The sequence below is a fragment of the Streptomyces sp. NPDC059740 genome (genome assembly GCF_042733155.1).
GTDB lineage: Bacteria > Actinomycetota > Actinomycetes > Streptomycetales > Streptomycetaceae > Streptomyces.
This window is the reverse complement of sequence record NZ_JBHWGP010000010.1, coordinates 115,344-228,954: the sequence shown is the minus strand read 5'-3', so window position 1 is coordinate 228,954 and position 113,611 is coordinate 115,344. Positions and strand designations below refer to the sequence as shown.

Here is a 113,611-nt window from a genome sequence, read left to right as displayed (position 1 = left end):
GCGCCGACCAGGGTGTCGGCCGGGCGGCCCCAGGCGATGAGGTGCGGAGCGGTGCCCAGGCGGGTGATGAGGAAGACGATCCAGGCGGTGATGAAGAAGTTCAGCACCAGCTGGCCGACGCGCAGCGTCAGGAAGACGCAGGCCGCCAGGGCCGCGGCGACGATCTCCAGGGCGCCGGGGGTCCAGCCGTGGGGCAGCAGGACCGCCCAGGCGGCCAGGCCGCCGATGATCGACCCGATGGGCCGTGCCCAGCCGCGGGCGAAGGTGTGCCCGTAGTCGGGGAAGAGGACCAGCATGGTGGTCAGTGCGGCCCAGAAGCCGTGCTGCGGCAGGGCGTTGCCCCAGAAGTCGCCCAGGCCCCGGCCGACCGCCTCGCCGGCGGTGGTGCCGATCGCGATCCGCAGGGCGTGGCGGAAGAGCGGGGCGTCGGGGCGCAGCTCGGCGCGCAGGCGCCGCAGGGCGGTGCGGGCGGCGCTCTGGGCCGGGAAGGCGGCGAGGACTTCGGTCAGCCCCTCCTCGCCGCGCGCCGCCAGCCAGTGGTCGGCCAGCCGCTCGGCCTCGGCCAGGCGGGCGCGCAGCACGTCCGCGACGGCGCCGCGCCGGCCGGCCGGCCGCTCGCGTGCGACCGCCGTCCCCTCCTGGCGCCGTCCGGTGCGCAGGGTGCGGGCCACCGCGGTCAGCCGCTCCGCGACCTCCTCGTGCGGCAGGTTCTCGCCGTGCGAGGCGGCGAGCAGGGCGCGGCGGATGTTCTCCGCCTCGGCCAGCAGCGCGTAGAGCGGGGCGGCCTTGGGGCGGGCGAAGCGGGGCAGCAGGTCGAGTGCGGCGCGGGCGGCGGTGAAGGGGGCGGAGGCGGAGTGGCCGGTGCGGGCCTGGGCGGCCAGGCCGTCGTAGAGGGCGGCCAGGGCCCGGCGCTGGCCGTGGTGGCGGCGCCCGTAGGGCGGCAGGAGCTGCACGGCCACCACCAGGCCGGCGCCCACGGCGATCCACTGGACCAAGGTGAGTCCGGCGTCGGTGCCGGGCGAGAGGTCGGCGGTGATCATCAGGCCGATGGTGACCAGGCAGGCCCGGATGCCGGGCGCGACGCCGAGGGTGCGCCACAGCCCCGCGACCCAGGAGACGACGGCCAGGACGATCAGGAACCACCAGCCGGCGGGCTGCACGAGGACGCCGACGAGGGTGGCGAGGGTGAAGCCGGCGCCGAGCGCGAAGGCGTTGACGGCCCGGTGGCGGATCGGTGCGAGGAGCGTGCCGATGCCGGTGATGAACGTGCCGACGGTCATCATCGCCCAGGCCAGCGGGTCGTCCAGCAGGCTGCCGATGACCGAGGCGGCGACGACGGCGACCACGGCGCGCACGATGGCGGCGGGGTCGGAGAGGGTGCGTTCCACCTTGAGGGCGGCGGTGAAGCTCCGTCCCAGGGAGGTGGTCCAGCCTGTTACCTCGTTCATATAGATGTACTTTACACCTAATCTCGGCCGGACCGGAAACGCCCGCACTCCCCCGGCGCGGGGAGAGCGCGCCGCCGGTGCGGGACGCGGGCCACCGCCCCGCCATAACGTCAACCAGACGATTACACTGGGCGGCGTGCCTCAACTACGTCTCGCCCTGAACCAGATCGACTCCTCCGTCGGCGACATCCCCGGCAACTCCGACGCGATCGTGCACTGGACACGGCACGCCGCAGAGCGCGGGGCGCACTTCGTCGCCTTTCCCGAGATGGCGCTCACCGGCTACCCGGTCGAGGACCTCGCGCTGCGCTCGTCCTTCGTCGAGGCGAGCCGCCAGGCGCTGCGCGCCCTCGCCGGACGCCTGGCCGACGAGGGCTTCGGCGAGCTGCCGGTGCTCGTCGGCTACCTCGACCGCTGCGCCACCGCCCAGCCCCGTTACGGCCAGCCCGCGGGCGCGCCGCAGAACGCCGCGGCGGTGCTGTACGGCGGCGAGGTCGCGCTGAGCTTCGCCAAGCACCACCTGCCCAACTACGGCGTCTTCGACGAGTTCCGCTACTTCGTCCCGGGCGACACGATGCCCGTGGTCCGGGTGCGCGGCGTCGACGTCGCCCTCGCCATCTGCGAGGACCTGTGGCAGGACGGCGGCCGGGTGCCGGCCACCCGCGCGGCCCGGGCCGGGCTGCTCGTCGCCGTCAACGCCTCCCCCTACGAGCGCAACAAGGACGACACCCGCCTGGAGCTGGTGCGCAGGCGGGCCCGGGAGGCGGGCTGCACCACCGCCTACGTCGCCATGATCGGCGGCCAGGACGAGCTGGTCTTCGACGGCGACTCCATCGTGGTCGACGCCGGCGGCGAGGTCCTGGCCCGGGCGCCGCAGTTCTCCGAGGGCTGTGTCCTGCTCGACCTGGACCTGCCGGCCGCCGCCACCGAGCCGCCCGCCGGCACCGTCGCCGACGGACTGCGCATCGACCACGTCACCCTCAGCGCCGAGCCGCTGCCGGCCTACGAGGTGGAGACCACCGGCGGTGTGGCCGAGCGGCTGGAGGACGTCGAGGAGATCTACACCGCGCTGGTGGTGGGGCTGCGCGCCTACGCGGCCAAGAACGGCTTCCGCAGCGTCCTGATCGGCATGTCCGGCGGCATCGACTCCTCCCTGGTGGCGGCGCTGGCCTGCGACGCGCTGGGGGCGCACAACGTCTACGGCGTCTCGATGCCCTCGCGGTACTCCTCGGAGCACTCCAAGGACGACGCCGCGGAGATGGCGCGCCGCACCGGCATGCACTTCCGCACCGTCCCGATCGGCCCGATGTTCGACGCCTACATGGAGTCGCTGGGGCTGACCGGCCTGGCCGAGGAGAACCTCCAGTCCCGGCTGCGCGGCACGCTGCTGATGGCGCTCTCCAACCAGGAGGGCCAGATCGTCCTGGCGCCCGGCAACAAGTCGGAGCTGGCCTGCGGCTACTCCACGCTCTACGGCGACTCGGTCGGCGCGTACGGGCCCATCAAGGACGTCTACAAGTCGACCGTCTTCGCGCTGGCCCGCTGGCGCAACGAGGCGGCAGCCAAGCGCGGCGAAACCCCGCCGATCCCGGAGAACTCCATCACCAAGCCGCCGAGCGCCGAGCTGCGCCCGGGCCAGGTCGACACCGACTCGCTGCCGGACTACGACGTCCTGGACCGCATCCTGGAGCTCTACGTCGACCAGGACCAGGGCCGGGCGGAGATCGTCGCCCGCGGCTTCGACCCGGAGCTGGTCACCCGCATCCTGCGGCTGGTGGACACCGCCGAGTACAAGCGGCGGCAGTACCCGCCGGGCACCAAGATCTCGGCGAAGGGCTTCGGCAAGGACCGCCGCCTGCCGATCACCAACCGGTGGCGCGAGTCGGGCTGAGCCCGCCCCCGCCGCGTAGGGGAGCGCCCCCGCACGAGCTGTGCGGGGGCGCTCCCCTGCGTCTGCCTGCGGTGCCGCCCGTCGCGACCCCGGGCCGGGGCGGCCCGGCTCAGTGCGAGTGGCTGGGCAGCTCGCTGGGTGCCTGGTCGTCGCTGCGGGCCACCACGCGGGAGCCGTCGCCTCCCGAGCGGTCCAGGACGCCCGCGGTCACCGCGACCGCCAGCCCCACCACCGCCAGGACGGCGCCGACCAGCGTGGGCGAGGTCCATCCCCAGCCGGCGGAGATCGCGGCGCCGCCCAGCCAGGCCCCGCCCGCGTTGGCGAGGTTGAACGCCGAGTGGTTGGAGGCGGAGGCCATGGTGGGCGCGTGCTTGGCCTTGCGCATGACGAGCATCTGCAGCGGGGTGGTCGTCATGAAGCCGACGCCGCCGAGCAGTACCACGCACACCAGCGCCGCGGCGGTGTGGTGGACGGCGAAGTGGAAGACGACCAGGACCACCGCCAGGGCGGCCAGCGCCCCGTAGAGCGTGGGCCGCAGCGCCCGGTCGGTGAGCGGGCCGGCGGCCAGCGCGCCCAGCGTCATGCCGATGCCGAAGAGCGCCAGCACCAGCGTCACCGAGCCCTCGGAGATGCCGGTGACCTGCGTCATCATCGAGGCCAGGTAGCTGTAGACCGCGAAGACCCCGGCGAAGCCGAAGACGGCGGTCAGCAGGCCCAGCACCACCTGCCGGTTGGCGAGCGCGCGGACCTCGCGGCCCAGGCCGCCCTGCTCCTCGCGCGGCATGTGCGGGACGAGGGCGGCGAGCGCCCCGAGCGAGACCAGACCGATGACGGCGACGACCAGGAAGGTGGCCCGCCAGCCCAGGTGCTGGCCCAGCAGCGTGCCCACCGGCACACCGACGATGTTGGCGACGGTCAGGCCGAGGAACATGGTGGCCACCGCGCGCGCCTGGCGCCCCTCGGAGACCAGCTTGGCGGCGACCACCGCGCCGACGCCGAAGAACGCGCCGTGCGGCAGCCCGGCCAGCAGCCGGCCGACCACGAGCAGGCCGAAGGAGGGCGCGAGCGCCGAGAACAGGTTGCCGACGGTGAAGACGCCCATCAGCAGCAGGAGCATGCGCTTGCGCGGTATGCGCGAGCCGAGCGCGGTGAGCAGCGGAGCGCCGACGACGACGCCGAGGGCGTAGGCGGAGACGAGGTAACCCGCCGTCGGCACGGAGGTGCCCAGATCGCCGGCGACGTTGGGCAGCAGGCCCATCATCACGAACTCGGTCGTACCGATGCCGAAGGCGGAGATGGCGAGCGCGAGCAGCGCCAGGGGCATGAGGAGACCTTTCGGGAACCGGCGCGCCCCGGGGGCGCGCGAGCAGGGTGGGTCGGCTTCACGTCCGGGCCGGGACGCCGATCCGCGCTGATCGGTCCGGCCCGCGGGACGGGACACGGGCAGACGTTCTACGCTACCCGTAAGTTCCCTCCGGGAACAAAGCATGCCCGCCTGGTGATTCCTGCACGCGAACACGGTGTGACGAGTGTGCGTCGGCTGCTCGGCGGGGTGTGGGCCGGCGGCTGCGGCAGGCGCGCGGGGCGTGACCGGGCGGAGGCGCACGGTCACGCGGCCATCACCGTCACGCGGCCATCACCGTCACGCGGACATCGGTCATCGCGCGGACATCGGTCATCGCGCGGACGTGAGCACTCCCCGGGGTGTCTCCGCTTCCGGCGCCCGGGGCGGGAGCCGGGGCAGGCGCCTCCCGCTCCCCGGCCCTTCAGGGCCCCGCGGCGCGGCCCCTGGCCCTCACAGCCGTACGGAGGCCGCCACGGGCAGGTGGTCGCTGCCGGTCGCGGCGAGCGACCAGGCCGAGACGGGGTCCACGCCGCGCGTCATGATCTGGTCGATGCGCGCCATCGGCAGCTTCGCCGGCCAGCTGAAGCCGAAGCCGTGGCCCGCCGCGCCCTGTGCGGAGCGCATCTGCGAGGTCACCGGGGCCAGCGAACGGTCGTTCATCGTCCCGTTGAGGTCGCCCAGGAGGACCACCCGGTGCAGCGGGTCGTGGGAGATGGCCCTGCCCAGCGCCGCCGCGCTCTCGTCCCGCTGGTTGGCGGTGAAGCCCGCGTCCACTTTGACCCTCACCGACGGCAGGTGCGCCACGTAGACGCCGACCTGTCGCCCGCCCGGTGCGGTCACCGTGGCGCGCAGGGCCCGCTTCCAGCCGATCCCGAGGTCGACGGGGTGCTCGTCGGTGAGCGGGTAGCGGCTCCACAGCCCGACGGTGCCGACCACCACGTGGTGCGGGTACTTCGCGGCGAGACCGGTCCGGTACGCGGGCAGCGCCTGGGCGGTGACCTCCTCCAGCGCCACCACGTCCGCACCGGAGGCGACCAGGTCCTTCGCGGTGCCGGCGGGGTCGGGGTTGGCGGCGTCGACGTTGTGGGTGGCCACCGTCAGGTCGCCGCCGGTGCCGGCCTTGTCGGTGAGCTGGCCGCCGAAGAGGTTGGCCCACACCACGACCGGCAGCACCAGCGCCACCAGCGCCGTGGCCGAGCGCCGCAGCAGGGCGAGGACGAGCAGCACCACCGCCCCGAGACCGAGCCAGGGCAGGAACGTCTCCAGCAGGCTCCCCAGGTTGCCGAAGGAGTTGGGCACGTCCGAGTGCAGCAGCATCAGCAGGCCGAGCAGGACGGCGAGCACCGCCAGGACGATGCCCCGGCGCCACATGCCCTCCCGCCGCCACCGCGGCAGCCGGCCGAAGGGGGAACGGCCCGGCGCAGGGGCGGGCGAACGGCGCTCGCGGGCCTCCTCGGTCATGCGTGCCTGGGCCATTTCGCGTTCCTCACTGGCGCTCTCGCTCGTCTCGCCGGTCGGCCTCCTGCGGGGCTGAGGGGTCCTTGCCATATGAGCGTCCGATGAGGTCGCGTGGTCTGGTGCCGTGCATCGCAAGGCGCCGGAGAGTCCTCGTAGCGGAGCTACTAGGGCTTTTCGGCAACGCCGGGTGCGGTGCCAGACCACGCGGCCCGGGCGGGCATATGGCAAGGACCCCTTAGACCCTAGATGGTCCTGGTCGGGCCACCCAACCCGAGGACGGCGTGGCGGTGTGTCCGGGTTCCTGGTCGCGGGCGGCTGTGACGGGAGGGACACCTGTGCCGCGCCGGCCGGTGTGGCACACGCCACCTCCCGCGCCGGGGCCCCCGAGACGGCCTGCCCCCTGTCCGGTGCGGGCACCGCGTGCCAGCATGGAGGGGAGTCCGGGGACGCCGTCAGGGCGCCTCGAGATGACGAACAGGAGCCGTCGCCATGACGCAGCTTTCGCCTGCCCACGAGCCGCAGGCCGCACCCACCCCCGACGCCCCCGGCGCCCCCCGTACGCCCGCGCCGCTGTACGGGGGCACGTCCTCGCGCCGGGTGACCGTCCGCGACATCGCACGCGCCAAGGAGCGCGGCGAGAGGTGGCCGATGCTCACCGCCTACGACGCGATGACCGCCTCCGTCTTCGACGAGGCCGGCATCCCCGTGCTGCTGGTGGGCGACTCGATGGGCAACTGCCACCTGGGGTACGAGTCGACCGTCCCCGTCACCCTGACGGAGATGACACTGCTGTCGGCCGCCGTGGTCCGCGGCACCAGCCGCGCGCTGGTCGTCGCCGACCTGCCGTTCGGCAGCTACCAGGAGGGCCCGGTGCAGGCCCTGCGCAGCGCCACCCACCTGGTGAAGGAGGCCGGCGTGGGCGCGGTCAAGCTGGAGGGCGGCGAGCGCAGCGCCCAGCAGGTGGAGCTGCTGGTCTCGGCCGGCATCCCGGTCATGGCACACGTGGGCCTGACCCCCCAGTCGGTCAACGCCTACGGCGGCTACCCCGTGCAGGGCCGCGGCGAGGAGGCCGCCCAGCAGCTCCTGCGGGACGCCAAGGCGGTGCAGGACGCCGGCGCCTTCGCCGTGGTGCTGGAGGCGGTGCCGGGGGAGCTCGCCGCCGAGGTGACGCGCTCGCTGCACATCCCCACCGTCGGCATCGGCGCCGGCCCGGAGTGTGACGCGCAGGTGCTGGTGTGGACGGACATGGCGGGCCTGACCGCCGGCCGGGTGCCGAAGTTCGTCCGGCAGTACGCGCAGCTGCGCCAGGCCCTGGGCGACGCGGTGCGCGCCTACGCCGAGGACGTGGTGGACGGCTCCTTCCCGGCGGCGGAGCACACCTTCAGCTGAGCCCGCGGGCACGGCACGGCGCGCCACCCGGTGGGCGGGTGGCGCGCCGGTGCGCTGACCGCCGCCTCCCGGTGCGGGGGACGTCGGTGAACTGTCGGCGGGATGTCGGCGGCGGCTGGCATCGTCTTGCCCATGACACGACAGACGACAACCGCGGGCGGCCGCAACGCCGTCGAGGTGCGCGGGCTGGTCAAGCACTTCGGTGAGGTGCGGGCCGTCGACGGGGTGGATCTGGACGTGCGCGAAGGCACCGTCCTCGGCGTGCTCGGACCCAACGGTGCCGGTAAGACGACCCTGGTGCGGTGCCTGTCCACGCTCCTGGTGCCGGACGCCGGCACCGCCACCGTCGCCGGCTTCGACGTGGTCCGCCAGCCGCGCGCCCTGCGCCGCACCATCGGTCTGACCGGGCAGTACGCCTCGGTCGACGAGAAGCTGTCCGGGCGCGAGAACCTGTACATGATCGGCCGCCTGCTGGACCTGTCCCGCAAGGACGCCCGGCGGCGCGCCGACGAGATGCTGGAGCGCTTCTCCCTCACCGACGCCGCGACGCGCCCCGCCGCGAAGTACTCCGGCGGCATGCGCCGCCGCCTGGACCTGGCCGCCTCCATGATCGGCCGGCCCTCGGTGCTGTACCTGGACGAACCGACCACCGGCCTGGACCCGCGCACCCGCAACGAGGTGTGGGGCGAGGTGCGCCTGATGGTGAGCGAGGGCGCCACCGTCCTGCTGACCACCCAGTACATGGAGGAGGCCGAGCAGCTCGCAGGCGAGCTGACGGTCATCGACCGCGGCAAGGTCATCGCCGAGGGCGGCGTCAAGGAGCTGAAGACGAAGGTCGGCGGCCGCACGCTGCGCATCCGCCCGGCGCTCGCGACCGACCTGGACCGCATGGCCGGTGCGATCGCGCAGGCCGAAGTCCTGGGCGTGGGCACGCCGACCGCCGACCACGCCGACGGCGTCGTCAACGTCCCCCTCACCACCGACGAGCAGCTGACCGCCGTGGTGTCGCTGCTGACCCGGCGCGAGTTCGCGCTGGCCGAGATCAACACCCATCTGCCCAGCCTGGACGAGGTGTTCCTGGCCCTCACCGGCCAGAAGACCTCCGACGCCGCCGGCCCGGCCGGCCCGTCGGACGCGGACGTCCCGGATGAGGCCCCTGAGCGTCAGGAGGTGCCGGCGTGAGCGCGGCGACCATCACCGCACCGGTCGAGCCCGGTGCGGACGAGGGAGGCATCGGCCTCCGCGCCCACCTGCGCCACATCGGCGCGCTGGCACGGCGCAACGCCCTGCAGATCAAGGCGGACCCGGAGTCGATGCTCGACGCGGTGCTCATGCCGATCATCTTCGTCCTGCTGTTCGTCTACGTCTTCGGCGGGGCGATCGGCGGCGGGATGGGCGGCGGCCGGGACGCCTACGTCCAGCACATCGTCCCGGGCCTGATGGCGATGGGCGGCATGAACATCGCCATGGCGGTGGGCTCCGGCGTCAACGACGACTTCCGCAAGGGCGTCATGGACCGGTTTCGCACCATGCCCATCGCCCGCTCCTCGGTGCTGGTGGCCAAGGTGACGGTCGAACTCGGCCGGATGCTGGTCTCCACCGTGATCCTGCTGGCCATGGGGTTCGCCATCGGCTTCCACCTGGAGGGCTCGGTCCTGCAGCTGCTCGGCGCGGTGGCCCTGTCGCTCTTCTTCGGCTCGGCGCTGACCTGGATCTTCATCCTGCTGGGTCTGACGGCACGTTCCTCGCAGGCGGTGCAGGGCCTGGGCATGCTGGTCATGATGCCGCTCCAGTTCGGCTCCTCGATCTTCGCCCCGCCCGGCACGATGCCCGGCTGGCTGGAGGCGTTCACGAAGGTCAACCCGCTCTCGGCGCTCGCCGACTCGGCGCGGGGCCTGATGACGGGCGAAGGCGCCCTGCTGCACCCGGTGCTGCTGACGCTGGGCTGGTCGGTCGGCCTGACGGTGGTGCTGGCTCCGCTGGCGGTGTCGCGGTTCCGCAAGAAGGTCTGACGGCCGGGGCCGGGTCCCGGGGCGGGGGCGGCCCTGAGGGGAACCGCTTCGTCCGCGGCGCAGGTCAGATGAGGGCGGTGGCCTCGGACAGCGAGAGGCCGCCGCCCTCGGCGTACGCCTGCTCCCACGCCGCCCCGTCCAGCAGCGCCCGGGCCTCCCGCTCGGCCGCCGCCCGCGCGTGGCGGATGTCGCGGAACGGGCGCCGGCCCAGGAACCACAGGGCGTCGAACGCCCCGACCAGCCGGGCCGCGTCCGCAGCCCGCCGCGCACCGTCGACGGCGAGCACCGCCCGCGCGGCGACCACGAGTTGGGTGATGGGCAGGTCGGGGGCGATCACGGCGGCGAGCGGCTCGCGCAGCGCCGCCACGGCGGTCCGCATGCGGGGCAGCAGCTCGGGGGCGCGGTTGCCGGCCTCCACCTCGACGCCCACCAGTGCGGAGTCGAGCAGTCCCCAGAAGAGGACCGGCACGGTCGACTGGCCGAACTCCTCGCGCACCAGGAGCAGCTGCTCCCTCGCCTCCGCCGTCTCCCCGGTGACCGACAGCCGGCGCGCGAGCGTCATCCGGGCGAACGCGATCGCCTCCCCGCGGTCCCCCTCGCCCGCGGCGATGACCTCCCGCAGCATGGCGACCCCCCGCTCGGCCTCGTCCCCCTCCACCAGCACGCCCGCCAGCTGCGCCTTGAGCACCGGTACCTGTCCGTGGGCGCCCAGCGCCTCGGCGTACCGCATCGCCGCCCGGTAGTCCTCGGCGGCGAGCTCGTACTCGCCGCGCACCAGCCGCGCCTCGCCCCGGCCGCCCAGCGCCTCCGCCGCCCCCCAGGCGTCACCCAGCCGCTCGAAGATCTCCAGCGCCTCGTCGGAGTCCGCCGCGGCCCGTTCCCCCGCCTCCGGGTGGTCGTTGAGGAGCTTGGCGCGCAGTTGCAGGCTCATGGCCAGTTCCCACTCGTAGCCGTGGGCCCGGCAGGCCGCCACCGTCTCGTCGGCCTGCCGCCGCACGTCGGCCGCACGGTCGGAGACCATGAGCGCGAAGAACCACAGCGCACCGGGCAGCCGGCAGGTCTGCGGCAGGCCGCTGCGGTAGGCGGTGACGACGCCCTCCACCTCGGCGCGCCCCTCCTCGCTGCGCAGGAACGGGGCGTCGTGGTCGTAGGCGGCCAGCGCCAGGACGCGCACCTGCCGGCGGGCCTCGACGAGCTGTTCGGGCGGCAGCGGCGGCGGCGCGTCGATCGGCCGGTCGTACAGCGGCTCGGCGGGCGTCGCCGGCGGCAGGAAGGGGCTCGGGCCCAGGGCCGCGGCGGCCTGTGCCCAGGTGCGGCCGTCGCCGCGGTGGTCGCGCAGCGTCCAGAACCAGTGCAGCGAGAGCACCAGGCTCAGCGCCTCGTGCTCGTCCTCCGCGGCGACGGCCCGGCGCAGCGCCGCCCGCAGGTTCTCGTGCTCCTCCTCCAGCCGGTCCAGCCACTCCCGCTGCCGCGGTCCGCGCAGCAGGCCCTCGTTGCGGCGGACGAGTTCGCGGTGGTGGACGAGGTGGCGGTGCTCGGCGGCGGCCCGCTCCCCCGCCTCGTCCAGGCGCTCACCGGCGTACTCGGCGACCGTCTCCAGCAGCCGGTAGCGCATCCGGCCGCCCGGCCCCGGCGTGGCGACGACGAGGGACTTGTCGACGAGCGAGCCCAGCAGCGCCGCCACGTCCCGCGAGGAGACGGCGGCGGACCGGGTGCCGGCCGGGTCGGCGCAGACCTCCTCGGCCGCCGCGGGCTCGCAGCCGCCGGCGAACACCGCGAGGCGCCGCAGCACGGCCTTCTCCGGCTCCGTCAGCAGTTCCCAGGACCAGTCGACGACCGCCCGCAGCGTCTGCTGCCGGGGCAGCGCGGTGCGGCTGCCGCTGGTGAGCAGCCGGAACCGGTCGTCGAGCCGGTCGGCGAGCTGGCGCGGACCGAGCACCCGCAGGCGGGCGGCGGCCAGTTCGACGGCGAGCGGCAGGCCGTCCAGGCGCCGGCAGACCTCGGCGCAGGCCGCGGGGTCCTCGGCCACCGTGAAGCCGGGGCGGGCCGCGGCGCCGCGCTCCTGGAACAGGCGCAGGGCGACCGGGTCGGGCAGCGGCCCCACCGGGTGCAGCACCTCGCCGGGTACGGCCAGCGGCTCACGGCTGGTGGCCAGGACGGTGACGCCGGGGCACTCGGCCAGAAGGCGGCCGGCCAGTTCGGCCACCGCGTCCAGGACGTGCTCGCAGTTGTCCAGGACGAGCAGCATCCGCCGCCCGGCGCAGTGCTCGACCAGCCGGGCGGTGGGTTCTCCCCCGGTGGGGTCGGTGGCGGCGCGCAGCCCCTCGGCGGTCGTGCCGCGCACCACGGTCTCGCGCCCGCCGAGTGCGGTGAGCACCGCCTCGGGGACGGTGCCGGGGTCCGCCAGGGGGGCGAGCTCGGCGAGCCACACGCCGTGCGGCCAGGACTCGGGGTCGGCTGCCACGGCCTGCTCGGCGGCCTCCTGGGAGAGCCGGGTCTTGCCGGCGCCGCCGGGCCCGAGCAGCGTCACCAGGCGGTGGGTGGCGAGGCCGGCGCGGAGCGCGGCGAGGTCGTCCTCCCGGCCGACGAAGGAGGTCGGGCGGGCCCGGAGGTTGCCGCCGGACCGGGCCGGGCCCGGGCGTCGCGCGGGCGCCGGCGGAGCGGCTGCCCCGGGCCGCGCGGTGGCCGGGTCCGGGTGGTGCGGGGCGGGGACGGCGGGCTGCTCGCCGCCGGGCGGGGGCGCGAGGAGTTCGGCGTGCAGGGCGCGGAGCGCCGGACCGGGGTCGGCACCGAGCCGGTCGGCGAGGTCGCGCCGGACCGCGTCGTAGGAGGCCAGCGCCTCGGCGGGTCGCCCGGCGTCCCGCAGCGCGCGTATCCGCAGGGCCTGGAGGGGCTCGTCCAGCGGGTGGTCCTCGCACAGCCCGGTGAGGGCCGGCAGGGCGTGTTCGGCCAGCCCCAGTTCGAGGTGGCAGGTGTGCAGGGCCCGCTGGGCGTCCAGCCGGCGGGCGTCGGCGCGGGCCGCCTCGGCGTGCGCCTCCGGCAGGTCGGCCACGGCGGCCCCACGCCACAGGGCCAGCCCCTCCTCCAGCACCGCGGCGGCCTTCGCCGGATCGCCCGCGGCGAGCGCCTCGGTCCCCTCGCGGGTCAGCCGCTCGAAGCGGTGGAGGTCCACGTCGTCGGCGTCGGCGACCAGCCGGTAGCCGCCGTGGGAGGACGCCACGGCCGCCGGGCCCAGCGCCCGGCGCAACCGGCCCACCAGCGCCTGGAGCGCGCCCGGGGCGTCCCGGGGCGGCTGCGCGCCCCACACGTCGGCGATCAGGACCGCGGGGGCGAAGGTGCGGCCCGGGCGCAGTGCCAGCGCGGCCAGCAGGGCACGCAGCCGCCGGCCGCCGACGGCCACGGAGGTGCCGTCGGCCCGCAGGGCCCGGGTGGTGCCGAGGATCGCGTAGCGCACCGGACCATTGTCGGGCACGGGGGCGCCGGACGCGGGGCCGACCCGGAACACCGAGCCGGAAGGCGGGGCGGGGCCCCGGGCCGGACGGGGCGGGGCCCGGGTGCGGCCCGGGCGAGGTGGTCCCGGAAGGTCCCGTCGCCCCCCTGTCCCCGTGGCGCGGGGTGCTCTACGGTCGCAGCGTCCCGGCTGTGTTGCGCGCCGCCGCAGGGGCGGACCTGCCCACGCACGGCCCGACGAAGGGTGACGTCATGCGGACACGAGGCCGTCCTGGCCGCACCGCGGTTCTCCGCGCCCGCCTGTGCGCCGCCGCCGCGGCACTGGCCGCCTGCGCCGCCCTGCCGGCCGTACCGGCACAGGCCGCGGGGGCCCGGCCCGCCGCGGTGTCCGCGCTGGTCGACCCCGCGACACCGGCCGGCGTCCGCCCCGAGGGGGTGGACCCGGCGCAGGCGGCTGCCCAGACCCTGGTCTTCAGTGACGAGTTCGACGGGGACAGCGTCAGCTCCGCCCGCTGGACCGCCCGCGACCAGCAGCGGGACGGCGCCGCAGCCGGCGACACCTGGTCCTACGACCCTGCCGACGTGCGTACCGACACCCGGGGCGCGCTGGCCCTGGACGTCCGGCAGCTCGGGCCGCACGAGTTCGCCGGCGGACGCATCGACAGCCAGGGCAGGTTCGCCTACACCCACGGCACCCTGGAGGCCCGCGTCCACACCCCGGCCGCCACCAACGGCCACCTGGCGGCGGTGTGGCTCCAGGCGGACGCCGGCCTCACGCCCGGCGGGGCCGTCGACGGAACCGCACGCGACGGCATGGAGGCCGACGTCACGGAGACCAACTACCAGGCGGACAGGTACTCGGCGACCCTGCACTGGGACGGCTACGGCGCGGACCACCGGTCCTCCTCCACGGTGGTGGCGGCGCCCGGGCTGCACAGCAGCTGGTACCACACCTTCGGGCTCAGCTGGACGGCCACCAGGATGGAGTTCCGCTACGACGGCACGGTGGTCCGCACCGTCACCGACCCGCAACTGATCAGCCAGGTCTCCGAGTTCCCGATCCTCTCGCACGAGGTGCTGGACGGCTGGGCGGACGGTTCGATCCACGACGAGACCTACGGCCCGGCGTCCACGATGTACGTCGACTACGTCCGCGTGTGGCAGTGAGGACGGGACGCACCACAGGGCTCGGACGGTGACCACGGCATCGGGCCCCGGCGGTTGCGCGGACGGGCGACCAGGGGCGCGGACGACCGGACGGCTGGGAGCTGGACAGTGGGCGGGCCCGGCCGGTAGACACCCTGCACCGGTGAGCGGGCGCCCCGGCTTCCGGCGCGCGGAACCGGCGCCGGCCGCCACTTCGCCGGCCCCGGCACCCGTCGGACTCCCCTCCGTCCCGCACCGGATCGCACCGTACTGAGGAGCCTCGTGACCACCACGCCCGCGTCCCAGCCCGTACCCCGGCCCGTTTCCAGCCCCGTGCCCACCGCCCGCCCGGAGCCGCCGCTGACCGGCGGCGAGCGCGAGACCCTGAGGGGCTTCCTGGACTACCACCGCGCCACCCTCGCCATGAAGTGCGAGGGCCTGACCGACGAGGAGCTGAGCAGGCGCTCGGTGCCCTCCTCCGCGCTCTCGCTGCTGGGCCTGGTGCGGCACATGGCGGAGGTGGAGCGCACCTGGTTCCGCCGGACGATCGCCGGCGAGAGCGACCTGCCGCTGGTGTGGTCCGCGGACGGCGACTTCCAGGCCGCCTTCGAGACCGCGGCGGCCACCGGCGCGGAAGCGTTCGCGGCCTGGCAGGAGGAGGTCGCCCACGCGCGGCGCATCGAGGCGGCGGCCCCCTCGCTGGACGTCACCGCCCACCAGCCCCGCTGGAACGAGACGGTCTCGCTGCGGCTGGTGATGCACCACCTGGTCCACGAGTACGCCCGGCACAACGGCCACGCCGACCTGCTGCGCGAAGGGGTGGACGGGGTGACCGGGGCCTGACCGCGGCCCGCGCCCCGCTGCCTGCCCGCGCCCGGCACCGGGCCCGCCGCCGCTCCCCGCCCGCCCCGGCCCTGCCGGGCGGTTGCTGCGGCGGGCGGGGTGGTGGGGCGTCGGGTTCCGGTCCGCCGCCGGGAGTGGAAGGATCACCGCCACCGGCGGCAGGGCTGCCGGCGCCCGCCCCGTCCGCACGAGCCGAAGGCCGGACCATGACATTCACCGACGCCCGCCGCCGCCGGACAAACGCCCGAAGCGGCGGCGTCAGCCCCGTCTTCCTCGGCCTCCTCGCCGTCTTCGCCCTCGCCGCCTGGGGGACGTGGACCGCGTACGGCACCGGGGCGCGACTGGCGATCTTCGTGTTCGTGCTGGCCGGCTGGGTGATCTCGCTGTGCCTGCACGAGTACGCGCACGCCCGCTCGGCGTTCCACGGCGGTGACGTGACGGTGGCCGCCAAGGGGTACCTGCGGCTGAACCCGTTCGCCTACAGCCACGCGATGCTGAGCGTCGTCCTGCCGGTGATCTTCATCATCGCCGGCGGCATCGGCCTGCCGGGCGGCGCGGTCTACATCGAGCGGGCGATGATCTCCGGCCGGTGGAAGCACAGCCTGGTCTCGGCCGTCGGGCCGCTGGTCAACCTGCTGTGCGCCGCGGCCCTGCTGGTACCGCTGGGCACGGGGGTGCTCACCGGGGCGCCGGTCGCCTTCGCGGCGGCCTGCGGCTTCCTGGGCTTCCTCCAGGTCACCGCGACCCTGCTGAACCTGCTGCCGGTGCCGGGCCTGGACGGTTACGGCATCGTCGAGCCGTGGCTGTCCTACGAGGTGCGGCAGCAGCTGGCGCCGATCTCCCGGTTCGGGCTGCTGGCGGTCTTCCTCGTGCTGTGGATCCCCGCCGTCAACGAGCTCTTCTTCGGCTGGGTCTACGACCTGTTCAGCGTCTTCGGCGTGTCGCCGCAGCTCGCGTCACTGGGGAACGGGCTCTTCCGGTTCTGGCAGTGACCCGTGCGGGGCATGCGTGCGGGGGCTCCACGGCCCCGGCACCGGCCCTGCCCGCTCAGCCGCCTGCCGTCCACGCCTCGCCGGCCGCCGGGGTCTCCTGCGCGGCCTTCTCCTGGCGCAGCCGCCGCACGTAGTACCAGGCCATGTTGCTGGTGACACCGGCCACCAGGATCCATGCCACGCCCAGCCAGCTGCCCTGCACGAAGGAGATGACGGCGGCGACGACGGCGAGGACGCAGAGCGCGCCGGCGAAGAGCGCGAAGCGCTGGGCCGGGCGGGACGCTGGCACCGGGGGCATGGACGGAACTCCTGGGGGAGGGCGGTTACGGCGCTTCCAGTGTCCCTCATGTCCGGTGGCGTCCCGCTCCGGGCCGGGGCCGACCGCCGCCGGCCCGGTGCCCAGGGGCTCAGACGTCGGTGAGGCGCAGGCCCGCGTGGGCCTTGTAGCGGCGGTTGGCCGAGATCAGGTTGGCGACCAGCGACTCCACCTGGTGGGCGTTGCGCAGCCGGCCGGAGTAGACGCCCCGCATGCCGGGGATGCGGCCGGCGAGCGCCTGGACGACGTCGGTGTCGGCGCGGCTCTCACCGAGGACCATGACGTCGGTGTCGATCTGCTCCACGTCCGGGTCCTGGAGCAGGACGGCGGAGAGGTGGTGGAAGGCGGCGACGACCCGGGAGTCGGGCAGCAGGGCGGCGGCCTGTTCGGCGGCGCTGCCCTCGGCCGGGGTCAGGGCGTAGGCGCCCTTCTTGTCGAACCCGAGCGGGTTGACGCAGTCGACGACGAGCTTGCCGGACAGGTCCTCGCGCAGTGCGGTGAGCAGCGCCTCGTGGCCCTCCCACGGCACGGCGACGATCACGATGTCGGATCGGCGGGCGCAGTGCGCGTTGTCCGCCCCCTCGACGCCGGAGCCGATCTCCTCGGCGGCCGTGCGGGCGCGGTCGGCGGAGCGGGAGCCGACGATCACCTTCTGGCCGGCCCGGGCCAGGCGGTAGGCGAGTCCCCGCCCCTGGTCGCCGGTGCCGCCGAGCACGCCGACGACGAGGCCGCTGACGTCGGGGAGGTCCCAGGGGTCCTTGGCGGGTGCCTTGGGCTTCGCGTCACCGTTCGATGCCGGCTTACCGGCGTCCTGGGCTGGGGCGTTGTCAGAAGTGGTCATGGTGGCGATCCTGCCACGCCGCCGGGAGCCCTTTGGTGACGACCTCCCCGGGGTGGTGCGGACCGGCCCGGCTGCCGGCGGACCGCTCGTCCGTCGGGCGGGGTCCGCAGCGGCGCCCAGGGGCCCGGCCGGACGGGACCGGCCGGCCGCGCTGTCCGACGTCGTCGACGCGGCACGCGAGGCGGACCGGGGTGGTTCCTCCTGGGCTCTGGGCGGATGCCGGACGGCGCTGTACCTTCTGGGCGTCATCGACCATCCCGCCACCGCCCGCCCGCAGTTCCCGCTCCGCGAGACGGCCGTGGACCGCCCCCGCCCGCTGCCGTGCGCCGCCGGCCCGACCCCGGTCAGGTGGCCGGGCGGCCCCTCGCCCTCCGCCGAGGCCCCTCGGCCCGGGGACGCCGCACCTCCACCCCGGCCCGCACCACCGCACCCGGCCCGGGCCCGCCCGCGGTGCGCCGGGCGGGCCGGCGCCATCTCCCGCACCGCGCTCGACGAGGAGCGCCCGCCCGACTGGAGAGACCGTGACGCAGCCGACGACCCCGCACCCGCCCTGGTACCGGGAGGTGAGCAGATCCCAGTGGCGTTCGATGTTCGCCGCGTGGGTCGGCTACCTCCTGGACGGCTTCGACTTCGTCCTCATCACCCTCGTCCTGACCGAGATCAGCAAGGACTTCGGGCTCAGCACGGTGCAGGCGGCCAGTCTGGTCTCGGCCGCGTTCATCAGCCGCTGGCTGGGCGGCGCGGCCGTCGGTGCGCTCGGCGACCGCTTCGGCCGCCGGGCCGCCATGGTCACCAGCATCCTGCTGTACTCGCTCGGCTCCTTCGCCTGCGGTTTCGCCTGGGACTACACCAGCCTCTTCGTCGCCCGGCTCGCCATCGGCATGGGGATGGCGGGCGAGTACGGCGCGAGTTCGACCTACGTCCTGGAGCGCTGGCCGGCCCGGGTGCGGGGCCGGGCCTCGGGGTTCCTGATATCCGGCTACTACGTCGGCACGGTGCTGGCCGCCCAGGTCTACGAGTGGGTGGTCCCGCACTGGGGCTGGCGCTGGATGTTCTACCTCGGCCTGGTGCCGGTCCTGGTGGCCCTCTGGATCCGCCGGTCGCTGCCCGAGGCGGACGAGTGGGAGGCCGCCGTCGGTGAGCGGGGCACCCGCCCCAACCCGTTCCGCCCGCTCTTCGCGACCCCGGCCAGGGCGACGCTCAACGTCGTGGTCATGGCCGCGGCCTCGGTCAGCCTGTTCTGCGTCTTCACCCCGGCCGGCACCGGGCTGGTGCCCGTCCTCGCGCTCGTGGCGACGCTGTGCATCGGGAGCCTGGCAGTGCAGCTCGGCGGCCGGCGCGGCTGGCTGCTGTACCTCTCGCTGCTGGTGACCGTCTTCGCCGCGTTCCTCTACAGCTGGCCGATCCAGGCGCTGCTGCCGACCTACCTCAAGACCGATCTGCACTACGGCGCCGGGCAGGTGACGGACGTCCTGTACTGGGCCGGCTTCGGCACCGTGGTCGGCTGCTGGGTCGCGGGCTTCGTCGGCGACCGGCTGGGCTCCTCCAAGGCGTACGCGATCACCCTGCTCGCCTCCCTGGCCGTCGTCTTCCCGGTCTTCGCCACCCGCGACAGCCTCCTGCTGCTCGGCCTGCTCCTCTTCGTCCTCCAGGCGCTCAGCGCGGGCATCTCCGGTCTGCTGCCCCGCTACATCGGCGGCCACTTCCCCACCGGGAGCCGGGGCGCCGCACTCGGGTTCACCTACAACGTGGGGGCGCTGGGCGGCGCCGTCGCCCCCGTGCTGGGCGCGAAACTGGCCGAGGGCATGCCGCTGGGCACCTCGCTGGCGGTGCTGACCTCGGGGCTGACGCTGGTGGTCATCGTCCTCGTCGGCTTCGACGTGCCCGGCCGGCTCCACCACCGGCTCAACCCGGACCTGCCGCGCGACCACCTGGCGCCCGGGGCGTCCCTCACCGGGACCGGTCCGGCGGTCGGGGCAGGCGCGGGGGCCGGGACGCAGGAGGCCGTACCGCCCGTGCGGTGACCTCCGCCGCGGACCGCGGCCCGGACGCACCACCCCTATCGGGTGACGGCGCGGCGTCCGGGCCCGCCACGGGGGGCCGGTGCGGCATCATGCGCGCCCATGGACGCCGTACGTGTCGCTCTCCTGCGGGAGGTTCTCGCCGGGACACCGTGGGTGCAGGACACCCGCCGTTTCGCCGGTTCGCTGCGGGCCGCCGTGACGGCCTACGGTGGCGGGCTGCTGCTGGTGGGCAGCGAGGGCTACGAGCCCTGGCACATGGCGGCCCACCTCGACGACGAGGCGGCCTGGGCGGGCCTGCCGGAGCTGTCCCCGGTCCTGGTGCGCCACCGCGTCCCGCCCCGGGCCCCGGCCCACCTCTCGGTGGGCCTGGACCGCCTCAGGTCGGCAGGCCGGGGCCGGACCCTGCTGGTGGTGACGCCCACCGCGGCCGACCCGGGGCTCCTGGAACACGTCCACGACGCGCGCCGCGGCGGCGCCACGGTGCTGGTCCTCGACAGCGGCGACCGGGAGCTGCACGCCCTGGCGCACGAGGCCCTGGCGGCGCCGCCCCCGTTCCTCCCGCCGGCCCCCGGTGCGGGCCCTGACACGCCGGCCGCCTCCCCGCACGACCCGGTGCTCCCGCCGCCGCGCGGTGGTGTCCCCACCGGCGAGGGGGCGAGGGGACCGGCCGCCGGCACCGAGGACCGCGGCTCCCCCGCGCCCCGCACCGACCTCGACCTCGACATGGTCCAGCACCTGGTGAGCGCCGCGGCGGGCGAGAACGGGCAGCCCGCGCCGCGTGGTCGCCGCCGCTTCCGGGACCGCCTCGCCCGCCTCGCCGACCAGCTCACCGACCCGCCCTCGACCCGCTGGTGAGGGCGGCGCGGGTCCGGCCGGCGCACCGGAAAACCCGTTGCCGCCGCGCCGCCCCGCCGGGACGATCCCCTGGTGACCCACCCCCTTCCCGCCAACCGCCGCCCCCGCCGCGGGTTCCGGCTGCCGGCGGCGGTGCTGCCCGACCTGACGCCGTGGCGGGCCTCCCGGGACTTCCGGCTCCTGTGGTGCTCGGGGGCGGTGTCGATGTTCGGCGGCTTCCTCACCTTCGTGGCGGTCCCGTTGCAGCTCAAGGAGTTGACGGGCTCGGCGTGGGCGGTCGGGGCGACGGGCCTGGTCGAGCTGGTGCCGCTGCTGGCCTGCGGGCTGTACGGGGGCGCGCTGGCCGACGCGGTGGACCGCAGACGGCTGGTGCTGTGGACCGAGGTGCTGCTCGGGCTGCTCTCCCTGGTGCTGCTGGCCGACAGCCTGGTGCCCCGGCCGGCCCTCTGGCCGCTCTACCTCGTGGCGGCGGCGTCAAGTGCCCTGAGCGGCCTCCAGCGGCCGGCGCTCGACGCCATCATGCCGCGGGTGGTGGCCCCCGAACACCTCGCCGCCGCCGCGGCGTTGAAGGGCGCCAGCTGGCAGCTGGGCGGGATCGCCGGGCCCGCCCTCGGCGGCCTGCTGGTGGCCTCCGCGGGGACGGGCGCGGCCTACGCGGTGGACGCCGCCACCTTCGCGGTGTCGGTGGCGTTCGTCGCCCGCATCGCCCCCGTGCCGCCCGCGCCCGGCGCCGGGCCGCCGGGGCTGCGGAGCCTCGCCGAGGGCGCGCGGTACGCCTGGGGCCGCAAGGACCTGCTCGGCACCTACGTGGTGGACCTGGCCGCGATGTTCCTGGCGCTGCCCACGGCGGTGCTCCCCTTCCTCGCCGACGACCTCCACGCGCCCTGGGCCCTGGGCCTGCTGTACGCGACGGTCCCGGTGGGGGCGTTGCTGGTCGGTGCGACCAGTGGCTGGACCTCGCGGGTGCACCGGCACGGCCGGGCGGTGGTCCTCGCGGCGGCCGGTTTCGGCCTGTGCACCGCCCTGGCGGGCTGCGGCGGGCCGCTGTGGCTGGTGCTCCTGCTGCTGGCGGCGGCCGGGGGCTGCGACATGGTCAGCGGCGTCTTCCGCTCCACGCTGTGGAACCGGACCGTCCCGGACGGGCTGCGCGGCCGTCTCGCCGGCATCGAGGTGCTGTCCTTCACCGCCGGGCCGCAGCTGGGCCAGGCGCGGGCCGGAGCCGTCGCGGCGCTCACCGGCGCCCGCACCGCCGTCTGGTCGGGCGGGGCGCTGTGCGTGGCGGTCGTGGGCCTGCTGGCGCTGGCGCTGCCCCGGCTGACGGCGTACGACGACCGCACCGCCGGGCATCCGGCCCGGCCGGGGGCGCCGCCCGCCGCGCCGGAGGCCGCGCCGCCGCCGGCGACCGTTCCGCAGGCCGCCGCCTGCGAACCGGAGGCCGGTGCGGCACAGGTGTGAGCGCCGGCCGGCGTCCGGCGCCCCGGGCCGGGTGCCGGGGCTCAGGGGGAACGCTGCGCCTTGGGCCCTACTCGCCCGCCTCGCCGGCGCCGCCCCGGTCGTGCCACCGCTCGTCGGTGTCCCACTGCAGGTTGCGCTGGCGGGCGGTCTCCATGGCGTGCGCGGCCTCCTCGCGGGTGCCGTACGGGCCGAAGCGGTCGGCGGCCCGGCACTGGGGGCCCTCCTCGACCGTCTGGTGGTGCAGGCAGTAGTACCACTCGCCGGCCTTGCCCACCGTGCGTCTCTTGAACAGGGCCATCACGCCTCCCGGGTGCCTGCGCGACCGGGCCCGCGGCTCGGGGGCCCGGCGGTAACGCCTTACTCCGGCATCCTGCCCGAACAGCCGCGATTACACTCGCTGACATGTCTGGCCAGTCGCTCGTGGTCCCCGGGACCGTCTCGCCCACCCTGCCCGTACCGTCGTCCATCGCCCGCCCCGAGTACGTCGGCAAGGACGCCCCGACGCCGTACACCGGGCCGGAGGTGCAGGACGCCGAAACGATCGAGAAGATGCGCGTCGCCGGCCGTATCGCCGCCCAGGCGATGGAGGAGGCGGCCAAGCTGATCGCCCCCGGCGTGACCACGGACGAGCTGGACCGGGTCGCCCACGCGTACATGTGCGACCACGGCGCGTACCCCTCGACCCTCGGCTACCGCGGCTTCCCCAAGTCCCTGTGCTCCTCGGTCAACGAGGTCATCTGCCACGGCATCCCCGACTCCACCGTCCTGCGCGACGGCGACATCGTGAACCTCGACGTGACGGCCTACATCGGCGGCGTGCACGGCGACAACAACGCCACCTACCTGTGCGGCGAGGTCGACGAGGAGTCGCGCCTGCTGGTCGAGCGGACCCGGGAGTCGCTCAACCGCGCGATCAAGGCGGTGAAGCCGGGCCGCCAGATCAACATCATCGGCCGGGTCATCGAGTCCTACGCCAAGCGGTTCGGTTACGGCGTGGTGCGGGACTTCACCGGTCACGGCATCAACTCCTCCTTCCACTCCGGCCTGGTCGTCCCGCACTACGACAGCCCCCACCACACGACCGTGATGAAGCCCGGCATGACGTTCACCATCGAGCCGATGCTGACGCTGGGCAGTCACGACTACGACATGTGGGACGACGGGTGGACGGTCGTCACCAAGGACCGCCGCCGCACCGCCCAGTTCGAGCACACCCTGGTGGTGACGGAGACCGGGGCCGACGTCCTGACGCTCCCCTGACCCTTCCGCCGACCCCTCCGCCCCGTCCCGGGTGCCGGCCGCCGCGGGCCGCGCCCGGGACGCGGTGTCCGGCGGGGCCTGCAGTGAACTCGCCGCCGCACGGCGTAGGTCACGGTGTGGACTCCCTCTTCGGTCCCGGTATCCGGCTCGGGGCCTCGGGGCGGGTAGTGTTGCGGCGCAATCGTGCCTCCCCGGGCGGCTGCCGCGTCAGCGCCGGCCGCCCCCGGTCGCCCCAGAAGGAGCCCGAGCCCCATGACACGCAGGTCACCGTTGCGGGTGCCCGTCAGCCTGGCGGTAGCGAGCGCCGCCGTAGTGAGCCTCGGCGGCTGCATGACGGTGCACGGCGAGCGGGAAATGATCCCCGCCGTGTCCAAGGGGGAGGCCGCCAAGGCGCTGAAGCACTACGTCACCCAGTACAACGCGGTCAACCGCACCTTCGACGCGAAGTCCGACTTCAGCTGGGAGACCGGCCCGTTGGCGGAGCAGGACCGGGCGCAGACGAAGATCAACCATGCCAAGTACCCCGACGGCCCGCCCCACTTCGTGCCGATGACGCTCAGCAACGCCCACTTCACGGTGCCCCGGCAGGCCGGGTGGCCCAAGTTCTTCGTGGCCGACGCCATCAGCAACTACGGCAACACCCCGCACTGGTACCTGCTCTTCACCCGTGACGACGTCAAGTCGCCGTGGAAGGCGGCCTACTTGGAGGGCATCGCCAAGAACACGCCGGGACCCCAGTTCAAAACCGACGCCGACGGCTACGCGCAGACGGTTCCGCGGCGACCCGGTGACGACGCGAAGGTACGCACCTCCCCCAGCGACCTCGCCGGCACGTACACCGACTACCTGACCACCCAGAAGGGCACCGACTTCGCGCCGGGACCGGCCACCACGGGCCTGCTGCAGTCGCGCCGGCGGTTGAACAGCGTGCCGGGACAGAACCTGCAGTGGGACGACCAGGCGTCGAAGTTCCCGCCCATGGCGTTGCGCACGAAGAACGGCGGGGCGCTGGTCTTCTTCGCGACCGACCTGCACCAGAAGACGACGCTGCCCCCCACGTCGATGGTCAACCCGGCAGCGGATGCGAAGGCCCTGCTGACGAACCCGGCCAAGAAGTCGAACGCGATCATGCTCACCAAGGTCACGCAGCAGATGGCGATGGTGCCGCCGAAGGGCTCGCAGAACCGCATCCAGGTGCTCTCCCACCTCCCGCAGCTGATCTCCGCGACCATGCTCTGAGGGACCCCGCCCGGCACCGGCCGACTCGGCACGGCCCGCCCGTGGCCCGGGGCCGCCCGGAGCGGTGTCAGCGGCCGATGGGCCAGGCCGCGGCTTCCTCACCGTCGTAGCGTCCGGCGAACTCGGCGCAGGCGTCGGTCAGCGAGCCCAGCAGGGTGAGCGGGTCGGGCAGGGCAAGCTCGGGGGCGCGCAGCCAGGTCACGGGCGGCTGCTCGCCCGGCAGTCGCGAGGGCGGCAACAGGACGTAGCTGCCCCGGCAGTGCCAGCGCAGGCCCGGGTGCTCGTCCATCGTCTCCGGGTGGCAGTCCAGCTCGCAGGGCCACCACTCGTCCTCGTCGTCCGGGGTGCCGCGGGTCGCGGTGAAGAAGAGCATCCGCCCCTCACGCACCCCGTCCCCGCTGAGGGCCACCGGTCCGACCTCGACGCCGGCGGCGTCCAGCCGCTCCAGGGCGGCCCTGCCCGCCTCGACGGGTACGTCCAGCACATCGTGGGCCATCCCGGTGGCGGTGACGAAGTTGGCCTGCGGGTACTTGCGGAGCCAGCCCTCGACGGTCGCGCGGTCAGTGGTGGCGACGGTCTGCCAGCCGAAGGAGACCGGGTGCCGGCCCGGCGTCGGACACCCGACGCGTTCACAGGAGCAACCGTAGCCGGAGGGGTGGGCGGCGGGCGCCACGGGGAAGCCGGCGGCGGCGGCCGCCAGCAGCAGGTCCTCACGGCCCCTCGCGTCCGCTGTCCCCGCGTCCGCGCCGGCACCACTCGCGGCGTCCCGGGACCGCCGCAGCCACTGGGAGAACCTGCTCATGCGTTCCATGTATCCCCTGCCTTCGCGTGCGGTGGTCTGGCCCCCATGCTGCCACCATCACGGGCGCGAGGTGAGCCGAGGCCGGATTCGGGCCGGTGGGAACGGTTCGCGGGGGCCGGCGGACGCGGTCGACGGGGCCGGCGGGCAGGCCGGACGGGGGCCCGGGGCGATGCGCCGCCCGGGCCGGCCCGGCCGGGGGAACCGCGCCGCCTCCCGCGGACGGGCCGGGCCCCGCGCGCGGGCCGCGGCCGGCGCCGCGAGGCGGTTCCCGGTGGGCGGCAGTCCGGCTCCGCGAGGCGTTTCCTCCGGTTTGCGCCGGGTGGCACCGCTCAGCCCGCATCGCCCCGTGCCGTCGCGTCGTCGGGAGGCCCGCGCCGGGCTCGCCGCGCCGGTGACTCAGTCGCCGGGTGAGGTGTCCCACTCCGCGCCCCACGCCAGGTTGCGGGCGGTGCGGTAGCGCTCGCCGTGGCGCTTGGTGACAGTGGTGCGTGTCAGGCCCTCGGGCGTGCAGAGGTCCAGGAGTACCTGGCCCTTGGGCTGCTGGGGGCGGCGGACGACGCGGGCGGCGGCGGCAGGCCGGTCGGCGCGGGTCGCCGCGACGTAGGCGTACTTCTCGTCCTCGTAGGCGAGGGAGCCCTGCTTGACCCGGCGGTGCAGCGCGGAGCGGCTGACGCGGGCGGCGAAGTGGCACCAGTCACCGCCCCGGGCGGGGTCCGCCTCCTCGGGCATGGGGCAGGCGGCGCTGTGCGGGCAGGGCGCGAGGACGTGCAGGCCGGCGGCGAGCAGCCGGTCGCGGGCGGCCCGGATCCTGCGGAACCCCTCCGGGGTGCCGGGCTCGACCACGACGACGGTGGTGGCGGCGCGGGCGGCCTCGTCGACGAGGGTGTGGCGGTCGCTCTCGCGCAGTTCGCCCAGGACGTAGGAGACGGTCACCAGGTCGGTGCCGGCCGGCAGCGCCAGGCCCGCGCCGACCGCCTGGCGGTGCCAGCGGACGTCCGGGAGGGTGCCGGCGGCCAGCTCCCGGCCGAGTTCCAGCGCCGGCTCGGCCCAGTCCAGGACGGTGGTGCGCACCTCGGGCCAGACGTCGGCGGCGGCCCAGGTGGCCGCGCCGGTGCCGCCGCCGACGTCGATGTGGCCGGTGGGCGTCCAGTCGGGGGCGCGGCGGGCCACGGCGGCCAGTGCGGCGTGCACGGCCTCGAAGGTGGCGGGCATGCGGTAGGCGGCGTAGGCGACGGCGTCGGCACGATCGCGCAGCACGGGCGCGTCGGTGGGCGTGCGGCCGCGGTAGTGGGTCATGAGCCGCTCCACCGCCTGCGCGGCGCGCCGGGGCGGCAGGCCGTCGAGCAGGCCGGCCAGTGCGGCGCGCAGTTCCTCGTGCATTCGGGCAATTCTACGGCCCGCCCCGGGCCCGTCCGGACCGCCGGCCGCCGCCTCGAAGGGCGTTTGCCGCTGGGCCGCAGGGGCCCCTTCCGCCGGTCGGCGAAGAGGCCCCTGCGGCTCCCGTCAGACGGTGACCGCCTCGCCCCTGCGCTGCCACGGACGGCACAGGAGGAGGAAGCAGCCGAGCGCCAGGAGCGCGCAGCAGAGCTGGACGAGGGCCATCGGCACGGCGGTGCGCTCACCGGCGATGCCCACCAGCGGGGAGGCCACCGACCCCATGAGGAAGGTGGAGGTGCCCAGCAGCGCCGAGGCCGAACCGGCGGCGTGCGGGGTGCGCAGCAGCCCCTGGGTGTTGGTGCTGGGCATGACCAGGCCCATCGAGGACATCAGCACGAACAGGCCGGCGGCGATCGGGAACAGCCCCGCGTGCCCGAACACCCCGCTCGCCATCACCAGCAGTGCGGCGGCGGCGAGGGCGATCAGGACGAGGCCGACGGTCAGGACCCGGTCGAGGCTGACCCGCCCCACCAGGACCTTGCCGTTGAGCTGTCCGACCAGGACCAGGCCGACGGAGTTGACGCCGAACAGCAGGCTGAAGGTCTGCGGCGAGGCGCCGTAGATCTCCTGGATCACGAACGGCGAGGCGGAGACGTAGGCGAACAGCGCCGCGAAGCCGAAGGCGCCGCAGAGCATGTAGCCCGCGAAGACCCGGTCGGCGAGCAGGGAGCGGATGGTGCGCACGGCGTCGCCCAGTCCGCCGTCGTGGCGGGCGGCGGGCGGCAGCGTCTCGTGGAGGCGGCGCCAGACCAGCAGGGTGAGCAGGGTGCCGACGACGGTGAGGAGGACGAACACCCCCCGCCAGTCGGTGAACCGGAGGATCTGGCCGCCGATGAGCGGTGCCACCACGGGCGCCACACCGGAGATCAGCATGAGGGTGGAGAAGAAGCGGGCCATGGCCAGGCCGTCGTAGAGGTCGCGGACGACGGCGCGGGAGATGACGATGCCGGCGGCGCCGGCGAGGCCCTGGATCAGGCGGGCGGCGACCAGCAGGCCCACGTTGGGCGAGAGCGCGCACAGGGCGGTCGCCACGACGTAGATGACCATGCCGATGAGGAGGGGACGGCGTCGGCCCCACTTGTCGCTCATGGGGCCGACGATCATCTGTCCGACGGCCATGCCGGCGAGGCAGCCGGTGAGGGTGAGCTGGGCGGTGGCGGCGGAGGTGTGCAGACCGTCGGTGACCGCCGGCAGCGACGGCAGGTACATGTCCATCGACAGCGGCGGGACGGCGGTGAGGCCGCCGAGCAGCAGGGTGACCAGCAGGCCCGTCCGGCGGGCGGCGGGGGTGGAGGTCGGGACCGTGGCGCGGGTCTGCGTCGCGCCGGCGGTGCGGGAGGAGGCGACGATCGGGGACGCAGGGTGCGGCTTCCCGGTCGGGCGCGGGGACGCGTCCGGTGCGTCCGATATGTCTGAGTGGTGGGTCTCGGCCGTGGCGTGGCCGGGCTCCGTCATGTGTGTCTCCGAGGGAATAGGTGTGGACACCATGGTGTCACGACCCCCACCCCACCCCCCATCACTTTTCGCCACCCGGACGCCGACTCCCGTCAGTGGCAGGAGTGTTGGGCACCGGGACGCGTCCGGCCCCGTCCACGCCACCGTGCGGCCCCGCCCACGCCACCGTCCGGGCGGCCCGGGGCGGCCTCCCCGGAGGGGCGGACACCGGCGCGCACGCGGGACGCGCGGGCGCACGGCAAACCGGGGGACGCTCCCCCGCCCCCCCGACCCCTTTCAGGACAGTCTTGCGAGCCGTCACCGGCCGCCACATCATTAGCTTACGTAAGCTAACTTTCACCGAGGGGGCTCCGCGATGCGCACGGTGGGACTGGATCATCCGCACTACAAATGGGTCGCGTTGTCCAACACGACCCTGGGCACGCTCATCGCCACGATCAACTCCTCGATCGTGCTGATCTCCCTGCCGGCCATCTTCAACGGCATCCACCTCGACCCGCTGGAGCCCGGCAACGTCAGCTACCTGCTGTGGATGCTGATGGGCTACATGCTGGTCACGGCGGTGCTCGTGGTGACGCTCGGCCGCCTCGGCGACCTCTACGGCCGGGTGAAGATCTACAACGCGGGCTTCGCCGTCTTCACCCTCACCTCCATCGCCCTCTCCCTCGACCCGTTCGACGGCGGCCCGGGGGCGCTGTGGCTCATCGGGTGGCGGGTCGCCCAGGCGGTCGGCGGGGCGATGCTGATGGCCAACTCGGCGGCGATCATCACCGATGCCTTCCCGGCGCGGCAGCGCGGCATGGCGCTGGGCGTCAACGTGGTCGCGGCCATCGCCGGCCAGTTCGTCGGCCTCGTCCTGGGCGGCGTCCTGGCCGAGTGGAACTGGCGGACCATCTTCTGGGTGAACGTGCCGATCGGCGTCATCGGCACCCTGTGGGCCTACCGCTCGCTGCACGACCGCGGGGAGCGGCGGCCGGCGGCCATCGACTGGTGGGGCAACGTCACCTTCGCCGTCGGCCTGACCGCGCTGCTCGCCGGCATCACCTACGGCATCCAGCCCTACGGCGGCCACACCATGGGCTGGGGCAACCCGTGGGTGCTGGCCGGCCTGATCGGCGGCGTCCTGGTGCTCGCCGTGTTCTGCCTGGTCGAGAGCCGGGTCGCGGAGCCCATGTTCCCGCTGCGGCTGTTCCGTTCGGCCTCGTTCTCCGGCGGCAACGCGGCCACCCTGCTGGGCTCGGTGGCCCGCGGCGGACTGCAGTTCATGCTGATCATCTGGTTGCAGGGCATCTGGCTGCCGCTGCACGGCTACCGGTACGAGGACACCCCGCTGTGGGCGGGCATCTACATGGTCCCGCTCACCATCGGCTTCCTGCTGGCCGGACCGCTCGCCGGCCATCTCTCCGACCGCTACGGGGCCCGGCTCTTCGCGGCCGGCGGCCTGGTGGTGATGGCGGCGTCCTTCGCCGGGCTGCTGCTCGTCCCGACCGACTTCGGCTACCCGGTCTTCGCCGCCCTGATCTTCGTCAACGGCGTGGGCGGCGGCCTCTACGCGGCCCCCAACACCTCGCTGATCATGTCCAGTGCGCCGGCGGAGGCCCGCGGCGCGGCGTCCGGCATGCGCTCGACGTTCCAGAACGCCGGCATGGTGCTGTCCATCGGCGTCTTCTTCTCGCTGATGGTGGCGGGGCTGGCCGGCTCGCTGCCGCACGCGCTGAGCTCGGGACTCACCGCCCAGGGCGTGCCGACGGCCACCGCGGACTCGATCGCCGCGCTGCCGCCGGTCGGGCTGCTCTTCGCCGCCTTCCTCGGTTACAACCCGATCCAGCAGCTGCTGGGCTCCTCGACACTGCACCACCTCCCGGCCGCCCATGCCCACGCGCTGACGGGCCGGCAGTTCTTCCCGCACCTGATAGCGGGCCCCTTCCACCAGGGCCTGATCGTGGTGTTCTGGCTCGCCATCGCCATGTCGCTGGTGGCTGCCGCCGCGTCGCTGGTGCGTGGTCGGCGTACCGCGGCGCAGGGCGTGGAGGTTACCTTGAGGGATGCGGACCCCGAGGTCCAGAAGACCACCAGTTGACCGTCACCCGCGCGAGGACCGATGACCGACGAGCAGGGGCCGGACCCCGCCGACACCTCGCGACTGCGACTGGCCATCGCGCGCCTGTACCGGCAGATGGTGCAGGCCTCCGGCGACCAGGACCTCACCTTCGCCCAGCTCTCCGCGCTGGCGCGGGTGGCCGAGTACGGCCCGCTGCGGCTGGGGGAACTGGCCGCCCGCGAACAGGTCTCGGCCCCGTCGATGATCCGCACGGTCGCCTCCCTGGAGACGAGGGACCTGCTCGCCAAGGAGCCCGACCCCCACGACCGGCGCTCGCAGCACATCAGCGTCACACCGCACGGCCACGAGGTGCTGGCCCGGGTGCGCCGCCGGCGCTCGGAGCTCCTCACCGACCGCCTGGTGAGGCTGTCAGCCGAGCAGCGCCGCGTCCTGCACGAGGCCGTCCCGGTGCTGGAACTGCTCGCCGAGGAACCGGAGCGGCACGGCGGGTGAGGTGCGTGGGGCCCGGGCCGGGCGCTCCCGCTGCGGCGACACGCAGCCGTGCCCCCGGCCACCTGCGGGGAGGCCGGGGGCACGCGGAGCGGCAGGCCGGCGGCGTCCGGCAACGGCCGTCCCGGTGCGGACCGGACCGCGAGGCCGCCGTCGCCTCCGCTCACCCGACGTGGTGGGCGCCCTCCGGAGCACGCGTACCGGCGGCGACCTCGGCCATCTTCTGGAACTCGCCCAGGTCGTAGTTGGTCAGTGTCGAGTCCAGGTTGGTCAGTGCGCCCAGCCGCTCGACGAAGCCCTTCGGGTCGTACTCGATCTGGAGGGTGACGCGGCTGGTGGTGTCGGTGACGTGGTGGAAGGTCACCACGCCCGCGTGCTGCACGCCGTCGGTCGTCCGCCAGGCGATGCGCTCCTGCGGCACGACCTCGGTGAGTTCGGCGACGAAGCTCTTGTCGGCGCCGGGAAGGTCGAGTCGCCAGGCGAAGCGGCCCTCGCCCATCGGCTCCACGTCCCGGACGTGGCTGAGGAAGGCGGGCCAGCGCGTGACGTCGCTCCAGATGTCCCAGGCCACGCCCACGGGCGCCTCGAGGTCGACTGCTTCGATCAGTGAGGCGGACACGTCCACTCCTCTCGTAGGGTGCTTCGTTCCACCGGTTACCCGAGTCCTCCGCACGCACTCCGGGGGATTTACCCCGGTGCCGCGCCCACCCCGCAGGGCGGCCCCCGGACACCCGCCCGGGACGTGAAACCCCTGGTGGTGCGACGGCAAACCCCTGTGGTGCGACGGCATGGTGCCGCCGCGCCACAGGGGTCGCGGTCCCGAGGAGGTTCACAGGCCGGTCCGTACGGACTCCGGGGTCCCGGTTGCCGGGACGCACTGAGGGGACGGTCTGACGGGGCGGCCTGGTGGGAGCCTGGGGGGAACCTCAGCCGCTCACCGAGATGTTGGAACTTCCGCTGCTCTGGTAACCCTCCGTCGCGAGGATCATGTAGTAGTTGAAGCTCCCCATGTTCATCCCGTACCGGGCCCAGGCGTCGAAGTGGTTGCCGGTGGTGATGGTGCCGCCCGTCCGCTTGGACTGCCGGACGCTCCAGTACTGGTTGAAGGTCCTGGTGCCCTCGACGGAGGGGGCGTTGTACCGCGTCGTCTCGTAGATGTCGTACGTGCCGCCGTCACTGGAGACCGTGCCCTTGAAGGTCCCGGTGGGCCGGTAGGTGCCCCAGCTGTCGACGATGTAGTACTCCACGAGCGGGTTGCTCGTCCACCCGTAGAGCGAGAGGTAGGAGTTTCCCGACGGGTTGAAGCTCCCCGAGTAGTTGACGGTCCGGCGTCCGCCGTTGGCCCAGCCCTTGCCGGCGACGAAGTTGCCGCAGTTGGTCCACGAGGTGCCGTAGTTGCCCCCGGACCCGAGGTTCATGGCGACGGACCCGCCACCGTCGGTCCAGAACGAGTAGTAGAACCCGTTGTTGGTGCCCGTCTGGTTCGTGGTGATGGTCGTGTCGGCGCGCGCGGTGCCCGGCAGCAGCAGCCCGGTCGCGCCGAGCGCCAACGCGCCGGCGCCGGAGAGGAAGCCTCTGCGGCCGAGCGAAACGGCGGGGGTGTCGTTCCTGAACATGGTGTCTCCTCCTGTGACGACTGACGGGAGGCCAGGCAGCGTGGGACGAACCGGCGGGCCTGCCGATGGCCGGGGAAACGCCGTCCGCGCGGCGGCGTCGGGCACGTGGGCAGCCGTCGACAGCGCGGTCGACGACCGGGAGGCCGGGTCGCGCGGGTGACCCGGGTCGACAGCGGGGGCTGCCGACGGCGACAGGTTGGTCCCGGGCTCCGGGCTTGTCAACGGTTCTCGCAAGCATTGCGAAATACCGGAAGTGGCCGCGACGCAGGGGGAGTCGGCAACACCACAGCTCAAGGACGCGATGCACCGACTCAGGGCTCATCTGACGAGCCGGACGCCAAATATGCCACGGCGCGCACGAGCCACCTGAGCGAAAGTTTCGAAGCGGGATGGGGGTGCGGAGCACCGCGGAACCCTGTCAGCCGACACGGCCACCTGTGCCCTTGCCGTACGCGGCCCTGCCGCCTGTCCCTCGGGGCCTGCCGCAGGTGGCAGCCGAAGCCGAACAGCCGGAAGCGGTCGGCCACACCTTCCCGGCCGCCTCTCCGGCGAGCCGCAGAGGCGTGCCCGACCGCGAGGTGCGACCGACCGCGAGGTGCGAGCGCCCGCTGTCTCCGGGCGCGCTCCCGCTACCGCCGGCCGCGAGGACTCCTCGCTCCGCTCACCGGCCCAGCGCCTTGGCCAGCTCGTCCTTGGTCATGTGCGAGCGGCCTTCCACGTTGCGCTGCCGTGCCTCGTTGTAGAGCTGGTCGCGCGTGGGCCCCTTCGGCCCGACCCGGTTACCGGACCGCTGGCCGCCGCGCTGCGGGGCGGACTTGGGGTCCTGGGTGGAGGTCCTGCTCGCCTGCCGGGCCTCACCGGCGCGGGCCCGCTCCTTGTTGACGGTGCGCGCCGCGATCTCCTTGGCGCGCCCCTCACCGGCCCCCCTGGCCTTGCTGCTGTCCTTGATCTTCTCGTACTGGCGCTCACGCTTCTTGCTGGAACCGGCAGGCATGACGGCCCTCCCAGTCTCGGACACGGATGGTCGGGAGGCCGGGTGACCCTCAGCAGCCGCTTCTACGCACGGAAGCCTCTGCGCCCCTTTCCCGTCGTTCCGGTGCCGACTGCCCGCGGTCCCGGGCCAGGGGACGGCGTCGCCGGCCGGGGCGGGGAAGCAGGCGGAGGCCGGGCAGGCTGCAGGAGCGGCCCGAGCCGCCGCGGGCCGGGGGCCGGACCAGTCCCCGTTGCGAAAGCAGCGCCCCCGACCGGCGCATTCGCTGATCGGGGGCACTGTCGGGCTCTGTGGCGGACGAGTCGGCCTGTACGCCGGGTTCTGTCTCCCCCGGCCCTCGCGGCCCGGGGGGAGGCGGCCATCCATCTACGGCTGCCGTTGCCGGCAGCCTCCAGCGGTCTACCCGCGGACTCGGGCGGGCAGCCCTCAGTCGTCCGCGCAGGGCCCTCTGCCGAGGACCCCTCTTGACCTTGCTCCGGGTGGGGTTTACCGAGCCCTCCGAGTCACCTCGGAGGCTGGTGGTCTCTTACACCACCGTTTCACCCTTACCGGGGGCCTTGCGGCCTCCGGCGGTCTGCTTTCTGTGGCACTGTCCCGCGGGTCACCCCGGGTGGGCGTTACCCACCACCCTGCCGTGTGGAGCCCGGACGTTCCTCGGGGGGACCGAAGTCCCCACGCGGCCGCCCGGCCGGCTCGTCCGCCGTGCCGACCATGGTACCCGCCGCGCACCCCGCGTCCTCCGCCCCCGTCGGCCGCCCACCGTCCGGCACGGGCCCGGGCAGCCGCCCCTCAGGGGTCCTTGCCATATGCCCGCCCGGGCCGCGTGGTCAGGCACCGCACCTCGCGGCGTTGCCGAAAAGCCCTGGTAGCTCCGCTACGAGGACTCTCCGGCGCCTTGCGATGCACGGCACCGGACCACGCGACCTCATCGGACGCTCATATGGCAAGGACCCCTTAGGCTCGGTCCCGGCCCGGCCCGAGCAGCCGGTGTCCCGTCCAGCCGTCCGCATCGTCCGCGAGGAGACCGTCGTGCTCGTACTGCTGCCGCCGTCCGAGGGGAAGGCACCCGGTGGGGAGGGCGCGCCGGTGCGCCCTGCCGGCCTGGCGCTGCCCGGGCTGACCGAGGCGCGCGAGGCGGTGCTCGCGGAACTGGTGGAGCTGTGCCGGGGTGACGAGGACAAGGCCCGTGAGGTCCTCGGGCTCAGTGCGGGGCTGCGGGGCGAGGTCGCCAAGAACGCCGGGCTGCGGGAGGCCGGCACCCGGCCCGCCGGCGAGGTCTACACCGGGGTGCTCTACGAGGCCCTGGACCTTGCCACACTGGACGCCGCAGCCCGGGCCCGGGCGCAGGAGTGGCTGCTGGTGTTCTCGGGGTTGTGGGGCGCGGTGCGGATCGGGGACCTCATCCCCTCCTACCGGTGCTCCATGGGTGTGCGGATGCCGGGGCTGGGGCCGCTGGGTGCCTTCTGGCGGGCGCCGATGGCCGAGGTGATGCCGCAGGCCGCCGGGGAGGGGCTGGTACTGGACCTGCGTTCCGCGGCGTACGCCACCGCCTGGAAGCCGAAGGGCGAGGTCGCAGCGCGCACCGCGACGGTCCGGGTGCTGCACTCCCTGGTGGTGGACGGGGTGGAGAAGCGGACGGTGGTGAGCCACTTCAACAAGGCCACGAAGGGACGGATCGTCCGTGACCTGCTGACCTCCGGGGCGGCTCCGGCCACCCCGGCGGAGCTCGTCACCACCCTCGCCGACCTCGGCCACACGGTGGAGTGCGAGGAGCCGGCACGGCGGGGCACCGCGTGGAAGCTCGACGTGGTGGTGACGGAGGTCTGAGCGCACGGGGGCGGGGCGGGCTCCGCTCCCCCGGGCACGCGGGGAAACCCCACCCGACCTCGGTTGCAGCATGCGCAACGGGCGTTGCGAAAGCTGCCTGTCGCGCGCACCATGGGCGCGTGAACAACGCAGCGCCTTCCGCCGGTACCCCGTCCTCCGCCCCGTCCGTCCTGGGCATCGCCCCCGTCATCCCGGTCGTCGTCCTTGAGGACGCGGCCGACGCCGTGCCGCTCACGCGGGCACTGGTGGCGGGTGGGCTGCCGGCGATCGAGGTGACGCTGCGCACGGCCGCCGCGCTCCCGGCCATCGAGCGCATCGCCGCCGAGGTTCCCGACGCCGTGGTCGGCGCCGGGACGGTGCTCACCCCCGAGGACGTGACGGCGTGCGTCGAGGCCGGGTCGCGCTTCCTGGTCAGCCCGGGCTGGTCCCCGCGGCTGCTGGCGGCGCTGCAGGGCTCGGGCGTGCCGTTCCTGCCCGGGGTCTCGACCACCTCGGAGGTGGTGACGCTGCTGGAGGCGGGTGTGCGGGAGATGAAGTTCTTCCCCGCCGAGGCCGCCGGGGGCGCCGCCTACCTCAAGTCGCTGGCCTCCCCGCTGCCGCAGGCCCGGTTCTGCCCCACCGGCGGCGTGACCGCCGCGTCGGCCCCCTCCTACCTGGCACTGCCCAACGTGGGCTGCGTCGGCGGCACCTGGATGCTGCCCGCGGACGCGCTGGCCGCGCGCGACTGGGACCGGGTGGAGAAGCTGGCCCGCGAGGCCTCGGCACTCGGCCGGGGCTGAGCCGCCCCACCGCTCAAGGCGCCCGTCGGCACGCCCCGCCACTACCGGGGGCGTGCCGCTGTGCTCTCCCGCACCACCAGCTCGGTGGCCAGCTCGACCCGCTGCGTCCCGCCCGGCAGCACCGCCTCGTGCCCCTCGAAGACCACCCGGGCGGCCATCGCGGCCATCTCGCCCAGGGGTTGGCGGACGGTGGTGAGCGGGGGCGAGGCCCAGGCGGCGCTGGGCAGGTCGTCGAAGCCGACGATGCTGACGTCCCGGCCCACCCGCAGCCCGGCGCGCCGCACCGCCTCGTAGGCGCCGAGCGCCTGGAGGTCGCTGCACGCGAAGAGCGCGGTCGGGGGTTCGGGGAGCGCCAGCAGCTCGGTGGCGCCCGTGAAGCCCGTCCCGTGGTGGAAGTCGCCGGGCCGTACCAGGGCCGGGTCGGGGGCGATCCCCGCCTCGGCGAGGGCCGCCCGGTGGCCGTCCAGCCGGGCCCGCGAGCACAGCACGTCGTCGGGGCCCGCGAGCACGCCGATGCGCCGGTGGCCCCGCTCCAGCAGGTGCCGGGTGGCGGCCAGGCCGCCGTGCCAGTTGGTGGCGCCGATGGACGCGGTGTCCGGCGCGGGGGTGCCCACCGGGTCGACGACGACCACGGGCACCCGGGCCTCCGCGAGCGTCCGGGTCTGCGGCGGGGTGAGGGCGGTGACGGCGAGGATCACGCCGTCCGAGCCGCGCCGGGTGAGGTTGTCCAGCCACCGCAGGGTGTCCGCGGGACGGTTGTGGAGCGCGGTGACCACCACACCCGCCCGGTGCTGCGCCGCCGTCTCCTCCACGGCGCGGATGATCTCCACCGACCACGGGCTGTCCAGCTCGTTGACGACGAGGTCGACCAGGCCGCAGGTGCGGGGGGTGCGGCTGCGGCGCCGCAGGTAGTTGTGGTGCTCCAGGAGGGCTTCGACCTTCTCCCGGGTGGCCGGCGAGACCTGGCTGCGGCCGTTGAGCACCTTGGAGACCGTCGGGGCGGAGACCCCGGCCTCCCGCGCGATGTCGGCGATCGTGACGCGGGGCGAGGGGACCCGCGGGGACGGCGCGGTGCCCCCGGAGGCGGCGGGCCCCCCGCTGTGGGTGTCGGACACGGTCGCCTCCCTCGGTCTGGCTGCCGGTCAGCGTAGTCGAGACGGGCCCGGGCGCCGAGGCCGGTGGCGGGCCGGGGCCGCCGCGCCGGCGCCGCTCACACCCCCGGTGACGTGCGGGGCGGGTGGGTGAGAGGCTGACGGCGTCACGGTGGCGCCCACCGCGGGTGGCGCGGAGCGCACCGCCGCAAGTCCGCACCGGGAGGCATCCTTGAGCACCGTGTTCGCAGCCGACGCCCGTCACTTCGGGGACGGCCCGGGGCTTCCCGCGGCCAACTGGGCCGGCAACATCCGGTTCGGCGCGGCCCGCACCGCCCGGCCGGCCTCCGTCGCCGAGTTGTGCGAGGTGGTCGCCGCCGCGGACCGGGTCCGGGTGCTGGGCACCGGTCACTCCTTCAACCCGATAGCCGACACCGACGGGACACAGGTGTCCGTCGCCGGTCTGCCGCGTACCGTGGAGATCGACCGGGACGCCGGCACCGTGACGGTCGCCGGCGGGCTGCGGTTCGGCGAGTTCACCGACGAGCTGCACCGGGCGGGCCTGGCCCTGCGCAACCTCGGTTCGCTGCCGCACATCTCGGTCGCCGGTGCCTGCGCCACCGGCACGCACGGCTCGGGGGTGGGGAACGGCACGATCGCCTCGACGGTGCGCGCGCTGGAACTCGTCACGGCCGGCGGTGAGCTGCGCACCTTCCGCCGCGGTGAGGCCGACTTCCCCGGCACGGTGGTCGCGCTCGGGGCACTGGGCGTGGTCACCCGCCTCACCCTCGACGTGGTCCCCGCCTTCGACGTGCAGCAGTGGGTGTACGAGGACCTGCCCCACGACCTGCTGCGCGCCCACTTCGAGGAGGTGATGTCGGCGGCGTACAGCGTCAGCCTCTTCACCTCGTGGACCGGGGACCGGGTCGAGCAGGTCTGGCTCAAGCAGCGCGTGCCCGCCTCGGGGCCGGTCGCCGGGATCGAGCCGTGGCCGCGGGCCGTGCGGGCCGACGGGCCCCGGCACATGATCCCCGGCGTCTCCCCCGAGCACTGCACCGACCAGACGGGGCTCGCCGGGCCCTGGTTCAGCCGGCTTCCGCACTTCCGCATGGAGTTCACGCCCAGCAACGGCGAGGAGCTGCAGAGCGAGTACTTCGTGGCGCGTGCGGACGCCGTCGCCGCGTTCGAGGCGCTGGACGCCGTCCGGGAGCGGATCGCGCCACGGCTGCTGGTCGGTGAGATCCGCACGGTGGCCGCCGACGACCTGTGGCTGAGCCCCGCCCACGGCCGCGACACGGTCGCCTTCCACTTCACCTGGCTGCCCGGTGAGGCGGAGGTCCGTCCGGCGCTGGAGGCCGTGGAGGCGGCACTTGCGCCCTTCGACGTCCGGCCGCACTGGGGCAAGGTGTTCGCCGCGGGCCCCGAGGCGGTGCGGGCGGCCTACCCCCGGCTGCGGGAGTTCGCCGCCCTCGCCGAACGCCTCGACCCGGCGGGCACGTTCCGCAACGCGTGGCTGGACGCCCTCTGGCCGACGGCCCCCTGACGGGCGGGTGCGGGGCCCGGCACCGGGCCCCGCGCCTCAACCGCGCAGGTGGGAGGTGTCGTTGAGGGACCGCAGGGAGGCGTTGCCGTCCGCCCAGTAGGCCACGCAGGACAGTGAGGCCGCCGCCACCTCCATGCGGAACAGGGCCTCCGGCGGCGCTCCGAGGGCGAGCCGGACCAGGGTCTTGACCGGCGTGACGTGGCTGACCAGGAGGAGGGTGCGGCCCGGGTGGCGGGCGAGCAGCCGGTCGCGGGCCGCGGTCACGCGCCGGGTGACCGCGGTGAAGGACTCGCCGCCGCCGGTGGGCGCGGCCTTCGCCGACCGCAGCCAGGCGTCCAGGTCCTCGCGGTGGCGCTCGCGCACCTCGGCGAAGGTCAGGCCCTCCCAGGCGCCGAAGTCCGTCTCCCGCAGGCCCTCCTCGACCTGGACGTCCAGGCCCAGCCGGCCGGCGACGGTCTCGGCGGTCTCCCGGCAGCGGCGCAGCGGGGAGGTCACCACGGCCTGGACGCCGGAGCCCGCGGCGAGGGCGGCGGCCACGGCCTCGGCCTGGCGGCGGCCGGCCTCGGAGAGCGCCGGGTCCGCGCCGCCGCTGCCGGAGAAGCGCTTCTGCGCGGTCAGGGCGGTCTCACCGTGGCGCAGCAGGAGGCAGGTGGTGGGGGCCGCCAGGTCGGCGGGCGCCGTCCCGGCTGCGGGTGTGCTCTCCTCGCCCTGGTCGGCGGGGGCGCTCACGGCTCCGGCGCCGGCGTCGACCGCGTCCAGGGCCGCCCGCGAGAGCTTAGGTTCCCACTGCTCGCCGCGGGCGCCGGCGTCCATGGCCTCGTTGGCGAGCCGGTCGGCGTGGGTGTTGCGGGCGCGCGGGATCCACTCGTAGGTGACCTGGTCCGGTGGGAAGACCGCCCGGGCCTGCGCGGCCAGGGGACGCATGTCGGGGTGTCTGATCTGCCAGCGGCCCGACATCTGCTCCACGACGAGCTTGGAGTCCATGCGCACCCGCACCCGCGCCCCCGGGTCGAGGGCGTGTGCGGCGCGCAGCCCCGCGAGGAGGCCGCGGTACTCGGCGACGTTGTTGGTGGCGTGGCCGATGTACTCCGCGGTCTCGGTGAGGGCCTCACCGCTGACGGGGTCGAGGACGACGGCCCCGTAGCCGGCGGGTCCCGGGTTGCCGCGGGAGCCGCCGTCCGCCTCGACGAGGAGTTCCCGCGGCCCGTGGCCCTGGGCGCCCGGCACGGCCTACAGGCCCGAGTCGGGGGTGCGGACGAGGATGCGGCGGCAGTTCTCGCAGCGCACGACGGCGTCGGCGGCGGCGGCCCGCACGTCGTTGACCTCGGTGATGTTCAGCTCCAGGCGGCAGCCCTCGCAGCGGCGCTGGTAGAGGCGGGCCGCGCCCACGCCGCCCTGCTGACCGCGCAGCTTCTCGTAGAGGGCCAGCAGGTCGGCGGGGATGTCGGCGGCGGTCAGCTCCCGCTCCTTGGAGACGGTGGCGACCTCCGCGTCGATCTCGGCGTAGGCGGCGTCCCGGCGGGCGGCGGCTTCGTCGGCCTTGGCCTGCACCGACTGCACCCGCTCGGTGAGTTCGGCGGCGCGCTGCTGGGCGGACTCGCGGCGCTCCATGACCTCCAGGACGACGTCCTCCAGGTCGGCCTGGCGGCGGGCCAGGGAGGCGATCTCGTGCTGGAGGTTCTCCAGGTCCTTCGGGGAGGTCACGGCGCCGGAGTCCAGCCGCTTCTGGTCGCGGGCGGCGCGCTGGCGGACCTGGTCGACGTCGCCCTCGGCCTTGGTCTGCTCCCGGGCGGTGTCGCTCTCCTCGGTCTGCGCGGCGATCAGCAGGTCGCGCTGCTGGGTGAGGTCCTGCTGGAGGGTCTGGATCTCGGCGAGTTCGGGCAGGTTGCTCCGCCGGTGCGCGAGCTGGGTGAGCCGGAGGTCGAGTGCCTGGACGTCGAGGAGGCGGATCTGGTCGGCGGGCGCGGCGTTCAGCGGGGGGCTCCTGGTGAATCGGGCCCGGACGGGGGGCCGGGGGCGGGCGTCCGGGGGGCGGCGGGGGTGTCCGTGGTGGACGCGACGTGGGCGGTCCACGGGTCGGTGACCGTACGGGAGACGTGCGTGCGCAGGCCCCAGCCGTGGCGGTCGGAGATCTGGTCGAGCTGTGCGGCGGCCTGGGTGCACCAGGGCCACTCGGTGGCCCAGTGGGCGGCGTCCAGGAGCGCGAGCGGGCTGCGTTCGGTCGCCTCGGAGGCCGGGTGGTGGCGCAGGTCGGCGGTGAGGAAGGCGTCGGCGCCGGCGGCGCGGACGTGGTCGAAGAGGCTGTCGCCGGAGCCGCCGGAGACCACGATGCGGGTGAGCGGGCGGTCGGGGTCGCCGGCGACGCGGACACCCTGCGCCGTGGCGGGCAGGCGTTCCGCGGCGTGCGCGGCGAACTCGGCGAGGGTCATGGGGTGCGGCGGCTCGCAGACGCGTCCCAGGCCCCGGCGGCCCGCCTCGTCGGCCGGGTCGGCGACGAGCGGGCCGAGCACCCGCAGTTCCAGGGTGGCGGCGAGGGCGTCGGAGACACCGGGGTCGGCGGTGTCGGCGTTGGTGTGCGCGACGTGCAGGCCGACACCGTTGCGGATGAGGGTGTGCACCACCCGCCCCTTGAAGGTGGACGCGGCGACGGTGGTGGTGCCCCGCAGGTAGAGGGGGTGGTGGGTGACCAGCAGGTCGGCGCCGAGCCGCACCGCCTCGTCGGCGATCTCCTGGACGGGGTCGACGGCGAAGAGGACCGTGCGCACGGGGGCGTCCGGGTCGCCGCAGACGGTGCCCACGGCGTCCCACCCCTCGGCCCGCTCGGGGGGCCACAGGGCGTCGAGCGCGGAGATGACTTCAGACAGTGCGGGCACGGGGGGAAGGTTACCTCTCACGCCTGGTGCCGTGGCCAGCCCGGCGCCCTGTCCGCCCCGGGGCCGTGCAGTGCGCCGGGCGCGACCGGCCCACCGTCCGTTCGCTCATGCACATGCGCCTTCTGAGGCGCAGGCGAATCCGCGGACGGCCACCCTTACGCGTGAAGCAGGCCTACGGACGTTGTTCGCCAGGAAGTGCGAAAACTAGCTTCTCCTCCTGACAGGAGGTGACCCACTCATGACGCTCTGTATCACCGACGGTGCTCCCCGCGCCGGGTCCGACCCGGCGGGGCCGGTCGCGTCGGCGGCCCGGGAGGCCGACCGGGCGGTACCACTGCGGCAGGCGCCCGGGGCCGGCCCCCGGGGAGGCGCGGGTGCTCCGACGGACGGGGCCGCCCCGGACGGCGTGGGCGCCCCGGGCGAGGAGGTCACCCCGGACGGCCCGAGCGCCCCGGGCGACGTGGGCGAGCCGGCCGGGGGGAGCCTCCCCGCGGGTGCGGCCAGGACGGGGCGCGCCGTGCCGCCCGCGGCCACCGGGGGCGGGCCCGCCCACCGCGTCGGCCCCCGTCCGCTGCCCGGCGCGGTGAGCCTGGCCGCGGACGGCTCGTACGCCGCGCGGCTGCGGCAGGACGCGGGCTCGGGCGCGTGGTTCCCCGAGCGGTGGACGCTGGACGGCCCGGAGCCCTACGCCGTCTCGCTGCGCCAGGGCCAGCCCGAGGAACCGGACAGCAGCCTGGTGCCGCTGGCCGACGGCCGGGTACTGGTGTGCCGCGTGGTGGCCGGCCACCGCCGTTTCGTCCTGCTCTACCCGACCGGGCCGGGCACCGGCGAGGTGGCGCTCGGCGCGCTGCCCGCGGAGGCCGGGGACCCGGTGCTGCTCCTCCCCTGCCCGGACGGCCTGCGGGTGCACGCGGTGACGACCGACGGCCGGGACAGCACGGTGTGGGAGGTGTGCGACGGGCTCTCGGGCCCGCGGCGGGTGGCCCAGGTGCCGGGGGTCTGTGAGGGCGGCGTCTGGCTGGACCGGGAGGGACGGCTGCTCGCCCTCAACCAGCGGTGCGCGGGCCGGACCAAGGCCGTGGCCCTGGACGTGCCCGCCGGCACCGCCGGGCCGCTGCTGGAGCTCACCGCGGAGAGCGAGGACCGGCTGCTGCTGGCGGACCCGGACAGCGGCCTGCTCCTGCTGCGCTCGGACGCCCCCGGTCAGGAGCGGCTGGGGTGGGGTGTCCTCGGCGGCACCCGGCCGGTCCGCTTCCCCGAGTGCCTGGCCCCCGCCGACGGGGTGCGGCTGACGCCGTTCGCCTCGCAGCCGGGGCGAGTGCTCGCCCCGGAGGGCTGCGCGGTCGCCTTCCGCGTCGAAACCACAGGGGCAGGGGGCTCCGGGCTGGCCGTGTGGCGCCCGGAATGGCGTCGGCTGCTGCGCCTCCCCGCACCGCGCGGCTGGCTGGCCGGCACCGGGCTGTGGACGCCGCAGGGTGACCTCAGGCTGCCCTGCACGGGCCCGCAACAGCCCTGCGCCGTCGCCACGTTGGCCGTGCCGCATCTCGCGCCGGAGGCCCCAGGCCCGAGGGCCGCGTCGACGGCGCCGTCCGCGCGGCCCCGGGGCACGCAGGGGGGCCCGGCCACCGGCTCCGCCCCCGGCACCGTCCACCCGGCGGCCGGGGCGGGTACCGGCGCCGGCGGAGCGTGGGCGGAGACCGCCCCGTCCGGGGCCCGGCGGCCGACCGCGCAGGCCGGTCCCGTCCCCGGTCAGGCCGGACCCGCGGCCGAGGAGGGCGGGGCCGAGGGGCGGCCGGGAGCCCCGGCTGCCGTCGCCGCCGGGCGACCCGTACCGCTCCAGCAGTCACCGCTCGCCGCCCTGCGCCGCCGCAACCAGCGCCCGGACCACCGCCCACCCGCCGCGGTCGCCGCCTCGGCCGGGCCGGTCCGCGCCACCCCGGCGCCCCCCGCTCCGGCAGCCACCGCTCCGCCGGCCCCGGCGGTCGCCCCCGGCGCCACCTCACCGGCGGCCGAGCCGCCGATGACCGCGCCACCGTCCGCCGCGCCCCCGGCCCCCCGGGGCCGCACCCCCCGCATGCCGTCCCCCACACCCTCCGCGGCGGCCCCGGCACGGCCGACGACCGGCCCTCCGGTTGCCCGTCCGGCCGCTGGTCTCCCGGCCGCTCCCCGGCTGCCCCCTGTCGGGCCGCCGCCCGCCGCCCGCGCCGGCCTCGGTGTTCTCGGCGCCGCGCCCTTCCCCTCCCACGTCTCGCCCACCTCCTTCGCGGGCACCCTTGTCCCGGCCGGGATGCCGAGCCGTGGAATCGCGGTTGCGCCGGCGGGGTCGCGCACCGTAGGTATGAGAGGCCCACGGGACCCGGGGGACCGCACGCACTCGGTGCGCGTCCAGGTACCGGTGGGGCGCCGGAGGCTCGGTGGAGCCGTGTGAAGGCCGCCGATAGACTGAGCGCCGGGGGCTACGCATCCGATTGACCCGGCCACCCAAGGTGACGCCGCTGCGGTCCCGACGCGTACAGTGCAAGCGATTTGACGGAGTGACTTCTCTCATGTCCGAAGCCCGAACCGACACGACCGAGGCGCGCCCGCAGGAGGCGTCCGCGCAGAGCGCCGAGGACACCGGGCCTGGCAGGCACCGTGGTCCCGCGGCACCGAACGACGGTGACGGGGCGGCCCACGGCCGCCACCGCCGTCCGGCGCAGGGCGACTCCCGGGCCGCCTGAGCCGTACCGCTCCTCCCCGGGCACTCTCCTCGACTGCCGGTGACCGGGACCCGCACCGCCCCTCCCGGCCTCACCGAACGCGCCGGAAGGGGCGGTGCGCGTGTGCCGGCACGTGATCCCGCGACCGCCCCCGGGCCTCCGCCGTCATGCGGCGGTGCACGTCCGTCCCCGCCGCACTCCCCCGCCCACCCCTTGTTCCCGCGGCCGTCCCGCCCCCGGCGGTCCACTGACATTTGTCACGGTGCGGCCGCCACATAAGCCTCTGCCCCCGCCGTCGCGCACTCCGTAGCGTCCTGAGTATGACGACGAACACGCTCGGCGGCCCGCCCGCGGTGGTCTTCTCCGGCGTCGACCGCACCTTCGGCGCGGTGCGCGCGGTCGACGGACTGGACCTGCGCATCGCCCGCGGCGAGACGGTCTCACTGCTCGGCCGCAACGGGGCCGGGAAGTCCACCGCCCTCAGCATGCTGCTCGGCCTCCTCCCGCCCACCCGGGGCGAGGTGACCCTCTTCGGCGACACCCCGGAACGCGCCGTGGCGGCCGGCCGGGTCGGGGCCATGCTCCAGGACGGCCGGCCAGTGCCGCGGGTCACCGTGCGGGAGTTGGTCGGCTTCGTCGCCGACACCTACCCGCGTCCCATGGGCGTGGCCGAGGCGCTGCGTCTTGCGGGCCTGAGCGATCTGGCCGACCGGCGGGTGGACCGGCTCTCCGGCGGCCAGGCGCAGCGCGTCCGGTTCGCGACGGCGCTGGTGGGCAACCCCGAACTGGTCGTCCTGGACGAGCCGACCGCAGCGCTGGACGTGGAGGCGCGACGCGCGTTCTGGGGGGCGCTGCGGGCCTACGCCGGACGCGGCAACACGGTGCTGTTCTCCACCCACTACCTGGAGGAGGCCGAGGAGAACGCCGACCGGATCGTCGTCGTCCACCGGGGCCGGGTGGTGGCCGACGGTTCGGGCGAGGCGCTGCGGCAGTCGGTCGGCGGCTCGCTGGTCTCCTTCGAGGCGGCGGACGGCCCGCCGCCGGGGCTGCGGGAGCTTGCCGGGGTGACCTCGGTGACGGTGCGCGGGGCACGGGTGCGGTTGCGCAGCGCGGACTCCGACGCGACGGTGCTGGCGCTGGCCGACCGGGGGCTGGTGCGGCGGCTGCGGGTCGCCCCGGCCAGCCTGGAGGACGCCTTCCTGGCCCTCACCGCAGACGGCACCGACGACCCGGACGGCCCCGGCAGCTCCGAGGACACCGCCGGCACCCTGCCGCCGCCTCGCCCGGCCGCAGGCGGACCGGGCCCGTCCACCCCCTCCCGTCCGTCCCTCACCGAAGGAGCCGTGTGATGTCCGCTCTCCTCTCCTACGTCCGGCTGGAGGTCCGCCGGGCGCTGCGGGACCGGTCGTTCACCGTCTTCGGCATCGGGATGCCGGTGCTGATGTACGTGCTGTTCACCCACATCGGGGCCGGCGCCGACGCGGACTCGGCGCCGTGGCGGGTCTCGGCGATGGTCGGCATGGCGGCGTACGGTGCGCTCGGCGCGGCGCTGTCGGTCGGCACCGGGGTCGCCGAGGACAAGAGCCTGGGCTGGCTGCGCCAGTTGCGGGTCACACCGCTGCGCCCCGCGCAGGTGGTGGTCGGGCGGGGCCTGACGGGCGTGGTGACGGTGTTGCCGGCGATCCTTGCGGTGCTCGTGGTGGGCGCGCTCGTCAACCACGTGGCGCTGGCCGCCTGGCAGTGGGTGGCGCTGGTGGGGTTGCTCTGGCTGGGCACGCTGCCGTTCACCCTGCTGGGCCTGGGCAACGGGTACCGGCTCTCGTCCCAGTCGGCGGGGGTGGTCAACGCCGGGTGCATGATCCTGCTCTCGATCCTCGGGGGGCTGTGGTTCCCCGCCGAGGCGTTCCCCGGCTGGCTCGCCACCCTCTCGCGCTGGACGCCGGCCAACCGTTTCGGCGATCTCGGGTGGAGCGTGACCAGCGGCCGGGTCCCGGGAGCGGCGACGGTGGCGGTGCTCCTGGCCTGGCTCGCGGTGTTCGGCGGCTATGCGCTCTACGCCTACCGTCGAGCTGCACGCACGGTGTGAGGCGACGGGTGGCGGCGCGGCAGTGGTGGCCGGGCAGGACGGGGACGCGGCAGTGAGGCAACGACGGGTGAGCGAGGAGTGGGCGCGGTGAGCGAGGAGATGAGGGCACGGGAGGCCCCGGCGGCCGGGAGGGCCGAGAAGGACGGGCCGGGCCGCGGACCGGGCGGGTGGTGGCGCCGGCGGCGCTCCGCGGGGAAACGGTGCGAGCGGACGTCGCCGGTCGGGTTCCTCCAGGACCGGGGACCGACGCGCACCACCTTCCTGCCCTGGCTGTTCATGGGGCTGGGGGCGCTGTCCCACCTGATCCAGGGGCGCGGGAACCCGTGGCTGGGCGGACTGGCCCTGCTGGCCTTCAACTCCCTCTACGTCACGGTGGTCTTCGTCTCCTTCGACGTGCGGCGCCGTGACAGCAGGACGCCGGTGTACGCCCTCGCGCTCCTGACGGTGGTCACCTACGCGGTGGCGCTCGGCTTCGGCTCCAACTGGCTGCTGTTCTTCCCGCTGCTGTCCCTGGCCTCGGGGACGGTGCGGCGGCTGCAGGGCCGGCCGTTCATGATCTGGCTGATGGTGATCGCCGGTTCGGCGGGGGCGATCACGGGCAGCCGGCAGGGGGCCTGGGAGGCCGTGGGGATCGGCTACGGCACGTTCATCTCCGGGGCGGTGACCGCCGCCATCCTCCGGCTCTTCGACACGATCCGGGAGCTGGAGTCGACGCGGCAGGAACTGGCCCGTACGGCCGTGGAGAAGGAGCGGCTGCGTTTCTCCCGGGACCTGCACGACCTGCTGGGCCACACCCTCTCCGTGGTGGTGGTGAAGGCGGAGGCGGTGCGGCGGCTGGCGCCGACCCGTCTGACCGAGGCGCTGGCGCAGGCGGCGGACATCGAGGCCGTGGGCAGGCAGGCGCTCACCGAGATCCGGGAGGCGGTCAGCGGGTACCGGGAGGGCGGCCTGTCCATCGAACTGGACCGTGCCACCTCGGCCCTGGAGGCGGCGGGGATCGCGCCGGAGGTGCGGCGCTCCGGCCCGCCGATGCCGCCGCAGACCGAGGCGCTGCTGGGCTGGGTGGTGCGCGAGGCGGTCACCAACACCGTCCGGCACAGTGGCGCGGCGCGCTGCGAGATCGAGGTGCGCGTCTCGGAGGACCTGGCGCGGCTGTCGGTCACCGACGACGGAGACGGCCCCGTATCCTCGTCCGGCGGCGCGGGGGACCCGTCCGGCGGTGCCGGCGCCCGGCAGCCGGTGGGCGGCACGGGGCTGAAGGGGTTGACGGAACGGCTCGCCGCCGCGGGCGGCTCGCTGGTGACCGGTGCGGACGGCCGGCGTGGCTTCCGGCTGGTGGCGGAGCTGCCCGTGGACGCGGTGGCCGACTCGGATGCGGGCCGGGCCACGGGAGTGGGTGCGGGTGCGGCGGATGACGGGCAGGGCGGCCCGGACGACGGAAGGGTGGCACGGTGACGAGGATCCTCCTGGCCGAGGACCAGGGCATGATGCGGGGCGCGCTCGCGCTGCTGCTCGGCTTGGAAGCCGACATGGAGGTCGTCGCCCAGGTGGCGACGGGTGACGCGATCGTGGGCGCCGCGGTGGACGCGCGCCCCGACGTGGCCCTGCTGGACATCGAACTGCCGGGCCGCAGCGGGCTGGACGCGGCGGCCGACCTGCGCACCGCGGTGCCCGACTGCCGGGTGCTGATCCTCACCACCTTCGGCCGCCCCGGCTATCTGCGGCGGGCCATGGAGGCCGGGGCGAGCGGCTTCCTCGTCAAGGACGGCCCGGTGGAGGAGCTGGCGGCTGCGATCCGGCGGGTGCTGGCCGGGGAGCGGGTGATCGACCCGGCGCTGGCGGCGGCGGCCCTCAGCGCGGGCCCCAACCCGCTGACGCCGCGGGAGCGTGACGTGCTCAACGCCGCGGCCGACGGGGCGACGGTGGCGGACGTCGCCGGCCGGGTGCACCTCTCGCAGGCCACGGTCCGCAACTACCTCTCCGCCGCCATCGGCAAGACCGGCACCCGCAACCGGATGGAGGCGGTGCGGACGGCCCGCCAGAACGGCTGGCTGTGAGCACCGGTCGACGGGGGACGCGGAGGCCCCGGAGCGGGGTCCACCGCGTCCCGCGGGTCTCCTGCGGACCGCCGGCGGTCCCTTCCGGCCGGTGGTGCCCCGTACCGGGCCGGAAGGGGGCGGGGCGGGTCAGCCGGTGACGCCGGCCGGGGCGAAGCCGAAGATGTCGACGGCGTGGTAGTAGGTCCACGCCGTCGCGTCGCAGGAGCTCTTGGTGGCACCCGAGTAGCCGGCGCAGACCCGCTCCAGGTCGGCGTAGAGCATGTTGTCCAGGCGCGCCTTGTTCGCGTCGAAGGTGCCGGCCGCCTTGTAGTTGCGGTAGCCGAAGTCGTGGCGCGCGCAGGCGGTCTTGAAGGGGAAGCCGAAGGGGTTGTCCGGCGAGGTGGAGCAGTAGTCGGTGGACCAGTCGAAACCGTAGGAGGACCAGGCGGACTGGTTCTGGTCGGCGGCGAGCCACTCGTTGTAGCTCGCCGCGCTGGTCTGGGTCCATCTGCTGAGCACCTGCGCCTTGTCAGCGGGGGCGGCCCAGGCTCCGGTGGCGGGCAGCAGGGCCCCGGCGAGGCCCAGCAGGACGGTGGTGAGAAGGACGGCGAGACGTCGACGCACAGTGTGCCTCCGCGAGTTGGGGGGTTCGACCGCCCAAGATTCGCGGGCCGGGGTCCGGTGGGGACAGACACCCGACACAAATTTGGCGTGAACACGACGGTCCGGGGAGGGAACTGCCGCCCCACCCGTCCCACTCCCCGCGACCGGCTCCTCAAGTGCGGAGGTAGGACGCCCCGTTGAGGTCCAGCACGGTCCCCGAGGACCACTGCGCACCGGGCGAGGCGAGCCACAGCACGGCGTCCGCGATCTCCTCGGGGCGGCCCACCCGGCCGAACGGGCTCTGCGCGGCGAGGCGCGCGCCCGCCTCGCCGGCCAGCCGGTCGGCGACCCGCTCGGTGGCGACGAAGCCCGGTGCGACGGAGGCCACCGCGATGCCGTGCGGGGCGAGGGCGAGGGCGAGGGACTGGCCGAGCGCGTGGACCGCGGCCTTCGTCGCGCCGTAGGCGGGGTGGTCGGGTTCGCCGCGGAAGGCGCCGCGCGAGCCGACGTTGACGATGCGCCCGCCACCACCCTGCTCGATCATGTGGTGGGCGGCGCGGTGGCTGACGTGTGCGGTGGCCAGCAGGTTCACGGCGACGTGGCGGTCCCAGGCCGCGGTCCAGCCGGCGAAGGAGGTGCTCGCGGGCGGGTGCGCGATGTTGACCGCGGCGTTGTTGACGACCACGTCGACGCCGCCGAAGACCGTCACCACCTCGTCGACGAGGTCCGCGGCCCGGGCCGCCTCGGACAGGTCGGCGCCGACCAGCAGGTGCCCCTCGCCCTGCAGCGAGGCGAGGGTGGCGGCGGCGTCCTCGCGGCGGGAGCCGTGGTGGACGGCCACCCGGTCGCCGTTGGCGGCGAAGGCCCGGGCAAGCGCCCGGCCGATGCCGCGGGAGGCGCCGGTGACCAGCACCCGGCGGCCGGTGGCGGGGAAGCCCTCGCCGGGCGGCACCGCGGGGGACGGCTGCGGGGGCGGGGCGGGGACGGACGCGGCGGGGGCGCTGGAGTCGGACATGGCCTCATCCTCGCAGCCGGTCCCCCGGGGCGGGCGGGCCGTCGCGGGGCGCCGGGACGGCTCGTTACCATCCGGTACGGAGGTGCCGTCCGGGCCTTCCGTACCCGAGCAGCGAAGGCCGAGCGCCATGACAGCCCCCCACGACGCCGCCGTCCGGGAGATCGCCCCCGACGTCCTTGCCGCCTTCGAGTCGGCCAAGGGGTTCATGCCCGTGGACGAGGGCCTCGCCCTGCACGCCGCGGCCGTCCGGGCCGCCGGGCTGGGCCTGCCGCTGGTGGAGGTCGGCACCTACTGCGGGCGCTCCACGATCCTGCTGGCCGAGGTGGCCCGGGCGGCGGGGGTGCTCGCCGTCACCGTCGACCACCACCGCGGCAGCGAGGAGCAGCAACCCGGCTGGGAGTACCACGACCCGGAGCTGGTCGACCCCGTCGTGGGCCGTATGGACACCCTGCCGACGTTCCGGCGCACCCTGCACGCCGCGGGTCTGGAGGAGCACGTGCTGGCTTTGGTGGGGCGCTCGCCGCAGGCCGCGGCGGCGTGGGGAAGGCCGGTGGGGCTGGTGTTCGTCGACGGCGGGCACACCGACGAGCACGCCGGGGGCGACTACGAGGGCTGGGCCCCGCACCTGGCCGAGGGCGGTCTGCTCGTCGTCCACGACGTCTTCCCCGACCCGGCCGACGGCGGGCAGGCTCCGTACCGCGTCTACCGGCGGGCGCTGGACTCCGGCGCGTTCGCCGAGGAGGAGGCGGCGGGCTGCCGCTCCCTGCGGGTGCTGCGCCGTACCGGGCCGGGCCTGTGAGCGGTCCCGGTCGGCCCGGGGGCGCCGCGTTCACCTGCGCTGGTTAGCATCGCCCGCGTGCCACCTCGTACCGCCCCGCGCTCCCGCCGCCCCTCCGTCCCCCCGAGGCTCGCGCTGGTGGTGGTCGCCGGCCTGCTGGCGGGGACGGCCGGCTGCGGCGGGGTCGTTGACGGACGCGCGCCGGCTGGCGGAGCACCCTCGCACGCGTCCTCGGCGCCCGCGGGGAAGGGCTCCGGTGAGCCGCTGGCGGGCCGGGTGATCCTGCTCGATCCCGGGCACAACCCGCACAACGCCGGCCGTGCGGCGCAGATCAACCGCCTCGTCGACGTGGGCAACGGCCGCAAGCCCTGCGACACCGCGGGCACCGGGACCGACGGCGGTTACGCCGAGGCGGAGTTCACGCTCGACGTCGTCCGGCGGGCCCGTCGGCTGCTGCGGGCGGAGGGCGCGCGGGTGGTGCTCACCCAGGACGGCGACCGGCCCTACGGCCCGTGCGTGGACGCGCGGGCGGCGGCCGGCAACCGGGTGCACGCGGACGCCGCGGTCTCGGTGCACGCCGACGGCGCCCCGGCGGGCCACCGCGGCTTCCATGTGATCGCCCCGGGGCGGGTGCGGGCCGGCCGCGCCGACACCGCCGCGATCACCGCCCCCTCCCGCGCCCTGGGCGAGACGCTGGCCACCCGGTTCGAAGCGGCGACCGGTGAGCCGCGGGCGGACTACGTCGCCGGCGGCTCGGGGCTCGACGTCCGCACGGACCTGGGCGGACTCAACCTCTCCACGGTGCCGAAGGTCTTCGTCGAGTGCGGCAACATGCGCGACCCGCAGGACGCGCGGCGGCTCACCTCGGCCGGCTGGCGGCAGCGGGCGGCCCGCGGCATCGCTGCCGGTCTGACCAAGTTCCTGCACGGGGGTTCGTGAGACCTTCGTGAGACTTTGGGCGGTGCCGGCCGCCGCCGGTCCGCCCGATTCGGCGTCAACACCGCTTCGGTTGCCGCGAGGTGAGGCGCGCGACGGCGGTGACCACCGCGCCCAGCAGGCGTTTTGACGGACGTGGCCGTTCCGGCACGGTGCCCTGCGGGCATCGGCCACCGAGGAGACGTCCCCTCCCTGGCGACGGTAGGTTCACCCTTACGATGGGGCCACCGCGCGGCCGACGGTGTGACGGTGGCGGCAGGACGGCGAGAGGGACGGCAACGAGAGCCGGCCCGTCGACACGTAGAGAACGACCGACCGACAAAGGACATTTCGTGAACATCCGCTCTCTCACGCGAGGCGACGGCGTGGTGATCGGCGCAGGCGTGCTGCTGCTGATCTTCTCCTTCCTGCCGTTCCTCAGCGCCGACCTCTACAACGGCGCGGCATACTCGGTCAGCGCGTGGAACAGCGCCGTGGCCCCGGCGGCCGAGACGGTCCACCTGCCGGCGCTCCTCGCCGCCGCGCTGTTCGTCCTCGCCCGTTCGCAGCCCACCCAGCGCTCCTTCGCCGGTCTGACCCTTCCGCAGTGGGCCACGGCCCTGGCGGTGTTCTCCGGCTGGTCGGCCGTCTGGAGCGTCCTGATCCGCGCCGGCCAGGACGGCGCCAGCCCGGCCTGGGGTGCCTGGATCTCCTTGCTGCTGGCGCTGGTCGCCGCAGCCGCCGCAGTGCTCTCCCCCCGCGTCCCCGCCCTCCAGGCCGCCCTCGTCGCCGCGCCCCGCCCGCAGCCCGCCGGCCCCTACGGCGCCGGCCCGGGTGCCGGGTACGGCTACCCCGGCGGCCCGCAGCAGGGCTACCCGGGCGTCCAGGGCCAGCAGCCGGGCGCCGGGTACGGCTACCCGGGCGGCCCGCAGCAGGGCCAGCAGCCCGCGGCCCAGGGCCAGTTCTCCGGTCAGCAGCAGTACGGCGCGCAGGCGCAGCAGCAGCCGCAGCCGGCCCAGGCGCAGCAGCCGCAGGGCGGTACCGCCGGCGGCGCGCAGCCGACGCCGACCGCGGGCGGGCAGGGCGGCGCCGAGTTCGCTCCGTTCTGGTTCGCCGTTCCGGTGCAGCGCCCGCTGTACGGCGAGGACGGTTCCCCGGCGCCGATCGCCGAGCTGGCGCCGGGCACCTGGTACCTCGCGGTGGACCAGCGGGGTGCGGCCCTGGTGGCCCAGACGCAGGACGGTCGCCGCGGCGTCCTCCAGGACACCACCGGCATCCAGCGGGGCTGACCCCGCACGCCCCGCCGGCCGCGTGACGACGGCCCTCCCGCGTACGCCGCGGGAGGGCCGTCGTCGCGTCCCGGCCGCGGCCGGGTCGCAGCCCCGGCTCAGCTTCCGAGGTCGGAGGTGGAGGGCACCTTGTTCTTGACGTCGACGCCCGCTTCCTTGCCGGCCTTCTTCATGTCGTTGATGGTGTCCTTGAAGGAGTCGATGTCGCCCTTGTCGGCGTCGCCCTTGCGGAGCTTGGAGCCGAGCTCCTTGAGCTTGTTGACGCCGGCGGTCAGCGGAGCGACGGCCTTGGAGAGCGTGGGGTCGCCCTTGGCGTCCTTGATCGCGGCCTTGAGCCGGTTGTAGGTGAAGGCGCCGGCCAGGCCCGCCTTGACGAGGGCGAAGGTGCGGCCGTCGGCGCCCTTCTTGAACTTGCCGGCGCGGTAGGGCTTGACGATCCACTGGTAGGTGGCGCCCGCGGCCAGACCGGCGTTCGCCACGAACTTCGTCTTGGCGAACTTCACCTTCTCGGCCGAGGTGGACGGTGAGGGGGCGGCCGCCGCGGCAGCGGTCTCCTTCGCCGGCCGGGCGGCGTGGTTGCTGCCGCCGCAGGCGGCCAGGCCGAACGTGAGAGTACTGGTGAGGACGAGCGCGAGGACGGCTCGCCGGATCGGTGTGAGGGAGAGGAACACGGGACTGCCTCCGGCTGCGCGGTGGGAAAGTCGGTTCCGTCGCAGCGTCCTTCGGGCCGGTCGCCGTCGCATCCGCCGTGGGCCGTTCGGGGGGACGCCGGGGCCCGGCACTGGGCCGTTTGAGCGACCCCGACGGGGCAATACGATGTCCATGTCAACGCACAGGTACGGCAACAACGGGGCGGCCACGGTCGTCCGCATCATCGCCGACGTCACGGCTGTGATCCTCGGCCTGTGGATCGTGATGTACCTGCTCGACGCCAACCGGGCCAACGACCTGGTGAGCTTCGTCCAGGACGCCGCCAACTGGCTGGCGAGCTGGTCACGCGATCTGTTCACCATGAATCTGGACTGGCTGCGGACCGTCCTCAACTACGGTCTGCCGGCCGTCCTCTACCTGCTGGTCGGCCACGCCCTGGCCGGCCGCATCCGCCGCAGCTGACGGACGCGGGGGCCGGGCCGCCCGTCGGGCCGCCCGGCCCCCGCCCCGGTGGTCAGCAGCAGTCCGGCGCCAGGCCGGTCGGCAGGTGGTCGCCGCCGAACACCGCGGTGGTCGCCTCGTCCCCGCCGAGCGCGGCGACGGCCAGCAGCAGGGCGCCGGCGGTCCAGGTCGTCTGCTCCTCGGGCCAGACCGCGTCGTCCTCGAAGACGTAGCCGGTCCAGTACAGGCCGCTCTCCGCCCGCAGGTGCCGGATCCAGCGCAGCACGTCCACGGCCCGGTCCGACTCGCCCATCGCCCACAGGGCCAGGGCCAGTTCGGCGCTCTCCCCACCGGTGACCCACGGGTTGGGCAGGACGCAGCGCACCCCGAGCCCGGGGACGACGAACTTCTCCCAGCCGGCCGCCAGCCGGGCACCGGCCTCCTGGCCGCGCAGCACGCCGCCGAGGATCGGGTAGTACCAGTCCATGGAGTAGCGGGACTTGTCCAGGAACCGCTCGGGGTGGCGGCGCACCGCGTGGGCGAGCTGGCCGAGGGCCAGCTCCCAGTCGGGCTGCGGCTCCTCGCGGTGCTCGGCGGCGGCCAGGGCGCAGCGCAGCGCCTGGTGGACGGAGGCGGACCCGGTCAGCAGCGCACCGTCGGCGGGGATGCCGTCCTCGTCCCGGCGCCAGGCGATCTCGCCGCCGGGGCGCTGGAGTTGCAGCACGTGCTCGACCGCGGCGTAGACGGTGGGCCACATGCGGTCCAGGAAGGTGTCGTCGCCGGTGGTGAGGTAGTGGTGCCAGACACCGACGGCGACGTAGGCGGTGAAGTTGGACTCCCGGGCCCGGTCGGTGGGGCGGGATGCGTCGCCGTCGGCGTAGGCGGCGTACCAGGAGCCGTCGCCGTTCTGGTGCTCGGCCAGCCAGCGGTAGGCGGCCTCCGCGCGGTCGTGGTGGCCCGCGGCGTCCAGCGCCATGGCGGCCTCGGTGTGGTCCCACGGGTCGAGGTGGTGGCCGCGGAACCAGGGTATGGCCCCGTCGGTGCGCTGCTGTGCGGCGAGGGCGGCGACGGTGAGCGCGGACTCCTGCGCGGTCAGCACGCCCGGCAGTACGAGGCGTTCGGTGCGTCCGGGGCTGGTCATGCCGTGCCCGCCCCGGCCGCCGCGGTCGGTGCTCCGGCTGCCGCCGCGCCCGTGGCCGCCTCGTGCGGCTTGGTGGCGTAGGCGACGAAGCTCTTGCCGATGACGGGGTTGAGGGCCTGCTCGGCCAGGCGGGTCGCCAGCGGCTTCTTCATGATGTCCCACACCAGCAGCTTGTGGTAGGCGCGCACCGGCAGCGCCTTGTCGTTGTCCACGCCGAAGGCGCACTTGAGCCACCAGTAGGGGCTGTGCAGGCCGTGGGCGTGGTGGGTGCCGTAGGGGCGCAGTCCCGCCTCGCGCATCCGGCCCAGGAGTTGCTCGGCGCGGTAGATGCGGATGTGGCCGCCCTCGACCTCGTGGTAGGCGTCACTCAGCGCCCAACAGACCTTCTCCGGCCCGTAGCGGGGCACGGTGACCGCTATCCGCCCGCCGGGGCGCAGCACGCGCACCATCTCGGCGAGGACGCCCCGGTCGTCGGGGATGTGCTCCATGACCTCGGAGATGATGACGACGTCGAAGCTGGCGTCGGGGAAGGGCAGGGCGAGGGCGTCGCCCTCCATGGCGGTGGCGGTGGCGCCCTCGGGGGCCTCGCCGGCCTCCTTCATGGCGGCGAACCACTTGGCGACCTCGCGGATCTCCTCGCCGTTGCGGTCCAGGGCCACCACCTGCGCGCCGCGCCGGTAGCACTCGAAGGCGTGCCGCCCCGCGCCGCATCCGAGGTCCAGGACGCGGTCGCCGGGGGCGAGGGGGAAGCGGGTGAAGTCGACGGTCAGCACGGGGGGGTTCGCTTTCGTCCGGGGGTTCGTCCTGGCGGAGGTCGCTCGGTGGTCGGCGTCGTCGGCCGCGGGGGGCGGTTCGGGGCGGGTCACGTCGTGCCGTCGGCACCGGTGGCCGCGGCGAGAGGGCGGCGCCCGGCCCGGGCCGCGCCGCCCTGGTGGGCGATGGCCTCGCGGTAGCGCTCGGCGGTGGCGATCGCCGCCCGCCGCCAGGTGAAGCGCTCCAGGACCCGTTCGCGGCCGGCCGCGCCCAGGCGCCGGCGCAGGTCCGGCTCGCCCAGCAGCCGTCCCAGGGACACGGCGAGCGCACCGGCGTCACCCGGCGGCACGGCCAGGCAGGTCCGGCCGTCGGGCCCGGCGACCTCCGGTATGGCCCCGCCGGTGGTGGCGACCAGCGGGGTGGCCGTGGCCATCGCCTCGGCGGCCGGCAGCGAGAAGCCCTCGTAGAGCGAGGGCACGCAGGCCACCTGCGCGGAGCGCACCAGGTCGACGAGTTCGGCGTCGGTGACGCCCTTGACGAACCGGATGGCGTCGCCGAGGCCGAACCGCTCGATGGCCTGGGCCACGGGCCCGTCGTGGGCGGGCCTGCCCACCACGACGAGGTGGGCGTGCGGGTGGTCGGCGCGGACCTTGGCCAGCGCCTCGACCAGGTGCACCAGGCCCTTGAGCGGCACGTCGGCGCTGGAGGTGGTGACGATGCGGCCGGGCACCTCGGCGACGGCGGGGTCGGGCGAGAACAGGTCGGTGTCGGCGCCGATATGGACGACGTGGATGCGTTCGCGCGGTACGGCCAGGTCGCGGCTGATCTCGTCGCGGGAGGAGCCGGAGACCGTCAGCACGCTCGGCAGGCGGCGGGCGACGCGCTTCTGCATGCGGGTGAAGGCGTACCAGCGGCGGACCGACAGGCGCCGCTTCCAGCCGTCGGCGGCGGCCAGTTCCAGGCGGCGGTCAACGGTGATGGGGTGGTGGATGGTGGTGACCAGCGGCGCGCCCAGGGCGGCGGTGCCGCCGAGCAGCCCGTAGCCGAGGGTCTGGTTGTCGTGGATGACGTCGAACCGGCCGCGCAGGGAGGCCAGGTGGCGCCGGGCCCGCAGCGAGAAGGTCAGCGGCTCGGGGAAGCCGCCGGTCCACATGGTGGAGACCTCCAGGGCGTCGATCCAGTCCCGGTACTCCTCGCGGCCCGGGGTGCGGAACGGGTCGGGCTGCCGGTAGAGGTCGAGGCTGGGCAGTTCGGTGAGGGTGACGCCCTCGTCCAGGACGGGGTAGGGCTGCGCGCCGAGGACCTCCACGCTGTGGCCGAGGCGGGCCAGTTCGCGGGAGAGGTGGCGCACGTAGACGCCCTGGCCGCCGCAGAACGGGTTGCCCTTGTAGGTGAGCAGGGCGATGCGCAGCGGGCCGTCGGCCGAAGGGGCGGCGGGCACCTCCCCCGGGGTTGCGGCGGGACGGGGAGTTGCTGCCGGTGCGGCGGCCTCAGCGGACACTCGCGGACCCCTTCTTCGCTTCGACTGTGGCCGGAGCGTAACCGCTGGCGCTAATCTAGAACAAGTTTCAGAAGCGGGGTGCGGCCGGGGCGCACCGTCCCGCGCTCGGCGTGCACCGGCGGACGGGGCGGCGGGCGTCGCGGACGGTGCGCCGTGGCGGGCGGCTCCGCAGGTGTGGACCGAGCAGCCATGAGGGGGCTGGTGTTGACGACGCGACCGGGGCGGACCCGCACGCCCGCACACGCGGCACCCGCGCCCGCCGCACTGAACTCACGCCAGCGGGAGCGGCGGGGCCGCATCCTGCGGGCCACCGCCGAACTGGCCGCCGAGGGCGGTTTCGACGCCGTGCAGATGCGGGCGGTCGCCGAGTCCTCGCAGGTGGCGCTCGGCACCCTCTACCGCTACTTCCCGTCCAAGGTGCACCTGCTGGTCGCGGTGATGCAGGACCGCCTGGAGACGCTGCACGGCACCCTGCGCAGCCGGCCGCCCGGCTCGGCGGAGCCGGGGACGCGGGTGGCGCGGACGTTGATGCGGGCGTTCCGGGCGCTGCGCGACGAACCGCAGCTCGCCGACGCCATGGTGCGGGCGCTGACCTTCGCCGACCGCTCGGTCCGCGAGGAGGTCGACACCGTCATCCGGCTCACCACGGCGATCATCGTCGACGCGATGCGGCTGTCGGGGGCGCCGACACCGGCGCAGTCCTCGGTCGTCCGCGTCATCACCCACACCTGGCTCTCGGCGCTGATCGCGTGGCTCTCCGGCCGCGCCACGCTCGCCCAGGTCGAGGAGGACGTCGGTACGGTGTGCACGCTGGCCGACACGGTGGCGGCACCGGACGGGCCGGGGTGCGGGGCCGGTGCGGTGGGTGCGGAGCGGACGCCGGAGGCGGCGGGAGAGCGGGGGCAGCGGTGAGCGCACTGCGAGGCGTCGCGGCGACGGCGTTGGGGGTCGCCCGTGTCCGGGCTGCCGAGAGCACCCGCCCCGACCGCCTCTTCCAGGACCCCTACGCCGCCGCGTTCCTCGCCGCGGCGGCGGACCCCGACGCCCCCGAGGAGCCCGCGGAGCCTTTGGAGCCCGGTTCGGAGGCGGACAGGTGGGCGAGGGCCATGGCCCACCACATCGTGATCCGCACCCGCTTCTTCGACGACCGCCTCACCGAGGCGACGTGGCAGCGGGGGCTGCGGCAGGTGGTGGTGCCGGCGGCGGGGCTCGACGTGCGGGCGCACCGGCTGGACTGGCCCGAGGGGACGCGGCTGTTCGAGATCGACGTGCCCGCCGTCCTGGCCTTCAAGGAGGCGGTGCTGGCCGAGCAGGGCGCGGTGGCCCGCTGCGAGCGCCGCACGGTCGCCGCCGACCTGCGCGAGGACTGGCCCGGCGCGCTGCGGGAGGCCGGGTTCGACCCACGGCAGCCCACGGCGTGGCTGGTGGAGGGCCTGCTGGTGTACCTCTCCGCGGAGGAGGCCGCGGCGCTGCTGGGCGCCCTCGGCGAGCAGTCGGCGCCCGGCTCCTTCCTGACCTTCCCCGGCGCGCGCGACTTCCGCTCCAGCCCCCTGCTGCGCGGGACCCGCCGGGCGGGCCCGAAGGGCCTGGCCGACCTGTGGCGCGGCGGCCTGGCAGAGGACGCGGGTCCCTGGCTCGCGCGGCGCGGATGGCGGCCGCAGGTCCACGACCGCTCGGAGATCGCCGCCGCCTACGGCCGTCCCTCGCCCTCCGGGCGCCGCGGCTCGGGGTTCGTCACCGCCGTGCGGGAGGGCTGAGAGGGTGCGGGCCGCGGCCCGCCCGGACCGGCGCGGGCCCGGCAGGCTCCCGGGAAGATCGGCCGGAGGGCCGGTTAAAGTGGGCGCGACAACTTCATCCGTGCCCGATCGGGGGAAGCCGGTGCGATTCCGGCGCTGACCCGCAGCCGTGAGCGCGGACCGTTCGCGCCCGGTGACCGGGGAGCGCCCCGCGGCGCCGCCACCCGCTCCGCTGTGCGCCTGGTCCGGGCGAGCCGGAACGCCCGCGGACACGTCCAGGACCTTCGCCTCCCGGCCGGTCGTCGGCAGCCGCCGGCACCGCGGCCGTGGAGGCGGCGCCGTCGAGGCATGCGGAGCCGAGCTGGAGCCGTCGCGTCGCCCCCCGTGCTGCGGGATGCGGCGGGCCGGAGTCGGGCCGGCGTGCGGCGGACGGTGCGGGCGCGTCCCGGGCCCACCGTCCCCTCCGCTCCCCCGACCCGCGCACGCCGCGCAGACCCGAGAGGCACCGACCCGATGGCCCGTAAGGCTCCTGAGCCGACCCCCGTCCCGACGCCGGCGCCCCGCGCCGCACGGGCCGTCCGCCGCTGTGCCGCGGCGCTGGCCGCCCTGGTGGTGACGGGCCTGGCCGCGGCACCGTCCGCCTCGGCCGCGCCCGCCGCCATATCCGGGGCGGGCTCCCGGGTACTCGCGGCGGGCGAGGCCTCCCCGTCCCGGGCTCCCGAGCTGCCCGAGGGGCTGTTCGGTGACGCCGACCCGAAGTACGACGGCGTCTGGCGGCAGTCCTACGCCCTGCTGGCCGAGCACACCGCGGGGCGGCGGCCGGCTGCTTCCGCGGTCGACTGGCTGCTGGGGCAGCAGTGCGCCGACGGCTCCTTCCCCGCCTACCGGGCCGAACCCGCCAAGGCGTGCGGCAAGGCGGCGCCCGGTGACACCAACATGACCGCGGCCGCCGTGCAGGCGCTCGCCGCGCTCGGCGACCACGACGGCGCCGTGCAGCACGGCGTGCGGTGGCTGCGCGCGCACCAGAACAAGGACGGCGGGTTCGGCGCCGCGGCCGGCGGCCCGACCGACGCCAACACCGTCTCGGTGGTCCTGGGCGCCCTCGTCGCGGCCGGTCAGGACCCGGCGAAGGTGACGGCCGGCGGCCACACCCCCTACCAGGCGCTGGCGGCGCTCCAGGTCGGCTGCAAGGCGGCGGCCGCCGACCGGGGCGCGTTCGCCTACCAGGCCAAGGACGGCGAGCTCGCGCCCAACGCGTCGGCGTCCACCGCCGCCGTCCTGGCCGCCGAGGGCCGCGGGCTGACCGTGCCCGCGGCGAAGAAGGGCACCGACGAGCCCGTGCACGCCCCGTCCTGCACGGACGAGGACGAGCCGGCGGGCAAGGCCGACGGCGGCCGGGCCGCTGCCTCCCGCGCCGCGGACGCCGGTGCCGCCTACCTCGTGCGCACCCTGGCCGCCCACGGGCAGCGGATGCCGGGCCTGACGCCCAAGGCCGACCCGGGCAACACCGCCGCCGCCGTCCTGGCCCTGGCCGCCGGCGGCCACACCACGGCCGCCCGCAAGCCGCTGCCCCGGCTGGAGCACGACGGGGTGGCGTGGGCGCGCACTGCCGGCCCGGCCGCCTGGGCGCAACTGGTGCTCGCCGCCCACGCCGTGGGTGCCGACCCGCACCACTTCGGCGGGCAGGACCTGGTCAAGCAGCTCGACGCGACCGGCCCCGCCTCCACCGCCCCGCACGCCTCGGCCTCGCCTGCCGCCAAGTCCTCCGGCGGTGGCGGCGTCAACGTCTGGTGGATCATCGGCGTCGGCCTCGCCGTGGGCGCCGGCATCGGCTTCCTGATCAGCGGCCGCAACAAGGGCCCGCGACTGTGAGTACCGCGTCCTGCGCCCCGGCCGGTGGGCGGCGGGGGCCGGCGGGGGGACCGCGGCCCGCCGTGCCCGCCCTCGTCCTGCTCCTCGCCGTGGCCGCGAGCCTGCTCGGCGCCGGCACCGCCCACGCCTCGGCCTACCGGTACTGGTCCTTCTGGTCGGGTGACCACGGGAAGTGGACGTACGCGACGGAGGGCCCTGCCACGGCCCGCCCCGCCGACGGTGAGGTGCTGGGCTTCCGGTTCGCCGTCGGCGCGGACTTGGCGGACGCGGCCCGGCCCCGCGGCGCCGCCGACTTCGACGCCGTCTGCGCCGGCACGTCCGCGGCCGACGGGGACAAGCGCGTCGCCGTGGAGGTGGACTACGGCACCGCGGGCGACGCCCCGCCCGGTGGCCGGCCCCCCGCCCGCCACCAGGCTTGCGCCCGGGTGGCGAAGGACGCCACCGCCGCCGACGCGCTCGAGAAGGTCACCGGCTCGCTGCGCTACGACTCCGCCGGGCTGCTGTGCGCGGTCACGGGCTACCCCGAGACCGGCTGCGCCGAGCAGGTGCAGGACGGTGACGGAGGGCAGGCCGAGCCCTCGGCCACCGCTTCCGGCAAGCCCTCGGCTGCCGGCGGCGCCGCGTCGGGCGGCGGGCCGTCGGCCGGGCTGCTCGGCGGCGTCGCGGTGGTCGTGGTGCTGGGTGCCGCGGCGCTGTGGCAGGCCCGCCGCCGCCGTGGCTGACCTGGAGGCGGCGGTCCGCGGTACCGCCCGTGACGTCCGCCGCCGCGCGCAGTGGCCGGCCGCCGAGGTGGCGGCGGGTGCCGGGCGGCGGGCGGCGCCGGCCACGGCGCCCCGCGGCAGCGCGCTGCACGCCGGCGCCTGGTGGCTGTGGGCGCTGGGCCTGGCGACGGCCGCTTCGCGCACCACCGACCCGCTGCTGCTCGCCCTGCTCGTCGCGGTCGCCGGCTACGTGGTCGCCGTGCGCCGCACCGACGCGCCGTGGGCCCGCTCCTACGCGGCGTTCGTCCGGCTCGGACTGGTGGTCCTGGCCATCCGGCTGGTCTTCGCCTTCGTGCTGGGCTCGCCGGTCCCGGGCACCCACACCCTGGTCACCCTTCCCGAACTGCCGCTGCCGCACTGGGCGCGCGGGGTGCGGGTGGGCGGCCGGGTGACCGCGGAGGGCATGGTCTTCGCGCTCTACGACGGGCTGCGGCTCGCCGCACTGCTGGCCTGCCTGGGGGCGGCCAACGCGCTGGCCTCCCCCGCCCGGCTGCTGAAGTCGCTGCCGGGGGCGTTGTACGAGGCGGGGGTCGCGGTCGTCGTCGCCATGACCTTCGCCCCCCATCTGGTCGCCGACGTGCGGCGGTTGCGTGCCGCCCGCCGGCTGCGGGGCCGCTCCGACCGCGGCTTCGCCGGCCTGCGGCAGGTGGGGCTGCCGGTCCTGGAGGGTGCGCTGGAGCGGTCGGTGGCGCTGGCCGCGGCGATGGACGCGCGGGGGTACGGCCGCACCGCCCAGGTCCCCGGGGCGGTGCGGCGGGCCACCGCGGCGCTCACCGTCGGCGGCCTGCTCGGGGTGTGCGCCGGCACCTACGCGCTGCTGGCCGCGGCGGGCGCGGGGTACGGCGTGCCGCTGCTGGTGGCGGGCGTGCTCGCGGCGGCGGCCGGGCTGCGGCTGGGCGGGCGCCGCTCGGTGCGCACCCGTTACCGGCCCGACCGCTGGGGGGCGCGGGCCTGGCTGGTCACCGCCTCGGGCGTGGCGGTGGCGGCGGTCATGGTGGCGGCGGCCACCGCCACGCCGGTCGCCCTGAACCCGCCCGCGGTGCCGCTGACCGCGCCGACCCTGCCGCTGTGGCCGGCGCTCGGCGTGCTGCTCGGTCTGGCCCCGGCCGTGGTGGCACCGCCGCCGCCGGGCACCGCCCGCCGCGAAGTCCGCGCCCTGGGCCCGCGCCGCCGAAGCGAGGGCACGACCCGTTCGATGACGAGCAACACCCCGGAGGAACACCGGTGATCAGGTTCGAGCAGGTGTCCGTCACCTACGCGGCGGCGGACGCACCGGTGGTCTCGGACGTCGACCTCACGGTGCCGGAAGGCGAACTGTGCCTTCTGGTGGGCCCTTCGGGCGCCGGCAAGTCGACGGTACTGGGTGCGGTGAGCGGCCTGGTCCCGCACTTCACCGGCGGGACGCTGCGGGGGCGAGTGACGGTGGCCGGACGGGACACCCGCACCCACCGTCCCAGGGAGCTCGCCGACGTGGTGGGCACCGTCGGGCAGGACCCGGCGGCGCAGTTCGTCACCGACACGGTGGAGGACGAACTCGCCTATGGCATGGAGTCGTTGGGGCTTCCGCCGGCCACCATGCGCCGCCGGGTGGAGGAGACGCTGGACCTGCTGGGCCTGGCCGGGCTGCGGGACCGGGCGCTGACCACGCTCTCCGGGGGCCAGCGGCAGCGGGTGGCCATCGGCTCGGTCCTCACCGCCCACCCGAAGGTGCTGGTGCTGGACGAGCCGACGTCCGCACTCGACCCGGCGGCGGCCGACGACGTCCTCGCCGTCCTCCAGCGCCTCGTGCACGACCTGGGCACCACGGTCCTGCTGGCCGAACACCGTCTGGAGCGCGTCGTGCACTACGCGGACCGGGTGATCCACCTGCCGGGGCGCGGCGCCCCCGCGGTCGTCGGGCCGCCCGCCGAGGTCATGGCGCTCTCCTCGGTCCACCCGCCCGTGGTGGCGCTGGGCCGGCTGGCCGGCTGGCAGCCGCTCCCGCTGTCCGTGCGGGACGCCCGGCGGGCCGCGGGGCCGCTGCGGGAGGTGCTCGCCCGCACGGCCGCGCCCGGCCGCCACGCCACCGAGGAGGCACCCTCCCCCGAAGGCGGGACGGCGGACGGCGCGGCACCCGCGGGCGGGGCGGCGGACGGCGCCGCAGCCGGGAGCGGGGCGCGCCGAGGTGCCGGTGGGGGACGGCTGCGGTTCGCGGCCCGCCTCGGCCTGGTGCGGCGCGCCGGGACCGGCGGCGCCCCCGGCAGCCCCCGCCCCGGCGAACCCGCCTGCTCGGTGCGGGCGTTGGAGGTGGACCGCGGCCCGGTCCGGGCGCTGCGCGGCGTGGACCTGACGGTGCGCGGCGGGGAGGCGGTGGCGCTGATGGGCCGCAACGGGGCCGGCAAGTCCACGCTGCTGTCGGCACTGGCGGGCCTGCACCGGCCGGCGGCGGGCGAGGTGCGGGTGGCGGGCCTGGTGCCGCACCGCACCGCGCCGCGCACCCTGCTGCGGCACGTCGGTCTCGTCCCCCAGGAGCCCCGCGACCTTCTGTACGCGGACACGGTCGGCCAGGAGTGCGCCGCGGCGGACCAGGACGCGGACGCGGCGGCCGGTTCCTGCCGGGAGGTGCTGGACGAGCTGCTGCCCGGCCTCGCGGACACGGCTCACCCCCGCGACCTGTCCGAAGGGCAGCGCCTCGCGCTCGCCCTCGCGATCGTGCTGACCGCGCGGCCCCCGCTGCTGCTCCTGGACGAGCCGACCCGCGGCCTGGACTGCGCCGCCAAGGCCCGCCTGGTGACGGCCGTGCGCGCGCTGACCGGGCGGGGCCACGCGGTGGTCCTGGCCACCCACGACGTGGAGCTGGCGGCGGAGGTGGCCGGGCGGGTCGTGGTGCTGGCCGAGGGCGAGGTGGTCGCCGACGGGCCGACGGCGGAGATCGTCACCGCCTCCCCCACCTTCGCGCCACAGGTCGCCAAGATCCTGGCACCGCAGCGGTGGCTGACCGTGCCGCAGGTCGCCTGCGCGCTGGCCGCGACGGAGGGCGGGCAGCGGTGAGGTGCCGCACGGGTGAGGCCGAGACGGGGCGCCGGGCCCGTCCGGTGCGGGTGGGGCCGCGGTCCGCGGTGTCGCTGGCGCTGGTCTCGGCGATCGGGGTGGCGGCCTTCGGCTGGCCGCTGCTCGCGTCCTCGGCCTCGGGTCTGGCGCACTCCGGGGACGCGCCGTGGCTGTTCGCCGCGCTGCTGCCGCTGCTGCTCGCGGTGGCCGTGGCGACGCTGTCGGACGGTGCGCGGGGCTCGGGCGGGGCGCCGGGGCTGGACGCGAAGACGGTGGCGATGCTGGGCGTGCTCGCCGCCGCGGGCGCCGCGCTGCGCCCGCTGGGCGGGGGGACCGCCGGGATCGAGCCGATGTTCTTCCTCATGGTGCTGGCCGGCCGGGTGCTGGGGCCGGGGTTCGGCTTCGTCCTGGGCTCGGTGGCCATGTTCGCCTCGGCGCTGCTGACCGGCGGGGTGGGGCCGTGGATGCCCTTCCAGATGCTCGCCATGGGATGGGTCTCGGCCGGGGCGGGGCTGCTGCCGGGGGCCGCACGGCTGCGCGGCGGGGCGGAGCTGGCGCTGCTGTCGGCTTACGGGGCGGTGGCCTCCCTGGGGTACGGGACGGTGATGAACCTCCAGGGCTGGCCGTACATCGCGGGCCTGTCCGGCGGCATCTCCTTCGTGCCGGGTGACGGGCTGGCGCAGAACCTGACGCGGTTCGTGGCCTACTGCCTGTCGACGTCGCTGGGGTGGGACCTGCCCCGCGCGCTGGTGACGGTGGTGCTGACCTGCGCGGTGGGCCCGGCCGTGCTGCGGGCGCTGCGGCGCGCGACGCGTCGGGCGGCGTTCGACGTACCGGCGGGCTTCGAGCCGCCGCGCTGACCTGGGCGCTTCACCGTCACGCCGCTGAGGAGCCCTAACCCGGGGTAACCCCCGCCCCGGGAAAGCCGAAATCCGCCCCTTCCGGGACCTTGCCATCCACCGGTGGCACCTTTACATTCAACTCGCCAGTAACCTAAGGGAGTTCACCGGAACTCCGCACGTTTCACACTGGGCGCCACACGATCGAGCCGTCGCGCGCTCGGCACCCCCACGCAACGCCGCTCCCCCCACGCACGTCAGCAGTGACCACCGCACGACGCTTTCCAAAAGGGGACATGCGCAATGAAGGACTCACAGGGCAGACAGGTGACGGGGAAGGTCAGATGGCGGCGGTTCGCCGTCCTGTCGGTCCCCGCGCTCGGAGTGACCGCCGGATTGGGGATCGCCCTGGCCAACGGCGCGCTGGCCGCGTCCTTCGCGGTCTCCGGCCAGCAGTTCAAGGTCTCCGCCGACAGCCTCACCGGCGACGGCTTCGTGCAGTACGGCAGCGTGGACACCAACGCCCGCAACGACCTGCTGCCCGTCGCCGTCACCGCCATCAAGTCGGCCGAGCTGCACAACCTGTGCCAGTCGGTCGTCACCAGCCTGCCGGTCATCGGCGACATCTCGCTCAACATCAGCGCGGGCAAGTCCACCCCGGTGCAGGCCACCGACCTGTTCGTGGACGCCACCCAGCTCTCCGGCGACGCGAGCTTCCACAACATCGAGATCGGCCGGGACGCCTCCACCGTCGACAAGGGGCCCGAGGGCGCGCAGGGTCTGCAGGACCTGTTCTCGCAGCAGGCCGACGACGTCAAGATCAACAAGCTGCGCCAGACGGCGTGGTCGACGAACGCCGCCACGTTCAAGCTGTCCGGCCTCAGCCTGAAGGTCAGCAAGGGCAAGAAGGAATGCTTCTGAGATGACGGTCGCCGGCCACACCCCCTCCGACGCCCCGCCGGACCACGGTGCCGCACCCACCCCCAGGGCGGGGCTCCGGGCGGGCTGGCGACGGTGGCGCCGGGGACGCCCCTTCTGGGGCGGCCTGCTCGCCCTCGTCGCCGGCGCGGAGATCCTGCTCATCCCGCTCGCCCCGCTCGACGTCATGATCCACCAGGGCGTGGCCGGCATCCCGTCGGTGCTGATGGGCATCGTCATGGTGGTCATGGCGCTGGCAGCCTGGTTCGCACCGCTGTACCGCACCCTGGCCGGCATCCTCACCACGCTGGTCGCCGTGGCGGCGCTCCCGCTGTCCAACCTGGGCGGCTTCCTGGTCGGGACGGTCCTCGGCATCGCCGGCGGCGGCATGATCTTCGCCTGGCAGCCCCGGCCGGCCCCGGAGGCCGCGGCCGACCCCGCACCACCTCCGGGCACCACGCCCCACCCCGGCTCCACCCCGGCCTGACGGCCGGGCACCGCAGCCCCGCCCGTCGCCCGCGCGCACGCCCTCGCCCCGCAACCCCCGGGGGAGGGCGGGCATGCGACCGATCCGCGGGGAGCGCTCTCCCGCTCTGCCCGCCGTGCGCGCCGCGGCCCCGCAAAGCCCCTCCTCCGCACGTGCCTTCCCGGGGAGCCCCCTCCCCGCCCGCCGCCCGGCGGCCCGTCCGCGCTCCGACCGGAGCGCCGCGCACCGGCCCCGGCGCCCCGTTCTCCGCACTGCGGAGGGTTCACGCACCACCGCGCCCGGACCGTCCGGTCCTCCGGCCACGGTTCCCGGACGCACCGCACCACGGCACCCGCACCTCGCCGTCTCCACCGCACCACGGCACCGCAACCGCCGTCCCCACCGAACACGGCACCCGCACCGGCCGTACCCACGAAGGAGAACCGAGATGTCCCACCGCCTCCCCCGTACCGCCCTTGCCCTCGGCACCGGGCTGCTCGCCGCCGGCGCCATGACGCTGGCCGCGACCGGCCCCGCCGCCGCCTCCGCGCAGGCCGCCTCCACCACGGTCACGTCCGCGGGCCACCACTTCACGGCCGCGCTGACCGGCAAGGCCACGCTGACCGCCGGGGCGGTGACGGTCACCTGCACCGTCTCCACCTCGGGCGGCACGGTCCCCGCGGCGCCCGGCAACAGCAACGCCTCGGGCCCGGTGACGAGCACCATCACCGCGCCGACGTTCAGCTCCTGCACCTCCAGCCTGCCGGGGGTGACCCCGACGGTGACCACCAGCGGCACCTGGACCGTCTCGATGCAGAACGGCTCCCCGATCACGGGGTCGATGACGATGCAGACCGGCGGCCTGGTGGTGACCACGACCGGGCTGGCGAGCTGCACGGTCACCGCTGCGCCCACCGGCCCGGCGAGCGTCTCCGGCACCTGGACCAACGGCGCCCCCTCCACCCTCGCCTTCTCCAAGGCGTCGGTGCCGGTGAAGGTGGTCGGTGGCTTCGGCTGCCCGACCAGCGCCACCAGTTCCGCCTTCACCGCGACGTACAAGGTCAGTGACACCACCGACCCGGCGTCGCAGATCACCGTCACCGGCTGACGGCGAGGCGGAGGGACGGCCGCGGCCCCCACGGCCGTCCCCGAGCCGGCGCGCCACCCCGGTGGCGCGCCTGAGGCAGGCACCTTCCCAGGGTGTCGCCCGCCCCCTGGGCAGCGTCCTCACAGTGGCGTCGTTCACCCGAAGGGCGGACAGGCGGGACTGTGAGGACACTGCCCAGAGCGCCCCCACCGCGGCCACTGCGGACGCCCCGGCGTACGGCCGCGGTGGGGGCGCCCCGGCAGCCCTGCCGACGACATGACGAACCCGGCCCGGCTCCCGCGCCGCTCTCCCCCTGCGGCCGCCCTCGGTGCGGCGCGGCGTTCCGGACCCGCGCGGGAAGGGCAGCCGGGCCGCCCGCCGAGGGACAAGGACCCGGGGGCCCGGGCGGACCTCGCCCGTGCGCGGGCAGGACGGCCGTCGCCTGGCTCCAGGAAGACCACACCCGGTCTCCACCATGACCCCACGGGCGTCCACGCACTGCCCACAGAAATGCGGCGACACCCTCACGGAAATGATTGCGACAGCGATCTTCGGCAAAGAGGGGCAGGGCGGGGCCTCTCCGTGACAGCGCTCGGCGCCTGTGACGCGGACCACTCGGTCATGCCCGGTTCCGGCCCGTGATCGCGATAAGGATCACAGCATACTTTTCCGGCCGCACTTTTCTGCGCTGCGGTTTTACCTGTTCAGAGGCGGTATTGAAGACGCAGCGCGGCCTCATCGCCACCCTCCGTGTGGACCGTGTCAGCCCCTATGGTCGAATTTCGGCCCGCCGCGCCACGACGGGCCGAAGGTCCTGTCCCCGTCCAAGAGAGCGCAGGCGAGCAAACACGTGCCGACGCAAACCACGGTCACCTCCCCGCCCCGTACCAGCGGTGACACCCCCCACGTCACCCTGGCCGACGACGTGACCGTCGTCGACCCGGCACTGGTCAAGCGCGCCGTGTCCGCAGCTGCGCTCGGCAATGCCATGGAGTGGTTCGACTTCGGTGTCTACAGCTACATCGCGGTCACCCTCGGCAAGGTGTTCTTCCCCTCGGGCAGCCCCACCGTGCAGCTGCTGTCGACGTTCGGCGCCTTCGCCGCCGCGTTCCTGGTCCGCCCCGTCGGCGGCATGGTCTTCGGACCGCTCGGTGACAAGCTGGGTCGTCAGCGCATCCTCGCCATCACGATGATCATGATGGCGGCCGGCACCTTCGTGATCGGCCTGATCCCCTCCTACGGCTCCATCGGCATCGGGGCGCCCATCCTGCTGCTGGTCGCCCGCCTCGTGCAGGGCTTCTCCACCGGCGGCGAATACGGCGGCGCCTCCACCTTCATCGCCGAGTACGCCCCGGACCGCCGGCGCGGCTTCCTCGGCAGCTTCCTGGAGTTCGGCACCCTGGCCGGCTACGTGGCGGGCGCCGGTCTGGTGACCCTGCTGACGACACTGCTGTCCACCGACGACCTGCTCTCCTGGGGCTGGCGCCTGCCCTTCCTCGTCGCCGGACCCATCGGCATCGTCGGCCTCTACCTGCGGCTGCGCCTGGAGGAGACCCCCGCCTTCGCACAGCTGGAGAAGCAGGCGCACGAGAACGAGAAGCAGCGCCGCGAGGCGGAGAAGAGCACCGGCCTGCGCGAGATGGTCTTCGGCCAGTGGAAGGCGATGCTGCTCTGCGTCGGCCTGGTCCTGGTCTTCAACGTCACCGACTACATGCTGCTGTCGTACATGCCGACGTACCTCACGTCCGAGCTGCACTACGACGAGACCCACGGCCTGCTGGTGGTCCTGGGCGTCATGGTCCTGATGATGGTCGTGCACCCCTGGGCCGGCCGCGCCACCGACCGCTTCGGCCGCCGCCCGGTCATCGCCACCGGCTGCGCGGGCTTCCTGGTCCTCTCGGTCCCGGCGCTGCTGCTGATCCGCCAGGGCTCGTTCGCCGCGATCGTCCTGGGCATGCTGGCCCTGGGCATGCTGCTGGTCTGCTTCACCTCCACGATGCCCTCGACGCTGCCGGCGCTCTTCCCGACCCGGGTGCGCTACGGCTCCCTGTCGATCGCCTTCAACGTCTCCGTGTCGCTGTTCGGCGGCACCACCCCGCTCGTCGTCACCGCCCTCATCGGCGCGACCGGCAACGCGATGATGCCCGCCTACTACATGATGGCGGCGGGGATCATCGGCGGTATCGCGGTGTGGAAGATGACCGAGAGCGCCCGCCGGCCGCTCCCCGGTTCGCCGCCCGCCGTGGAGACCGAGGAGGAGGCGGAGGCTGTTTCCGCCCTGGCCCGTCCCACCGAGCGCGTGGCCGCCTGAGCGACCGCACCCGGCCGCACCTGACCGAGGGCCCGGCACGCTCCCCCATCCCCGGGGGCGCGCGCCGGGCCCTCGGACGTGGGGCCGGCCCCGGGCGGCTGCCGCGGCACCGGCCCCGCCCGCCCTTCCCACCGGGCCGCCGCCTGCCGCCTGCCCGGGTTCTCGTTCCCGCTGCCGGCCTCAGGCCGCCGCCGCGGCTCGGTAGGCGCCAGGGGTCACCCCGAAGCTCCGCACGAACCACCGGTGGAAGTGGGCCTGGTCCGCGAACCCGCCGACCGCCGCCGCCCGGGCCGCGGTCGCTCCCGCCGCCAGCTCCGCGCGGCCCCGGCGCAGCCGCAGCAACCGCTGGTAGTCGCTGGGCGCCATGCCGTACTCCGTCCGGAACGCCCGGTAGAGCGCGAACCGGCTGCACCCCGCGGCGTCGGCCAGGTCCTGGGCGGTGAGTTCCTGGTCCCAGGCCTCCCGCAGCAGATCCCGGACACGCCGCGCGACCACCCGCCGCGTCCCGTCGCCGCTCTCGCCGACCCGGGCCGGCCTGGTGGCGGTACGCCGCACCATGGCGGCCACGGCCTGCGTCAGCCGCTCGTCCCGCACCAGGGCGTCCGCTCCGCCGACCAGGGCCGGGTGCAGCCGCCGCACCGCCCGGGCCAGCACCGGGTCGTCGACCACCGGGCGGTCGAAGAGCGGCAGGGCGGCGCGCCCGCCGGTCACGTCGTCGAGGATCTCGCGCACCACGCCCGGCCCGAGGTACATGATCCGGTAGGTGAAGCCGAGATCGGCCGCCGAGCGGCCGTCGTGCGGGTCCTCCGGGTTGAAGACCATCACCATGCCCGCCGCGCTGGTGTGGCCGGCGCCCCGGCAGCTGAAGGTCTGCGCTCCCGCCTCGGTGACGGCGAAGGAGTACGCGTCGTGGCTGTGCGGGGCGAAGACGTGCCGCTCGAAGTGGGCGTGGAGCGCCTCGACGGGACGCTCAGGGTCGCGCCAGTACCTGGTCCACTCCCCCGCGGCCCGCTGCCCGGCGCCCGTCCCCACCACCGTGCCGCCCCCCTCACCCGTCGCCATGGGCCCAGGATCGCCCGACCGCGCACCAGCGTTCAAGACGGGCGTCCGAGGGGTGGACGAGACTCACCGCCATGAACGAGACGATCACCGCCCCGCACCCCACCGCCCCCGCCACCGACCGGGCCGCCGCCCCCTCCTTCCGCTTCGACACGAAAATCGCGGTGGTGGTCCGCGAGGACCTGGCGGTGTGGCAGAAGCTCAACATCACCGCGTTCCTGGCCAGTGGGGTCGCCCACGCGGGGCCGGAGGGGGAGCAGGGCGTGATGGGCCGGCCCTACGAGGACGCCTCCGGTGGCCTCTACCTGCCGCTCTTCCGCGAGCCCGTGCTGTGTTTCGCGGCGGACGCGGCGGGGCTCGCCCGGACCCGCAACCGGGCCGCGGGCCGCGGTCTGCCGACGGCGCTGTACACGGCGCAGATGTTCACCACCGGCAACGACGCCGACAACCGGGCCGTCGTCCGCGCGGTCCCCGGCGAGGAGCTGGACCTGGTGGGGCTCGCCGTCTACGGGCCGCGGGGCCAGGTCGACAAGGTGGTCAAGGGGCTCCGGCTACACGACTGAGACCGCTGCCCGGAAGCCGCCCCGCGGCCGCCGGCGGGACCCGGTGAGGCACGATGGGGGCATGAGCATCGTGAAGATCAACGCCCTGACCGTGCCGGCCGAGCAGCGAGAGGTCCTGGAGCAGCGCTTCGGCGCCCGCGCCGGCTCGGTGGAGAACTCCGACGGGTTCGAGTGGTTCGAGCTGCTGCGTCCGCTGGAGGGCACCGACCAGTATCTGGTGTACACCCGGTGGCGGGACGAGGCCGCGTTCCAGGCATGGATGGAGGGCCCGATGAAGGCGGCCCACCAGGGCGGCGGCGAGGGCGGGGAGCGGCCCAGGCCCGCGGCGTCCGGGTCCACGCTGTGGTCCTTCGAGGTCGTGCAGCAGGCTGCGCCCAAGAACGGCTGACCGCCTCCGCACCACGGCAGCGGCCACCGCACGGCCCCCGGCGGCTCCTGCCGCTGCGGGGACCGTGCGGTGGCCGCGTCCGTTCCCGCCCCCGCCGGCGCGGGCCGTGCCCGGCGCCGGCGACGCGGGGTCACATCGTGAGCAGGCGCTCGGCCAGCACCCGGTAGTGGCGCAGGGCGACCCGCAGGTGCTCGGTGTCGGCGCCGTCGTGGGAGCGGCCCTCCCAGTCGTGCCGCAGTTCCCGCCGCCGCTCCTGCAGGACGCGCGGCAGTTCCTCGGTGAGCTGGGCGAGAAGGGCGTCCGCCTCGGCGACCGCCTCACGCGGCCGGTCGACGAAGCCGTGCACCGTCCGTTCCAGTCGCCGCTCGGCGCTCTCCCGGGCCTCCTCGTCGAGGAGGTGGCCACCGTCGGCGTGGGCGTGGGCATGCCCGTCGGGGCCACCGGCGGTCGCGCCGGGCTGGGGGGCGAACTCCTGGGGCTGCTGGACCTGTTGTGCCTGCTGTGGGTGCTGCATCTGCTGGGGGTCCGGCATCCGCTGCTGCGCAGGTGTCTGCTGCGGCTGCGGGGGCATCCCTTCGCCGGGGTGGGCGCCGGGGTGGGCGCCGGGGAGGTGGCCGCGCTCGGCGCTCCCGGCCGTGGCGTCGAAGGACGCGTCTCCGGGGGCGGGGGTACCGCCGTAAGCGGGCGCCCCGTCGTAGCCGGGTGTCTGGCCGTGCATCGCGGCGCCCGGGTGGCGGGGCGCCTCACCGTAGCCGGGAGCTCCCTCGAAACCGGGGGCTCCGCTGCCGTCGGGGCCGGGGGTGGCGCTGCCGTAGCCGGGGGCCCCGTGGTGCCCCGGGGTTCCGTTGCCGTCGAAGCCCGGGGTCGCGTCCGGGCCCTGGGGCCGGGTGCCGTCGTAGCCGGGGGTGCCGTCGTAACCGGGGGTGCCGTCGTAGCCCGGGGTGCCGTCGTAGCCCGTCGGTGCGGCTGCGGGCGGCATCCGGTCCTGCTGCGGGGCGGGTTGACCGGCGGCGGGGGCCGGCGGCGGTCCGACGGAGTGCCTCGGGGCGGGTGCCCCCTCGGCCGTCTCCGGGGCAGTCCGGGTCAGGCGTTCGCGCATCGTCGGGTGCTTCTCCTTCATCGTGCGCCTCCTTGCAGTCCTCGGGTGTGGCGGTGGGCGTCCGGTCGGGGGGCGGGGGTGCGGGCCTCGCGTACGGCGCTGCCCGGGGCGGTCCCGTGCCGCAGCGCGCCGTCGCTCTCGCGCGCCTGCTTCCGCAGGCCCCGACGGTGGTGGGGGTGGGTGGTGTGGTCACCGGTGGCCGTCAGGAGGGCGTCGAAGAGCACCCGGGCCGCCACGAACGTCTCCCGCAGTTCCTCGGTGTCCGCCGTCCCGGTGCGGGCCCCGGGCTCCCTCACCCCGGCGTGGCCGGGGCCCTGCGGGGCCTCGCCGCGCAGCCGGGCTGACAGGTCGTGGACCTTTCGGTAGCCGGCGACGTGTTCGGCGTGGTGCACGGACAGCGCCTCCGCCCGGGCCTCGTACCCCTCGGCGGGGTAGCCCCGTTCCCGGGCGAGCCGGTCGATGAGCTGTTCGGCGCCGGCCACGGCCCCGGTGGGATCGTCGACGAACCGTTCCTGGAGGGCGTCCCACTCGCCGGAGAACGCCCTGCGGTCCTCGGGGGCGAGGGGCAGCGGGCGGAGGTCGCCGTGGCGGCGCAGCCGTCCGCGCAGTTCGTCCTCCGCCGCCCGGGTGTCGCCGCCGTGCCGGTGGACGGCGAGTTCGTACTCGGGGCCGAAGCGCCGTCGCAGGTTGCCGTGGTCGCCGCCGGACCTGCGGGCGGCGACATACAGGACGATCGCGGCGATGACGACGATCGCCGCAATCAACGTGATGAGCGCGCCAGTAGACATGCGGTTCGGATTGCCGGGTTCTGCGGCGGCAAACGCCGCTCGCCCCGGACGGGCTTGACACGGTGGTGAAAGCGGTGGCAGGCGGGCGCGGGGCGGCGACAGAATGCCGTCCCGTGACCCGACCACCGGAGCCCGCACCCCCCACCGCCGCCCCCGTCCCCGCACCGGCGGACGACGCCCCGCACCCGGAGGCCAACGACCCACGACCGGAGGCAGAGGGCCGGCGGACGGAGCCGGGCGGTCCGGGGGCTGGGACGGACACCTCGCGGTCCGGGACGGACGGTCGCGGCCGGGAGGAGTCCGGGGCGTGGTCGGTAGCGGCCGAGCCCCCCGGCTCACCCACCGCGGCCGTCCTGTGGCGGGAGTACTGCACCGAGGTCGCCGACCGCTGGTACCTGCTGCACCTGGGGCGTCGCGGCACTCCGGAGGAGATCACGTCGTGCCTGGCAGCCGAGTCGGGCGAGGAACTGGCGCACCCACATGGAGAGTTGCTGGTCGCCAGGCGGGCGGGACGGGACGCCGCGGGAGGCACCGAGGTCGCGGGGTGCGCCGGGGTGCGGCTTCCGGGGCCGGGCACGGCGGAGTTGACGCGGGTGTACGTCCGTCCCGTGCTGCGGCGCTCGGGAGCGGGCCGGGCGCTGGTGGCGGCGGCCGAGGTGAGCGCCCGGCGGCTCGGCGCCCACCGGTTGCGGCTGGACACGCGGCTGGACCTGGTGGAGGCCCTCGCGCTCTACCGGCACTGCGGGTTCGTGGAGATCCCCGCCTACAACGCGGGGCCGTACGCGGAGACCTGGTGGGAGAAGCCGCTCGGCTGACCGGCACCCATCCTGCGCGGCGAACGCCCCCACCCCTGGCGGGCCGGACGGGCGGCCCGTCACGGACGGGCCGGACGGGCCTGCGGACGGGCCGGACGAGGCCGGGGAAGGCTGCCGCATGCGCAGCAGGGGACCGGGGTACCTGTGCGGTGGTCCCGGCGGGCCCGCGCGATGCGGCTGCCCCGGCGGGCAACGGACGGCGAAGGCGACACCTGGTCTGGGGCGGCATGAGCGAGACTTCCCGAAATCGATCCCTGGTGCTGCACATCGGCCACGAGGAACTGGTCATCCGCCGTCGCTACGAGGTGGCGAGCATCGCCAACGACATCCTGATCGCCCTCTGGTTCATCGCCGGCAGCGTCATGTTCTTCTCCGAGGCGTGGACCGTCGCGGGGACCTGGTGCTTCCTGGCAGGCAGCATCGAACTCCTGGCACGTCCCGTGATCCGGCTGGGCCGCCACCTCCACCTGCGGAAGGTGCAGGCGAAAGCCCCGCCGTCCGGACCCGCCGGAGTGGGGCGGGCGGCCACTGCCGGGGAGTACACGGAGTCGCCGCAGGACTACTGAGCCGGGGAGCGGGGAGGCCGGCAAGGGCACGGGCCCGGAGCGGCCCGGGGCGAGTGACCGGTTGCCGGTCGCGGGCCGCCGGCCGGCTCCCCCGGCCGTCGCAGCCGGTTCGGCGGCCGGAACGTCAGTCGACCGGACGTTCGTGGCGCGGGACGCCAGTCGACCGGAACGTCCGTGGCACGGGACGTCAGTCGACCGGACGTCCGTGGCGCGGGACGCCAGTCGACCGGAACACCCCGTGGCCCGGGACGTCAGTCGACCGGACGTCCGTGGCGCGGGACGCCAGTCGACCGGAACACCCCGTGGCCCGGGACGTCAGTGGCCGGGGTGAGGTGCGTGGTCCCCCTCGGCGGCCGGGTCGCCGGGGCGGTGCGGCAACTCGTGGCGTGAACCGCCCAGTTCGTTGCTGATCTCCTCGACGAGTGCGCGCAGGTCGGTCGGACGGTCCTCGGTCCACCAGTCGCCGAGGGTCTCGGCGAGCAGGTCCCGGCGCGCGGCGGCCAGCCGACCGGCCGTCTCCCGGCCGCGTTCGGTCGGCACCAGGGCCATGCCGTCGCGGACGGCGAGCCCGCGGCCCTCGACCTGGCGGGCCGCCTCGGTGACGGTCCGCAGCGGCACCCCGCCCCGCTCGGCGAGGTCGGCGGGGTCGACCTGGCCGTCCCTGGCCGTGCGGAGCAGCAGCCAGGCCCCGGCGGGCTGGAGGTCGCAGCCGGTGCGTTCGACGATCGTCTCGTAGACCCGGCGGCGCCCCTCCAGCGTCCCCATCCGCGACAGCGCCCGGCACACCTCGTCGTAGGAGGAGCGTTCGACCGGGTTGGGCGCGAGCACCTCGCCGCCTTCGGGGTGGGCCACGCTCGCCCGCAGCGGCTCCTCCTTCAGGAACCAGGCCAGGAGGAAGGCGAGGAGCACCACGGGGACGGCGTAGAGGAAGACGTCGGTGATGGACGCCGAGTACGCGCCCAGCACGCTGTTGCGGACCGCCGGCGGCAGCCCTGCCACGGCCCGTGGGTCGTGGGCGAGCGCCCCGGCGTCGGAGCCGGGCGGCAGCGGCCGGCCCCGCAGGGCGTCGGCGATGCGCGGGGCGAGCCGGTTGGCGAAGATCGTCCCGAAGACGGCGACGCCGAAGGAGGAGCCGATGGACCGGAAGAAGGTGGCGCCGGAGGTGGCGACGCCGAGGTCCTCGTAGCCCACCGCGTTCTGCACGACCAGCACCAGCACCTGCATCACCAGTCCCAGCCCGAAGCCGAAGACGAAGAAGTAGCAGCTGGTCACGACGGTGGAGGTGGTGGGGCTGAGCTGGTGCAGCAGGAGCAGCCCCAGGGCGGTGACGGCGGTGCCGGCGAGGGGGAAGACCCGGTAGTGGCCGGTGCGGCTGACCACCTGCCCCGAGCCGGTGGACGCGATGAGCAGACCGGCGACCATCGGCAGCATGTGGACACCCGAGGCGGTCGGCGAGACGCCCCGCACGACCTGGAGGAAGGTCGGCAGGTAGGTCATGGAGCCGAACATCGCGAAGCCGATGACGAACCCGATGACGGAGGCCAGGGTGAAGGTGCGGCCGCGGAAGAGCCGTAGCGGCAGCACCGGTTCGGCGGCGCGGCGCTCCACCGCGACGAACGCGGCCAGCAGTACGACGCCCGCCACGCCGAGCAGCACGGTCTGCCAGGAACCCCAGGGGAAGCTGACGCCGCCGAGCGAGGTCATCAGGACGAACGCGGCGGCGGTGGCGGCGATCAGCAGCGTGCCGAGGTAGTCGATGGTGTGGCGGCCGCGGTGGACGGGGATGTGCAGGACCGCCGCGATCACCACCAGCGCGACCACGCCGACGGGCAGGTTGACGTAGAAGACCCACCGCCAGCTCAGGTGGTCGGTGAAGAGACCGCCGAGCAGCGGCCCCAGCACACTGGTCGCCCCGAAGACGGCGCCGAAGAGCCCCTGGTAGCGGCCCCGTTCGCGGGGCGGCACCAGGTCACCGACGATCGCCATCGACAGCACCATCAGCCCCCCGCCGCCCAGCCCCTGCACGGCCCGGAAGGCGATCAGCTGCGGCATGTCGGAGGCCAGACCGCACAGCGCCGAACCGACCAGGAAGAGGACGATGGCGGTCTGGTAGAGCCGCTTGCGCCCGTACTGGTCACCGAGCTTGCCCCACAGCGGGGTCGCCGCGGTGGCGGCGAGCAGGTAGGCGGTGACCACCCAGGAGAGGTGGTCCAGGCCGCCCAGGTCGCTGACGATGGTGGGCAGCGCGGTGGAGACGATCGTCTGGTCCAGAGCGGCCAGCAGCATCCCCAGCAGCAGCGCCCCGACGGCCACCGGTACCGAACGGCCCGGCTGGTCCGGCTCCGTCGGCTGTATGCCGGCGTGGGGCGGAGTGGAGGTGTCGGCTGCCATGCCCTCTCCTTCATCAGGTCGTCGGCCCGGGCCGGGGCCCGCACGGCTACGGCTGCGGCTGCGGCTGCGGCTACCGGCAGCAGCGGTGCCGCCGGGGGCGCGGCCGGCACAGGCCGTACACGCCGGCCGTCACCGCGCCGTAGACCAGGTGGGGCACGGCGTCCGCGGCCCAGTCGGCGATCCGCCAGGTCCGCGGGTCGGAGATGCCGGTCACCGCCAGCGGCAGGTTCGCGCCGACCATGGCCGCGAGGGCGGTGGCCAGGGCACCTGCCGGGCGGTCCGGCCGCACCCCCGGTACCGTCCCGGCCAGGCCGAGGAGGGCTCCCACCCCGACACCGGTCGCGATGCCGAGCAGGGCGCCGATGCCGGAGAGGCGGTTGTCCCGGTGCTCCCCGCTACCGCGCACCGGGAGCCGGACCGAGGCGGCGAGCCGGTCGGCGGCCTCCTCGGGAACGTCGCTGGCGCCGCGCCCCCGCACGGCCATGTCGAGGTAGGTGACGGCGTTGAGCGCGGTGGTGCCCGCCGCACCCGCGGCGGCACCGGCCAGCACGTGACGGATCATGCGCCCCTGGGTGCCCCCGCCGGGCGTCGGGAAAACGGCAGGTCACGGACGGCCGGGGAGCGCACGCCCCGCACGCCCGCGCCGGGGGAGGTGGTGACCGCCCGCGCACCGAGGACGGCCGGTCGGTGGTGGCGCTCCCGCGCACCGGGGCCGGTGGGCCGATGGGCAGGCCGGCCGGCGGTGGAGGCGGTGAAGGCGGGCCGGCGGTGGAAGCGGTCCGGCCGGTGGGGCAGTCGGCCCGCCCGGCCCGCACTGCGCGATCGTCTGTCCCTTTGTCACCGCTCTACGACGTTTTCCGGCAGCCGCCATCCTGCGATCTGTCCCCTACTCCCCCCTTACTGATCATGAAATGGCGTTTCCTGCGTTTCGCCCGTGTCACGAATGGTCCGCAACCCTGTTCAGCCGAGGAAGCGCGGCGACATAATCGCGGCGCGTCCGCCGGGGTGTGCGCCCCCGGTTCCGGCGTCCGATCCAGGAGGGAACCGCCGTGAGAGCCGAGAGCTGCCCCCACTGCTCCGCACCGGCCCGCGGGGACGGCCGGCCGAACTGTCCGTGCGCCGAAGCGGCCGAGGGCCGGGAACCCCTGCGGTTACGGCCCTACGTGCACCTGCCCGACCCCACCCCGTACGGCTCCCCCACCCCCGCCTCCCCCACCCCGTACCGGTCCACCACCCGCCCCGCCCCGTACGAGTCCGCCGCCACCCGCCCCGCCCCGTACGAGCCCCTCACCCGTCGCGCCGCTCCGTTCGGCGGGCCCGGCACCCCCGTCGAGCGACACGGCGCGGCCCGCTCCCCGGAGCCCGTGGATGACCCCGGCCCCTTCCCGGCCCGGCCGGCAGGGCACCAGGAGCCCCCCTTCGTCCCGCCCGCCGAAGCGCCCCGGGACCACCGCCGAAGCGACCACGAGCACTACGAGGTCCGGGCACACCAGCAGCCCTGTGCGCACCACGGGCACTGCGGGGCTCCCTTCGCGCCGGGAGACGCCGGAGACGCCGCGCCCTCGGCGGGCGGCGGCCTCGGGGGCCTGCGCCCCGTCCCGCCGCCGGGTGGCGGCACAGCACCCCCACCCCCCTTCGCGTCCCGTCCCGCCCCACCTTCACCGGGCCGCGGAGCGGGACCCCGTGGCGCAGCGGAACCCGGCCTCGGCGTGCGTCCCGGCCTCGGCGCAGGCCCCCGCCTCGGCACGGAACCCCACCTCGGAGCGGGGCTCCTCCACCGCGGAGCCCTCGGAGCGGAACCTCACGGTGCGGCCCTCGGAGCAGGGCCGGACGACGGCTCGGCGACCACCGCCCACGGCCGCACGGAGCCGGCGCCGACGGCCGCCCCGCCCCGCCTCTCCCCGCTCCCACCGGACCGTCCGGACCGCACCTGGACCGCGGACGGGACGGTGGACGCGGCAGACGCGACGGACGGGACGGTCGGCGGTCCGCACCCCGAGCGGTCCCGACCGCCCTCCCACCGGCGGCGGCGCAGGCGGGCGGTGGTCGCGGGCATGACGGTGGCTGCCGCGGCGCTCGGAGTGGCCGGGGTGATGGTGGGCAGCGAACTGGTCTCCGAGGCCTACCACCGGGACGAGGCGCCCGACCAGGCGCGCACCGAGGAGGCGTCACCGACCCTCGCCCCGGTGCAGCCGACCGACGGCCGGCCCCCTTCGCTGCGCCCCTCCACCTCCCCGTCGCCGACGCCTCCCGCAGCGCCCACCCACCGGTCGGCGCAGACGACGGCTCCTGCCGCCGCGACGGTGTCAGCGCCCCACGGCCACCGTCCGCCGGCCACGGCCACCGCCTCCGGAAGCGTCGCCCCGACGCCCTCGCCCACCCGGTCCACCCCACCGGCGACCACCGCTCCGGTACTGAGCGAGGGGGACAGCGGGGCCGAGGTCGCCGAACTCCAGTACCGCCTCGCGCAGGCCGGCTTCCCCGCGGGTGACGGCGGCGTCTACGACGAGCGGGTACGGCAGGCGGTCTCCGACTACCAGCACCACTACGGCGTGCAGGGCGACCCCGACGGGGTGTACGGCGCCCACACCCGGCGATCGCTGGAGTCCCGGACCTCCGCATGAGGCAGCCGCCGACCGCCGAGCGGGGCGACGTCCCGGCCCGGCCCGCCCCGGGCGCCGAGGACGCTCCGGAACTGGCACCGCCACGGCCCGCGCCCCCACAGCCATGACCAGCGACGCTTTGCAGGCGCACCGCTTCTTTGTATCGTGATCGAACAAAGTGGCTCCGCCCGTCCCCCCTGACCGGCGGGCGGGGTCGCTTCTGTTCCCCGCCTCCCGTGCGCCGAGCGCCGGTTCGAGCCATCGGGGCCCGCGCCCCAGCCCCAACCCTGTCCCGCCACGGCACGGGTACACCCCCGCCGCCTCCGCCCGTCCGGTACGCGGCAGCACGCGCCACTCCACGGAGGGCGCGCCGCTCCTCCGGGTCAGGCCGACCCGCGCCCACCCCCGCCGCACGGCTCCCGCCGCCCGCACAACCGGCGCGGCTTTTTGTATCGTGGGCGAACAAAGCGTGCGTCCGCCAACCCGTCGACGACAGGAGTGCAGCGTGTCCGGATTTCACAGCGCCGAGGAGCTGGGCCCCTTCCGGGCGTTCCTGCTGGACATGGACGGCACCCTCGTCAACTCCGACGCGGTCGTCGAACGCGTCTGGCGCGACTGGGCCACCGAACACCGCCTGGACGCGGAGGAGATCCTCGCCGTCGCCCACGGCCGCCAGGGGTGGGCGACCATGGCCGCCTTCCTGCCCGAGCGGCCGATGGAGGACAACCTCGCCGACAACCGGCGACTGCTCGCCATGGAGACCTCCGACACCGACGGCATCGTCCCGGTCCCGGGTGCGGAGGAGTTCCTCGCCTCCCTCGCCGCACTCCCGCACGCCCTGGTGACCTCCGCGTCCGTGGCCCTCGCGCACGCCCGCATGGGGGCGGCCGGTCTCGCCATGCCGGCGGTACGCGTCACGGCGGAGAACGTCAGCGCGAGCAAGCCCGACCCCGAGGGGTTCCTGAAGGGCGCCGCGGAACTCGGTCAGGCGCCGGCGGACTGCGTGGCGTTGGAGGACTCCGCCGCGGGCATCGCAGCGGCGAAGGCGGCAGGCATGCGCGTGGTGGGCATCGGGGAGCGAGCCGCCTCCCTGGGCGCCACCGTCCACGTCCCCGACCTCACACACGTGCGCGTGGCCGCCACCCCGGAGGGGCTCATCACCCTCCACCCGACCCGCTGAGCCCACCGCCGCCTCTCCACCACCGCGCCCCTACCGAGCCGAGCCCGCCCGGCCACCGGCGCCACCGCCCGCCCCCGACCCGTTCCGGGGGCGGGCTTTCGCACTTCTGTACCTCTTCTCGAAAATCCACCCGCGGCGAAACGTCACATCTCCCTTCTTTCCGGTGGTGTCAACTCCCGCCCCATAGACGGCTGCTGAGTCCAGGTCAACCCTTGAAGTGACGTGGGCATGTCGTCACGCTGTCATCCGGAGCCCACCCGGCAGACACCCCACAGCGCCACCCTGGGCCCCGCGACGGACAGCACCACGTCCCGACCCCACCCATCCCCCCACACACCGGGAGTTGCGCCATGGGCCCCTCGAAACCGTCCCTCTACGCGCGTCACGTCACCGCCGTCGCGGCCGTCGCCGGCGCCCTCACCACCACCGTGCTGTGCAGTGCACCCACCGCCACCGCGGCGCCGCCGGCACCGCCGTCCGCCGCCACCGCCCGCACCTACCTGGCCGCGCTCACCGTCCAGGCCGAGGGCAGCACCGACGGCTACAGCCGCGACGCCTTCCCCCACTGGATCCAGCAGGGCGACAACTGCGACACCCGCGAGGTCGTCCTCAAGCGCGACGGCACCGGCGTCACCACCAACAGCAGCTGTGCCGCCACCGCCGGCACCTGGAAGTCCGCCTACGACGGGGCGACCTGGACCAACTCCTCCGACGTGGACATCGACCACGTCGTACCGCTCGCCGAGGCGTGGAAGTCCGGCGCCTCGAAGTGGACGACCGCACAGCGCCAGGCCCTCGCCAACGACCTCACCCACTCCCAGCTCATCGCCGTCACCGACAACGTCAACCAGGCCAAGGGCGACAAGGACCCCGCGAGCTGGCTGCCCCCGAGCACCTCGTACCACTGCACCTACGCCCGGATGTGGGTGTCGGTGAAGCACGTCTACGACCTCACCGTCGACTCCGACGAGAAGGCCGCCCTGCAGAAGATCCTCGACGGCTGCTGAGGGCTCCGGCCCCGGGGGCTGCCGACCACTGCAACGGTCCGGACCCCGGGGCCCGGCGGAGTCCGGACCGGTCCTGGGGGGACTGTTCCCGCACTGCACTGTTGCCGCGGGGTCCTCTCCGGCAGGCTGTGAGGCGGCGCTCACAGGTGGGGCCCGGCGCACTGGGTAGGCGGACCGGGCGGCACCCGGCAGGACCCGGGCGCCGCTGTGACCAGCCGACCATGGAGGCCGGCGGTCCGCCGCGGCACCGGCCCCGGCGCGACCGGCGGGACGAGGAGTGACCGATGAGCCAGCTGCGCCTGGGCCCGCTGCTGCGGTACGTGGACGAGGACAGCACCACCGTCTGGGTCGAGACGGACCGCAGCTGCGAGGTCCGGGTGCGCTGTGCGGACGGCACCCAGGGCGTCGAGCGGACCTGGCAGGTCGCCGGGCACCACTACGCCCTCGTGGTGGTCAAGGACCTGACCCCGGGCACCGAGACCGCCTACGAGGTGCTGCTGGACGGCGAGAAGGTGTGGCCCGAACCCGACAGCCCCTATCCGCCGAGCACCATCCGGACCCTGCCGCGCGAGCCCGCCGAGGACCACGAGCTGCGGGTGACCTTCGGCTCCTGCCGCTGGACCGTCCCGCCGGCCGGTACCCGCCACGACCCGGTGGGCCCGGACGCCCTGGACACCCTGGCACGCTCCTTCGCCCGCGAGGCGACGGCCACGGGCGGCGCCCACCCGGCGGACGGGGCACCCTCCGGACTCGCGCCTCTCCCCGACGTGCTGGCGCTGCTGGGCGACCAGGTCTACGCGGACCAGCCCTCGCAGGCCGTCGCCGACCGCATCGCCCGCCGGCGGGACCTGTCCTCGCCGCCCGGTCGGGAGGTCGCCGACTACGAGGAGTACACCTACCTCTACGACGAGTCCTGGCGCGACCCGGACGTGCGCTGGCTGCTGTCGACGGTCCCGTCCTGCATGATCTTCGACGACCACGACGTCGTGGACGACTGGAACACCTCCCAGGCATGGCTGGCGGAGATGCGCGAGACGTCCTGGTGGCACGACCGGATCCAGGGCGGCCTGATGTCGTACTGGGTCTACCAGCACCTGGGCAACCTCTCCCCCGCCGAACTGGCCGCGGACCCGCTCTACGCCCGGGTGCGGGCCTCCGAGGACGGCACCGCCGCGGTGCACGAGTTCACCGAGCGGGCCGACGCCGACCCCACGACCGCCCGCTGGAGCTACCGCAGGGACTTCGGCCGGGTCCGCCTGGTCGTCGTGGACTGCCGGGCGGCACGGGTGCTGCGGGGGGAGAGCGAGGGCAGACGGGCGATGCTCGACCCGGACGAGGCCGCCTGGGTCCGCAGGCAACTCCTGGCGGACCCGGCGGACGTCGACCACCTGCTGGTCGGCAGTTCCCTGCCCTGGCTGCTGCCCGACATGATCCACGACATGGAGGGCTGGAACGCCGCGATGTGCGCGGGCGTGCGGGGCCCGCGCTGGGCCCGGCGCGGTGAACGGCTGCGCCGCAAGGCCGACCTGGAGCACTGGCCGGCCTTCCCCTCCTCCTTCGACGACCTCTCCGACATCCTGGCGGAGGCGGCGTCCCGCGCCGACGGACCGGCGAGCGTCAACGTCCTCTCCGGCGACGTCCACCACTCCTACGCGGCCGAGGCCGGCTGGCGCGGCACCGCCGAGCAGGCCCGGGTCTGGCAGCTGACCTGCTCGCCGGTGCACAACTCCGTTCCCGGCTACATGACGGCCGTCTTCCGGCTCGGCTGGAGCGCGCTGGGCCGGCGCCTCGGCGCGCTCCTGGCCCGCCACGGCCGCCTGCCCGAGCGGCTGCTGACCTGGCGTCGCGCCGGCGGCCCCTGGTTCGGCAACCACCTGATGACGCTGACGCTGCGCGGGCGCTCGGCCCAGGCCCGCCTGGACCGGGCCGACCACGACGAGACCGGCGGTGCCCGGCTCCGCACGGTCTGGGACCGTTCCCTGACGGCCCGGGAGCCTCGGCAGGAACATCGACAGGAACCCGGAAGCTGACATTCCAGACACGAGTTCTCCTGGCTCACCCGCACCGGTGATGATGTGGACGCACGTTGCGCCCCACCTGCCCCCAGGGAGCCCGTCACATGGCCGCCGACCACACCGCCCCGCATCCCGCACGCCCCACCCGCGGAGCACCGGAAGGCGGTTCCGCACCCGACCCCGCCCCCCGGCCGGACGCGGCCGACACCCCGGCCCCGGACCGCCGTTCCGACGACACTGCCGCCCCCGACGCCACTGCCGCCCCCGAAGACGCTGCCGCCGCTGCCCGCCCGTACACCGCGGACCGCCTCACCGGCGTCCCCGCACCACGGGGGCGCGGGGCGAGCAGCGGCCCCGGGGCGACCGCTGGACGGGACGCGGCCGCCGGACGGGACGCGGCCGGCGGTTCCGTGTCGCGAGCGGCCCGGGCCGGGACGGGAGCCGACCGGGCCGGGGAGGCGGCGGCCGGGGAGGGGGCCTCGCTGGCCGTGGTGGGGGCCGGGCCTCGCGGTACCAGCGTGCTGGAGCGCCTGGCCGCCGCCGTGCCGGAGCTGCTGCCGACCGGACGTCTGACCGTCCACGTCGTCGACCCCTCGCCGCCCGGCGCCGGCCGCGTGTGGCGCACCGACCAGAGCGGTGAGCTGCTGATGAACACGGTCGCCTCGCAGGTGACGCTCTTCACCGACGAGACGGTGCCCTGCGCCGGCCCGGTGCGCCCCGGCCCCACCCTCCACGAGTGGGCCCTGCGGCACGACCGCGACGCCGGCCCCCTCGCCCCCGACGACTACCCCACCCGGGCCCGCTACGGACGCTATCTGCGCTGGGTCTTCGCCCAGGTGACGGCCACCGCCCCGCAGTCACTGCAGGTCGTGGTCCACGCGGCGCGCGCCGTGCGCCTGACCGCCGACACCCGCGGTGGCGTCGCCCGGGTCCCGGACGGCCCCCGCGGTGCCGACGGGCCCCAGCGCCTCGACCTCGACGACGGCACGGTGCTGCGCGGCCTGGGCGCCGTCGTGCTCGCCCAGGGCCACCTGCCCGCCCGGCCCGACCCGCGTCAGGCCGAGACCGCCGCGTACGCCGCCGAGCACGGCCTGACCTACCTCCCCCCGGCCAACCCCGCCGACCTCGCGGCAGAACTCGACCTCCTGGCGCCGGGCCGGCCCGTCCTGCTGCGCGGCCTGGGCCTGAACTTCTTCGACCACATGGCGCTGCTGACCGCCGGCCGCGGCGGACGCTTCAGCCGCGAGGCCCCGGGCGGGCCGCTTCGGTACACCCCGTCCGGTCGCGAACCCCGGCTGTACGCAGGCTCCCGTCGCGGCGTGCCGTACCACTCCCGCGGCGACAACGCCAAGGGCGCCCTGGGCTGCCACGTTCCCGTCGTCCTGACCGGGGAGGTGGTGACCGCCTTCCGCCGCCGCGCGGCGGCCGGCGACCCGCCCGACTTCCGCACGGAGGTCTGGCCGCTGGTCTCCAAGGAGGTCACCCTCGTCCACTACGAGGCGCTGCTGACCGCCCGCGGCCGCCCAGCGGCGGACGTCGCCGCCTTCCGCACCCGGTTCCTCGCGGCTGCCGGCCCGCACGAGGAGGCGGCGGCCCTCACCGCCTCCGGCGTGGCCCCGGCCGACCGGTGGGACTGGGAGGCCCTCGCGCACCCCCACGCCGGGGAGCGCTTCGCGGACCCCGCGGGCTTCCGCGGCTGGCTCCTGGCCCACCTGCGCAGGGACGTCGCACAGGCCCGGCTGGGCAACGTAGCCGGACCCGTGAAGGCCGCCCTGGACGTACTGCGCGACCTGCGCAACGAGCTCCGCCGCGTCGTCGACCACGCCGGGCTGAGTGGCGACTCCCGTCGTGAGCACCTGGACCGGTGGTACACCCCCCTCAACGCCTTCCTGTCCATAGGCCCGCCGCGGCGCCGCGTCGAGGAGATGGCCGCGCTGGTCGAGGCCGGGGTGCTGGACGTGATCGGTCCCGACCTGCGGGTGGGCACCGAGCCCCGCGGCGGCACCTTCGACAAGCCCCACTTCGCCGCCTGGTCGCCCCGGGTGCCGGGCTCCCTGGTCCGCGCCACCGCCCTGATCGAGGCCCGGCTGCCCGAGGTCGACCTGCGTCGCACCGGCGACCCGCTGCTGGCCGGGCTCCTCGCGGCCGGCGAGTGCCGACCGCACACCCTGGACGGCTACGAGACCGGCGGCCTCGACGTCACGCCGAGCCCCTACCACCTGGTGGGCGGCGACGGCCGGGCCCACCCGCGGCGCTTCGCGGTGGGCGTGCCGACCGAGGGCGTCCACTGGGTCACCGCCGCGGGCGCCCGTCCCGGCGTCGGCTCGGTGACCCTCGCCGACACCGACGCCGTGGCCCGCGCCGCCCTCCGAGCCGCCTGCCCCGCACCCCACTCGCGCCCGGCACCGGCCGGTCCCCGCCCCACCGAACAGCAGCCCGCCACCCCGTCGTTGACCGTCTGACCGCCCCCCACCTCCCCGGTCCCACGGCGGTCCGCCACTCCCCACCGGCGTCGCGTCCACTCCCCACCGGCGTCGCGTCCCGCCCCGTCAGCGACACGGCCGGCCCGCACCGGCGACGCGCCCCACCCCACCCACGACCTGCCCGCCCCCACCCACGGGCCCCGGCCGACACGGACCCCGCCCGCTGCGGGGCCGCGCCCCGGCGTACGCTGTACGGCTGTACCACCGTCCCGTGCCGGCGCACGTACGCCGCCCGGTGGGACCGGAACGCGAAATCGGAGTCGGAACGTGCTGGACAGCCTGGGGTCGTGGACGTCGACTCCTTGGGTGTACCTGGTGGTCGGCATGTCGGTCCTGCTGGACGTGTTCGTACCCATCCTGCCCAGCGGCGTCCTCGTCGTCGCAGCCTCGGCGACAGCCGCCGGCACCAGGACGGCCGCCGGCGCGGTCGGTGCCGCGGCCGTACACGGTGGTCTGCTGGAGATGGGGTCCCTGACCCTGTGCGCGGCGACGGCTTCCGTCCTCGGCGACCTGGCCGCCTACCGCGTCGCCTGGCGCGGCGGCGACCGCTTCGACCGGGCCATCTCCCACTCCCGCAGACTCTCCGCCGCACAGGAACGCCTCGGCTCGGCACTGACCCGCGGTGGTGGCGGCCTGGTGGTCCTGGCACGGTTCGCGCCGGCGGGCCGGTCCGTGGTGAGCCTGGGCGCCGGCGTCGCACACCGCGCGGCCCGCGAGTTCCTGCCCTGGTCGGCGCTGGCCGGTCTGGCGTGGGCCGCCTACAGCGTCTGCCTGGGGTACTTCGGCGGCAGACTGCTCGGTGCCTCGTGGTTCTCCACCGCCCTCTCCGTGCTGGCCCTCTTCGGCGCGGGCTCGGCCGCGGTCTACCTGATGCGCCGCCCCACCCGCACCGGCCCCTGACCCGGGCCCGCCTGCCGGCTCCGCCCCTCCACCGGCCCGTCACCCGAGCCGTCGGCGCCCGGAAGGCCGTGGTGGGGGCCGCGGTAGAGTCGTGTGTTCCCCTTTTCGCACCCGCCCCAGGGACGTCATGACCGCACCTCCGCTCGCCGAACGTGTCACCTGGACCGAGGCCGACCGGCCCCACTCCGCCCTGTGGCGTTCCGAGGGCGGACTGCCGGCACCCCGCCGCGTCGCGGTCGTCGACGACCGGTTGAAGGCGGACGCCGCGTACAAGCTGGTCTGCGAGGGCACGGCGTTGCTGTGGCGCGGCGACTTCCACAACGCCCGCCAGCTGCTCACCGCGCTCGCCCGCCGCATGGACCGCCGTCCCCGCAAGGCACCCGTCCCGCCCGACCACGCCACGCAGGACCCGGCGTTGGCCTTCCACCGCCACCGCGCCGCCCAGCACCAGCGGGCGCGCATCCTCGGCATGCTGCTGGTACCGCTGTCCGCCGACTACACCGTCCCGCTGCGCCGGGCCCCGCGGGTGCACGACGCCTGCGTCCAGGCGTACGGCCCCGTGGACGGCCGGACGGAGCACCCCGGCGACACCGCCGGCACGGCAGTCGCCCGGAACGTGGACGGCGTGGTGGACCCGAGGCGCCCGGGCGGCGCCGGAGGTGCGGAGGACTTCGTGAGTGCGGAGGGCCCCGGGGGTACGGAGGACTCCGTGAGTGCAGAGGGCCCCGGAGGTGCGGAGGGCCCCGGGGGCGCCGGTGACGGCTGGCTGGTGTCGCTGCGCGAACTCCTCGGTGTCGTGGGGGCCTGGGAGTGGCGGCGCAAGGGCGTGGAGATCCCGGCCCTCGGCGGCGACCGCGTCCACCCCTTCTACGGGGTCTTCTCCCCGGTGCGCGGCGAGTACGTGGACCTCGTCGCGCGCGCCCCCCTGCCCGCCGACGACCTGGCGTTCGACATCGGCACCGGCACCGGCGTCCTCGCTGCCGTCCTGGCCCGCCGCGGCGTGGCCCGCGTGGTCGCCACCGACCTCGCCCCGCGCGCCCTGGCCTGCGCCCGGGAGAACGTCACCCAGCTCGGTGTCGGCGACCGCGTCGAGGTGGTCGCCGCCGACCTCTTCCCCGAGGGCCGGGCCCCGCTCGTGGTCTGCAACCCCCCGTGGGTGCCCGCCAAGCCGACCTCAGCGGTCGAGCACGCCGTCTACGACCCGGGCAGCCGCATGCTGCGCGGCTTCCTCACGGGCCTGCCCGACCACCTCACCCCCGGCGGCGAGGGCTGGCTGATCCTCTCCGACCTGGCCGAACACCTCGGCCTGCGGGCCCGCACCGAACTGCCCGCCCTCATCGACGCCGCCGGGCTGCGCGTCCTGGACCGCCTCGACATCGCCCCCCGCCATCCGCGCGCCCGTGACACCACCGACCCGCTGCACACCGCTCGGGCCGCCGAGGTCACCTCCCTGTGGCGGCTGGCGGTGGCCCGGTGACCTCCGCGCCGCCGGTCACGCCCGGTCCCCTCCACCCCGACCGGCTGGTGGCCCGCGCCCGCCGCCTCGCCACCTCGACGCCCGGCTCCCGACGCGTCCTCGGCATCACCGGCCCACCCGGTGCGGGCAAGTCGACGCTCGCCGCGCACCTCGCCGCCGCCCTGGGCGACCTCGCCGCACTGGTCCCCATGGACGGCTTCCACCTGGCCGAGGCCGAACTGCGCCGCCTGGGCCGCACCGACCGCAAGGGCGCCCCCGACACCTTCGACGCCGCGGGCTACGCGACGCTCCTGCACCGCCTGCGCCACCCCGCCGAGGGCCCCACCCCCGGCGCCACCGTGTACGCCCCGGCCTTCGACCGCGGCCTGGAGGAGCCGGTCGCCGGCAGCATCCCGGTCCCGCCCGAGGTCCCGCTCGTCCTGACGGAGGGCAACTACCTGCTCCTGGACGAGGGCCCCTGGGCCGCGGTCCGGCCGCTGCTCGACGAGGTCTGGTACGTCGACCTGGACCCCGGCACCCGGGTGCGGCGCCTCGTCGACCGCCACACCCGCTTCGGCCGCACCCCGCAGGACGCCGAACACTTCGTCCGCACCTCCGACGAGTCCAACGCCCGCCGCGTCGCCCGCACCCGCGCCCGAGCGGACCTCGTCGTCACCTTCCCGGCCGGACAGGCGCCGCGACCGGTGTAGGGGGCTGGGAAACCGGCCGGGAACCCCGGTGCCGCCGCCCCGCCTCCCGCCCCGGTGCGCCGGATGCCAGGATGGTGAAGGAACGGTGAAGGCCCCCGGTCCGCTCAGGCGCCCTGTCCGGATCCGCCGAGCACGAGGACACCCTCCGGCGAGCCTGCCACCCGCCAGCAGCCCCTTCCGCGACCGCCCGAGAGACGACCATGGAAAACGCCGAGGCCGACCAGACGCCCCACCACCCGACCTCACCACCGCCCGAGCGCACCACGCGCCGCCCCGCCCCGGCCGACCAGGACGCCGCCACGGAAGGGGCCGCGCCCACGGACCCGGCCGCACCCGAGGCGAGCACCGAGGGGAAGAACGTGGCCGCGGGCAGGGACAGGGCCGCGGCGGAGGACGGAGCCGCGGACCAGGACGGAGCCGCGAGCGGGGGCGGGGCTGCCGACGGGCTCCCGGCCCCAGCGGGGGACACCGCCACGACCGAGGCTGCCACCGAGGTCACCGCCGAGATCACCGCCGAGGTCACGGCCGGACTGGCGCCCGTGCCGGGCGGCGGCGAACTCTTCTACGAGGTGGCGGGCGACGGTCCCGCCGTGGTCCTCCTGCACGGCGGCATGCTCGACAACCACATGTGGGACGAGCAGTTCGCATGGCTCAGCCGCTCGGGCCACCGCGTGGTGCGCTACGACGCCCGCGGCCACGGCCTGTCCTCCGACATCAAGGGCGACTACGCCCACCACGAGGACCTCCGTGCACTCCTCGCCCACCTCGGCATCAGCCGCGCGGTCCTGGTCGGCCTCTCCCACGGCGCCCGGGTCGCCCTGGACACCGCGCTCACCCACCCGGAGGTGGTGGCCGGTCTGGCCCTGGCCTCCCCCGGCATCAGCGGTCGTGCGTTCACCGACCCCTTCCTGCGCGAGAACATCAGGCAGCAGGTCGCCCACGCCGAAGGCCCCCACGCCGCGGAGTGGTACGTCGAGCACTTCCTGCGCATGTGGGTCGACGGCCCCCACCGGCAACCCGGCGCCGTCGACCCGGCCCTGCGCGAGCGCCTGCGGGACACGGCGGAAGCCAACGCCGTGGCCCACCCCGAAGGCTTCAGCGCCGGCGTGGCCCGTGAGGCCGACGCCTGGTCGCACCTCACCGAGCTCGACGTCCCCACCCTCGTCCTCGACGGCGACCTCGACGTCTCGGACATCTCCGCCAACGCCCACGCCATCACCCTCGCCATCCCCGGCGCCCACCGCGTCCGCGTCCCCGCCGCCGCCCACATGGTCAACCTGGAGAACCCCCAAGCCTTCGACGAGGCCCTCCGCACCTTCCTGGCCCGCCTGACCGGCTGACCGACTGACCGGCTGACCGACTGACCGGCTGAGACTCCCTCCCCTCTGTTCCGTCCCGACCACCCGCCGTAACGGTTTGCCGCCTACGCCGCCCGGCAAGGTAGGCTGTCGCTTCGTCTCGGGCGCATAGCTCAGCGGTAGAGCGCTGCTCTTACAAAGCAGATGTCGCTGGTTCGAACCCAGCTGTGCCCACCAGCCAAAACGCCCCCGCCGCAAGTCGCGGCGGGGGCGTTGACGGTAGCGATTGACGGCAGTTGTCTATTCGCGCCGTCGCCGTTGTAGCAATCGGTCCATGTGACCCATGGCCTCCCGCCGACTGTCATCCGATACATGCGTGTAGATGTTCATCGTGACGGCGATCTGCGAGTGGCCCAGGATCTCCATGACCACCCGCGGTGCTACCCCTGCCGCGAAGAGCAGCGTGGCGCACCCGTGCCGGGTGTCGTGCAGCCGGATGCGCGGTAGGCCCGCTCCGTCCGCCAGCCTCTCGAAGGAGCGGCTGATGTTCCGGGGCTCGATCGGGCGCCCCGTCCGGGTGGTGAACACGTAGTCGCTGCTCTCCCAGCGAGGGCCTGCCGCTGCTCGCAGCGCGGCCTGTCGCAGCCGTTGCCACCGAAGCGGGGCGATGCACATCAGCGGGACCGGAATGGTCCGGGTGCGCCTGTTCTTGGTGGAGTCCGCGTACAACTCCCTCTGCACGCGCTGGAGCTGCGAGCGCACTGTGAGGGTGCGACGGTTCAGGTCGATGTCGTCCCAGCGCAAGCCCAGAACCTCACCACGCCGCAGCCCCAGCGCTACGGCCAGAACGAATGCCGCATAAAGCGGGTCCGATCTCGCCGCTTCCAGGAACGTTGCTGTTTCCTCCAACGTCCAGGGCTTCATCTCCCGCGGCGTCACACGCGGTGCGGGGACCAAATGAGCCACGTTGCGGTTGATCAGCTCCTCCCGGCAGGCGGCGGATAGAGCGCTACGCAGGACCCTATGTGACTCTTTCGCCGTCGACGCTGAGGCTCGGGAGGTTACAGCGGTGAGCATGCGGCGCACGTCCGGAACGCCCAGGGTTTCCAGCCGCTTTGTACCTAGATGAGGGATCAGGTAGAGGCGGACGTGAGTCTCATACTTGGCGTAGGTCGTCTTCTTCCGTTCCGGTCGAACAAACTCCTCCAACCAGTACGGCAACCATTCCGACAACTTCGCCGACCGTGTCGGCGTGGGAATGCCCTGCCGATCTCGCCGAACCAGTTCCTGCCGCTTGGTGTCGCACTCCTCCCATGTAGCGCCGTACACCGTCTTGCGCTTACGTGTGCCGTCGGGCTGCGGGACGTACACGCGACCTTCGTAGCGTCCGTCCGAACGGCGCCAGATGCTGCCGGCGCCGTTCGGGTTCCTCTTCCGTGCAGCCATCAGGCGGCGGTCTCCTCGATCTGGGCGTTCATGAAGCGCTGGACGGCGTCGGCCGGCACCCGTCGTGCACGGCCAACGGTGAAACTGGGGAGCTGGCGGGAGCGGATGAGTTCGTAGACCGTCCACCTGCTGAGCCGCAGGGCGGTCATGACCTCGGGGACGGTGAGGGCTTGGTGGGTAGTAGGGAGGGCGGCATTCACAGGTGTTCTCCTTGCGAGCCGTAGGGCCGGGCTCAGCCCCTTCTGGGAAGTCCGCTACAGCCGCTACGCCGCTACATCGCAGGTCAGCGGCGGGTTTTCTGTAGCGGGTGGTTGGGGTGTAGCGGCTACGTCCGCTTCACGACCGGGTGGGGCGGTGGTGGGCGTAGCCGCTACATGTGGTGCGTCCGCTACACGAACACCGTCTGTGAGCTGGTCTGTAGCGGCGTAGCGGGTGTAGCGGCCTGCTCGGAGGGGGGCGGGCAGTAGCGCTCCCAGGCGTCTGCCAGGTCCTCGGCGTAGAAACCCTTGAGGATGCCGCCGGTGGTGCGGATGTTGCGGGAGACGATCGGGGTGTTGGTGGCGGTCTGGTAGTCGCGGAGCATGCGGGACAGGCGCCGGTTGTCCAGCGGTTTGCCGTCGAGGTCGGCCCAGGGGGCGTCGTCCAGGGCGGTGAGGCGGTCGAGGATGGCGATCGTGGGCAGGCGGTCGACGCCGACCATGACGTGGTCGCGCAGGTCGGTGAGCAGGCGGATACCGAGGCTGCCCTTGTCGTCCTGCTGCGCGGCGCGCACGAACTGGAGGCAGGCGGCGCGGGCGCGCTCGGGCCACTGTCCGCCCGCGACGTCGGCGATGGCCAGCAGCGGCTCCCAGACGTCGGCGGGGCGGTCGGTGACGCCGTCGGGCATGGCGGGGAAGGCGCCGGTGATCTGGTCGCGGACCTGGTCGGCCCATGCTGCGATCCGGTCCCGCAGCAGATGGCCCTCGGGCTCGTTGGTGCCAATCCGGTACTGCTCGACGTGCTCGTTGCGGGCTCGGCGGCGCATGCGGATGATGACTGACCGGGTCAGAATCGTGTCCGGCAGGGAGCCGAGTCCAGCGACGGCCACGGCGCAGAAGCTCGGGAAGGCCTGCACGGTCTGGTTGGCTCCGTCGCCGACGCACCGGTACATCACCCGGCCCTTGCGGTGGCCGGCGTTGATGAATCCGCGCAGCTGCTCGTTGTCCCCGGCCTTGGGTCCGAAGACGGTGTCGATCTCGTCGAAGAGGATGGTGGGGCGCTGGCCGTCGACGCCGGAGACGGAGCGGAAGAGGGCGGCGGCGCTGGCGTCGACGGCTGCCATCGGCCGGGGCACAAGGGTTTCGGTGATCTCCAGGGCCCGCGTCTTGCCCGACCCGGGCTCCGGGGAGAGGAAGGCCAGGCGCGGGGTGGAGTCGAAGCAGTCGAGCAGGTGGGCGTGGATGACCCAGAGGACCACGGCGACGTAGGCGCCATCGGTGGGGAAGACGCTGAAGCGCCGGATGTGGGCCTCCACCTCCTCCAGCAGGGCGGTGGCGTCGATGTGCTCGGTCATGCTGCGGTCCTCGTCTCGGGACGGGCGTGGTGGGGGCAGGTGGTGCGGTGTTCGTCGTGCTCGGTGACGAGAGCGGCGACGTCGCGGTGGCCGACGGCGCTGCGGTTGCGGCCGCAGTCGCAGGTGGAGGTGGCGGTGGGGATGGCGCCGCGGCCGGGTGCGGCGACGTGGAGCATCGCGGTGATGCGCTGCTCGCCGCGGGCGCGCTGCGGGTCAGGGCGAAGAGCTGAAGGGACGGCCTTGCGGCCGGCGTCTTTCGACTCGCCCACCGACTGCTCGGGCCGGGCACCGAGGGCGGCGAGCGCGTGGACGGCGCGTGCGGTGGGGCTTTTCAAGGGGGGAGTGGGGGCCGGTGCGGCGGTGGTCTGCCGGGGCCGGGCGTGTGCGATGGACCAGTCCAGGGCGGAGCGCACCGTGGTGCGGCACTCGGACGCGGGCAGGCCGGCCGCCTCTCCCGCTCCCTGAAAAGCCTCCTCCACCTCCTCGCGGGTCAGGTCGCCCCAGGCCACGAAGCGGCCCATGGCGCGGGCGGAGGCCAGCAGGGTGGCGTTGCGCCCGCCCTCGGTCGTTCCGGCCACGGTGGTGAGCTCGGCCTGAAGGGCCGTGTAGGCGTAGCGGCGGCGCCGGTCCGGCACCACCAGCGGCACGCCCACCGTCGGCCGGGGAGGTGGCACCAGGGTGTCCCGGAGCCACCCTGGCAGTGGTGCTACCGGGGCGTCGTCCACGACGGTGTAGGGGGTGCTTCCCACGACACTGCCGGCGGCGACGACGTACCCGCCGTGGCCGCGGGTGTCGACCAGCGGCGCCAGGGTGCCCGCGGTGTTGCCCAGTCGGGCACCGGGCGGGGCGGTGAAGTACAGGTGGGTCCCGCCGCTGGCAGTCCGCACGGTGTAGGTGGGGGGCGCCTGCTGGTCGGCGCGCTCGCAGAGCGCCAGGAGGTTCGCCGCGCCGTCAGGCGCGTCGCTCTTGCCCTTGGGCTTGTCCAGGTCGACCACGACCAGCCGGGAGGGCCCGGTGGCGATGCCGACGTTGAACGCTCCGGCCGACCAGGCGCGCTCGATGCGGTCGGGGTCGGTGGTGGCGCGGGCCTCCCACTTCACATGCCCGCCCGCGCACTCGCCCGTTCCGGGGCAGTGGGTGGTGTGGTGGAGGGCGGGGCGCTTCTCGCCGGGGCGGAGGGGGAAGACGTGCCAGCCGCGGTCAGCGGCGGCCAGCGCTGCTCGCAGCAGATCGGCGCTCATGCGGCCACCTCCAGCGTGCGGGTGCTGGCGAGGAAGGCCGTGCCGATGTGCTGGGTGTAGGCGGGCGGAATGGCCTCGGTCAGTTCCTCGCGGACGTTGGTCCAGGTGATGCCCATGGCGGCCTGCATCTCGGGGACGGTGGCTTTGCCGCCACCGGAGCCGTAGGCGGCCACGTAGGGCCCCTCTCGGTAGACGCCGTGGCGGTAGCCGCGCACCGGCCCGCGGTGACGCGGGTGCGGCGGCTGCACCGTCGACCAACGCCCGAGTTCGAAGACGCGGTGGCGCAGCACTCCCAGGCCGAAGGACTCCCCGCACAGGGTCAGGCCGCACAGGGTCAGGTCACGGCGGATGGGCGCCTTCCCCGTCGGTTGCTCGATGACGTAGGGCAGGTCAGTGGCTTCCAACAGGTCGCGGAGTGCGGGGATGAGCTGGACGTGGGTGCGGCCCCAGCCGCGGGAGGCGTTGGTGCCCACCGTCAGCGCGCATCCGGCCTGGCACGGAGGCGAGCCGTGCACGAACGCGAAGCGGTTGATCTCGCCGGTGGTGATGAGGTCGGCGAGGAAGGTCAGCGCGTCGGCGCGGTGGAAGGTGAAGGGGTAGTTGGGGCGGTGGACGATGTCGATGCCGACGACGTCGAACCCGGCGCGGTGGTAGCCCGTGGCGGCGCCGCCGGCGCAGCAGAACAGGTCCAGCAGCAGCGGCCTGTGCGCCGCTGCTCGCCGGACGGGGACGGGTTGAGTCATGCTGGGGTGACCTCCTGGTCAGGTATGGGCAGAGAGGCCGGGGCGACCGCAGATCTTTGGCGAGACGGGCGGTCGCCCCGGGCGTGCTCAGCGGTGGTTGATGGTGCCGTTGGCTCGGCCGAAGAGGCCGGTGGCGGTGATGTTCTGGGTGATGTGGGGTCGCTCGGCGGCGCGCTGGGCGGCGGCGAGACGTGCCCGGACGCGGGAGAGGAGGAGGGCGGCGGCTCCGCCGCCGGTGGCGAGGAGGGCGACGAGGGACCACAGGGCGTGGCTGGCGGCGTCCAGGCCGGGGGCGGCGACGGAGAGTCCGACGGCGGAGACGGCGACGCCGCCGCCGAGGGTGGGGGCGAGCAGGGCGGTGGACTTCACCCAGGCCGGTATCGGCTGCGCCACCGGGACCGCCGCGGCGGCCGGGGCCGGTGGCGGCGCGGGTGGGCCGGGGGCAGGCTCGGGTTGGACGACCGTGGGTGCCGCGCTCGGGGTGGTGTAGGCCAGGGCCCGGCGGCCGTCGGGCAGGAAAACTTCTTGGACGCCGTCGGGGATGTCCTCGGCCCGGAGCGGGGGCAGGTCGGTGTGCGACACGGCGGGGCCCCTTTCAGGTGAGGTTGCCGAGGGCGGAGACGATCGCGTTGCACAGGCTCCTGATGGGCCCGGCGGCGCCGGTGCTGGCGACGAAGAACCCGAAGAGGAACGTCGCCGTCGCGGCGCCGAGGGAGACGTAGCGGGCCCGTATGAGGGCGAAGACGATCAGGCCGAAGAGGACGGCGGCTGAGAGGCTGAGGACCACGGAAGACGCTCCTTGGGGAAGGCGGCGGCCCCGCCCGGGGCGGTTGTCGGGGCGGGGCCGGCTTGTCGTGTGACTTGTCGTGTCGGGGTGTCGCTTGTCTTGTCGCCTGCTTGTCTTGTCGCTTGTCGCCTCCCAGGTCAGACCCCGGTTTCCGCCCCCTGGACGGCTCGGGGGCCCTCCCCTTCAGAGGAGAGCGACAGGCGACAAGTGGGGGCGGTCAGTGGCCGTCGGGGGCGTGCTGGCGGTGGACGTAGCGGGTCTTGGTTCCGGTGCCGAGTCGGACGGCTTCACCGGTCTGGACCCACGCCTTGAGCCAGCCGACGACGGTCTGGCGGGTGGTGCCGAAGTCGTCGGCCAGCTCGCGGGCGATGGCCGAAGCGCCGGTGCCCTGCGGCCCGGCGGCCAGGAGCAGCATGAGGGCGGCCTGGCGGGCGTCGGGCTGCTCGGGCTCGGCCTTCTCCCGGCCGGTGGTCCACATCGACGGGTCGGACCAATCGGTGTCGTCCTGCTGCCCGTCGCGCTGGTCGGGGTCGGCGGAGGGGAGGTTGAACAGTTCCTCCAGCTCGTCGGCTTCGGGGGTGGCGACGTCCTTGCGGCGCGGGGCGTCCCAGGAGGCCGTCGCCTTCCACTCCCGCCGTCCCGTTCCGTCCCCGGTGCCGGGCGCGGCCGAGGCGCTGCTGGACGTGGCCGAGGCGGTGGCGGGGGTGGTGGCCCAGAGGTGGCCGCAGCGCTGCAGAGTCCAGCGGTCGGTGTAGTCGGGGCCGGCCGCGGTCAGGGACGGCTCGTCCAGGACGGGGCGGCGGTGGGCGGTGGCGGCGCAGACCTCCTCGATGCCGGTGGGCCTGATGCGCCACTGGCGGGCCTTGTCGGGCTGCTTGCCCTCGGTGCCGATCAGCATCGAGCCGGGCCCGTCGAAGCTGTTCTCGGCAGACAGGGCCCGCCAGCCGAACATGTGGCCCAGCTCGGAGTCCTCGGTGGCGCCGGAGCAGACCCGGTTGGAGGCCATCTTGCGCACCATCGGGTCCGGCAGGACGTCCTGGGTGACGCGCAGGATGGAGACCACGGCGCGAATGGCCATGGCGCGGGCGATGCGGATGACTTCCGAGACGCCCTCGCGCACTGCCTTGGCTTCGCGGGTGGCGGCGGCTTCGGCACCCTCGTCCATGACGATGACGACTTCGGGGATGCTCGGGCTGACGGGCAGCTTGTCGTCGTCCTGGTCGCGCATGTGGTCCTGGTAGGTGACCTTGCGCTGCTTGGCGATGCGCACCGCGGCCTGCAGCATCTTCTTCGCCTCGGCCGGGGTGCTGGCCACCCAGTCCACTCCCGGGTTGGGGATGTCCACTCCCGCCCACCGTGAGCCTTCGGTGCCCAGTTGGGCTTCGCGCCAGGCGTGGAGCCAGGGCAGGGCTAGGGAGCCGCCGTTGAGGTCGATGACCCACACCAGGGTGTCGTTGGTCTGGTTCAGGCGGGCGATGAGGGTGTGCAGCCAGTTGGTCTTCCCCGACCCCGTGGGCCCGGCCACGATCGTGGAGGCTTGGCGCAGGTCCAGTTCGGCCCGGCCGCCGTCGGCCAGCAGCGCCAGGGGCAGGGGGTTGTTGACGGTGGTGGTCTCGCGGACCTCCTCGACGGGGAAGGAGGTCTCGGTGCCGGCCAGGGACTTGGTGGTCACCTTGATCAGGACCAGGCGGCGGGACATGCCGTCATGGACGGACAGGCCGCAGCCAGTGGGCAGGTCCAGGTCGGAGGCCAGGGCGTCGGCGCGGTCGGCGAGGGCTTTGCGGGTGGTGCCGCCCTCGGGCAGCTTGACCTCGACGGTGTAGCCCATGCCGGAGGGCCAGTGCTCGACGCCGACGACCTCGGTGTTCTCCACCCGGCAGACCCGGGCGATGCGGTCGATCCACTCAGCGGCCAGGGCCCGGCGGGTGCCGAGCATCAGCAGGGTGGAGCGGCGGGCCTGCTCGCTCTCCTCGTGCGCGGCGAACCCGACGGCCATGGTGCCGGCCGCGATGCCGCCGATGGCCAGAGTGCCCAGGGCGGGCAGGGCGGTGGGGCCGCCACCGGCCAGTGCCAGGGAGGACCAGGTGCCGGCGGCCAGCCAGCACGCGGAGCGGAAGCCCAGCGTGGCCTTCGTCAGGCGCTTGCGCAGTCCGGCGGCGGCCGTGCCTGCGGCACCGACGGCTCCGGCGGCCAGGGTCCATCCGGGTGCCATGCCGGTGGTGGAGGCCAGGGCGGTGGTCACCAGCGTCCCGGCGGTGGCGTTCAGGGTGCCGGAGACGATGCCGTGCCCGGCGCCCCAGTCGATGCGGGTGGTGCGCGAAGTCGTGCTGCTCACAGGTGTCCTTCCCCGGAACGGGCCAGGACCGCCCCGACGGGGCGGCCCTGGCGGCGAGTGGTGGGTGTGGTGGTTAGCCGACGTTCCAGCGGCGTTCGCCGTCCAGGCCCTTGCGGGGGTTCTCGTTGCGCTCGATGTCCTCGGCGTGGCAGCGGCGGTAGACGGTGCCGACCTCGTCGAGGACGTTGACGACGTTGTTCATGGCCCGGTAGCCCTCGCCGATCTCCTCGACCACGCGCGGGTCGACGGGGAGCTTCTCGTCGGAGAGTTCGGCCAGGACCCGAAGCGTCTCCTGCACGGTGGCCATGGCCTCGGGAAGGTCGTCCACCAGGGTCTGGAACTCGCTCATGTGCTCGGGGTCGAAGGTGGAGGCGGCCTGCAGCATCACCTCGGCCGCCTCGGACAGGCGGGTGAAGCCGGTAGCGCTGGTGTTCTCGGACATGGACGCTCCCTCTCGCGTCGGGTCTCCCAACGGCTGCTTCGTGGCGTCTCGGTCGGGCTGGACCGGGGCCTTGGGCTTCTCAGTGGGGCGGTGGGGGTCGGACACCGTCTCGGCCGGCACCGGCACCTGGCCGGCCGCCGCGTCTGCGCCGCCGCGGATCGCGTCATCGCGCAGGGCCTTGATGCGCCGGGCGCGGTTGGCCAGTCGCAGCCACACCGCCTTGGTGTGGCGGGCGACCACCCCGCGCTTGCGCCAGTTCTGCAGCACCAGTCCGGAGACCAGCCCCACACCGCCCGCCAGGGCGGCGCTGCCCGCCATGCGCAGGCCGTGCCGTGCCGCCGAGCGGCGCAACGCCTTCTTCTGCGCCACCGACCCACCAGCCCCCGCCCGGGCAGGCCCGCGCCGCCGACCGGCCGCCTTCTCGACCGTCCCGGGCTCGGTGGTGCCGGTGTCGCGGTAGGCGCGAGCAACCCCCTTGGCCACCCGGCGAGCGGTGCGCTGCTCGGCCCGCGCGGCACGGGCCGGAGCTCCGGCCTGCCACCGTGACCGGCCCGCGGCTGCGCCGGCAGCCGCTATCCGCCCGGCGCGAGAGCCCAGCCCTGCAGCGCGAGCGGCCCGGGTCGGGGAGTGCTTGGCCAGGCTCACCAACCCCGACCCACCGCGGTCGGCGGCCGGTGAGGTGCGCGAACGGGCAGCGTGCGGGGCAGCCGACCGGCCGCTGTTCCGGCCCGCCGAAGTCGCTGGCGAGGCGCCGCGGCGGGATGTCCCCGCGGCCCCGGCCGCCGTCGAGCGAGGTTCGGCCGAAGCCGAGCGTGCGGTGGTACGGCGGCCCGCCGCACGGGCCATCGGCCCCGAACCGCCCGACAGGCCACCGGCGGAGCGCTGACGCCCACCTCCCTGCCTCGGCAACCGAGACCCGCCACCGCCGCCAGCGCCACCGGCGGTCCGGTGGCGGCCGGCGCCGCGGCGGGCCGCAGCCATGGTGGAGCGGGGAGTGCGGCGACGCACCCAGGTGCCCAGCGCGACCGCACCGGCGGCAGCGCCGGTCGCGGCCAGCCCAACCGGGCCACCAGCAGCCAGCGCACCCACCGCCACAGCACCCAGCGCGTTCGCGCCGGCCACCACCAGAGGACGCCCCGGCAAAGCCGACTGCACCGGCTGAGCCGCATCCGAGGCAGGTGACGGGGGCGGAGGTGGGGGTGTGGGGACTTCCGTCACGGTCGCGACCGTGGTTTCCGACATGATGGACGTGCTCCCCTCGGGAGAAGTGGCGCCCCGGCCGGGCCGTAGGAAGCGGGCCGGGGCGCTGCGAATCGAGCGGCTCAGCGGTTCAGGTCGTGGCGGGGGTGGGCGGCGGCAACCTCACGCCAGTACGCCGACTCACCCGCATCCACCCCGCGCTCCTGCACCTGGAAGGTGCAACCGTCGGCTGAGCAGCGGTGCACGGTGGTGGCCAGGCGCTCGGCGAAGAACCTGATGGACGTGCCGATCGCCGAGGTGGTGAGGACGGCGTAGACCACCAGCAGCGGGCCCGGCACGTGGTAGGCGGCCAGACGCACCGCGGCGGTCACGCCGGTCAGCACGCTCACGGCCACCGCGAGCGGGAAGAGGAAGCGACGCTTCTTCACCGGGCCCCCAGGGCGTTGGGCTCCAGGGAGAAGAACAGGACCACGACGTGCTGGCCGTACTTGGCCTGCACCTGGTCCATGAGGTGCTTCAGGCACTGGGCCCGCGTCCCGTCCCGCGACACGTCCAGGGTGCCGGTGTGGGTGGCCGTCACCTCCTTCGCGATCTGCACGGTCAGGACGTAGTGGTACTGCGTCCACCCCGCCGGAAGCGGGGCGGCGGGCGTCTCGGTCTGGCTGTTCACGGACGGTCCCTTCGGTCAGGCGGCGAGGGCGGTGGCATCGGCGCAGGGCACGCAGCAGCCCAGCGAGGTGGGGATGGTGTAACCGCGGTCCAGCCCGCAGGTGGGGCAGGTGCGGCGGGCCCGCAGCGCGGCAGCCAGGGCCGCCCACTTCGCCGGGGTCATCGGCCGGACCGGGGCGGCGCGGTCGATGCGGTAGAGATGGGCGGTGCGCACGCCGGTGGTGGAGCGGCGTGAGCGCCACATGAGCTGCGCGACCACCGGTTGGCCGCCCGGGCGCAGGCCTGCCGCGCGCAGTTGGCGGCGGGTGGCCAGGCCGTCGGGGGCGAGTCGGTAGGGGTAGGTGGGGGTGCCGTACCGCGCGCCGGTGGGGTCGTAGAAGCGCGGTCCGGCCATCAGGCGGCGCTACCCGCGCTGGCCCCGGCGGGGGTGCGCGCGGCAGTGGCGCGCGGCTGCGCGGCGAGCTGCGCGGCGCGCGCGGCACGGAAGTCACGCAGCCAGTTGCGCGCGTTTCCCCCGTCCACGCCGAACCGCTCCGCCAGCTCGGACGCGGTCGGCTCGGTCTTGCCGCCGCTGTGGTGGAGGGTGCTCAGGTAGTGGCGCCAGCCGGCCTGCTTGGCCGGGGAGCGCCACAGCGGCTCCTCGCCCGCAGCGGCCCCCTCGGGGGCCTGGGCGGCGTGCTCGGCCAGGTCCCCGCAGAGGCGGTCCCGCAACGCCTGCGCCTCCCCGATCCGGGCCGTGACCTCCTCCAATGCCTGCTGGGCCTGGGCGGCGCGGGACTGGGCCAGGTCGGCTTGAGCGCTGAGCTCCCGCAGCCGGTCCTCCTGCTCGCCAGCCGCGCGCCGCAGCTCTGACAGGGCCTGCTGAGCCTCTTCGCGGAGGTTGTCGGCGTCGGTGCGGGCGGTCGCCAGGATGGCGTCCGCGCGCTGCCGCGCAGCCTCCACCTCGTTCCGCGCGGCTTCCGCGCGCTGCCGCGCGGCCTGCACCTCCTCGGCCGTGCCCTGCTGCTCGGCAAGGGCCGCGGCGTGCTGCTCCGCCAGCCGCGCCAACTCCTCCCGCGCGGCAGCCAGGTCCTCTTCCGCGCGCTGCCGCGCGTCGGCGGCTTCCTGCCGCGCGGCCTCCGCCTCTTGCCGCGCGGCTTCCGCGCGCCGCCGCGCGTCCTCGGCCTTCGCCTCGTGCTCCCCGGCCTCGATCCGGCCGGCGGCCGGGGTGATGGCCAGGTCCTCGATCAGCGCCAGGACCGCGGGGGCGTCGGCGTAGTCGAGCTGCGCGACCTCATCCGCGCGGATGAGGGCGGCCAGGCGCCGGGCCACGGCAAGGGCCTGGCCGGGGTCGGTGGCCACGTCCGCGCGGTCCAGCATCCGCTGCGCCCGAGTACGCAGGCGGTCGATGCGGTGCTGGGCCCGCCGGGCGCGGCGGGAGCCGTCGGTGGGGCGGGGGGTGATCAGGGCCAGGCGCAGGCGGTAGATGCGGTGGGCGGCGCGCTGGGCCATGGCCGCCCGCGCGATGACGTCCCCGCGGCTGCGGGCGTCCAGGCCGAGGGCGGCGAACAGGGCGGCCCAGGCGTGCTGCCACAGCAGCGACAGCAGCCGCGCCGGACCCGGCCGCACCCCCTCCTGCTCGTCCTGGGCGGTGGTGTGGCTGCCGAGCTTCTGCCGGAGCTGAAGTTCGATTAGCCACGCGGCCAGGGCCGGCACGGCGGCCAGGACGGGGCGGGCCCACCAGGTGGGCGCGTGGACGGCGTTCATCGCCGCGGAGAAGGCGACCAGCGTCCACGCGGTGCGGTGCATCAGCCGAAGCTGCGACGTCCAACCCCGCTCGGGGTCTGCGGTGCGGTAGAGCATGACCAGCAGCACCAACTCGGCCGCGTCGAACACCGAGATGAACGCGACCCGCAGTTCCGGCGGGAGGCCGGCGGTCTGCTGGGCGAAGCCGTACAGGCCGTGGACGCTGACGGCCACGCCGCCCAGGGCGACGATGGCCTGGGGACCGATGCCCGAGAGCCAGCCGGAGTGCCGCACCCGGACCACCGTGAGCCAGGCGAACGCGACGGCCAGCAGAACGCCGGCACCCAGCAGCACCGGCACCAGCCATGACGGACCAGAAGCCAGCAGGGGGGCGAGGGAGGGGAGGTTCACGACGCTCCCCCTTCCGCGCCGGCCGCGGCCATGGTCAGGGGCGTGATGCGCCACCGGAGGTCCCGGGCCGGAACGTCGCTCGCGGGGCTGAAGGTGAGGCTCGGCACGCCCGTCGCGACGGCGGCGGCCTGCTCGGCCGCGGCGTTGGTTGGGTGGACGCTGTGGAGGTCGCCGTAGTGCTGCAGGACGAACACCTTCCGCGGGGCGCGCAGGTGCACGGCGAGCTGCTCGGCCGCCTCCTCCATCTGCTCGCGCAGGTGGGTGGCCTCCTCGCGGGCCGTCTGCGCGGCGCGCTCGGCGGCCTGCTTCTCCTCGGCCAGGACCAGAGCGGAGCGGACGTGGCCGGCGTAGGAGCGGTCCGCCTGCTGCTGCACTGCCACCGCCCGGGCGTGTGCCTGGTCGCGGTCGGCGAGGGTCTGCTGCCAGCGGGAGCGGGTGACGATGCGGATCACCGGGTCACCTCCTGCACGGCCAGGGAGGCCGTCAGCACCGCCGGGCTGGACGGGGCGTCGATCTCCTCGCAGTACTCCGACCAACGCCACTCGGCGCCGTCCGGTCCGGGGGCCGGGGCGAAGCCGAGCGCGGCCAGGACGGTCAGCCGCTCGGCGAGCGTGGGTACCGCCGGGTGGGAGGACCAGGTGTGACTGGGCCATGTCCCGGCGGTCATCGAGGTGACGTAAAGGCGCCAGCCTCCGATGCCGTTGTCGTACACGTTGGCGGTGTAGGTGCGGGGTTCCATCACGCCACCCCCAGGCCGGAGGTGCGGTTGGCGACGGTGCGGCGGGCGGTCAGGACGCGGTGGCGGGCCCGGCGCAGGCGGCGGGTGTCGACCTCGGTGGGCGTGCGGTCCAGGACCGCGATCTGCGCGTCGAGGAGGTCGCGCTCGGCGAGGATGAGCGGCATTTCGGCGTCGATCGCGGCCAGGTCGGCCGCCGACGGCTCGTCGGCGGACACGGCGGCCAGCAGGCGCGTACCGTTGGACTTCATGGGTTGAGTTCCCTTCGCAGTGAACGGCCCACACGCGGCCCCGGGGTGCCACCCGGGGCCGCGGCCGTTCGCGGACGTGTTGGTTAGTACGGGTGCGGCCCGCGGGGCCGCTGCGGGAGCGGGTCTTTGCTCTTGCCGTGCTGCTCGTCGGCGCGCGTCACGCGAATCACCTCGGTGATCAGACGGGCCGGACACTCCGGCTCCCCTCAACCCCGCCCGTACGAGACCGGGCGGGGCAGGCAACCGGCCGCCGCAGTTGCGGCGGAGTTGGGTGGTGCGGTGTCTCCTTGGTGGGTCCGCGCCCGTGTCAGGTAGCGCGGGAGAGCCACGTTGTAGGCGTACGGAGACGTGATCTTTCGATCTCAAGCCCTCCGGTTAATGACCAGGCGCCGGGCCGCCTCGGCCCGCTCTGTCCCGGGCCCCTTGCAGTGCACGCGCCTGGTGACACCTTTCGGTGTCATCTGGTGCGCACCAGTAGAATGGCAACTGGTGCGCACCAGAGTCAAGGGTTTCGCTGGATCGAGCGACTTAGGCCCTCGGTGGCGCAGATCCAGAACACCGCGCCGGACTGGGGGCTCGGTAGCCAACAGGCCTTAACAACGCGCGCGTTAAGGCCTGTTGACCTGCCGCTTTATCCGGCATGCTGGAGTGAAGTAACCCGACTGGGCGCAGGGGGCAGGATGGCTTCGGGCCTACGCAAGGCGCGCAACGCGCGTGAGTGGTCGCAGGAGCGACTGGTGCGCGAGATCGAGGGGTACGCGCGCAGGCGCCTGACGGACGTGGCGACAACAGCGAGCCTCCGCGTCTACGTCTCCGAGTGGGAGAACGGCAAACGGTCCATCTCTGACCGTTACGCGGTGATCCTCCGGCAAATCCTCGGTGTTACGGACGACGAGCTGCGCGGGGCTCCGGCGGTGGTCTCGCCGGTGGCCACGGATGGGTACGACGCGTTGTTGTCCCGGATCGACTCCGCGCGCAGCGTCAGCGGCTCCATGGTGCAGACCTTCATGGACCAGACCGAACTTCTGCGGACGATGGACCGCCAGATGGGTGCAGCGAGCCTTGTCGATCAGATGGCTGGCCACCTGGCAAGGCTGGAAGAAGCTCTGACCTTCGCAGTGCTGCCTGACGCGCGGCGACCGGTGGCAACGGCCCTGGCAGGGGCGGCCTCACTCGCAGCCTGGCAAGCGCTGGACTCAGGGGCCGTCGAGCGTGCGTGGCGGCACTACGAGCTGGCGAAACGAGCAGCCCAGGAAGCCGACGCCCCCATGTACCTCGCCCACGCCATGGGGGAGCAGGCGTACGTGCTCCGGGATGCCGGCCGTCCGGAGATGGCGGTTGACCTCGTGCGCGACGCTCAGAAGGTCGGCGGTCAACGGCTCTCACCACGGCTTCGGGCATGGTTGTACGCGGCCGAAGCGGAACTGTGCGCTGGGGCCGACAGGCCAGACGACTGCAACCGAGCGCTGGAGCGCGCCGCCCAGTGCATGCCCGGCGGGGAAGATGCCCGTGACCCGGACATGCTGTCCATCTTCCTCAACGAGGGCCACATGGTCCGCTGGCGTGGGAACGCTTTGGCGCTGCTCGGCGACGAGGCCGCGGTGTCCGACCTGTACACGGCACTGGACGTGATGGACCCGACCTTCGTCCGCGCCCGGTCAGGGCTGCGCTGCGACCTTGCACAGGCCCACCTGGCGCGAGGTGAGTACGCGCAGGCGGAAGAACATCTGCGCCAGGCTCGGCTTCTGGCGGGCCGCACCGGGTCGGTGCGGCACCGCCGACGCGTAGACCTGCTCACCGGGCGGCTGTAGGGCCCCCCAAACCACGGTGGGCCATGATGTGGAGCAGACCGACGAGGGTGCCGGACCCGAGCAGCTGGTTCCGGGCCATGAGCGCGGGCACGTCGGAGAGAGGTACCCAGGCCACATGCCCGGCCTCCTCGGCGTCAGTCGGGTCGCCGACGTGCTGGGCGCCACGACCGACGAAGACCTCGTGCGGGGAGTCGACCATTCCGACCATCGGCTGGAAGGTCACCAGGTGCGAGAGGCTGTCCGGTCGCCACCCCGTTTCCTCCTCGACCTCCCGGGCGGCGGTCTGCTCCGCGCTCTCCCCCGGGTCCACGATGCCGCCAGGGAGCTCCCACCCCCATTGGTCCGCGACGAAGCGGTATCGCCAGAGCATGAGCACGCGGTCCTGTTCGTCCAGGACGGCGGAGATGGCGACATGCTGAAGCTTCACGACGTGGTGTTCGAACCGGTCGACTCCGGGGGGCTCAACGTCCCAGAGTTCGAGGTCCACCCACCGGTTGGTGTAGACGTTGCGCTTCCCGTGGATGGTCCATGCCGGAAGGTCGGCCGGCGGTGTGACGCTGGACTCTCCTGGGACCCGGTACGAGCTACGGCCCCGCACCTCCAGGGCGCCTTCGGCGACCAAGCGCGCCAACACCTGTCGCAGGGCCGTCCGGCCGATGCTCAGTTCCTCGACCAACGTGCGTTCGGACGGCACCTTGTCACCCGGCGCCAGCCTGCCCGTGGCAAGCCACTCGCGGAGCGTCTCGTAGACCTTCGTCGTCTTCGGTCCCATCCGGGCAGCACTCTCCGTTCGTGCGGTGGTGCTTACCAGCGTATCCAGGGGTGAAGCCATTGCCGAGAGGCCTTCCTGATGGTGGGGTGGAGTGGTCTGTGGCGGCTACGGCATGACGGCAGCGTTTGACGGCAACAGTGGCGTACGACGGCAACCTTCCACAGTCCCCAGGGCGAGCAGGAGCGAGCCGCGCCAACCCTCAGCGCAGATGTGCAGGTCAGCGGGGAGAACTTACAAAGCAGATGTCGCTGGTTCGAACCCAGCTGTGCCCACCAGCGCACGACACGGCGAAGGCCCAGGTAGACCGGTTGAAGCCGGGGAACCTGGGCCTTGTTCGTGCAGGCGCGTTGCGAGCGGCGTGCCAGCCCCTCAGAGCACACGGGAGCTGAGGATCTCGGGCCACCCGAGCCCGTTCGACAGTGACCGGCGCCGAGGACGACGACTCCAGATCACTATCGTTCGTCAGCGACAGTGCTACAGCGAACCTGAACCCGAAGTACTGAGATGGCCGCTCGCGCAACGCCGTGTGCAGCCCTGGCCGTAGCAGCGGCCAAGCGGGCATCGGAAACTGCGATAGCCACGGCCACTCGATCGGACCCGACAAGCCCGCCACTACCGGTAGTCATCCTTGTCAACACGCAGCTTCGCGCACCACCACTCGCGCTTCCCGCGCTCATGTACCAGGCCGTGGCCAGGTGGGCATCAGGGGGTCGTGCTGGTGCCAGATCAGGTCACGGCTTCCATGAGGGAGTTCGGCTGTTCCCCATTCCGCTCGCATCACTCCTCGCTCTAGGGAACAGGTGTAGGGAAGGAGAACAAGGCCGTCCACTCCAGGATGGTTGAGTAGTTCCGGAATGGTGGTGGACCCTTGCGTCCCATCCAGTCCGAGGTCGAGCTCCTGTTGCAGCGGCGGGGGGCTGAACTCGCGGATCAACTCTGCGCGCAGTCCGTAGGCATTACGAAGGCGGGCTGTCGTTACGGGGACGTTCCGCTTGGAGTAGCACAACGGGTAAAGCAATTGGCGCTCGACCAGCATTACGGTACGGCCGCGCAACCGAAGCGGCTCTCCGTAAGACGCGAGTCCTTCCGCAATCTCCTCGTACTGTGCGGCATACAGGCCATTCCCGTACGCCTCAAGAGTCTGCGTGCGGACTGCCTCATGACAGCTTCGAGCTCGGTCGTGGGCGCGCAGAAGGCAGGCTGGGATGATGTCGGCCAGTTCCGATGCAAGCTCACCGAAGGTGCTGTTCGCCCACTGGCCTACTGAGCCCATGCGCTGTCCCCTCCCGGCGGCATCAGACAGCCTGCACGTCAAAGCGTGCAGCGGAGCGAGGAGCTCAGGAAGAGCGCACTGAGGGCGCGGACGGAGCACGGCGGGAGCGCACCAACAGGCGTCTCCGACCACATCCCCACTGTCCGGGGGCTGCCGTACGATTTCCTCATGCGTAGAGGGGCGATCACACGGGACTCCGTTCTCCGTGTCTTGGGCGAGTACGACGAGTTGGGACGAGATGACTTCCTGGCGAAGTATCACTTTGGGAAGGCACGCTCGTACGTCTTGGTACACGAAGGACGGGAGTATGACTCCAAGGCAGTCGTCGGCGTAGCGCACAAATGGACCCAGGGGCGAGCTCTTGCGCCAGAGGAGTTCAGTGGAGGTAAGGAGCATGCCGTGGCGTGGCTCAAGCGAGCAGGATTCCAAGTCAAGACCGTCAAGAACCCCGACTGGGCGCGAGACGAAATCATCCTTGCCTGCCACCTGGTGATGGAAAACGGTTGGAAGGGGATGGATGCCCAGGACAGCATTGTAAAGGAGCTGTCTGCTCTGCTCCAGCTGCTACCCATCCACGCCGAGGTGGACCGCAACGATAAGTTTCGCAATCCGAACGGCGTCGCTCGCAAGACGTTCGACATCGCTACCAGGCACCCGGCCTACCAGGGCAAGCCCACGAACGGCGGAGCCCTCGACGTTGCGGTGCTGCACGAGTTCCTTGCTCGCCCGGAGGAGATGACCCAGACCGCGCACCTAATCCGTCAGGGAATCGCGACCGGAGATCTGCAGTCCCTCGCGCCGACTGAGGATGAAGAGTTTGACGAAGACTATAGTGCGCCCGAAGGTCGCCTCCTCATGCGCCGGCATAAGGCACGCGAGCGGAACAAGGGCCTGCGCAAGAAAAAAATTGCTTCTGTGCTGCATCGGGGCCTGCGGCTCGCCTGCGAGGCGTGCGGGTTTGACTTCGAGGAGGTCTACGGCGATCGCGGCGCCGGATACATCGAGTGTCATCACGTCGTGCCTCTGCACGAAGCGGGAGAGGGGCGGACGAAACTCAGTGAACTAGCACTTATCTGCGCCAACTGCCACCGTGTGATACATCGGCGTGCGCCGTGGCCCACCCCTGCAGAACTCCGAAAGACGATCGAACTGAAACGCTCCGCAGACGTCCGCGCGGCAGAGAACCTCACGCGACCCCGCAAGGTAGCTGACGCGCAGCTACTGCGCACGCAGTCTGACCTCCAACCCTGACATCAGCATCGGCGCACTACAGCATCTTCAGGCTGTAGACGTGTGGGCCTCCTGGGTCCACCCCGCGCCGGTGCCGGGGGGAGCTGCGGGCAGGGTTGGCGAGGTGTCCGCTGCGTCGCCCGCGGATGTGGGCCTCAAGGAGGCGGAAGTCGAGTCCGCGGCCTTGGTGGAAAGCGAGAAGTCGCGGGATCTCACCGCAGGGGCCGGGGCGTCCCGGGTCGGCGCCGTAGGCGGGGAGCACGGCCGTGCGGGCAGCGTCCAGAGGCTCGCCGTCTGGCAGGCCCGGTCCACCTCGGTGTCGATGTCGTGCCCCGCCCTCGCCCCGACAACCGGAGTCGAGCCCGATGTCAGACCCCCCGTGCATGATCGACCCATGACCCACGGATCTCTCGACGCCCTGCACGCGCTGGCCGAGCGGCACCTGCCCTCCGACGTCGCCGCACGCTGGCTGGGGCTGCTTCGCCCCGCGGCGCGCCTGACCGCCGCACACGACACAGCGTCGGGCGAAGGAGGTCAGGCGTACGGGTCCGTGGGGCAGTTGGGTGGGACTCCCGAGTTGCCGACGAGCTGGGACTGGCCGGCGTGGGAGGGACACGGGCCGCTCGCTTTCATAGCTTCGGTGGACTGCGCGGCGTTGCCCGGCGGGCTCGACATCGCGCTGCCGGGCGAAGGAAGGCTGCTCTTCTTCTACTTCGACGGTCAGGTGGACGACGGGGATGCTCTCGTCATCGCCGGCGATCGCGAGAGCTGGGCGGGCGCCCGGGTGCTCTACGTCCCGGCCGGCGTGGAGGTGTCGGCCCGGGAGACGCCTGCGGAGTTGGAGCCGTATCCGGCGGTACCGCTGACGGCGCGGACGGAGATGACCTCGGTCGACCGCTGGCACCCTTTGGCCGGCGAGGTCTTCGCGCCTGGCGCCCCGGCCGCTCAGCCTCAGGAGAACCCGGCGTGGGCTGAGGCGTTCCTCGATGCGCTGGAAGAGGTCGACACCTCCATCGGCCATCAGATAGGTGGGCATGCGCGGCCGGTGCAGAACACGGTGGAGCTGGAGATCGCGTCGGCGGTCCTGGAGGGGAAGGTCGGCTGGGACGATCCCCGCCTCGTCGAGGAGGCCGGTGGGTGGCTGCTGTTGGCGCAGATCGACAGCGACAGTGCTGCCGGAATGATGTGGGGGGACGTCGGCACGCTGTACTGGCTGATACGACCGCGGGACCTGGCGGAGCGGCGTTTCGACCGTGCCATGTTCACCTGGCAGTGCTGCTGACGGGCGACCGGGTCCGGCGTCCGGCGTCCGCCCCGCCCCGCCCTACCCCAGCGCTCCCGCCACCACCTTCGCCGCCTCCGCGATGAGCTTGTCGTCGTGTTCGGCGTTCTTGGTGTCACGGTGGGACATGACGGCCAGGGAGATCGGGGAGGCTTTCGGCGGCCAGAGGATCGCGATGTCGTTGCGGGTGCCGTAGCCGCCGTTCCCGGTCTTGTCGCCCACCTCCCAGTCGTCGGGGACGCCGGCGCGGATGAGTGCGTCACCTGTGGTGTTGCGCTTGAGCAAGTCCGTCAGCAGGTCCCGCTTGTCGGTGGGGAGGACGTCGCCGAGGACGAAGGTGCGCAGGTCGGTGGCCATGGCGCGGGGGGTGCTGGTGTCGCGGGGGTCACCGGGGACGCCGTCGCTGAGGTCGTCCTCGTAGTGGTCGGAGCGGGTGACGTGGTCGCCGATGCCCGCGAGGGCGGTCTGCAGGCTCCTGGGGCCGCCGATTTCGCGGAAGAGGAGGTTCGCGGCGCTGTTGTCGCTGTAGCGGACGGCGGCGTCGCACAGTTCGCGCAGGGTCATGCCGTCGGCGAGGTGGCGTGCGGTGATCGGCGAGTAGCCGGCGCCGGCGTCGCGCCGGTAGTGCACGCGGCGGTCGAGTTGCTTCAGGGACCTCTTCTGCAACAGGGCGCCGACGAGCAGGGCCTTGCAGGTCGAGCAGTAGGCGAAGCGCTCGTCGGCGCGGTGGGCGATCGACCGTCCGCTGCCCGTGTCGAGCGCGTAGACGCCCAACCTGGCGTCGTACTTCCGCTCCAGTGCGGTGAAGGCCTGGGCCGTGGCCTTGGTGTCCGAGGCTGAGGGGGACGGTGTCTGATGGGCGTGGGAGGACGCAGGGGAAGCGGCGTCAGTGGTGTCCTTCCCGCAGCCTGCGAGAGGGAGCGCCGCGAGTCCGGCCAGGGTGGCGAGTGCGGCACGGCGGGACGGAGTGGCGTTCATGAGCGTCTGCTTCCTGTGAGGGCGGGGTGGGGCGGCTGTCGGTATGGGGGCGAGGGCGGGGACGGAGGTGAGCCGGCGGGAGGAGCGCGGTCGGTATGGAGGGAGGACAGCAGCACCGGGGCCGTTCCGTCCAAGACCGATATGGCTCACGCATCGTTCAAGAAACGGATATGGTGCCTGGTCGTGGACTTGATCAGGCATCTGCAGTGCTTTGTGACTGTTGCAGAAGAGTCACACTTCGGTCGTGCCGCCCAGCGCCTCGGCATGGCCCAGCCGCCCCTGTCCCAGCGCATCCAGCGGCTGGAGCGGGAGTTGGGGGTACGACTCTTCGACAGGTCCAGTCGGCAGGTGACCATCACCAGGGGCGGCGCTCTCCTGCTCGACGAGGCCCGTCAACTGCTCGCCGACGCGGAGGCTTTGCGGGCGACGGCGCGCCGCGTCCGGGAGGGGCACAGCGGGCTGCTGCGTGCCGCGCTGCCTCCCGACGTCAGCGGGGAGACCGTGGCCGCGGTCCTGGCAGGCTTCCAGCAGGCGCGTGCCGGTGTGGAGTTGGAGCTGCGCGAGTTGTCGACGGCCGACCAGCTCGCCGCGCTGGCCTCGCATGATCTGGACGTCGGGCTCGTCCACCACCCGTGTGACGTGTCCGGGCTGGAGCTCGGCCTCGTCCTCCGTCGCGAGCTGGGCGTGCTGCTGCCGCGCGATGCCGCGGCGGCCCGGCTGGAGGCGGTCCCACTGGCCGCGCTCACCGGCTACGACCTGGTGCTCTTCCCCCGTGCCCACGCTCCGGCCGTGCACGACGACCTCCTCACCACCTGCGCCCGGCACGGTTACACCCCCACCGCGGTCCGGCACGGCCAGAGCCCGAGCTTCGTCCGCGGCCTGCTCCTCTCCCGCCGCGCCGTGACCTTCGGCCCGTCCGACACCGCGAACGCCGGGGACACCAATCTGGCATGGCGTCCGTTGAGCGGTGCGCCCCTGGCCTGGCGGCATTCGACGGCCTGGCTGCGCGGGCGGGGAGACGCCACCGTCCGCGCCTTCGCCGACACCGTCGCCGACGCTCTCTCCCGCACCGCCGACACCGGCCCCGACCTGCCTTCCGGCCCGCTGCATCTGCGCCCGGCGGCGGAGTACTCCCTATGACCGAGCGCCCCGACCCCTCCCGCCCACAGGACCCGTCCCATCCCCAGGTCCCGTCCCACCCGCAGGACCCGTCCCACCCGCAGGACCCGTCCCACCCGCATGGCCGGCCCTCCCCGGGCGCCCCCTCCCGCTCCGGCGACCCGTCCCGCCCGGGCGACCGGTCCCGCCCAGGTGACCGGTCCCGCCCAGGTGACCGGTCCCGGCCCCGGACCCGCTCCCACCCCCGCGACAGGATCACCGATGCCTTCGCCGAAGCGGGCGTCACCGGCTGGCTGCACGCCCAGGACGTCGACTCCGGTGCGCAGGTGGAGGTGGGCGCGGACCAGGTCGTCGTCACCGCCAGCGTCCACAAGCTGTGCCTGCTCGTCGCCCTGCACCGGCAGGCCGCAGCGGGTCGCCTGGATCT

At 74.6% G+C, this 113,611-nt stretch carries 102 protein-coding genes, 1 tRNA gene, 1 other RNA gene, 1 pseudogene and 1 riboswitch (2 of these 106 only partly in view); of the genes and pseudogenes, 57 read left to right on the top strand and 48 right to left on the bottom strand.

Annotation, left to right across the window (positions count from 1 at the left end):
* Positions 1-1,448, bottom strand: partial view of an FUSC family protein gene (locus ACFV3R_RS15480; protein WP_385581661.1) — the 5' portion only. The gene continues 700 nt to the left of window position 1, outside the view; only the first 1,448 of its 2,148 coding nucleotides appear in the window; the start codon lies at positions 1,446-1,448; its stop codon lies beyond the left edge, outside the window.
* Between the two features lie 136 nt (positions 1,449-1,584).
* Here ACFV3R_RS15480 and ACFV3R_RS15475 point away from each other — a divergent pair, with 136 nt between their 5' ends.
* Positions 1,585-3,339: an NAD+ synthase gene (locus tag ACFV3R_RS15475; RefSeq protein WP_385581658.1), complete on the top strand. Its 1,755-nt coding sequence runs from the start codon at positions 1,585-1,587 to the stop codon at positions 3,337-3,339.
* Positions 3,340-3,448: 109 nt separating this feature from the next.
* On the opposite strand, the gene ACFV3R_RS15470 is transcribed toward ACFV3R_RS15475, so the two are convergent.
* Complete coding sequence (locus tag ACFV3R_RS15470; protein ID WP_385581655.1) at positions 3,449-4,663, bottom strand: MFS transporter; 1,215 nt, start codon at positions 4,661-4,663, stop codon at positions 3,449-3,451.
* Between the two features lie 471 nt (positions 4,664-5,134).
* Positions 5,135-6,055 carry an endonuclease/exonuclease/phosphatase family protein gene (locus ACFV3R_RS15465; RefSeq protein WP_385581720.1) on the bottom strand — a complete coding sequence of 307 codons (921 nt, stop codon included), beginning with the start codon at positions 6,053-6,055 and terminating at the stop codon, positions 5,135-5,137.
* Between the two features lie 576 nt (positions 6,056-6,631).
* Between ACFV3R_RS15465 and panB the strand changes: the two genes are divergently transcribed.
* The 3 genes from panB to ACFV3R_RS15450 all read left to right on the top strand — a co-directional run bounded on the left by panB (position 6,632) and on the right by ACFV3R_RS15450 (position 9,543).
* Positions 6,632-7,531, top strand: coding sequence for a 3-methyl-2-oxobutanoate hydroxymethyltransferase (panB, locus tag ACFV3R_RS15460; RefSeq protein ID WP_385581652.1), 900 nt, complete (start codon positions 6,632-6,634; stop codon positions 7,529-7,531).
* A gap of 132 nt (positions 7,532-7,663) precedes the next feature.
* The gene (locus ACFV3R_RS15455; RefSeq protein ID WP_385581649.1) at positions 7,664-8,713 is read left to right on the top strand and encodes an ATP-binding cassette domain-containing protein; all 1,050 of its coding nucleotides are present in this window, start codon (positions 7,664-7,666) and stop codon (positions 8,711-8,713) included.
* Positions 8,710-9,543, top strand: coding sequence for an ABC transporter permease (locus ACFV3R_RS15450; RefSeq protein WP_385581644.1), 834 nt, complete (start codon positions 8,710-8,712; stop codon positions 9,541-9,543). Before ACFV3R_RS15455 ends, ACFV3R_RS15450 begins: the two co-directional genes overlap by 4 nt.
* A gap of 64 nt (positions 9,544-9,607) precedes the next feature.
* On the opposite strand, the gene ACFV3R_RS15445 is transcribed toward ACFV3R_RS15450, so the two are convergent.
* A complete protein-coding gene (locus ACFV3R_RS15445) occupies positions 9,608-12,997 on the bottom strand; it encodes a BTAD domain-containing putative transcriptional regulator (RefSeq protein ID WP_385581639.1) in 3,390 nt (1,129 codons plus the stop codon).
* A gap of 248 nt (positions 12,998-13,245) precedes the next feature.
* Between ACFV3R_RS15445 and ACFV3R_RS15440 the strand changes: the two genes are divergently transcribed.
* From ACFV3R_RS15440 to ACFV3R_RS15430, 3 genes are all read left to right on the top strand, one after another.
* Positions 13,246-14,160: a family 16 glycosylhydrolase gene (locus ACFV3R_RS15440; RefSeq protein ID WP_385581636.1), complete on the top strand. Its 915-nt coding sequence runs from the start codon at positions 13,246-13,248 to the stop codon at positions 14,158-14,160.
* Positions 14,161-14,472: 312 nt separating this feature from the next.
* A complete protein-coding gene (locus ACFV3R_RS15435; protein WP_385581717.1) occupies positions 14,473-14,982 on the top strand; it encodes a DinB family protein in 510 nt (169 codons plus the stop codon).
* A 206-nt stretch (positions 14,983-15,188) separates the two neighbouring features.
* Entirely contained in the window at positions 15,189-15,974 is a 786-nt protein-coding gene (locus ACFV3R_RS15430) for a site-2 protease family protein (protein ID WP_385581633.1), read from the top strand.
* Between the two features lie 55 nt (positions 15,975-16,029).
* On the opposite strand, the gene ACFV3R_RS15425 is transcribed toward ACFV3R_RS15430, so the two are convergent.
* Together ACFV3R_RS15425 and npdG are read right to left on the bottom strand one after the other, a co-directional pair.
* Positions 16,030-16,272, bottom strand: a complete 243-nt coding sequence (locus tag ACFV3R_RS15425; RefSeq protein ID WP_385581630.1) for a hypothetical protein — start codon at positions 16,270-16,272, stop codon at positions 16,030-16,032.
* A gap of 109 nt (positions 16,273-16,381) precedes the next feature.
* Complete coding sequence (gene npdG, locus ACFV3R_RS15420; RefSeq protein ID WP_385581627.1) at positions 16,382-17,131, bottom strand: NADPH-dependent F420 reductase; 750 nt, start codon at positions 17,129-17,131, stop codon at positions 16,382-16,384.
* 521 nt (positions 17,132-17,652) lie between these two features.
* Here npdG and ACFV3R_RS15415 point away from each other — a divergent pair.
* The 3 genes from ACFV3R_RS15415 (at position 17,653) to ACFV3R_RS15405 (ending at position 21,465) form a co-directional block, all read left to right on the top strand.
* Entirely contained in the window at positions 17,653-19,155 is a 1,503-nt protein-coding gene (locus tag ACFV3R_RS15415) for a sialate:H+ symport family MFS transporter (RefSeq protein WP_385581624.1), read from the top strand.
* Between the two features lie 99 nt (positions 19,156-19,254).
* Positions 19,255-20,010: a hypothetical protein gene (locus ACFV3R_RS15410; RefSeq protein ID WP_385581621.1), complete on the top strand. Its 756-nt coding sequence runs from the start codon at positions 19,255-19,257 to the stop codon at positions 20,008-20,010.
* A gap of 72 nt (positions 20,011-20,082) precedes the next feature.
* Positions 20,083-21,465, top strand: a complete 1,383-nt coding sequence (locus tag ACFV3R_RS15405; RefSeq protein ID WP_385581618.1) for an MFS transporter — start codon at positions 20,083-20,085, stop codon at positions 21,463-21,465.
* Between the two features lie 67 nt (positions 21,466-21,532).
* On the opposite strand, the gene ACFV3R_RS15400 is transcribed toward ACFV3R_RS15405, so the two are convergent.
* Positions 21,533-21,763 (bottom strand): hypothetical protein, encoded by a 231-nt coding sequence (locus ACFV3R_RS15400; protein WP_385581615.1) that lies wholly within the window; start codon positions 21,761-21,763, stop codon positions 21,533-21,535.
* Positions 21,764-21,867: 104 nt separating this feature from the next.
* Here ACFV3R_RS15400 and map point away from each other — a divergent pair, with 104 nt between their 5' ends.
* Both map and ACFV3R_RS15390 read left to right on the top strand, forming a co-directional pair.
* Entirely contained in the window at positions 21,868-22,725 is an 858-nt protein-coding gene (gene map, locus ACFV3R_RS15395; protein WP_385581612.1) for a type I methionyl aminopeptidase, read from the top strand.
* A gap of 252 nt (positions 22,726-22,977) precedes the next feature.
* Positions 22,978-23,964 (top strand): hypothetical protein, encoded by a 987-nt coding sequence (locus ACFV3R_RS15390; protein ID WP_385581609.1) that lies wholly within the window; start codon positions 22,978-22,980, stop codon positions 23,962-23,964.
* A gap of 67 nt (positions 23,965-24,031) precedes the next feature.
* Here the strand turns inward: ACFV3R_RS15390 and ACFV3R_RS15385 are convergent, their stop codons facing one another.
* The 3 genes from ACFV3R_RS15385 to ACFV3R_RS15375 form a co-directional block, all read right to left on the bottom strand.
* Positions 24,032-24,775 carry a bifunctional DNA primase/polymerase gene (locus ACFV3R_RS15385; RefSeq protein ID WP_385581606.1) on the bottom strand — a complete coding sequence of 248 codons (744 nt, stop codon included), beginning with the start codon at positions 24,773-24,775 and terminating at the stop codon, positions 24,032-24,034.
* Between the two features lie 387 nt (positions 24,776-25,162).
* Positions 25,163-26,146 (bottom strand): small ribosomal subunit Rsm22 family protein, encoded by a 984-nt coding sequence (locus ACFV3R_RS15380; RefSeq protein WP_385581603.1) that lies wholly within the window; start codon positions 26,144-26,146, stop codon positions 25,163-25,165.
* A 123-nt stretch (positions 26,147-26,269) separates the two neighbouring features.
* Positions 26,270-27,658 (bottom strand): multidrug effflux MFS transporter, encoded by a 1,389-nt coding sequence (locus ACFV3R_RS15375; protein WP_385581600.1) that lies wholly within the window; start codon positions 27,656-27,658, stop codon positions 26,270-26,272.
* A 355-nt stretch (positions 27,659-28,013) separates the two neighbouring features.
* Here ACFV3R_RS15375 and ACFV3R_RS15370 point away from each other — a divergent pair, with 355 nt between their 5' ends.
* Both ACFV3R_RS15370 and ACFV3R_RS15365 read left to right on the top strand, forming a co-directional pair.
* Entirely contained in the window at positions 28,014-29,738 is a 1,725-nt protein-coding gene (locus ACFV3R_RS15370; RefSeq protein WP_385581597.1) for an MFS transporter, read from the top strand.
* Positions 29,739-29,759: 21 nt separating this feature from the next.
* Entirely contained in the window at positions 29,760-30,212 is a 453-nt protein-coding gene (locus ACFV3R_RS15365; RefSeq protein ID WP_385581595.1) for a MarR family winged helix-turn-helix transcriptional regulator, read from the top strand.
* Between the two features lie 160 nt (positions 30,213-30,372).
* Here ACFV3R_RS15365 and ACFV3R_RS15360 read toward each other — a convergent pair whose 3' ends face one another.
* The 4 genes from ACFV3R_RS15360 to rnpB form a co-directional block, all read right to left on the bottom strand.
* Positions 30,373-30,828 carry an SRPBCC family protein gene (locus ACFV3R_RS15360; protein ID WP_385581592.1) on the bottom strand — a complete coding sequence of 152 codons (456 nt, stop codon included), beginning with the start codon at positions 30,826-30,828 and terminating at the stop codon, positions 30,373-30,375.
* A 307-nt stretch (positions 30,829-31,135) separates the two neighbouring features.
* Positions 31,136-31,825, bottom strand: coding sequence for a glycoside hydrolase family 11 protein (locus ACFV3R_RS15355; RefSeq protein ID WP_385581589.1), 690 nt, complete (start codon positions 31,823-31,825; stop codon positions 31,136-31,138).
* A gap of 661 nt (positions 31,826-32,486) precedes the next feature.
* Positions 32,487-32,819, bottom strand: coding sequence for a plasmid stabilization protein (locus tag ACFV3R_RS15350; RefSeq protein WP_385581586.1), 333 nt, complete (start codon positions 32,817-32,819; stop codon positions 32,487-32,489).
* A gap of 291 nt (positions 32,820-33,110) precedes the next feature.
* Positions 33,111-33,512: RNase P RNA component class A (gene rnpB / locus ACFV3R_RS15345), an RNA gene on the bottom strand.
* A 333-nt stretch (positions 33,513-33,845) separates the two neighbouring features.
* On the opposite strand from rnpB, the gene yaaA reads away from it, so the two are divergent.
* Both yaaA and eda read left to right on the top strand, forming a co-directional pair.
* On the top strand, positions 33,846-34,643 hold the full coding sequence (gene yaaA / locus ACFV3R_RS15340) for a peroxide stress protein YaaA (RefSeq protein ID WP_385581715.1): 798 nt from the start codon (positions 33,846-33,848) through the stop codon (positions 34,641-34,643).
* Positions 34,644-34,762: 119 nt separating this feature from the next.
* The gene (gene eda, locus ACFV3R_RS15335; RefSeq protein WP_385581583.1) at positions 34,763-35,422 is read left to right on the top strand and encodes a bifunctional 4-hydroxy-2-oxoglutarate aldolase/2-dehydro-3-deoxy-phosphogluconate aldolase; all 660 of its coding nucleotides are present in this window, start codon (positions 34,763-34,765) and stop codon (positions 35,420-35,422) included.
* 41 nt (positions 35,423-35,463) lie between these two features.
* Here eda and ACFV3R_RS15330 read toward each other — a convergent pair whose 3' ends face one another.
* Positions 35,464-36,537: a LacI family DNA-binding transcriptional regulator gene (locus ACFV3R_RS15330; RefSeq protein ID WP_385581580.1), complete on the bottom strand. Its 1,074-nt coding sequence runs from the start codon at positions 36,535-36,537 to the stop codon at positions 35,464-35,466.
* 217 nt (positions 36,538-36,754) lie between these two features.
* Between ACFV3R_RS15330 and ACFV3R_RS15325 the strand changes: the two genes are divergently transcribed.
* Positions 36,755-38,056, top strand: a complete 1,302-nt coding sequence (locus tag ACFV3R_RS15325; protein ID WP_385581712.1) for an FAD-binding protein — start codon at positions 36,755-36,757, stop codon at positions 38,054-38,056.
* 36 nt (positions 38,057-38,092) lie between these two features.
* On the opposite strand, the gene ACFV3R_RS15320 is transcribed toward ACFV3R_RS15325, so the two are convergent.
* The 3 genes from ACFV3R_RS15320 to ACFV3R_RS15310 are packed head-to-tail and all read right to left on the bottom strand — an operon-like array spanning position 38,093 to position 40,929.
* Positions 38,093-39,283, bottom strand: coding sequence for a bifunctional RNase H/acid phosphatase (locus tag ACFV3R_RS15320; protein WP_385581577.1), 1,191 nt, complete (start codon positions 39,281-39,283; stop codon positions 38,093-38,095).
* A 3-nt stretch (positions 39,284-39,286) separates the two neighbouring features.
* Positions 39,287-40,030: a zinc ribbon domain-containing protein gene (locus ACFV3R_RS15315; RefSeq protein ID WP_385581710.1), complete on the bottom strand. Its 744-nt coding sequence runs from the start codon at positions 40,028-40,030 to the stop codon at positions 39,287-39,289.
* On the bottom strand, positions 40,027-40,929 hold the full coding sequence (locus ACFV3R_RS15310; protein WP_385581574.1) for a Nif3-like dinuclear metal center hexameric protein: 903 nt from the start codon (positions 40,927-40,929) through the stop codon (positions 40,027-40,029). The genes ACFV3R_RS15315 and ACFV3R_RS15310 overlap by 4 nt, the downstream gene beginning before the upstream one ends.
* A gap of 238 nt (positions 40,930-41,167) precedes the next feature.
* Here ACFV3R_RS15310 and ACFV3R_RS15305 point away from each other — a divergent pair, with 238 nt between their 5' ends.
* The 6 genes from ACFV3R_RS15305 to ACFV3R_RS15280 all read left to right on the top strand — a co-directional run bounded on the left by ACFV3R_RS15305 (position 41,168) and on the right by ACFV3R_RS15280 (position 47,771).
* Positions 41,168-43,357, top strand: coding sequence for a hypothetical protein (locus tag ACFV3R_RS15305; RefSeq protein ID WP_385581571.1), 2,190 nt, complete (start codon positions 41,168-41,170; stop codon positions 43,355-43,357).
* Between the two features lie 118 nt (positions 43,358-43,475).
* Entirely contained in the window at positions 43,476-43,649 is a 174-nt protein-coding gene (locus ACFV3R_RS15300; RefSeq protein ID WP_385581568.1) for a hypothetical protein, read from the top strand.
* A gap of 299 nt (positions 43,650-43,948) precedes the next feature.
* Positions 43,949-44,977, top strand: coding sequence for an ATP-binding cassette domain-containing protein (locus ACFV3R_RS15295; RefSeq protein ID WP_385581565.1), 1,029 nt, complete (start codon positions 43,949-43,951; stop codon positions 44,975-44,977).
* Positions 44,977-45,714, top strand: coding sequence for an ABC transporter permease (locus ACFV3R_RS15290; protein ID WP_385581563.1), 738 nt, complete (start codon positions 44,977-44,979; stop codon positions 45,712-45,714). The genes ACFV3R_RS15295 and ACFV3R_RS15290 overlap by 1 nt, the downstream gene beginning before the upstream one ends.
* An 87-nt stretch (positions 45,715-45,801) precedes the next feature.
* The gene (locus ACFV3R_RS15285) at positions 45,802-47,169 is read left to right on the top strand and encodes a sensor histidine kinase (protein ID WP_385581560.1); all 1,368 of its coding nucleotides are present in this window, start codon (positions 45,802-45,804) and stop codon (positions 47,167-47,169) included.
* Positions 47,166-47,771 (top strand): response regulator, encoded by a 606-nt coding sequence (locus ACFV3R_RS15280; protein ID WP_385581557.1) that lies wholly within the window; start codon positions 47,166-47,168, stop codon positions 47,769-47,771. The genes ACFV3R_RS15285 and ACFV3R_RS15280 overlap by 4 nt, the downstream gene beginning before the upstream one ends.
* A gap of 129 nt (positions 47,772-47,900) precedes the next feature.
* Here ACFV3R_RS15280 and ACFV3R_RS15275 read toward each other — a convergent pair whose 3' ends face one another.
* Both ACFV3R_RS15275 and ACFV3R_RS15270 read right to left on the bottom strand, forming a co-directional pair.
* A complete protein-coding gene (locus ACFV3R_RS15275; protein ID WP_385581554.1) occupies positions 47,901-48,377 on the bottom strand; it encodes a phospholipase in 477 nt (158 codons plus the stop codon).
* Between the two features lie 151 nt (positions 48,378-48,528).
* Complete coding sequence (locus tag ACFV3R_RS15270; RefSeq protein WP_385581551.1) at positions 48,529-49,371, bottom strand: SDR family NAD(P)-dependent oxidoreductase; 843 nt, start codon at positions 49,369-49,371, stop codon at positions 48,529-48,531.
* A gap of 127 nt (positions 49,372-49,498) precedes the next feature.
* Between ACFV3R_RS15270 and ACFV3R_RS15265 the strand changes: the two genes are divergently transcribed.
* From ACFV3R_RS15265 to ACFV3R_RS15255, 3 genes are all read left to right on the top strand, one after another.
* A complete protein-coding gene (locus ACFV3R_RS15265) occupies positions 49,499-50,170 on the top strand; it encodes a class I SAM-dependent methyltransferase (protein WP_385581549.1) in 672 nt (223 codons plus the stop codon).
* Positions 50,171-50,227: 57 nt separating this feature from the next.
* Positions 50,228-51,088: an N-acetylmuramoyl-L-alanine amidase gene (locus ACFV3R_RS15260; protein ID WP_385581546.1), complete on the top strand. Its 861-nt coding sequence runs from the start codon at positions 50,228-50,230 to the stop codon at positions 51,086-51,088.
* A gap of 329 nt (positions 51,089-51,417) precedes the next feature.
* On the top strand, positions 51,418-52,353 hold the full coding sequence (locus tag ACFV3R_RS15255) for a hypothetical protein (protein WP_385581544.1): 936 nt from the start codon (positions 51,418-51,420) through the stop codon (positions 52,351-52,353).
* Positions 52,354-52,451: 98 nt separating this feature from the next.
* On the opposite strand, the gene ACFV3R_RS15250 is transcribed toward ACFV3R_RS15255, so the two are convergent.
* Positions 52,452-53,024 (bottom strand): hypothetical protein, encoded by a 573-nt coding sequence (locus tag ACFV3R_RS15250; protein ID WP_385581542.1) that lies wholly within the window; start codon positions 53,022-53,024, stop codon positions 52,452-52,454.
* Between the two features lie 151 nt (positions 53,025-53,175).
* On the opposite strand from ACFV3R_RS15250, the gene ACFV3R_RS15245 reads away from it, so the two are divergent.
* A complete protein-coding gene (locus ACFV3R_RS15245; RefSeq protein WP_385581539.1) occupies positions 53,176-53,466 on the top strand; it encodes a hypothetical protein in 291 nt (96 codons plus the stop codon).
* A gap of 52 nt (positions 53,467-53,518) precedes the next feature.
* On the opposite strand, the gene ACFV3R_RS15240 is transcribed toward ACFV3R_RS15245, so the two are convergent.
* From ACFV3R_RS15240 to ACFV3R_RS15230, 3 genes are all read right to left on the bottom strand, one after another.
* A complete protein-coding gene (locus ACFV3R_RS15240; protein ID WP_385581537.1) occupies positions 53,519-54,586 on the bottom strand; it encodes a prenyltransferase in 1,068 nt (355 codons plus the stop codon).
* A complete protein-coding gene (locus tag ACFV3R_RS15235; protein WP_385581536.1) occupies positions 54,583-55,359 on the bottom strand; it encodes a class I SAM-dependent methyltransferase in 777 nt (258 codons plus the stop codon). Before ACFV3R_RS15235 ends, ACFV3R_RS15240 begins: the two co-directional genes overlap by 4 nt.
* Before the next feature lie 89 nt (positions 55,360-55,448).
* Positions 55,449-56,840 carry a glycosyltransferase family 4 protein gene (locus tag ACFV3R_RS15230; protein ID WP_385581533.1) on the bottom strand — a complete coding sequence of 464 codons (1,392 nt, stop codon included), beginning with the start codon at positions 56,838-56,840 and terminating at the stop codon, positions 55,449-55,451.
* 189 nt (positions 56,841-57,029) lie between these two features.
* Between ACFV3R_RS15230 and ACFV3R_RS15225 the strand changes: the two genes are divergently transcribed.
* From ACFV3R_RS15225 to proP, 11 genes are all read left to right on the top strand, one after another.
* A complete protein-coding gene (locus ACFV3R_RS15225) occupies positions 57,030-57,752 on the top strand; it encodes a TetR family transcriptional regulator (protein WP_385581530.1) in 723 nt (240 codons plus the stop codon).
* Complete coding sequence (locus ACFV3R_RS15220) at positions 57,749-58,597, top strand: SAM-dependent methyltransferase (RefSeq protein WP_385581527.1); 849 nt, start codon at positions 57,749-57,751, stop codon at positions 58,595-58,597. The genes ACFV3R_RS15225 and ACFV3R_RS15220 overlap by 4 nt, the downstream gene beginning before the upstream one ends.
* A gap of 112 nt (positions 58,598-58,709) precedes the next feature.
* Positions 58,710-58,775: riboswitch (cobalamin riboswitch) on the top strand.
* 314 nt (positions 58,776-59,089) lie between these two features.
* Positions 59,090-60,448, top strand: a complete 1,359-nt coding sequence (locus ACFV3R_RS15215) for a prenyltransferase/squalene oxidase repeat-containing protein (RefSeq protein WP_385581524.1) — start codon at positions 59,090-59,092, stop codon at positions 60,446-60,448.
* A 62-nt stretch (positions 60,449-60,510) separates the two neighbouring features.
* Entirely contained in the window at positions 60,511-61,170 is a 660-nt protein-coding gene (locus ACFV3R_RS15210; RefSeq protein ID WP_385581520.1) for an SCO2322 family protein, read from the top strand.
* 67 nt (positions 61,171-61,237) lie between these two features.
* Positions 61,238-62,437, top strand: coding sequence for a CbiQ family ECF transporter T component (locus ACFV3R_RS15205; RefSeq protein WP_385581707.1), 1,200 nt, complete (start codon positions 61,238-61,240; stop codon positions 62,435-62,437).
* Complete coding sequence (locus ACFV3R_RS15200) at positions 62,434-64,239, top strand: ABC transporter ATP-binding protein (protein ID WP_385581517.1); 1,806 nt, start codon at positions 62,434-62,436, stop codon at positions 64,237-64,239. The genes ACFV3R_RS15205 and ACFV3R_RS15200 overlap by 4 nt, the downstream gene beginning before the upstream one ends.
* On the top strand, positions 64,236-65,099 hold the full coding sequence (locus ACFV3R_RS15195) for an ECF transporter S component (RefSeq protein ID WP_385581514.1): 864 nt from the start codon (positions 64,236-64,238) through the stop codon (positions 65,097-65,099). Before ACFV3R_RS15200 ends, ACFV3R_RS15195 begins: the two co-directional genes overlap by 4 nt.
* Positions 65,100-65,381: 282 nt before the next feature.
* The gene (locus ACFV3R_RS15190) at positions 65,382-65,999 is read left to right on the top strand and encodes a DUF6230 family protein (RefSeq protein WP_385581511.1); all 618 of its coding nucleotides are present in this window, start codon (positions 65,382-65,384) and stop codon (positions 65,997-65,999) included.
* Position 66,000: 1 nt separating this feature from the next.
* A complete protein-coding gene (locus ACFV3R_RS15185) occupies positions 66,001-66,483 on the top strand; it encodes a DUF6114 domain-containing protein (protein WP_385581508.1) in 483 nt (160 codons plus the stop codon).
* A gap of 427 nt (positions 66,484-66,910) precedes the next feature.
* Complete coding sequence (locus tag ACFV3R_RS15180) at positions 66,911-67,570, top strand: hypothetical protein (protein ID WP_385581506.1); 660 nt, start codon at positions 66,911-66,913, stop codon at positions 67,568-67,570.
* Between the two features lie 892 nt (positions 67,571-68,462).
* Positions 68,463-69,860, top strand: coding sequence for a glycine betaine/L-proline transporter ProP (gene proP, locus ACFV3R_RS15175; protein ID WP_385581703.1), 1,398 nt, complete (start codon positions 68,463-68,465; stop codon positions 69,858-69,860).
* 180 nt (positions 69,861-70,040) lie between these two features.
* Here proP and ACFV3R_RS15170 read toward each other — a convergent pair whose 3' ends face one another.
* On the bottom strand, positions 70,041-70,922 hold the full coding sequence (locus ACFV3R_RS15170; protein WP_385581504.1) for an AraC family ligand binding domain-containing protein: 882 nt from the start codon (positions 70,920-70,922) through the stop codon (positions 70,041-70,043).
* 71 nt (positions 70,923-70,993) lie between these two features.
* Between ACFV3R_RS15170 and ACFV3R_RS15165 the strand changes: the two genes are divergently transcribed.
* Complete coding sequence (locus ACFV3R_RS15165) at positions 70,994-71,482, top strand: DUF2000 family protein (RefSeq protein WP_385581501.1); 489 nt, start codon at positions 70,994-70,996, stop codon at positions 71,480-71,482.
* Positions 71,483-71,543: 61 nt separating this feature from the next.
* Complete coding sequence (locus ACFV3R_RS15160; RefSeq protein WP_385581498.1) at positions 71,544-71,870, top strand: antibiotic biosynthesis monooxygenase family protein; 327 nt, start codon at positions 71,544-71,546, stop codon at positions 71,868-71,870.
* Between the two features lie 130 nt (positions 71,871-72,000).
* On the opposite strand, the gene ACFV3R_RS15155 is transcribed toward ACFV3R_RS15160, so the two are convergent.
* Both ACFV3R_RS15155 and ACFV3R_RS15150 read right to left on the bottom strand, forming a co-directional pair.
* Entirely contained in the window at positions 72,001-72,990 is a 990-nt protein-coding gene (locus tag ACFV3R_RS15155) for a hypothetical protein (RefSeq protein ID WP_385581495.1), read from the bottom strand.
* On the bottom strand, positions 72,987-73,757 hold the full coding sequence (locus ACFV3R_RS15150; RefSeq protein ID WP_385581492.1) for a hypothetical protein: 771 nt from the start codon (positions 73,755-73,757) through the stop codon (positions 72,987-72,989). The genes ACFV3R_RS15155 and ACFV3R_RS15150 overlap by 4 nt, the downstream gene beginning before the upstream one ends.
* A gap of 113 nt (positions 73,758-73,870) precedes the next feature.
* Between ACFV3R_RS15150 and ACFV3R_RS15145 the strand changes: the two genes are divergently transcribed.
* Both ACFV3R_RS15145 and ACFV3R_RS15140 read left to right on the top strand, forming a co-directional pair.
* The gene (locus ACFV3R_RS15145) at positions 73,871-74,572 is read left to right on the top strand and encodes a GNAT family N-acetyltransferase (RefSeq protein ID WP_385581489.1); all 702 of its coding nucleotides are present in this window, start codon (positions 73,871-73,873) and stop codon (positions 74,570-74,572) included.
* 227 nt (positions 74,573-74,799) lie between these two features.
* A complete protein-coding gene (locus tag ACFV3R_RS15140) occupies positions 74,800-75,138 on the top strand; it encodes a YrhK family protein (protein WP_385581486.1) in 339 nt (112 codons plus the stop codon).
* A gap of 315 nt (positions 75,139-75,453) precedes the next feature.
* Here the strand turns inward: ACFV3R_RS15140 and ACFV3R_RS15135 are convergent, their stop codons facing one another.
* The 3 genes from ACFV3R_RS15135 to ACFV3R_RS15125 all read right to left on the bottom strand — a co-directional run bounded on the left by ACFV3R_RS15135 (position 75,454) and on the right by ACFV3R_RS15125 (position 79,334).
* Positions 75,454-77,529, bottom strand: coding sequence for an MFS transporter (locus ACFV3R_RS15135; RefSeq protein WP_385581482.1), 2,076 nt, complete (start codon positions 77,527-77,529; stop codon positions 75,454-75,456).
* A 70-nt stretch (positions 77,530-77,599) separates the two neighbouring features.
* Positions 77,600-78,091 (bottom strand): hypothetical protein, encoded by a 492-nt coding sequence (locus ACFV3R_RS15130; RefSeq protein ID WP_385581479.1) that lies wholly within the window; start codon positions 78,089-78,091, stop codon positions 77,600-77,602.
* 1,096 nt (positions 78,092-79,187) lie between these two features.
* A complete protein-coding gene (locus ACFV3R_RS15125) occupies positions 79,188-79,334 on the bottom strand; it encodes a hypothetical protein (RefSeq protein ID WP_385581476.1) in 147 nt (48 codons plus the stop codon).
* A gap of 144 nt (positions 79,335-79,478) precedes the next feature.
* On the opposite strand from ACFV3R_RS15125, the gene ACFV3R_RS15120 reads away from it, so the two are divergent.
* The 10 genes from ACFV3R_RS15120 to ACFV3R_RS15075 all read left to right on the top strand — a co-directional run bounded on the left by ACFV3R_RS15120 (position 79,479) and on the right by ACFV3R_RS15075 (position 91,418).
* Entirely contained in the window at positions 79,479-80,153 is a 675-nt protein-coding gene (locus ACFV3R_RS15120; RefSeq protein ID WP_385581473.1) for a peptidoglycan-binding protein, read from the top strand.
* Positions 80,154-80,637: 484 nt separating this feature from the next.
* On the top strand, positions 80,638-81,312 hold the full coding sequence (locus ACFV3R_RS15115) for an HAD-IA family hydrolase (RefSeq protein WP_385581470.1): 675 nt from the start codon (positions 80,638-80,640) through the stop codon (positions 81,310-81,312).
* Between the two features lie 350 nt (positions 81,313-81,662).
* On the top strand, positions 81,663-82,319 hold the full coding sequence (locus tag ACFV3R_RS15110; RefSeq protein ID WP_385581467.1) for an HNH endonuclease family protein: 657 nt from the start codon (positions 81,663-81,665) through the stop codon (positions 82,317-82,319).
* Positions 82,320-82,603: 284 nt separating this feature from the next.
* Positions 82,604-84,349, top strand: a complete 1,746-nt coding sequence (locus ACFV3R_RS15105; RefSeq protein WP_385581464.1) for an alkaline phosphatase D family protein — start codon at positions 82,604-82,606, stop codon at positions 84,347-84,349.
* An 89-nt stretch (positions 84,350-84,438) separates the two neighbouring features.
* Positions 84,439-86,796 carry an FAD/NAD(P)-binding protein gene (locus tag ACFV3R_RS15100; protein WP_385581461.1) on the top strand — a complete coding sequence of 786 codons (2,358 nt, stop codon included), beginning with the start codon at positions 84,439-84,441 and terminating at the stop codon, positions 86,794-86,796.
* Between the two features lie 288 nt (positions 86,797-87,084).
* Complete coding sequence (locus ACFV3R_RS15095; protein ID WP_385581458.1) at positions 87,085-87,717, top strand: DedA family protein; 633 nt, start codon at positions 87,085-87,087, stop codon at positions 87,715-87,717.
* A gap of 127 nt (positions 87,718-87,844) precedes the next feature.
* Positions 87,845-89,194, top strand: coding sequence for a methyltransferase (locus tag ACFV3R_RS15090; protein WP_385581455.1), 1,350 nt, complete (start codon positions 87,845-87,847; stop codon positions 89,192-89,194).
* Entirely contained in the window at positions 89,191-89,883 is a 693-nt protein-coding gene (locus tag ACFV3R_RS15085; RefSeq protein ID WP_385581452.1) for a nucleoside/nucleotide kinase family protein, read from the top strand. Before ACFV3R_RS15090 ends, ACFV3R_RS15085 begins: the two co-directional genes overlap by 4 nt.
* A gap of 200 nt (positions 89,884-90,083) precedes the next feature.
* Positions 90,084-91,223, top strand: a complete 1,140-nt coding sequence (locus tag ACFV3R_RS15080) for an alpha/beta fold hydrolase (RefSeq protein ID WP_385581449.1) — start codon at positions 90,084-90,086, stop codon at positions 91,221-91,223.
* A 120-nt stretch (positions 91,224-91,343) separates the two neighbouring features.
* Positions 91,344-91,418, top strand: a tRNA-Val gene (locus tag ACFV3R_RS15075).
* Positions 91,419-91,481: 63 nt separating this feature from the next.
* Here the strand turns inward: ACFV3R_RS15075 and ACFV3R_RS15070 are convergent.
* The 16 genes and pseudogenes from ACFV3R_RS15070 to ACFV3R_RS14995 form a co-directional block, all read right to left on the bottom strand.
* Positions 91,482-92,627 carry a tyrosine-type recombinase/integrase gene (locus tag ACFV3R_RS15070; protein ID WP_385581446.1) on the bottom strand — a complete coding sequence of 382 codons (1,146 nt, stop codon included), beginning with the start codon at positions 92,625-92,627 and terminating at the stop codon, positions 91,482-91,484.
* A complete protein-coding gene (locus ACFV3R_RS15065; protein ID WP_385581443.1) occupies positions 92,627-92,827 on the bottom strand; it encodes a helix-turn-helix domain-containing protein in 201 nt (66 codons plus the stop codon). The genes ACFV3R_RS15070 and ACFV3R_RS15065 overlap by 1 nt, the downstream gene beginning before the upstream one ends.
* A gap of 188 nt (positions 92,828-93,015) precedes the next feature.
* Positions 93,016-94,179: a DUF3631 domain-containing protein gene (locus ACFV3R_RS15060; RefSeq protein WP_385581440.1), complete on the bottom strand. Its 1,164-nt coding sequence runs from the start codon at positions 94,177-94,179 to the stop codon at positions 93,016-93,018.
* A 362-nt stretch (positions 94,180-94,541) separates the two neighbouring features.
* Positions 94,542-95,420: pseudogene (locus ACFV3R_RS15055) on the bottom strand (bifunctional DNA primase/polymerase); the annotation flags it as partial.
* Entirely contained in the window at positions 95,417-96,163 is a 747-nt protein-coding gene (locus ACFV3R_RS15050) for a DNA methylase (protein WP_385581437.1), read from the bottom strand. The gene ACFV3R_RS15050 and the pseudogene ACFV3R_RS15055, both read right to left, overlap by 4 nt.
* A gap of 87 nt (positions 96,164-96,250) precedes the next feature.
* A complete protein-coding gene (locus ACFV3R_RS15045; protein WP_385581434.1) occupies positions 96,251-96,745 on the bottom strand; it encodes a hypothetical protein in 495 nt (164 codons plus the stop codon).
* A gap of 13 nt (positions 96,746-96,758) precedes the next feature.
* Positions 96,759-96,950: a hypothetical protein gene (locus ACFV3R_RS15040; RefSeq protein ID WP_385581431.1), complete on the bottom strand. Its 192-nt coding sequence runs from the start codon at positions 96,948-96,950 to the stop codon at positions 96,759-96,761.
* Between the two features lie 217 nt (positions 96,951-97,167).
* Positions 97,168-99,285 (bottom strand): hypothetical protein, encoded by a 2,118-nt coding sequence (locus tag ACFV3R_RS15035; RefSeq protein ID WP_385581428.1) that lies wholly within the window; start codon positions 99,283-99,285, stop codon positions 97,168-97,170.
* A 73-nt stretch (positions 99,286-99,358) separates the two neighbouring features.
* Positions 99,359-100,096, bottom strand: a complete 738-nt coding sequence (locus ACFV3R_RS15030) for a hypothetical protein (RefSeq protein ID WP_385581425.1) — start codon at positions 100,094-100,096, stop codon at positions 99,359-99,361.
* A gap of 953 nt (positions 100,097-101,049) precedes the next feature.
* Complete coding sequence (locus ACFV3R_RS15025; protein WP_385581423.1) at positions 101,050-101,355, bottom strand: hypothetical protein; 306 nt, start codon at positions 101,353-101,355, stop codon at positions 101,050-101,052.
* On the bottom strand, positions 101,352-101,597 hold the full coding sequence (locus ACFV3R_RS15020) for a hypothetical protein (protein ID WP_385581420.1): 246 nt from the start codon (positions 101,595-101,597) through the stop codon (positions 101,352-101,354). The genes ACFV3R_RS15025 and ACFV3R_RS15020 overlap by 4 nt, the downstream gene beginning before the upstream one ends.
* Before the next feature lie 15 nt (positions 101,598-101,612).
* Positions 101,613-101,990: an RRQRL motif-containing zinc-binding protein gene (locus tag ACFV3R_RS15015; RefSeq protein ID WP_385581417.1), complete on the bottom strand. Its 378-nt coding sequence runs from the start codon at positions 101,988-101,990 to the stop codon at positions 101,613-101,615.
* Positions 101,990-103,732, bottom strand: a complete 1,743-nt coding sequence (locus tag ACFV3R_RS15010; protein ID WP_385581413.1) for a hypothetical protein — start codon at positions 103,730-103,732, stop codon at positions 101,990-101,992. The genes ACFV3R_RS15015 and ACFV3R_RS15010 overlap by 1 nt, the downstream gene beginning before the upstream one ends.
* Positions 103,729-104,184: a hypothetical protein gene (locus tag ACFV3R_RS15005; RefSeq protein ID WP_385581410.1), complete on the bottom strand. Its 456-nt coding sequence runs from the start codon at positions 104,182-104,184 to the stop codon at positions 103,729-103,731. The genes ACFV3R_RS15010 and ACFV3R_RS15005 overlap by 4 nt, the downstream gene beginning before the upstream one ends.
* The gene (locus ACFV3R_RS15000; RefSeq protein WP_385581407.1) at positions 104,181-104,471 is read right to left on the bottom strand and encodes a DUF6303 family protein; all 291 of its coding nucleotides are present in this window, start codon (positions 104,469-104,471) and stop codon (positions 104,181-104,183) included. Before ACFV3R_RS15000 ends, ACFV3R_RS15005 begins: the two co-directional genes overlap by 4 nt.
* Positions 104,471-104,719, bottom strand: coding sequence for a DUF6284 family protein (locus tag ACFV3R_RS14995; RefSeq protein ID WP_385581404.1), 249 nt, complete (start codon positions 104,717-104,719; stop codon positions 104,471-104,473). Before ACFV3R_RS14995 ends, ACFV3R_RS15000 begins: the two co-directional genes overlap by 1 nt.
* Positions 104,720-105,399: 680 nt before the next feature.
* Here ACFV3R_RS14995 and ACFV3R_RS14990 point away from each other — a divergent pair.
* A complete protein-coding gene (locus ACFV3R_RS14990; RefSeq protein ID WP_385581700.1) occupies positions 105,400-106,530 on the top strand; it encodes an XRE family transcriptional regulator in 1,131 nt (376 codons plus the stop codon).
* Here the strand turns inward: ACFV3R_RS14990 and ACFV3R_RS14985 are convergent.
* Positions 106,514-107,302 (bottom strand): NUDIX domain-containing protein, encoded by a 789-nt coding sequence (locus tag ACFV3R_RS14985; RefSeq protein ID WP_385581402.1) that lies wholly within the window; start codon positions 107,300-107,302, stop codon positions 106,514-106,516. The two genes, ACFV3R_RS14990 and ACFV3R_RS14985, sit on opposite strands and share 17 nt — an antisense overlap.
* A 1,672-nt stretch (positions 107,303-108,974) precedes the next feature.
* Between ACFV3R_RS14985 and ACFV3R_RS14980 the strand changes: the two genes are divergently transcribed.
* Entirely contained in the window at positions 108,975-109,826 is an 852-nt protein-coding gene (locus ACFV3R_RS14980) for an HNH endonuclease (protein WP_385581399.1), read from the top strand.
* A 373-nt stretch (positions 109,827-110,199) separates the two neighbouring features.
* A complete protein-coding gene (locus tag ACFV3R_RS14975; protein ID WP_385581396.1) occupies positions 110,200-111,087 on the top strand; it encodes a YwqG family protein in 888 nt (295 codons plus the stop codon).
* Positions 111,088-111,129: 42 nt separating this feature from the next.
* Here ACFV3R_RS14975 and bla read toward each other — a convergent pair whose 3' ends face one another.
* On the bottom strand, positions 111,130-112,065 hold the full coding sequence (bla, locus tag ACFV3R_RS14970) for a class A beta-lactamase (RefSeq protein WP_385581394.1): 936 nt from the start codon (positions 112,063-112,065) through the stop codon (positions 111,130-111,132).
* Positions 112,066-112,248: 183 nt separating this feature from the next.
* Between bla and ACFV3R_RS14965 the strand changes: the two genes are divergently transcribed.
* Entirely contained in the window at positions 112,249-113,205 is a 957-nt protein-coding gene (locus ACFV3R_RS14965; RefSeq protein WP_385581391.1) for a LysR family transcriptional regulator, read from the top strand.
* Positions 113,202-113,611 carry the start of a serine hydrolase gene (locus tag ACFV3R_RS14960; protein ID WP_385581388.1) on the top strand. The gene runs 700 nt beyond the window's last position, so only the first 410 of its 1,110 coding nucleotides appear in the window; it begins with the start codon at positions 113,202-113,204; the stop codon falls past the right edge of the window. Before ACFV3R_RS14965 ends, ACFV3R_RS14960 begins: the two co-directional genes overlap by 4 nt.

What these genes read in the sequence shown, in the direction of transcription:
- ACFV3R_RS15470 (WP_385581655.1), bottom strand. Translation starts at nt 4,663, where the DNA reads ATGCCCCTGGCGCTGCTCGCGCTCGCCATCTCCGCCTTCGGCATCGGT.
- ACFV3R_RS15465 (WP_385581720.1), bottom strand. Translation starts at nt 6,055, where the DNA reads ATGTGGCGCCGGGGCATCGTCCTGGCGGTGCTCGCCGTCCTGCTCGGC.
- panB (WP_385581652.1), top strand. Translation starts at nt 6,632, where the DNA reads ATGACGCAGCTTTCGCCTGCCCACGAGCCGCAGGCCGCACCCACCCCC.
- ACFV3R_RS15455 (WP_385581649.1), top strand. Translation starts at nt 7,664, where the DNA reads ATGACACGACAGACGACAACCGCGGGCGGCCGCAACGCCGTCGAGGTG.
- ACFV3R_RS15440 (WP_385581636.1), top strand. Translation starts at nt 13,246, where the DNA reads ATGCGGACACGAGGCCGTCCTGGCCGCACCGCGGTTCTCCGCGCCCGC.
- ACFV3R_RS15430 (WP_385581633.1), top strand. Translation starts at nt 15,189, where the DNA reads ATGACATTCACCGACGCCCGCCGCCGCCGGACAAACGCCCGAAGCGGC.
- ACFV3R_RS15425 (WP_385581630.1), bottom strand. Translation starts at nt 16,272, where the DNA reads ATGCCCCCGGTGCCAGCGTCCCGCCCGGCCCAGCGCTTCGCGCTCTTC.
- npdG (WP_385581627.1), bottom strand. Translation starts at nt 17,131, where the DNA reads ATGACCACTTCTGACAACGCCCCAGCCCAGGACGCCGGTAAGCCGGCA.
- ACFV3R_RS15410 (WP_385581621.1), top strand. Translation starts at nt 19,255, where the DNA reads ATGGACGCCGTACGTGTCGCTCTCCTGCGGGAGGTTCTCGCCGGGACA.
- ACFV3R_RS15400 (WP_385581615.1), bottom strand. Translation starts at nt 21,763, where the DNA reads ATGGCCCTGTTCAAGAGACGCACGGTGGGCAAGGCCGGCGAGTGGTAC.
- map (WP_385581612.1), top strand. Translation starts at nt 21,868, where the DNA reads ATGTCTGGCCAGTCGCTCGTGGTCCCCGGGACCGTCTCGCCCACCCTG.
- ACFV3R_RS15390 (WP_385581609.1), top strand. Translation starts at nt 22,978, where the DNA reads ATGACACGCAGGTCACCGTTGCGGGTGCCCGTCAGCCTGGCGGTAGCG.
- ACFV3R_RS15385 (WP_385581606.1), bottom strand. Translation starts at nt 24,775, where the DNA reads ATGGAACGCATGAGCAGGTTCTCCCAGTGGCTGCGGCGGTCCCGGGAC.
- ACFV3R_RS15380 (WP_385581603.1), bottom strand. Translation starts at nt 26,146, where the DNA reads ATGCACGAGGAACTGCGCGCCGCACTGGCCGGCCTGCTCGACGGCCTG.
- ACFV3R_RS15375 (WP_385581600.1), bottom strand. Translation starts at nt 27,658, where the DNA reads ATGACGGAGCCCGGCCACGCCACGGCCGAGACCCACCACTCAGACATA.
- ACFV3R_RS15370 (WP_385581597.1), top strand. Translation starts at nt 28,014, where the DNA reads ATGCGCACGGTGGGACTGGATCATCCGCACTACAAATGGGTCGCGTTG.
- ACFV3R_RS15365 (WP_385581595.1), top strand. Translation starts at nt 29,760, where the DNA reads ATGACCGACGAGCAGGGGCCGGACCCCGCCGACACCTCGCGACTGCGA.
- ACFV3R_RS15355 (WP_385581589.1), bottom strand. Translation starts at nt 31,825, where the DNA reads ATGTTCAGGAACGACACCCCCGCCGTTTCGCTCGGCCGCAGAGGCTTC.
- ACFV3R_RS15350 (WP_385581586.1), bottom strand. Translation starts at nt 32,819, where the DNA reads ATGCCTGCCGGTTCCAGCAAGAAGCGTGAGCGCCAGTACGAGAAGATC.
- ACFV3R_RS15305 (WP_385581571.1), top strand. Translation starts at nt 41,168, where the DNA reads ATGACGCTCTGTATCACCGACGGTGCTCCCCGCGCCGGGTCCGACCCG.
- ACFV3R_RS15300 (WP_385581568.1), top strand. Translation starts at nt 43,476, where the DNA reads ATGTCCGAAGCCCGAACCGACACGACCGAGGCGCGCCCGCAGGAGGCG.
- ACFV3R_RS15295 (WP_385581565.1), top strand. Translation starts at nt 43,949, where the DNA reads ATGACGACGAACACGCTCGGCGGCCCGCCCGCGGTGGTCTTCTCCGGC.
- ACFV3R_RS15290 (WP_385581563.1), top strand. Translation starts at nt 44,977, where the DNA reads ATGTCCGCTCTCCTCTCCTACGTCCGGCTGGAGGTCCGCCGGGCGCTG.
- ACFV3R_RS15270 (WP_385581551.1), bottom strand. Translation starts at nt 49,371, where the DNA reads ATGTCCGACTCCAGCGCCCCCGCCGCGTCCGTCCCCGCCCCGCCCCCG.
- ACFV3R_RS15265 (WP_385581549.1), top strand. Translation starts at nt 49,499, where the DNA reads ATGACAGCCCCCCACGACGCCGCCGTCCGGGAGATCGCCCCCGACGTC.
- ACFV3R_RS15245 (WP_385581539.1), top strand. Translation starts at nt 53,176, where the DNA reads ATGTCAACGCACAGGTACGGCAACAACGGGGCGGCCACGGTCGTCCGC.
- ACFV3R_RS15240 (WP_385581537.1), bottom strand. Translation starts at nt 54,586, where the DNA reads ATGACCAGCCCCGGACGCACCGAACGCCTCGTACTGCCGGGCGTGCTG.
- ACFV3R_RS15225 (WP_385581530.1), top strand. Translation starts at nt 57,030, where the DNA reads ATGAGGGGGCTGGTGTTGACGACGCGACCGGGGCGGACCCGCACGCCC.
- ACFV3R_RS15215 (WP_385581524.1), top strand. Translation starts at nt 59,090, where the DNA reads ATGGCCCGTAAGGCTCCTGAGCCGACCCCCGTCCCGACGCCGGCGCCC.
- ACFV3R_RS15190 (WP_385581511.1), top strand. Translation starts at nt 65,382, where the DNA reads ATGAAGGACTCACAGGGCAGACAGGTGACGGGGAAGGTCAGATGGCGG.
- ACFV3R_RS15185 (WP_385581508.1), top strand. Translation starts at nt 66,001, where the DNA reads ATGACGGTCGCCGGCCACACCCCCTCCGACGCCCCGCCGGACCACGGT.
- ACFV3R_RS15180 (WP_385581506.1), top strand. Translation starts at nt 66,911, where the DNA reads ATGTCCCACCGCCTCCCCCGTACCGCCCTTGCCCTCGGCACCGGGCTG.
- ACFV3R_RS15170 (WP_385581504.1), bottom strand. Translation starts at nt 70,922, where the DNA reads ATGGCGACGGGTGAGGGGGGCGGCACGGTGGTGGGGACGGGCGCCGGG.
- ACFV3R_RS15165 (WP_385581501.1), top strand. Translation starts at nt 70,994, where the DNA reads ATGAACGAGACGATCACCGCCCCGCACCCCACCGCCCCCGCCACCGAC.
- ACFV3R_RS15160 (WP_385581498.1), top strand. Translation starts at nt 71,544, where the DNA reads ATGAGCATCGTGAAGATCAACGCCCTGACCGTGCCGGCCGAGCAGCGA.
- ACFV3R_RS15155 (WP_385581495.1), bottom strand. Translation starts at nt 72,990, where the DNA reads ATGAAGGAGAAGCACCCGACGATGCGCGAACGCCTGACCCGGACTGCC.
- ACFV3R_RS15150 (WP_385581492.1), bottom strand. Translation starts at nt 73,757, where the DNA reads ATGTCTACTGGCGCGCTCATCACGTTGATTGCGGCGATCGTCGTCATC.
- ACFV3R_RS15140 (WP_385581486.1), top strand. Translation starts at nt 74,800, where the DNA reads ATGAGCGAGACTTCCCGAAATCGATCCCTGGTGCTGCACATCGGCCAC.
- ACFV3R_RS15135 (WP_385581482.1), bottom strand. Translation starts at nt 77,529, where the DNA reads ATGGCAGCCGACACCTCCACTCCGCCCCACGCCGGCATACAGCCGACG.
- ACFV3R_RS15130 (WP_385581479.1), bottom strand. Translation starts at nt 78,091, where the DNA reads ATGATCCGTCACGTGCTGGCCGGTGCCGCCGCGGGTGCGGCGGGCACC.
- ACFV3R_RS15110 (WP_385581467.1), top strand. Translation starts at nt 81,663, where the DNA reads ATGGGCCCCTCGAAACCGTCCCTCTACGCGCGTCACGTCACCGCCGTC.
- ACFV3R_RS15105 (WP_385581464.1), top strand. Translation starts at nt 82,604, where the DNA reads ATGAGCCAGCTGCGCCTGGGCCCGCTGCTGCGGTACGTGGACGAGGAC.
- ACFV3R_RS15100 (WP_385581461.1), top strand. Translation starts at nt 84,439, where the DNA reads ATGGCCGCCGACCACACCGCCCCGCATCCCGCACGCCCCACCCGCGGA.
- ACFV3R_RS15090 (WP_385581455.1), top strand. Translation starts at nt 87,845, where the DNA reads ATGACCGCACCTCCGCTCGCCGAACGTGTCACCTGGACCGAGGCCGAC.
- ACFV3R_RS15080 (WP_385581449.1), top strand. Translation starts at nt 90,084, where the DNA reads ATGGAAAACGCCGAGGCCGACCAGACGCCCCACCACCCGACCTCACCA.
- ACFV3R_RS15070 (WP_385581446.1), bottom strand. Translation starts at nt 92,627, where the DNA reads ATGGCTGCACGGAAGAGGAACCCGAACGGCGCCGGCAGCATCTGGCGC.
- ACFV3R_RS15060 (WP_385581440.1), bottom strand. Translation starts at nt 94,179, where the DNA reads ATGACCGAGCACATCGACGCCACCGCCCTGCTGGAGGAGGTGGAGGCC.
- ACFV3R_RS15050 (WP_385581437.1), bottom strand. Translation starts at nt 96,163, where the DNA reads ATGACTCAACCCGTCCCCGTCCGGCGAGCAGCGGCGCACAGGCCGCTG.
- ACFV3R_RS15015 (WP_385581417.1), bottom strand. Translation starts at nt 101,990, where the DNA reads ATGGCCGGACCGCGCTTCTACGACCCCACCGGCGCGCGGTACGGCACC.
- ACFV3R_RS15000 (WP_385581407.1), bottom strand. Translation starts at nt 104,471, where the DNA reads ATGGAACCCCGCACCTACACCGCCAACGTGTACGACAACGGCATCGGA.
- ACFV3R_RS14995 (WP_385581404.1), bottom strand. Translation starts at nt 104,719, where the DNA reads ATGAAGTCCAACGGTACGCGCCTGCTGGCCGCCGTGTCCGCCGACGAG.
- ACFV3R_RS14990 (WP_385581700.1), top strand. Translation starts at nt 105,400, where the DNA reads ATGGCTTCGGGCCTACGCAAGGCGCGCAACGCGCGTGAGTGGTCGCAG.
- ACFV3R_RS14985 (WP_385581402.1), bottom strand. Translation starts at nt 107,302, where the DNA reads ATGGGACCGAAGACGACGAAGGTCTACGAGACGCTCCGCGAGTGGCTT.
- ACFV3R_RS14975 (WP_385581396.1), top strand. Translation starts at nt 110,200, where the DNA reads ATGACCCACGGATCTCTCGACGCCCTGCACGCGCTGGCCGAGCGGCAC.
- bla (WP_385581394.1), bottom strand. Translation starts at nt 112,065, where the DNA reads ATGAACGCCACTCCGTCCCGCCGTGCCGCACTCGCCACCCTGGCCGGA.